Here is a 115343-nt window from a genome sequence, read left to right as displayed (position 1 = left end):
ATAACCTTGGTCATTTTATCAAGATCATACTCCGCCTTAAATCCCCACTCTTTTGCAGCTGACGACGAATCAATACTGTTTGGCCAGCTATCAGCTATTTTTTGTCTCACGGGATCAACATCATATGATAATTTGAAATCAGGTATATGCTTTTTAATCGCCTTAGCGAAATCTTCAGGAGCTGCTGAAATCGCTGTAATATTAAACGCATTACGATGCTCCAATTTACTAGGATCTGCCTCCATAAGTTGTACAATTGCATTTAATGCATCCGGCATGAACATCATATCCATATACGTGCCTTCACCAATATAAGAGGTGTATGCTTTGTTTTTAACCGCTTCATAATATATTTCTACAGCATAATCCGTAGTTCCCCCACCAGGAGGTGCAACATACGAAATTAACCCTGGATAGCGAACTCCTCTTGTGTCTACTCCAAAACGCTGAAAGTAATAATCACACAGTAACTCTCCAGATACTTTATTAACACCATACATTGTCGTTGGTCGCTGTAATGTATCTTGCGGTGTATTATCCTTTGGTGTTGATGGTCCAAACGCACCAATTGAACTTGGAGTAAAGAACTGAAGATCTAGTTCTCGAGCAACTTCTAATGCATTGACTAGGCCACCCATATTGATGTCCCAAGCTTTTTTAGGTGCTTTTTCCGCTGTTGCAGATAAAAGTGCTGCAAGATGCATAATGGTATCCACTTTATGTTCTTTGGCAACATCATATAATCGGTCAGCATCTGTAACATCTATAATTTCAAACGGTCCTTCATCATCTATACCATCAATTTTTCGTATATCCGAACCAATAACATTTGATGTACCATATATTTCACGAAGTTTCGTAACTAGCTCTGATCCAATTTGGCCAAGAGCACCAGTAACAAGTATTTTTTTCATGTTATTCCCTCTCTATGCTTTATGCTTTGTCTATATATTCTTAAATTAATCCCATTTCCTTACCAACTTTTTCATATGCTGCGATTGCTTCATCAAGCATCTCTTTCGTATGTGCAGCTGTAGGCATATTTCTTACACGACCAGTTCCTCTTGGTACCGTTGGGAATACGATAGATTTAGCATATACGCCTTCTTCATAAAGACGCTTACTAAATTGTTGCGCATCTTTCTCATCACCAATAATACAAGGTGTAATAGGAGTCTCACTATCACCAATATCAAAACCTAATTTCTTTAAGCCTTCCTTTAGGTAATTTCCATTTTCCCATAGTCGATCATGTAATTCCGTGCTTTCCATCAAGATTTCGATTGCTCTTTTACTTGCAGCAGCATCTGCGGGAGATACGGCTGTAGAAAATAAGAATGGACGTGAACGTACTTTTAACCAATCAATTAAATTCGCTTTACCTGCAACATATCCACCAATGACACCAATTGCTTTAGATAGTGTTCCCATTTGAAAATCAATTTTATCTTGTAATCCGAAGTGTTTGACTGTTCCAGCACCTTTCCCTAAAACACCAGAACCATGTGCATCATCAACATACGTTATTAAATCAAATTCCTCTGCAATTTCTACAATTTCTGGTAAGTTTGCTACATCTCCATCCATGGAGAACACACCGTCAGTAATTACCATAATTTTGTTATATTGCCCAGACTCTACTGCTTCTTTCGCTTTTTTGCGAAGGTCATCCATATCGGAATGATTAAATGGGATAATCTTTGCTTTTGATAAACGGCAACCATCAATAATCGATGCGTGATTTAATTGATCGGAAAGAATTGCATCGTTTTTATCCATGACCGCAGAAATAGCTGCCATATTACAGTTGAATCCTGATTGATAGGATATTACTGCCTCTGTTCCTTTAAATTCTGCTAGTCTTTTTTCTAACTCAATATGAAGATCTAACGTACCGTTAATTGTACGCACTGCTCCCGCTCCAACACCATGCGTATCAACTGCTTGTTTCGCTATCTTTTTCAGTCTATCGTCGGTAGACAGGCCAAGATAGTTATTTGATGAGAGATTGATTAGCTCTTTCCCATCAATTTGAATTTTAGGACCATTTGCTCCTTCAACAGGGTCTATCTCATTATATAGTCCACGATCTTTTAAATCTGCAATATTTTCATTTAAGAATTCATCCAACACTTTACTGGACATATTACAACCTCCTCTAATATGTAAGCGCTTCATATACATTTGTTCTTCTCATGTGTACAAAACCGTAACTGAAGCCTTAATTTAATACCAGTTTAACATAAACTGGTGTAAATGTTTACTATGAGTATACACATATACATTAAACAATGTTCCTTAATTTTAGTATTCATTATTAGCGAAAAAACATGCAAGTTATGTTGAAGAAAATAGTGATGGATTAGTAAATTCTTCATTTATTGGAATCGGTATGACAATATTGTAAGATTTGCCTGTATTTTGTTATGAAAAAGGATGGTCATAACTGTAAAATTTTATTATACTAAGTTGTGTTGAAATTTTTCTTATGGAGGCAGTTTAATATGAAGAAAGTATTAATTGCTTTGTTTATGATGTTAATTTTAGGTTTTAGCATTGTTGGGGTCGTGCAGGACTCTAATGAAAATGAGATAGTTGATCCAAGCTCTCAATCTACTAATACACAATACTAGTAAATATATTTTCCTTATGTATTTTTGACTATAATGATATATAATTTGAAGTTGAATGGATTTTGGATTAAAATCCAGGTTATGCTTCAAATGATTGTTATTTAGAATAAGGAGCGAGAATCCAAGTAATTAGCAGTAATTTAGCAGAGCGGATTCTGGTTCTTTTTTTTTCGTATTAGATAACAAATTGTGAATTAGACAAAAAAAGAAAGTATCATGACAGATACTTCCTTTTCTAAATCCTTATTTCTTATCAATAATTGTAACGTCTACTGTTCTTACACCCCAGTCAAGTGCTTCTGATTTAGTAGGTAAATGAATATCAATTTTATTACCTTTAATCGCACTTCCGATATCCGCAGCAATAGCGTATCCATATCCTTCAACATATACTTCTGACCCTAGTGGTATTACATTTGGATCAACAGCAATGACTTTTGCATCTGGATTATTGTTCAAGTCAACTCCTGTATACGTTATACCTGTACAACCGTCACATTTGGCAGTATATGCAGTGGCTGATACTGAAATAGTTTCACCTTGAGGTTCCTGTTCTTCTTCAGAATCTACCTCCTGTGATTTAGTAGAAACTGTAGCTACCGATTGTTCTTCATTATCATTAACAGAATCCTTAATCGATAACTCTTGTCCAATTAGAATCAAATCGGATTTCAATTCATTCCATTTCTTCAAATCCTCCACAGAAACGTCATGATCTTTTGCAATTGCGTATAAGGTATCACCTTTTTGTACTAGATATTTTTTATAGATCAATAGTTTTTGTTTTGGGAAGATAATCGATTCATCTAGTTCGTTTATATCAATTAGGTTATCTACTGTAGTATTGTAGTCTTGAGCAATCTTCCAAAGACTATCTCCTTTTTCTACTTCATAATCTGCTGCGGAAACATTCATTACTGAAGCACTCGCTAACATAACACTTGAAGCAAGTACAGCTACTAACTTCTTCATAAGTAGTCCCTCCTTAAATTTCCGACATTGCCAATCCTACCATATAAATAGGAGCAATGCGGTTACAAGACTTTTAAAAGTCCATTACAAGGATTGCCAGAACTACTAGGTTTTATTACAAAAATAATAGATTTGTGACAAAAGTAACAGATCTAGCCCATAATACCTATTAATCTTGTAGTTTAGAAATAGAAGCGACCAGTCCGAACGGGTGGTTTTTGAATTTGGAAACATTTGTTACTGATCAATCATAAAGAATTTTAACACCTAGAAGAATTTCTTATCGGAGCTTTTGGTAAGTCTAGATTTGTCCAAGTGATTTTCGTTTCATTTAAAAATTTGTCCTTTACCAAGCTTTTATGCAAAAGAGTTAATTGGACTAACGCAAGAAAAGAACGCTTCCTTTCTTTTTTGCCAAAAAAAGAAGGAGCTCCTAAGAGCTCCTTCTTCTGAAAGTTTATTATTACTCAGCTACAAGTGGTTCTTCTTCACTTACAGCGATTTCATGACGAATATATTCACCTGGTGCTATTGTGTAATTTAGAACACGGTTATTTACCGGCATTAACACAGAGCGATATAATGTTGGGAATACTGGGATTTCGTCTACCATTAATTGTTGCCATTCTTTGTAAACATCTTGACGGTATTCTACATCAAGTGCAGCCTCAGAGTTACCCTCTTTTAGTAAGCGATCATTTTCTTCGCTAGCATAACGTGGGTAGTTAAATGAAGCAGTACGTCCATATAGACCGTCTGGGTTTACATCAGTTCCTGTACCCCAAGCACCTTGGTAAATATCAATTCCAGGATCGTCCGCTTCAACACGATCGTAGAATGTATTGAATTCTAATAGACGACCATCTACAAGTTCAACATTTAGTCCAACGTTTTTCCAAGATTGGATATAGTATTGGGCTAATGGTTCTGCAGTATCTCCACCAGACATGGAAGCGAAGTTAATTGTTAACTCCTCACCATCTTTGTCTTCACGAATTCCATCACCATCAACATCAGCATAACCAGCTTCATCTAGAAGACGGTTAGCCTCATCTGGATCAAATGTTGGTGTTTCAATTGTTTCATCATGATAGTCAGGGAAGAACGGGATAATTAACGTAGTTGCGTTCCAACGTAATCCATTATAGAACTCATTACCAACTGCATCATTATCAACCGCATGCCACATAGCTTTACGTAAGTTTACATCAGCCATTTTAGCGTCTGGATCCATTACAACTTCCCCAGCATCTGCATCCCAATGACCTAATTTGAATCCAATGTACGTATATGCATTGTCAATCATTCCTAAATATTCAACATTAGACAAGTCAGCATTATCTGGGAATTGATCAACTGGGAAACTGTTAACTAAATCAACGCCACCAGTTTCTAATTCATTTACTACAGTTTCTGGAGCAACAACTTTAAGTACAACTTCATCAAGTTTTGGTTCTCCACGCCAGTAGTCTTCGTTCTTCTTATATACTACAGACTCACCAGGAACAATGCTATCTACTTTATATGGTCCCATACCAATTGGGTTTTTACGGACTGCATCAGAAGAAGACATATCAGCTACTGGAATATCCTCGAAGATATGCTTTGCTAATGCATAAGACCAAATACCACCAGTTACCATAGATGGGCCAGTTTCATGATGTGTAATTTTCAATGTTTTTTCATCCACAATTTCAATACCAGAAATAGAATCTGCTTCTCCATTATGGTATTCTTCCATACCTACAACATTTGCGAAATCAGAAGTATATCGCACACCGTCATAATCTGGGTGACCAATTACTTCATATGCGAAAGCCCAGTCTTCTGCAGTTACAGGCTCTCCATCATGCCAGTTCACACCATCTTTAATTGTAAGTGTAAATGTTAGACCATCATCAGAAATTTCGTATGATGCAGGTCCTTCATTTGTATACGTATAGTTTTCATCTGTATACAATAGCGGCTCATCAAACCATGCAATTACTTCATAGTCAGGGTTGCCAGAATAGAAATTAAAGTTTAATGTACCTTCAAATACAGTATCAGAAACTAAACCAAAAGTAATTGATCCACCATCAATAGCTTCACCTTGGTTTGTTTTGTCCATGCTGAAATCATCGATAGAGAACAACCCATCATCTTCAGCCGGCTCTTCTTCTTCTTCTTCTTCAGTTCCTTCCTCGTTATCAGCAGGCTCTTCTGTATCCTCATCATCACCAGGATCTTCACTGCCAGTCTCGCCGCTACATGCCGCTAATACTAGCACCATTGCAAGCATTAGAGCAAATAACCACTTTGTTAAACTTGTCTTTGTCATCTTAATACCCTCCCTTTTAATTTACCCATTAAGGCTGCGTTAGTTATATGTGCAGTTTATATAACTAACATTTATACTCAACACCAATACATGCGCATTGATGTAGGTAACAGATCTTCAATACATTTGCTCCTAGCCTCACCTCCCTAAAAGATATGGTCATTTAATTACATGGATCATGTAATAGAATAAAATTACTTTTAGAAAGAGAATATTACCCTCTTCTTTGACGTGCATCTGTAGCGCGTTTTAATGCTTCACCGACGTTTCGAACAGCTAACATTAATAATAAAATCAAGACGGAAGCAGGCACCCAAATCCACCATCTATATTCCAATGTTTGTGGATTTCTAGCATAACTTAACAATGTCCCAAGAGACGGTGTACTCTCTGGAAAACCAAAGCCTAAGAAAGATAATCCTGACTCTAGACCAATGTTTCCAGCAAGGTTCAATGTCATTGTTACGATAATTAATGATGTAATATTCGGTAAAACCTGTGTGAATATAATTTTAATATTTGATGAGCCTAGTGTTTTTGATGCTTGAACATAATCTAACTCTTTTTCTTGTAATGCTTTTGACCTTATCAAACGAGCAATTCCCATCCATAGAAAGGCAGTCATAATCAACGAGAAGGTCCATATACTGTATTTCGGAACAATTGCTACAAATACAATTACGATCATCAAGAACGGTAGTATTTGGAAGAAGTCCAAAATACGCATCAAAACATTATCGACATGCCCCCCAAAATAACCAGCAACTAAACCAAATACAATCCCTATTAAACCACTCATTAACGTAACTAGTATTCCAATTGATAAAGAGTTACGTGTACCAATAATTAGTTGCCCAAAAATATCACGACCACCATAATCCGTTCCTAGCCAAAACTCTTCAGACGGTGGTTCATGGATTGAAAATAAATCAACGGTTACGATCTCTTCTTGATCTAAAACAAATGAAACCCCATAAACAAATGCAGTAATTAATATTAGAAAAATAAGTGATATTAAAGCTAATTTATCTCTTACTAGCTCACGCCAGATAATGCTAAATCCAGAAGGACTTTTATGTGTTTTTAATTCTTCGTTCGTATTTAATTTATTTGCTTCCATTTTTTCACCTCACAATCTACCTATTTAATTCGAATACGCGGGTCAACAAGACTTAATATAATGTCTGACAGTAGTGCTCCTAATATTGCAGCAACACCAAACAGCAATACTACCGCTGTCACTACACTATAGTCTCGTAAAGTTATTGACTCAAAAAACAATAGCCCCATACCTGGATAGTTATATATCGTTTCGACAAATATAGTTCCACCAATTAAAAAGGTAATTTCGTATCCGAAAAATGCCGCAATCGGTAATAGTGAGTTTCTTAAAATATGACGATTATACACTCTTGATTCAGAAGCACCTTTTGCTCTTGCAGTTAAGATGAAGTCTTTTTGTTTTGTATCAATAATCTCACTTCTTAAATACTGAACAGTATTTACTGTTGCTATTAACGCCATTGCAATAGCTGGCAATATTAAATGATTTATTTTACTCATTACATAAGCGAAAGTCCCTGGTTCACTACCCGGACTTACACTTCCGCTAGTCGGAAACCAGCCAAGCATAAAACCGAATACCCACAGCATTACTAATGCAAAAATGAAAAGTGGGGTTGCAAAACCAAGATACGTATAACCTGTAATAGTTTGATCTAATAAACTATCATTATAACGACCACTAAGAATACCCAATGGAATTGCAATTAAATACGTGAATATTAAAGTTGCAACAGATAGCCAAAATGAATTAACAATACGTTCTCCAATCAATTCTGTAACAGGCATTTTAAAGCGAAAAGACTGCCCAAAATCTCCTTGTACCAAACCACCAACCCAATCAGCATACTGAATATGCCAAGGATCGTTCCAACCTAGTTTTTCACGTAACTCCTCTAGTCTTTCCGGACTCACATTAGGATCGATCATCCCCGTTAATGCGTCCCCAGGCATCATTTTAGCCAATATAAAGATCAAAATACTTAATAGAATTATTTGAGGAATCATTATTAAAATTCTTCGCAAAGTAAATTTCCACATATCAATCAACCTTTCTCCGGTAATGCTACAAGATGCGTGTCAGATACTGGCTGTAATTGGTAGGCTAAACCTTCATCATCAAAGTAATCATTGTAGGACTGTTCGTATTCCGCTTTTACTTCTTGGCGGAATTGAGTTTGTTCTTGACGCTTTTTCGGATCAATATCAGGTATAGCGGCTACCAGTCGTTTCGTATAAATGTGTTGTGGATTAGTAAAGATTTCTTCTGTCGTTCCTTCTTCCACATATCTTCCTTTATACATGATGCCGATATTATCACACATATGTTTGATAACTCCTAAATCGTGCCCAATAAATAAGTACGTCAGATCTAACTCTTCTTGAATATCTTGCATGAAATTCAAAACTTGAGCTTGAACCGATACATCGAGAGCAGATACCGGTTCATCAGCAATAATAAGTTTTGGTTTCAAAGCGATTGCCCTAGCGATTCCAATACGTTGACGTTGTCCACCGGAGAATTCATGTGGATATTTTAAAATGCTTTCGGGACTTAGACCAACTAATTCCATTAATTCTTGAACTCTTATTCTTTCTTCTTTTTTGGATAATTTTTCAAAGTTTCGCAATGGCTCAGCTACAATATCGATTACTCTTTTTTTAGCGTTTAGAGATGAATATGGATCTTGAAAAATCATTTGAATATCTTTCCGTACGTCCGATTTAGATTTCATTCCAGTAATATCTCTGCCATCAAACATTACTTTTCCAGAGGTAATCTTATTTAGTCCGATAATTGCTCTACCAGTAGTTGTTTTTCCCGAACCAGACTCACCAACTAATCCGTAAGTCTTTCCTTTTTCAAGTGAAAAGGAAACACCATCAACAGCTTTCACATGACCAACTGTTCTACCAAATATACCTCCCTTTATAGGAAAGTGTACTTTTAAATCTTCAACTTCAAGAAATGCCATGATGTTGTTCCTCCTTGCTACTTCCTTCAGGAAAATCAAAATGTTTATAGCATGTGCATCGGACAAAGTGTCCACTACTTACTTCATGAAGTTCTGGATGCTCTTCATGTGCTGAAGCATCAATCCATGGAATCCTTGCACTAAATCGACAGCCTTCACGTGGAAGGTTTTGTAACGATGGAACGATACCTTGGATAACATGAAGTTTTGATTTTGCTTGTGCTGTGTTAGGTACTGAATTAAATAAGGATCTAGTATACGGATGTAATGGTTTCTCAAACAATGTATGGACGTCAGCTATTTCTACTATCTGACCTGCGTACATAACCGCAACCCTGTCCGCCATTTCAGCAACTACACCAAGGTCATGCGTAATGAGTATGATTCCAGCATCCATGTCATCTTTTAATTCCTTAATAAGGTCCAGAATTTGTGATTGAATGGTTACGTCTAATGCCGTTGTTGGCTCATCAGCTATAAGTAATTCTGGTTCATTTGCAATTGCTGTAGCAATAACTACCCTTTGTCTCATACCACCAGATAATTCATGCGGGAATTGTTCATATACATGTTCTGGACGTGGAATTCCAACTTTATTTAATAAATCAATTACCTTCTCTTTTCTTTTTGTTTTGGATAAATCTTTGTTATGAAGTAATAACGCTTCACCAATTTGGTCTCCAATTTCCATTAAAGGATTTAATGCTGTTAATGGATCCTGGAAAATCATTCCCATATTTTTACCACGAAGTTTATTTAAATTCGATATGGATAAATTAGCTATATCCTGATCCTTAAAGAGGATATTCCCTTCAATTTTTGCACGATTGTGTAACCCCATTATGGAGAATGCAAGAGCACTCTTCCCACAACCTGATTCACCAACTATTGCTAATACTTCATTTTTATTGACAGAAAGAGATACATCATCTACTGCAGCATAATAATCATCTTTAATTCGGAATGATGTTTTCAAATTTTTGACCTCTAATAATTTTTCTGACAATTTATTCCCTCCTTACCCGGTGTCCGCGATAATACACTTTTTTATAGTTAACATAATTTTTGTTTTATTTTAAAATTAGCACAACTTAATGAGCAGGTGTGTCTTGTTGTTTGATTTGTTAGTGATCTGCCCTTATTTATGCCTATTAATTTATAATTTTCAAAAAATTTAGTGTTAAAAATAATATAACCTACTATTGCATTATTAATATTAACGTAATATTTTTGTAACAATAGGTTCAATTTTTTAAAGTATATATTATTTTCTGATTTTAGACAAGAGGTTTTTAACAATTTATTATTAATTTTTTCAAAATTAACAGTATATGCAATAGTGTAAGTCTAAGCCCAATTAGCAAAACAACGCTTTTTTCATGTCGCAAATACCAAATTTATATATATTTATACATTTGGGTAGTTTTAATAATAAATGTAGATTTTTGTAGAAATAATAGGGGTTTTGTCGATTAAGGGATTAAAAATCTAGTTCCTTAGAATTAGTTCGAAGTAATAAACTTTTCATTAACTAATGTCATGTTCTTTTAATAACAGAACAGAAAGCAAGCACTCCTGGGAAGAGAGGTACGGGCTGGATCTGCACTTACTCGTCATTCTCTAGATTCAGTATTATCTTTGATTATTCAGCATTTCCGAGAATAATTCAGTATTTCAAGCGGTTAATTCAGCATTTTCAAGATTTATTCAGCACATCTTGTCAATCATTCCGTATTTCATATATAGCTACAACATCTCGATCATCCGTTTTGCGGGTTCATCTTTATTTTGTGTTTTTTCAATTAGGACTTAGCGTTAGAGCTGGACATGGCTGTTCTACAACTGAATAAAATCTTATCTGCTAAAAAAAAAAGCCCCAACCGGGACTTTTTTTAAAAAAATTATTCTGCAACAATTGGTTCTTCTTGAGTTACAGCAAGTTCGTGTAGATAGATTCCAGTACCATCACCGATTGCATAGTTATGCACACGATTGTTAACTGGTACTACTACAGAACGGTATAATGTAGGGAATGCAGGAACTTCTTCAACCATTAGTTCTTGCCATTCTTTATATACTTCCTGACGATATTCAACCTCAAATGCTTCTTCAGATACACCATCAGCTAATAGACTCTCGTTTTCTTCGCTTGTCCAACGAGTGTAGTTGTAAGCTGCAGTTTCTCCCCAAAGTCCTCTAGGGTCAATATCAATACCTACACCCCAAGCACCTTGATAGATATCGATTTCTGGATCATCAGCTTCAACACGATCATAGAAAGTATTGAACTCCATTAGACGACCATCTACAAGCTCAACTTTTAATCCAACATTTTCCCAAGATTGGATATAGTATTGTGCTATTGGTTCTGCAGTATCTCCACCAGACATAGAAGCAAAGTTAATTACTAACTCTTCGCCATCTGGATCTTCACGGAAACCATCATCATTCGTATCAACATAACCAGCTTCATCTAGAAGCTCATTAGCTTTATCTACATCATATTCACGACCAGGATTTGATTCGTCATGAAATTCTGGATGTGATGGCGGGATTAATGTTGTTGCATTCCAACGTAATCCATGGTAGAAATTATCAGCAACTGCACTATTATCTACAGCATGCCACATTGCTTGACGTAAGTTTTTGTTTGCCATTTTTGCATTTGGATCTGGAACTACTTTACCAGCATCTCCGTCCCATTTACCTAATTTAAAGCCCATGTAAGTGAAGGCACGGTCAACGTTACCTAAGAATTCCACGTTTGACAGATCCGAATTATCCGGATATTGGTCAACTGGGAATGAACTTACTGTATCTACTCCACCTGTCTCTAGTTCGTTAACTACAACAGTTGGGTTAATTACTTTTAACGTAACGCTATCAAGTTTCGGCTCTCCACGCCAGTAGTCTTCATTCTTTGTATAAGTCACAGACTCACCTGGAACAATAGTTTCTACTTTAAATGGACCAAAACCAATTGGGTTTTTACGTACTGCATCAGAAGAAGACATATCTGCTACAGGAATATCTTCAAAGATATGTTTTGCTAATGGGTAAGTCCAGATAGAACCAGTTACAAGAGAAGGTGTAACTTCTTTGTAAGTGATTTTTAACGTTTTTTCATCTACTACTTCGATACCAGAAATTGTATCAGCTTCACCAGCATGATATTCTTCCATACCTTCAATATTTGTAAAGTCTGTTCCGTAACGTGGACCATCATAATCAGGGTGTCCAATTACTTCATGAGCAAATAACCAATCTTCAGCTGTTACAGGCTCACCATCGTGCCAGTTTACATTATCTCTAATAGTAAATGTAAATGTGTTACCATCTGCTTCATAAGTTGCAGCACCATCATTTGTATATACATAGTTTTCATCCCATGTTAATAGTGCTTCATCAAACCAAGTAATTACTTCTGCATCAGGGTTACCAGAATAGAAGTTCCAGTTTAAAGTACCTTCAAATGCAGTATCAGATACTAGACCATAAGTGAATGATCCACCTTCAATCGCTTCACCTTCATTTGATTTAATATTGCTGAAGTCATCGATTGAAAACAGGCCGTCTTCATTAGCCTCAGACTCTTCAGTTGTAGAGTCATTATCAGAATCAGTATCACCCGACTCATTATCGTCACCACCACACGCTGCAAGCGCTAGTAGCATAACAAGCATGATTGCAAAAAGCAGTTTTTGTAAACTTGTTTTTGTCATCCTGTTGTCCTCCCTTTTTGATTCAAGTTTTTATTTTTGTTGGCCGACTGTTGTTGAACCGTGGCCAACATATATACTTAACATCTATTAGATGTAAGTAACTTATTCATTAAGATTATTCTTTGGCGCTGTTAGACACTGCCGAAAATTCTGTCAATAATGTTTAAATGAAAAGGCTAATGGGGGACTTCCCCCATTATTTAGCCTCTACGTTGCCTTGCATCAGTTGCACGTTTTAACGCTTCTCCAACATTTCGGATAGAAAGCATTAATAATAAGATTAAGACGGATGCCGGTACCCAAATCCACCATCTATATTCCAATGTCTGTGGATTTCTTGCATAACTTAGTAAAGTACCTAAACTTGGAGTACTTTCTGGGAAACCGAACCCTAAGAACGATAGACCTGACTCTAAACCAATATTTGCAGCAAGGTTTAAGGTCATTGTTACTATAATTAATGAAGTAATATTCGGTAACACTTGCGTAAACATTATCTTAAAGTTAGAAGACCCAAGTGTTTTTGATGCTTGGACATAATCCAACTCTTTTTCCTGTAATGCTTTCGACCTTATTAGACGGGCTATCCCCATCCACAGAAATGCTGTCATAATCAACGAGAATGTCCAAATACTGTATTTCGGAACAATTGCTACGAATACGATTACGATCATTAAGAATGGTAAGATAAGGAAGAAATCCAATATACGCATCATGATGTTATCAATATGGCCACCAAAATATCCAGAGACCAAACCGAATACCACACCAATAATTCCAGTCATTAATGTTACAAGAATCCCAATGGATAGGGAATTTCGTGTACCAATAATTAACTGTCCAAAGATATCACGACCACCATAATCCGTACCTAACCAAAACTCTTCACCTGGTGGCTCATGAATAGAGAATAAATCAACGGTTACGATTTCATCCTGGTCCAGGATGATCGAAACACCATATACAAATACTGTTATTAGTATAAGAAATATTAATGACACAAGCGCAAGTTTATCACGTACTATTTCACGCCATATGATCGAAAAACCAGATGGACTTTTTTCTACTTGTTCTATCTCGTTTTTATTTTCCATTTTTTTCACCTCACTGTTTACCAATTTATTTAATACGGATACGCGGATCTACGAGACTAAGGATAATATCTGATAGTAATGCTCCAAGGATAGAAGCTATACCAAATAATAGAACAACAGCAGTTACAACACTGTAATCACGCAATTGAATCGATTCAAAGAATAGTAAGCCCATACCTGGATAACCGAAGATTGTTTCAATAAAGACTGTTCCTCCGATTAATCCTGTAATCTCAAAACCTAGAAATGCCGCAATTGGTAAAAGTGAATTTCTTAAAATATGGCGATTGTAAACTCTTGTTTCAGACGCTCCTTTTGCACGAGCGGTTAAGATGAAATCTTTTTGTTTTGTATCTATAATTTCACTACGTAAATATTGTACGGTTGATACCGTCGTAATCAACGCCATAGATATAGCAGGTAAAATCAAATGCGTAATTTTACTCATCACATATTCGAACGTTCCTGGTTGAAGTCCTGGAGATACACTACCACTTGTAGGGAACCAACCTAGCATAAATCCAAATACCCAAAGCATAACTAATGCGAAAATAAATAACGGGGTAGCAAAACCAATATACGTATAACTAGTAATTGATTGATCTAACCATGTATCATTATAGCGACCACTTGTAATCCCAAGCGGAATTGCAATAAGGTACGTAAAGAATAATGTCGCTATAGATAACCAAAAAGTATTTACAATTCGTTCACCTACTAATTCAGTTACTGGCATTTTAAAACGGAACGATTGTCCCAAGTCTCCTTGAACAAGACCACCAACCCAATCCGCATATTGCACATGCCATGGATCGTTCCAACCAAGTTTGTCTCTAATTTCTTCAAGTCGTTCAGGGTCTACATTTGGATCAACCATACCTGACAATGCATCACCTGGCATCATTTTCGCTAATGCAAAGATTAAAACACTTAATAATATTATTTGAGGAATCATTATTAGAATTCTACGTATAGTAAATTTCCACATATCTATCAACCTTTCTCAGGTAAAGCCACTTTATGTGTATCCGATATAGACTGTAACGGATAGGCTAAACCTTCGTCATCAAAGTAATCGTTATAGGATTGCTCATATTCTGCTTTTACTTCTTGACGGAACTGGCGTTGTTCGTCACGTTTCTTCGGATCAATATCAGGAATTGCAGCAACTAAACGTTTTGTATAAATGTGTTGTGGATCATCAAAGATATCTGATGCAGTACCTTCTTCTACATAACGACCTTTATACATAATTCCGATTTTGTCACACATATGCTTTATAACCCCTAAATCATGGCCAATAAACAAATACGTTAAATCCAGTTCTTTTTGAATATCTTGCATAAAGTTCAATACTTGCGCTTGAACAGATACATCTAATGCAGATACTGGCTCATCGGCAATAATTAGTTTTGGTTTTAAAGCAATTGCTCTTGCAATACCAATACGTTGACGTTGTCCACCAGAGAATTCATGTGGATATTTCAAAATACTTTCAGGACTCAAACCAACTAATTCCATTAATTCCTGAACTCGTTTTCTTTCTTCTTTTTTTGAAAGATTTTCATAGTTACGAAGTGGTTCAGCAACTATATCTATTACTCGTTTTTTCGGGTTTAAGGATGAATATGGATCCTGGAATATCATTTGTACATCTTTACGAAAATCTGCACGTGCTCGGCGTAAGTTCGTGATGTCTTTTCCTTCGAAAGTGACTTTACCAGAAGTAATGTTATTTAATCCGATAATTGCTCTTCCAGTAGTTGTTTTTCCAGATCCAGACTCCCCTACAAGGCCATACGTTGTACCTTTTTCCAAAGAAAGGGAAACACCATCAACTGCTCTTACATGGTCAACCGTACGTCCAAAAATACCACCCTTTATTGGGAAATGAACTTTTAAATTTTCTACATCAAGAAACGCCATGTTTCTCCTCCTCACTTTCAGGGAAATCGAAATCTTTATAGCATGTACAACGTACAAAATGTCCAGGTGAAATTTCATGTAGCTCTGGATGCTCTTCATGAGCAGAATCCTCAATCCATGGAATTCTAGCTTTAAAACGACAACCTTCACGAGGCAGGTTTTGTAATGCAGGTACAATTCCTTGTATTACATGAAGCTTGTCCTGTGCTTCATTTGCATTAGGAACAGAATTCAACAATGAACGGGTATATGGATGCTTTGGATTTTCAAATAAGGTGTGTACATCTGCAATTTCCACGATTTGACCAGCATACATAACAGCTACACGATCAGCCATTTCAGCAACAACGCCCAAATCATGTGTAATAAGGATAATACCAGCGTCCATATCATCTTTAAGTTCATTTATTAGTTCTAAAATTTGTGATTGAATGGTTACATCCAATGCCGTTGTTGGCTCATCGGCAATAAGTAATTCAGGCTCGTTCGCTATTGCCATTGCGATCATCACACGTTGTCTCATACCACCAGACAATTCGTGTGGGAATTGATTAAATACTGTTTCAGGGCGGGGAATACCAACCTTATTTAATAAATCAATAATTTTTTCCTTGCGTTTTTCTTTTGAAAGGGCTTTATTGTGTAAGAATAGAGTTTCTCCAATTTGCTCACCAACCTCCATTAGTGGGTTTAGTGATGTTAATGGATCCTGGAAGATCATGCCCATTTCTTTACCACGCAACTTATTTAATTCAGAAGGTGACATATGTGCAATATCACGGTCTTTAAACATTATATTTCCATCAATTTTCGCACGTGTATGAAGTCCCATTACAGAAAATGCCAAGGCACTCTTTCCACAACCTGACTCACCCACTACGGCAAGTACTTCATTTTTGTTTACAGATAGGGATAAATCATCCACAGCTGCAAAGTAATCATCTTTTATACGAAATGATGTTTTTAGATTTTTTATTTCCAAAAGCTTTTCAGACATTCCATTCTCCCCCTATACATTTTAATGCGAAAAAGGTATATCAACCTTCTTTAGGGTTTACCTTCTCTTATTATTGATAAATTCTTTTGTTATTATTATTGTTTAAATTATTCTGATAATTTAGCGTTATTAAATTTATCTGCATGATGAACATTATACTACCTATCTAGTAAAAATGCACCCCATTTTTTCAAAATTTATATATTTTATAAGAAAAAAGTCGAAAAATGTCGGATTTAATCCCTCTTCTAACCCTCATAAAATAACGGTTTCTGAGGACTTCCATAGAAATAATTATTTATTTAAAAAATAAATCAAAATCATACACATAGAACGTTTTTGCAACGATAACTAAATTTTCGTAATTTTCCCCGTCGTTAAATAACTGTTTTTTGCTAAAAGAATAAACTTTTTTAATTTTTAAAATGGTATTTCCTAGCTTTCATTTAAATGTTTTAAACAAAGAATACAAAAACCACATCCAACCTAATTCATATTGAATCATAGTTCGAATTTTCCTTGACTAAAATACTTTTCCCCAGCCTCATTTGCCAAAACAAAAAAAGCCCTCTATATAAAAGGGCTTTGCTTGAGAACAATTATTTTAATTAAATAATCCTTTAAAGAAATCACTTAACATTTGGAAGAATTCACTAAAGAAGTCTCCTACTTTTTCCCAGAATCCTTCATCATTAATAATGTCACCTAATTGCTCTTGCACTTTAGAAGCTATATCACTCAGCTGGTTCTTTACCTGATCAAAGTCGATGTTTAAATCGCGCATTTTATCGAATAAATTAATAAGCAGCTGACGATCTTCCTCACTTAATGATATTTCCATCTTATCTAATTGTTCCTGTACAATTCGTTCAATATCTTCTACATTTGCAGGGTTTTGTTCTGCAATTGCTTGTTTAATTTCAGCTAATAATTCACTGACCTTTTCCTTATTCATTCCTTCTTTTTCAGCAAGATCTGTTGCTAGACCTAATTCCTCATTAGCTAATTCCATTCGTTCTTTATCTAATTCTACGCCTTCTACATCATAAGCTTTATAAATACCTGTTAAAGCTGAATGACCACTTACTGTAACAGGAGATGCCACATCAACTGTTGCGTTTTCAACACCAGCCGTTAGTAAAGCATTGGCATACATTTCACTCGTTACCTCAGTAATATGATCAGGAGTTATGATGTTAATGGTAAGACCTTCTCCTTCTTCCTCCATTGTTATCTTCGCGGAGGAAAACATTCTTGCATTTGGATTACCATTAATATATCTGGCTAAGTCTTCTCCAGTAACGGTATGTTCATCAACCATCTCTGGGTCGGTAACTTCCAATAACTCTCTCGTTTCTGCCTTCTGTTCATCAGTTAAGTTGTCACCATAAACAACAATTGGGACACCCAATTTTTCATTGATGCTATTTGACTCATCTGCTAAAACAGGTGATTTTATTCCTGCAACTAACCCTAAAACCAAGACTGCAATCAATGATATTTTCAAAAATTGTTTCATATTGTTTATTACTCCTTTTCAAATTACTAATATCAATCTATGCAAGATTAATAAATATAATAATGAAAAAATTTTAGCTATGCTTCTATTATAATGCTTTATTCCCTTTTTGAACATCTTTAACCATATATTTCATGTGCAAATGACTTTCTTTCATGTTTAAAATGATATATATTTAGAGTACCGAAATAATTTTAAGAAAGAAGGGCATTTCCATCAGTAGTGAAGACTTAAATATTAAACGTAATTTAGCAATCATGTGGTTTGCTAACTTTTTTATTGCCGGAAGTGTAACCATGGTTTTACCATTTATCTCTTTGTTCATTGACTCATTTGGTAATTTCTCAGATTCATATGTACAAAGTTGGTCTGGATGGATCTTCGGAATTACCTTTGTAGCTGCATTTATCTTTTCACCAATTTGGGGACGTGTAGGAGATAAATACGGTAGAAAAAAACTATTAATCTTTTTCGCTATCGGATTAGGCTTATCTGTATTTTTAATGGGGTTTGCCACAAATGTATGGCAACTTTTCATATTACGATTATTTATGGGGATGTTTACTGGTTTCATTCCTATGTCACAGGCATTAATCTCTACCCAAACACCGCAAAGTGTCGCTGGTAGAGTACTAGGTTCCTTACAAACTGGTAGTATTACAGGTTCGCTTATGGGCCCATTACTTGGTGGAGCTTTAGCGGATGCTTTTGGTTTTGCTACAACATTTAAATGGGTATCCATTACAATCTTTATTTCAGCTATAATCGTTGCACTAGGAGTTAAAGAAAAACGGATGGAGTATGCAGATGATAAGGACCATAAAGCATATTCTAGAAGAGAAGTTATTATGCATATCGTAAAACACCCCGTCTTACTCGTAGTTATGCTTGTATCAACTCTTGTTCAAGTTGCACACTTTAGTATTCAACCAATTCTTTCATTATATGTCGAGGAGATTCATGGTCCTGCAAGCATTGCCTTCTTCTCAGGAATGGCCTTTTCAGCTGCAGGCTTAGGAAATCTATTAATGACTCGAAATTGGGGTAAGCTAGGTGACCGTGTAGGGTATATTAAAATATTAATTATCCTATTATTTATGGCTGGGATCGTTTATTTCCCTGGAGCATTTGTAACCAACATCTGGCAACTAGTTATTCTTCGTTTCTTGCTCGGAGTTTCTATCGGAGGAATTATTCCTCTTCGCATAGCCTATATCCGACAAGAAGCACCGCTTTCTATGCAAGGTGAAGTACTTGGCTACAATACAAGTTTACGGTTCCTCGGTAATATAATTGGTCCAGCATTGGGTGGAATGTTAGCCGGCTTTTACGGATTTTCAGCAGTATTCTTTGTAACTAGTGGTTTATTAGTATTATCAGGGGTCATCATGCTGGTTGCTTGGTATAAACATGAGTTCGCTGGCAGTAAACAACGAAGTCATTCACTTTCTTCATAAATATATTAACGCCTCCATTTTATATGGGGCGTTTGTTTTAGTTTTCGTGCGATTATTTTTGCTTTGGCGCTTTCACGACTTGAGTAGTGCGATTATTTTTGCTTTGGTGCGTTCACACCCGTGGTTGGTGTGCTTATTTTAATTCTAGTGTGCACGTTATAATTTAAAAAGGCTGACCCGCTAAGGTCAGCCTTTATTAATTACTCTTCAATTGTAACGTCTTGTAATTGTAAAATACCTGTTGGATCTTGAGTTAGTCCTTTAACCTTATCACTTACACCCAATAAGTATTCTTGGTGATGGATGTAAAGCATTGGCGCAATATCAGTAAGTAATTCTTGCGCTTCTTTATACAATGCTAATCTTTCATCAGGATCAGATTCTTGACGTGCTGCATCTAAAATAGCATCAAGATCTTCGTCTTTTGTAAATGTACGGTTACCTGGATCACCAACATTATCAGAATGGAATAATGCATATAGACCGTAGTCCGCATCACCAGTTACAGTAGACCATCCTAGAATGAACATATCATGTTCACCGTTAGCAGTTTGCTCTAAGTAAGCACCCCACTCTACAACCTCTACTTCAACATCGATACCAAATTCTTTTAGTTGCGCTTGAACGTTTGTCGCTACGTCCATACGTTCGCGGTTATCATTAGTCCAAAGTGTAGTAGAGAATCCATCTTCATAACCAGCTTCAGCTAATAATTCCTTCGCTCGTTCAGGATCGTATTCTAAACCAGATACAGAATCATCATATCCAAATACATCTGGAGCTAATGGTCCAATAGCTGGAATTCCAATACCATCATAGATACCATCAATAATTTGGCTCTTATCAATAGCCATATTTAATGCTTGACGTACTTTTGGATCATCAAATGGCTCTTTATCCATATTAAATCCAATATAAGATAAACTTACACTTGCTTGAGTCGCTACAGATAATCCATCTGTATTTTCAATTTCTGCCACATCAGAAGGACTTAGTGGGTCAGAAATATGAGAATCACCAGTTCTTAACTCAGCTACACGAGTTAAGTCTTCATCTACTACTTTAAATGTTACAGAATCAAGCTTTGCAGGCTCTCCCCAATAATCATCATTACGTACTAGACGTACATGTTGACCTGGCACCCACTCATCAAATTTGAAGAAACCTGTACCAACAGGGTTCTCATTAATCACACTACCCGGATCTTCACCAGCTTCCATCGCTGCATAGTCAGCTTCGATTTGCTCTAAAGAAACCATCGCCCCACCATTATGAGCTAAATGTGCAGGAAGTGCAGAGAATGGAAATTCCGTTGTAAAACGGACTGTATAATCATCTACTACTTCAATATCTGTAACCATTGAATATAAAAATGCACGTGGTGAAGCAACATCTGGATCAAGTACACGCTCGATGTTTGCTTTAACTACATCTGCATTAAAGTCTGATCCATCATGGAATTTTACTCCTTCACGAAGTTTGAACTCCCATACATTATCTTCAACAGCTTCCCAGCTTTCTGCTAGACTAGGTTGAAGTTCCATGTTTTGGTCTTGTTGTACTAAAGATTCATAGATATTTGCGGCAACATTACTAGATGGAACATCGTTTGACCCCGCTGGATCTAGTGAAACAGCATCAGACGAATTTGCGATAACTAAATCGTTTCCACCAGCACTGCTCTCTCCTTCTTCTGTTGTTTCATCTTCGTTAGTTTCGCCAGTTTCTTCCGTGTCATTATCGTCTGTTGTTGAACCTGTTTCCTCAGGCTCACTAGCACAAGCTGCGATTACAAGAGTTAACAATAATGCCATCACTAAGAAGATAAAAGAATTTTTTGATATTTTCATACGCTATCTACCCCCAATTTCAATTTGTTAAGCATATATATTAATATAACGGATTGAAATTAGAATTACAAGATAATTTTATTAATTCATATTGTAATAAATAAGGTGAATGATATAATAATTAGTAATTATGCAATTTAGCAAACTATTAACTACTAAACTAGAAAGGGTGTTACTACTATGAGTGAACCAGCTATCCAACAACCAGCCACTACACCACCACAACCAAAAAAACCTAGTAATCTATGGATGGAAAATTTTAAAAACTTTTATAAGAAGTTAAGAAAAAATAAAGCCGCAATGATCGGCGGTTTCCTAATTCTATTTTTTATTATAGTGGCTATATTGGGTCCATTTCTTACTCCACATGATCCAGATACACCAGATGTAGTGAACAAGCTCCAACCACCATCTGCTGAACATTGGTTTGGTACTGATCATCATGGAAGAGATATTTTCACACGTATTATTCACGGAATGTCTATTACATTATATGTAGGATTTTTCTCCGTTATATTGGGAGCTACTTTTGGAGTATTAATAGGAATAGTATCCGGATATTATGGTGGACGTACTGATTCTTTCTTAATGAGATGTATGGATGTTTTGCTCGCATTTCCAGGTATTCTATTAGCCTTAGCTATCGTAAGTGTATTAGGTGGTAGTTTACGAAATGTAATTATCGCCGTAGCAATTTTCTCCATCCCTGTTTTTGCAAGGATCGTTCGAGGATCTACGCTTGCTGTCAAGAAGCTGGAGTATGTTGATGCGATTAAAGCATTAGGTGCAAGTGATATACGAATTATATTTAAACATATATTACCAAATGTCACTTCACCTTTAATCGTACAAGCTACGTTAAGTATAGCAACTGCTGTACTTACAGCCGCAGGACTTTCCTTCTTAGGATTGGGTGCAAAGCCACCTACTCCAGAATGGGGGGCTATGTTAAGTGAAGGACGAAATTATTTATATAGTGCTCCACATGTAGCGTTTTTCCCAGGTATTGCAATTGTTTTAGTCGTGCTAGCGTTTAATATTCTAGGTGATGGATTAAGAGATGCACTTGATCCAAAAATGAAAAAATAGAGAGGGGTGCAAAAAAATGTTTACTTATGTATTACGACGTATCTTACAAACAATCCCTGTTTTAATAGGTGTTACACTTCTCGTATTTAGTTTGATGCACCTGATTCCAGGTGACCCAGCTCAAATTATGGCCGGTGAAAGTGCACCAAAGGAACAAGTTGAAAATATTCGAGAACGGTTAGGTTTGAATGACCCCTATCCTGTTCAATATTGGAATTATATATCTGGTGTTTTGCAAGGTGATTTGGGAAATTCCGTTCGTACTGGACGTGATGTAACCAATGAAATCGGAGTCCGCTTTTGGGTAACCGTTGAACTTGCCTTTTATAGTATGATCCTTAGTATATTCCTAGGTTTAATTGCCGGAATTGTATCCGCAACTAGGCAGTATTCATTTAGTGATGTCACGTTAATGATCGTTGCTCTGTTCGGTTTATCCATGCCAAACTTTTGGCTTGGTCTTATGTTAATTCAGTGGTTTGCAATAGGAATGGATGTCCCAAGTTGGATTCCATTTATAGAAAACACAGCTTGGTTCAAGCCTTCTGGTTGGGGCAGCTTCGAGCAGATTGTATTGCCAGTTATCACATTAGGTACTGGTGGGGCAGCCATTATTGCCCGTATGACCCGATCAAGTATGTTGGAAGTAATTGATCAGGATTATATACGAACCGCTAGAGCAAAAGGTGCAAAAGAACGTGTTGTTGTTTACCGTCACGCACTTAAGAATGCCTTAATTCCTGTAGTAACTGTTGTCGGTTTACAATTCGGTGCATTACTTGGAGGTACTGTTTTAACAGAAACTGTATTTGCAATTAACGGAATGGGGAAATTGGTCATTGATGCAATCCAAGCCCGAGACTTCCCTATCGTTCAGGGAACCGTTTTAGTTGCTGCATTATTATTCGTACTTGTAAATTTACTTGTCGATATTACGTATCGCTATTTAAATAAACGAATTGACTTAAATTAATTTTAGCTACGAAAGGTGTGAAAAGGTATGCCCAACACAAATAAATCAGAAGAAAATATTCTTGAAATCAATAACCTACAAACAACATTCTTCACGGAAGAATCTGAGGTAAAAGCAGTTGATGGGGTTTCCTTTACCATCCCTAAAGGGAAGACTGTCGGAGTGGTTGGAGAATCCGGATCTGGAAAGAGTATTACCTCTCTGTCCATCCTTCGCCTAGTTGATAAGCCAGGAAAAATTGTTGGTGGCGAAATCAAGTTTAAGGGTGAGAATTTACTTGATAAATCAGAAACAGAAATGCGGAAGATACGTGGAAAAGAAATTTCTATGATCTTTCAGGAACCAATGACTTCATTAAATCCAACTTATACTGTAGGTCAACAGATAAATGAGGCATTTAAGATACATGAAGGCTTGGGAAAAACCTCTGCTCGCAAACGTTCTCTAGAAATGTTAAAGCTTGTAGGAATTCCTTCACCGGAAAAGCGAATAGATCAGTACCCACATGAATTATCTGGTGGAATGAGACAGCGCGTAATGATTGCAATTGCACTCGCTTGTAATCCAGAATTATTAATTGCTGATGAACCTACAACTGCATTAGATGTGACTATTCAAGCTCAGATCTTAGAGCTTATTAAAGATCTACAGCAAAAATTACACATGTCAGTTTTACTTATTACCCATGACCTTGGAGTTGTGGCTGAAACATGTGACTATGTAGCTGTAATGTATTGTGGAAAAATCGTTGAATTTGCAGATGTTAAATCTATTTTCAACAACCCACAGCATCCATATACTGTTGGATTACTCAGCTCTCTTCCACCACATGATCGTGACATTGAAGGAGATCTTCCAGTAATCCCAGGGGCAGTTCCAAGCCCAGATGAACTACCAGTTGGGTGCCGTTTTGCACCACGCTGTGCACATGCAAGTGATATTTGTAATACATTACCAAACTTAGTTACGAATGAAAATGGAAATCAGGTACGTTGCTGGATTTATTCAGATAAATGGGACGGAAATCCGGAGGTGGAAGTAAATGCAGAAAGAACTACTTAAAGTAACCGATCTCAAACAGCATTTCCCAATTAAAGGTGGGGTTTTCGGACGAACAGTTAATCATGTAAAGGCAGTTGACGGTGTATCGTTTACTATTTATGAAGGAGAAACAGTTAGTATTGTAGGTGAATCTGGTTGCGGAAAGTCAACAACTGGACGTTCAATCCTACGTTTAGATGAACCAACATCCGGTCAAGTAGAATTCGATGGTAAGGATTTATTAGCATTTAGCAAACGTCAAATGCGTAAGAATCGTAAAGATATGCAGGTTATCTTCCAGGATCCATATGCTTCTCTTAACCCTAGGCAGACTGTACGTCAAATTTTAAAAGAAGCGATGACGATTCAAAATGCAGTTCCAAAAGAAAAACAAGATGAACGTGTGATTGAACTAATGGAAACTGTAGGACTTGGAAAACACCAAATTGATCGATACCCACATGAATTTAGTGGTGGACAACGACAAAGAATTGGAATAGCACGTGCCTTATCAGTGGATCCTCAGATAATCATCTGTGATGAAGCTGTTTCAGCGCTAGATGTTTCCATTCAAGCACAGGTTATTAACCTATTGAAAAAGCTGCAACGAGAGTTCAATTTAACTTATCTATTTATCTCTCATGACTTAGGAGTTGTACGACATATCTCCGATCGAATTATTGTTATGTATTTAGGTAAGATTGTTGAAATTGCTGATAAAAAGTCACTATTTAGTAATCCACAGCATCCATATACAAAATCATTATTATCTGCAATTCCAAGTGTTAATCCAGATCAAAAACGTGAACGAATTATTTTAACTGGTGATGTTCCTTCTCCAATTGACCCACCAACAGGCTGCAGGTTCCATACCCGTTGTCCATTCGCTACTGAACGATGCGCAACGGAAACACCGGAGTTACGTACTTCAGATTATATGAAGGATGGCCATCAAGCAGCATGCCATTATATAGAAGAAATTGAATCTGGTTTACACCAAGTTAAGCAATAGAATATTACATTTCTAGGGAATAGCTTTTAAAAGCTATTCCCTAGTTTTGTTTTGAAAAAATATTTTATTTCTTGATTAGTCTAGGATTTTTTCGCATAGTATATTGCTATTGGTTTAGAATGTGCAGTTGGGAAAATCCATTAAATTCAATTTGTGCATTTCCTAATTAAAATGCACAAAAGAACTGCTCTTTAAGATTCTTTGCTTAAAAGAACGCATTTTTTAAAAGACCACCTTAATCTATGTCTTTATCTTTCTATTTCCATCAAAAAGATGTAAACTATTTCTATTGTAATGAAAGAAGGATGCAACATGTCAGAAAATAAAACGAAAAATTTAACATTGTTCGCCTTAACATGGCCAATCTTTATAGAAATCCTACTCCATATGTTGATGGGGAATGCAGATACATTGATGCTAAGTCAATATTCCGATAATGCGGTTGCTGCTGTTGGTGTGTCTAACCAAATTTTATCGGTTGTTATTGTTATGTTTGGTTTCGTCGCCCAAGGTGCAGCAATTCTGATCGCCCAAAATTTAGGTGCTGAAAACAATCAAATTGCTGGTAAAGTAGCTGTTATGTCTATCAGCTTGAATCTAGTATTCTCCTTATTATTAAGCGCTGCGCTATTTATTTGGGCGAGACCAATATTGAACCTTATGGATCTTCCTTTGGAATTAATGGGCGAAGCTTCCTCCTATATGCAAATAGTTGGTGGTCTAATATTTGTTCAGGCTTTAATCATGACAACGGGTGCAATTTTGCGTAGTTATGGATATACAAAGGATACAATGATGGTAACGATAGGAATGAATATTCTTAACGTTATTGGTAACTTCTTTGTAATTTTTGGACCTTTTGGCTTTCCTGTACTCGGGGTAGTCGGTGTTGCGTACGCCACAGCATTCAGTCGCTTTATCGGTTTTATAGTGCTAGTATTCTTACTTATTAAGCGTAGCCAAGGTGAATTGGATTTCAAGAGCTTTTTCCGATATCAAAAACGTCATGTGAAAAGCTTGTTAAAAATCGGTATCCCTTCTGCTGGTGAACAGCTATCCTATAATGCTAGCCAAATGGTCATTACGTATTTTGTAGCCCAACTGGGAACCGTAGCGATTACGACGAAGGTTTACACGCAAAATATTATGATGTTTATTTTTCTATTTTCGATTGCGATCGGTCAAGGTACACAGATACTAATCGGACATATGATTGGTGCAAAGAAAATTGAGGATGCCTATACGCGTGCTATTAAAAGCTTACGGATATCAATTATTATCTCCTTAGTTATGGCTAGTATTATATATATAGCCGCTAAACCATTATTAGGACTTTTCACAGATAATGCTTCCATTATTGAACAAGGAGCATTTTTACTGCTTTTAACCGTTACACTTGAACCAGGTCGTGCATTTAATTTAGTCATGATCAGTTCCCTTCGCGCGGCTGGTGATGTTAAATTCCCTGTTTATATTGGTATTCTTGTTATGTGGGGAATTGGAATTACGTTTGCTTGGTTCTTTGCTATTTACTTAGGCTTAGGTCTAGTTGGTATTTGGATTTCATTTATTGTCGATGAATGGATCCGAGGTACATTGATGCTAAGAAGATGGAAAAAACGCTACTGGGTAGATATGAATTTTGTTGAAGAAAAAGACCAAGCTTAATATAAGCATGATTATTGATTTGGATTTGTGGTTATGTTAAAACTAACACAGTCCATTTTATAGAAAGAAAGTGATAGCTATGGGAATAGTCGTAGTTGAGGTTTGTGACGGAAATGCAATCACTACATTAAATATAGAGGAGATACTCGAAGAAGAATTCCCAGAAGTAGCCGTCTTAACAAGTGACTGCTTATCATTCTGCGGATTATGTCGAGTTAAGCCATATGCATTAGTAAATAATAAACGCGTTTTTGGTTCCACACCAGAAGAATGTCTCGATAAAATTAGAGCTGCAATAAAAGAAGAACTAGCCATTTATCAATAATGGCTAGTTCTTTGTTTATGAAGTGTAAACTTTCCTATCCTGCATAAGTGCAACTAAGGCTTTTTGCAATAAAGGCTTGGCAAAAGCCAAGTTTTCTAATCTTTTTCGACAGATTCCATTTCCCAGGAAATATTCTGTCGGAAATTACGATTGGTGTAAAAATTACAAACTTGCTTTGAATATTTCTATCGAATCTTGTTTCGACAACGTCTTGAAGTTACCATATTCAGGGCGAGCTACAACTGTTTTATCTGCCATAAATTCTACACTGCTTTCATCAATATCATAGTCAGCTAATCGAGAAGGTGCACCTATCTTATTCCAGAAAGAACGTAATGCATCAATTCCTTCAATAGCTATTTCATGATCAGATTTCCCATCAGGATCCACTCCGAAAACTCTTGTTGCTAATTGCTTAAAGCGACCGACATTTTGATCATCCAATACATGTTTCATCCAGTTTGGGAAAATAATTGCTAATCCTCCACCGTGTGGAATATCATGTACTGCTGATACAGCATGCTCCAAATTATGGGATGCCCAATCGCCACGGTAGCCCATATTTAACATATTATTTAACGCAAGTGTCCCACTAAGCATAATGGTTTCACGATATTCGTAATTCTCTAGGTCACTCAGTAACTTTGGTGCTGTTTCCATAATTGTTAGTAATAAAGATTCACAAAATCGATCCTGGATTGGAGTATTTGTTGTTTGATGGAAATAATGCTCGAATACATGAGACATCATATCCACAATTCCATAAATCGTTTGGTCCTTAGGCACTGAAAACGTGTGAGTTGGATCTAAAATAGAAAACTTCGGATAGCTAAATGGTGATCCCCAGCCATGCTTTTCATTGGTTTCCCAATTTGTAATTACTGATCCTGCATTCATTTCAGATCCAGTGGCAGCAAGCGTTAATACAGTTCCAAATGGTAGCGCACCTTCTGGCTGTGCCTTTTTCGTTACTACATCCCACATATCGACATTTGTTTTTGCGCCTACCGCAATTGCTTTGGTGCAGTCAATCGTACTTCCACCACCAATCGCTAGAATGAACTCAATTCCTTCTTGTTTACAGATCTCTACACCTTTACGAACAGTAGAAATTCTTGGATTCGGTTCTACTCCAGAAAGTTCATACACTTCCGCATCTATTTCCGCTAACTTAGCTAGCACATTATCGTAAATACCATTACGTTTAATACTTCCACCGCCGTAGACAATCAGAACTTTTTTTCCATAGTTTTTAACTTCATTCGGTATTGCTTCCAATTGCCCTTTTCCAAATATTAATTTGGTTGGATTATGATATGTAAAGTTATCCATCATCTAAGCACTCCTTTGTTATTGTGTATAAACTACTGCATCCATTTCCACAAGAACATTCTTTGGTAACCGGCTAACTTCTACTGTTGCTCGTGCTGGATAAGGCTCTTGTAGATAGCTTCCGTAAATTTCATTTACCACTGTAAAGTCGTCCATTGATTTCAGATAAATGGTGAATTTAACTACTTGTGAAAAATTCGATCCAGCTTCCTCCAAAATGGATTTTAAGTTTTCTAATACCTGTTTCGTTTGAGCTTCAATACCTTCAACCACTTCTCCGTTTTGTGGATTGATCCCTATTTGGCCAGAGATATAAATAAAGTCACCCGCTTGGATCGCTTGCGAATATGGACCAATTGCTGCAGGTGCGTTTTCAGTATGGATTTCTTTAACCATTCGTATTCACTCCTAGTAAATATTTAATCTTCTTATATAATAACATTTCCGCATCCTTCATTGCTTGTTCCACGGTTTGTCCTTTATCCATTGTAGAATGAACAATTGAAAAAATACTTCTTAACAACGTTTCATCGGAGACACTTCCAGATACAAGCCAAATCGGTATATTGCACTTTTTAGCTATCTCAGCTACCTGACCAGGTGCTTTACCAAAAAGTGTTTGTTTGTCACTCTTCCCTTCTCCAGTAATCACCAAATCCGCATTGGAAATAGCTTGTTTTAGTTCTATCGTTTCTCCAATTAGTTTAGCACCTGATACAATCCTTCCACCTAACACTAAAAATCCAAACCCTAACCCTCCCGCTGCTCCTGCACCAGGAGTGGATGCTAAAGATTGAGAAATTTCTTCTTGAATGAATTGGCTATATTTCATAAGTGCTTGATCTAATAATTCCACTTGTTTACTTGTCGCACCTTTTTGAGGTCCAAATATGTTACTAGCTCCATTTTCTCCACACAGCGGATTATCCACATCACTAGCAATCTGGATGTCACAATGAGCTATACGAGGGTCAATGGAGCTAAAGTCAACTCGCTCCATATCAAGCAGATCTCTTCCAAACTTACCAACTGTAATTCCATCTTTATTCATGAATTGAGCGCCAAGTGCTTGAAGCATTCCAAACCCGCCATCATTTGTCGCACTCCCGCCAAGGCCAATAACAAACTTTCGTAATCCACGATTTAATGCGATTAATATTGCTTCACCAATCCCATAGGTTGTTGTTTGATATGGATCTCTCTTTTCTTTCGGAACCATTGTTAAACCTGAGATGGAAGCAACCTCTATAATTGCCATATCATTGTTTACAATCCCCATGCTAGTAGTAACGTTATCTCCCAATGGACCTGTAACTTGGATGGTGATCCTTTCACTTTTGGAGGAAGCATTTAATAACGCATCTACGGTACCCTCGCCACCATCTGCCATTGGTTTCATGATCACCTGATGACTTGGATTGGCTTCCATAACCGCTTTTTTTATAATGGAAGCCGCCTCTACTTGTGTTAAGCTGCCTTTAAATGAATCTGGTGCCACAACAATTTTCATTTCCAAACACCTCACTAATTTGCAGATATTACTTCTTTATAGGTCATAACGGATTTCACATAGTAAATATCACCATAGCAAGCATTATATTGCTTCGCTTCTTCTCGTAAACAACTATAAATTGATTGATCTGGAGCATTTTCGTACATATGTTTAGAAAAGTCAATGGCAATATCCTGTGAATAACTTTGCGAATGCTCCAACACATAATCGATGAAGCCTTTCCCAAAATTATAAGATTGAATCGCTAGTTCTAAATCTCCATTTGCTGCATCTAACGTTTGAGAAAAATAATAGACTCCTTGTTTAATAGATAGTTCTGGGTCGTCAATACACCCAACAGCTCCACAATAGCTTTCAGAAGATTGCATGGGGTCATTCCCCCTCCCACCAGACTCTTGCATCATCATAGCTAATAGTACATCTACATAGTTAGATACGCTATATTCTCTAGCATACTTTTCCACAAGTGGTTGATAATCAAGAACTTCTCTACTAATAGATGGATAGTCTACCTCTACCTTACTAGGTGGTTCATAGGATAGATAAGAAATAATAACAAATATAGATATAAGAAAGACAGTTACTAGAATTGACTGCTTTAGAGCGACTTTAGTTCTTTTTTTCATATATCTTCAACCTTTAATTTTTATATAGGATGTGGATAAGGATAAGATTTTAAAATGACAAATTATTATTCACAGACTTATCCCCATTTATCCACAGAGATTCATGTAGAACTATACAATATTTTGTAGATAATTTTATTACACCAATCAAAATATTGAGTTTATCCTCAAGCTATCCACAAACTGTTAATAACTTAAGAACGTTTTTTTGTGAATAATTCCTTTTCACGCCATTTCCCGTATCGGTAGTACATATAAGCAAAAATACTACTAATAATAAAACTGCTTCCCATTCCGATAGCAATACCTGTATCCCCTAGCCAGTTTGAGAAAAATGCAGTTAATGGGAATCGAAGTATCCAGAATGAAATAATATTAAGTGCTAACACTTGATACATTGCACCAGAAGCACGGACAATTCCATTTAAAATAAAGTTTATTCCTAAAAATGGATAACATAGGGCTATAATTTGTAAATACTTCGTACCAAAAGCTACAGCCTCTTGATCCTGGATAAATAATTGAACACCATATTGAGCGAAAAACACCACTACTAATCCAATTGCAAACATAATCCCAAAGTTATAAAGGACTCCATACTTAGCAATACGACTAACTCGATTCCAATCTCTTACTCCGATATTTTGTCCTGCCATACTGTTTACTGCTGTACCGAGTGCATGTGCTGGAAGCATTAATAAACTATCAAGACGTTGTGCTGCACTAAATCCCGCAACAACGTCTTCCCCAAAGGTCGTAACAACACTCATTATTGCTGCAGACCCAGCTGAGATAACTGCCATTTGTAGTCCTGATGGAATACCAAGATTGAGTATTAAGACTACCTCTTGCTTAGAAGGTAACTTTGGAAACATAAATGGAGCTAGCTTCTTATATAGGACGTAAACCAATCCATATACAAATGCGCTTCCCTGTGATACAACTGTCGCGAATGCCGCACCCTCAATTCCGAGGTTAAATCCGGCAATAAATAATGGATCTAAAACAATATTTAGCGCTACTGCTATCATTACAAAACGCATCGGTGTCTTACTGTCCCCTAAGGCACGTAGTACGGTACTGATAAAATTATAACCAAATAAGAACAAGATCCCGAGGAAGTTAATTTGTAAATAAGCTTTTGCGCTTGTCATCATTCCTTCTGGTGTACCTAATAATTTCAATAATTGCTCAGAAAAAATAAAACCAACTAAACCAAGGAAAATAGAAAGTCCTGCTAAAATTACAACAAATGCATTAAGATATCGACGCAATCCATCTTCATTAGAGCGTCCCTTTTGTTGTGATAGGATCGTCAAAGCAGCATTATTCAAGCCAATAATAAAGGACAGTACGGTAAAAATAATGGCACTTGAAATGGCTACAGAACCCAATGCATTTGCACCTAGCAAATTACCTACCCACAAACTATCTGCAAATTGATACGATGTCTGCAATAAGTTCGTAAGCATAATAGGTCCCGAGAAAAACATTAGCTGCTTTAAAATATTACCTTGGGTAAAATCATGTTGCATTTTTTTCATATATTACGCAAACCCTTCATTTTTAAATCTACTTACCATTTTAGCACTTGTTAAATCATATTTCCTCTATTGTCGGTGCCTGTCACTTGTCGAATTTCGACAAGTGACAGGCACCGACAAAAAATATTGTTGTAATTTTATAAATACTTATAATAATATGATATTATATAAACAAGTTCTATTTTAAAGGAGATGGTATGTATTATGATGCAAGTTCCATTAACGGTTGGATCCATCTTAGAGCATGCTGAAAAATTTTTCCCAAAGAAAGAAGTCATCTCGCAAACTCATGACAAATTGCACCGAGTTAATTACGGGGAAATTGGACAACGAACAAGACGACTGATGAGTGTATTACATGAGCTTGGAATACAAAATGGTGATCGAGTTGGTACATTAGCCTGGAATCACCACCGACATCTAGAAATTTATTTTGCCGCACCAGGTATGGGGGCAGTTCTACACACCATAAATATTCGTTTATCGCCAGAGCATATTATTTACATTATTAATCACGCAGAAGATAAGGTTTTATTTATTGATGAAGATATCCTTCCCCTCATCGAGAAGATCAAAGATCATCTTACTACTGTAGAAGCTTTTGTAGTTATGACCGATAAAGCTGAACTCCCAGAGTCCAATCTTACACCACTTTATTCTTACGAAGAAATACTTACCACAGGAGATCCAACCTATGAATTTATTAGCGACATAGATGAAAATGAACCTGCAGGAATGTGCTATACTTCTGCCACAACGGGAAATCCAAAGGGTGTGGTTTACTCCCATCGAGGCATTGTATTACACAGTTACGCACTTGGCCTAGCTGACACTGCAGCGATATCGGAATCAGATGTATCCATGCCAGTTGTTCCACAGTTCCATGTAAATGCATGGGGAACACCATTCGCGTGTACATGGTTTGGCACTACTCAAGTTATGCCTGGTCCACGGTTCACCCCAAAAAGACTTGCAGAGTTTATTGAGAAATATAAAGTCACAATCACAGCTGGCGTTCCAACAATTTGGCTTGGGTTATTACGTGAGATTGAGCAAGGCGATTATGACATGTCTAGCTTACGAGCTGTACTTTGCGGAGGCTCTGCAGCACCTTTAGGACTTATTAAGGCTTTTGAAGAAAAACATAAAATACCGTTTTACCATGCATATGGAGCTACTGAAACCACACCACTTGTTACACTTTCGAGACTAAAAAGCTACCAGCAAGATTTATCGGCCGAAGAAAAGTTAAAAGAACGAGCACGACAAGGAATACTTGTTCCTGGCCTAGAAATGAAAGTGGTAGGAGATAACGGGGAAATTGAGTGGAATGGAAAAGATATGGGAGAACTACTACTTCGGGGGCCATGGATTGCGAGTGAATATTATAAGGATGAACGTACAGAACAAGCATTTGTGGATGGTTGGTTCCATACTGGTGATGTGGTAACGGTTGATGAAGAAGGCACCATTCAAATAGTTGACCGGACAAAGGATTTAATCAAAAGTGGTGGAGAGTGGATTTCTTCGGTAGAGATTGAAAACGCTATCATGACACATGAAGCCATTTTTGAAGCTAGTGTTGTCGCTATCCCTGACGAAGAATGGCAAGAAAGACCGATTGCTTGCGTTGTGTTACATGAGGAATTTAAAGATAAAGTAAATAAAGAAGATATCCTAGAATTTTTAAGGCCGCAATTTGCCAAATGGTGGTTACCTGATGATGTTTTATTTATGGAAGAAATCCCCAAAACATCGGTAGGGAAATTTTTAAAGCGACAACTTAGAGAACAAGTGAAAGCTCATTATAGCTTACAAGATTAGTTAGTCGATCAGCGAGCTACCTATCCCGAAGCGCTCGCTGATCTTTTATACAAATACAATCTTTATATAAATTTCTCTTTTTTTCCACTTGACAATATTGTGAAAATTCCGTACTATAATATAAATTACATAAAATCTTTTTTGTTACTAACCTCACGTTTAAAATACAGAAAATTCAATTAATTGTCCTTATATATGATTCACTACAGCACTTATTATAAGGGGGGAAGATATATGAAAATTAAGCTAGCCGTCTTTGGGTCAGATGATTTAATTAATCGTTTTAATGATTGCTTAGCACAACATAATGATATTGAAGTTATTCCATTTACGTATCGTAAAGCGAAAGAAGCGGTAGATTTAATAGATAAAGCTTTTATGTGTGATACGTATTTATTTTTAGAATCCCTTCCTTATCTCTATACAAAACTCAAAATAAATAAAAAGCGATTGCCGACTGTACAGGTTGCTTTTGATGAATTAATGATCTTAACATCATTTTATCATTTGAAAAACACGTATAATCAGTCATTAGATCGCTTATCAATAGATGTATTAGATAGAAAATATGTCAAGGAGGTACTAACTGAATTAGACCTACGCGACCGTGATATATATACATATAGCTACGGACAAGATGATGTGGTCGATATTCAAAAGATCGTTCGTTTTCATAAGGATCTATGGGACGAGGGCAAAATTGATTATGTCCTTACTTCCCTAACGGAAGTCGAAGAGCAGCTGAAAGACTTGGGAATTCCAACCAATGCAATGGTTATACCAAAGATTAACATTGATAAAGCAATTGATCGGGCAAAATCTGTCACAACACTAAATCAGAGTAAAAGTGCCCAAATAGTAGCTGGGTATGCCAAAATTAAAGATTATGAAGGCTTAAAAAAGGAAAAAGGAGAACTTATAGCTGAACAATTTCAACAAAAGCTACAGGATATTCTATATAAATTCGGACAAAAAACATTTGCATCCGTGTTTACAAACCAAGAAAATTATTACGGTATTTTTGGCACTCGTGGTGTGTTAGATCATATTACGAACCATTTTCGTGATTTTCCTTTGCTACGTGAAATTGAAGATTCATTAAAAACAGCAGTAGATATAGGCTTTGGCCTTGGGTTAACAGCTAAACAAGCGGAAGATCATGCAAAACTAGCTTTAGAGGCTTGTTCGAATAATAAAAATAGTAGTTGTTATATCGTTAATGACCGCGGAGAGACAATTGGCCCACTCGGTGTTAAAAAACATTTCGATACATCGCAACTCTATCAGGCATTAATTCACAAGGCACGACTTAATAATGAATTGTCCTACAATTTTATAGACTTTATAAAGATTCGCAATAACGAGCCCTTCTCTTCAAACGATATTGCGACCTTTTATAGAGTTACGAAAAGAAGTGCAGAACGAACGGTCAACAAGCTCTTATCAGGAGAAGTAATAAAAGTAGTAGGCGAAGAAAAACCTTATGTAAAAGGTCGTCCTCGAAAACTATTCCAGATTAATATGTGAGAATAAGACAAATGTGTGTCAATCAATGGAAAATCCGAACTTAGTTCGGATTTTCTTTTGGGATATTTCATAAGCTTTGTTGAAGATTTCACATAGAATGCTCAGTAACTTTCGCTTAGATTTACTTTCTTTCGCTCCTTACGAATCTAGTGCTATAACACCGCTACGGCAGAATACTTCGCTTTCCGCGGGCACGGCCTCAGCTTCCTCGGAAGCAAAACCACCTTCCTGCGGGATCTTCGGACACGTGCTGTTCCCGCAGGAGTCTACGTATTCTGCCTACGCTAGTGATAGTGACTCGATTATTGGACGGATTCCCTAGAATATATGCTTAAGAATGTTACTTTCGAGGAGTCAACTCCGTTCTGATCCAATCACTATACTTAAAAAGAACATCAAAATATAAAAAGAAAACATCACTATGGAACTCAAAACTAGCGGAGAAAATACATGAAGACCCCTTGAAAAAGAAAACCACTTTTTCTGCGTTCGATGTAACGCTGACGTAGCCTTCCTTGTGGCTGCGATTGCTCGGCCTTACCGAAAAACTTTATCCTGCGGGAGGGAAGATATCGGTGAGATCCCGCAGTGCGACAGCACGAGGAAGCTCACCAGCCACACGCGGCAAAGTAGACACTGTGAAAGTGACTGCAAGGAGCTTGAACAGATGTCGCCCTTGTGCTGGAAGTGGAAGCGAAATGTATATTCGGAGCGATGTCGAGACCAGTACATTACTTCTTTAATTTTATCCTAGTTTCATACCATTAGTTACTGCGCTTTTTACATCAACTACGAATTAAGATTCGGCCATAAAAAAATAACATTCTATACTCCATTCGACTTTGGAATGGAGTGCTTGTTTTATCGCAGCCTCTTTATTAACCTTGTATATCCTCACTACGTTGGTAACCGTTGTTTTCCCTCAATACATGTACGACTGCATCGTAGTCCGGTTCATCTACTTTGCCCTCTAACACATGGATTTCTCCATCTAGTTCTTGTTTAGAACTTGCACTACTGTAAAAAGCTCCATATCCAAAATTCATCGCCGCTTCACTTGATGTAGCTGTAAAAGGGAAAACGGTATAACCTCCACCCTCATTAGGAATTTTATCGACTCTTAATTCATGGGTATGTAACGTTTTTAAACTAGCATGCGCTGATAAAAGATCATCTTCTGTTTTAAAGTACGCAATAAATTCTTTAGCCAACTAGAATCAACCTCTCTACATATAATCTATTCGTTATTGTTTACAAAACAGCAGCAAATAAACAAAAAGAAGACACGAAATTGTGCCTTCTTTATATATTTAGTAGCTCACGTACATCCTCTTCACTCAAGCTGGATAACATTGTTTCACCTGGTTGGATAACCTGATCAATAAGCTCCCGTTTCTTTTGCTGTAGCTCATATATTTTCTCTTCAATTGTACCTTCCGTGATCAAACGAATTACTTGAACAACATTTTTTTGTCCAAAGCGATGGGCACGTCCAGTTGCTTGATCCTCTACAGCTGGATTCCACCATAAATCATAAAGAATTACAGTATCTGCACCTGTAAGGTTTAATCCAGTTCCTCCCGCCTTGAGTGAAATAAGGAAGATATTCTTTTCTCCATTATTAAATCGTTCACTCATTTGCACACGTTCTTGGGACTTGGTTTGCCCTGATAAATAAAAATAGTCTATTCCTTCATGCTGTAATTTCTCCATAATTATCTCATGCATGCTTGTAAATTGAGAAAAAATGAGCATCCGTTTTCCGTTAGCAATCGCATTTTGTATGGTTTCCATAAGAAGCTCTAACTTACCAGATTTTCCTTCATAATTTTCTATAAACATTGCAGGATGGCAGCAAATTTGTCTTAGGCGAGTTAATCCGGCTAAGATCTTCATTCTGTTTTGCTGGAAGCCACTTTCCTTCATAGATTGCACCGCTTCCTGTTGGACTTGTCGCAAATAGCCAATATACAATTCTTTTTGCTGGTTCGTTAATTCTGATACACTTACCGATTCGATTTTATCTGGAAGTTCTTTTAGTACATCCTTCTTCAGGCGTCGTAAAATAAATGGTTTTGTAATAGAAGCAATTTTTTCATTCGATAGCTGCTTGAATGCCCTTTGGTTAGGCATTAATCCCGGTAAAACAACCTGAAAGATCGCCCACAATTCATCAATGGAATTTTCTATCGGTGTCCCACTTAAAGCAAATCTTCTACTTGCTTTCAATTGACGAATCGCATGCGACGTCTTCGTTGCATAGTTTTTAATAAACTGTGCCTCATCTAGAATTAACGTTTGAAATGTTAACGCCTGGTAGTGCTCAACATCTTGCCTAAGTGTAGCATAGGAGGTAATCCAAACATCCATATCTGTTAACGTAGCAATTTTTTCATGACGTTCTGCTGGAGACCCTGTTAAAATCGCAACACTTAAATGTGGCGCAAACTTTTCCAGCTCATTTTTCCAGTTGTACACAACAGAAGATGGTGCAACAATAAGATGTGGATACTCACTAGGCTCTGAAGCAATATAAGCTATACTTTGTAATGTCTTTCCTAACCCCATATCGTCTGCCAATATACCACCCAAGTGATAATTACTTAATGACTTAAACCATTGGTAACCAGTCATTTGATAATTTCGTAAGGATGCTTGAAGAGATTCAGGAAGTTCATAATGCTGTTCCTCCGGCGACTTCAGTTCATAAAGCAACTGCCTAAATGCTGGATCATAGCTTTTTTTCGTATCTATTAACTCATCAACCTGTGTTCCTCGGTAAACAGGAACCTGGATATTGCCATTTTCCACATCGGATTTTTTAATATCCATGTCACTAAAGAATTTTTGAATAGATGTAAATTCTTCTCCCTCTAGCGACAACATCTGCCCACTTTGCAAACGATAATACCGCTTCTTCTCAATTACCGCATCTAATATTCGATTGATCTCATCATCTGCAACCCCATCGATATCAAAGCCTATTTCTAGCAGATTGGTAGATGACTCCATTGTTACACTCGTACTCGGAATCGGATCATTTTCAATTATAAAGCTCCGGATTTCTGAGGTTAAAAACAACTCCACATATTCATCTAATATTGGTAATACCTTGTAAAGAAAATCATAGAGTTCTTCCTCATCCGCTTCGATATATAATGTTTTCCCGTTATAATGAAAATTAGCATGTTCAATTAGCTGCATAATTTGCTGCTCTTTTTCCACATCACGAATAATAATCACATCATGTTGTTCTCGCCCACTAAATGGGTTAATAACTTGCTCACCATAATGATATTCCAGTCTACCAACAATCCAATCCTCTTGTGCTTCAAGATAAAGCTTTGCCCGTAAAGGTACCTGTATAATCTCTTGTTGGACCTTTTCTTCAATTTCAACATCGCCAACCTTTTTTAAGGATGGTAATACTTCAGATAGAAAAGCATCCGCTTGATTTTTGGCAATTGGAAGCTGTTGATCAATCTTCCCAAATTGGCTAACATGCTCAAGAATGGGAAGCTGTTCTTTGGCAGGGAAGTAAAAAACTCCATTAGAAAACAGCATCTCATATGGCTTGAAAAAAATTCCCTTCTCTACATCCTGCATAGTTAACATTAAGTCATCACGTTCATTTTTCGTTAACGCAAAATGGTAAGGTAACGTATCTGTTTCAATAGATAACTGACGATAGATTTTTCTTCCTGACTCTTCCACCGTCACATCTCTTTCCGCCAATTTTTCGAGCAAATCTTTAGCTACAAGTGGTGGAATAATAATAGAACGCTTATCATTTATATTCCCTTGATAATGATAAAATCGATAGCCACTATATATTTTTTCATTCTGTAATATTGAATGGAGCATGTCAAAAATAACTAGGTCTTGTTGTAATACATAATGCTGCTCTGGTGAGTAAGTGAATGTCTTTGTGAAAAAGTGTTCATTGCCATGTACAACATCTTCTAGGAATCTGCCTGCATCCTTAACGACATATGTCCTTTTTTCACCAGCTTTTAGTTCTACGAGTAAATTCTTATCATAGGACCATTTTAGAATATACTCTATATGGATCGGAATTTTATCAGGCAAAATTTCAAGTGTATCAGATGGTTGTGTAATAGAACTTAATGCCTGTATAAAGCGATTCGTTGTTTGATAATCATAATTTGCAAACGAAGGGACCTCATTTGTATCTTTATTCTTTATACTGATTAAGGTAGCTGCAATGTGTTTACATGATTTATACGTATCAAATGCTGGACAATCACAGTACGTATCAATGGAACCCTCATCAAAATCCTTCATGCTGATTTCCACAAAGTACTCTTCAGAACCGTGTACCGTCGCAGTCCAAACTTGATAATTGATATCATATAATAAATCACTTACAAGACCTTGTTTATAATAATCCAACCCACGTTTATAAATAACGGGCGGAAATAATTTTTGTATATTAACATCGCTCAATTTATTCAAGACTCTATTAACCTGCCTTTTTACATTCTACCTCTATTGTAAACGAGAATAGCAAATTTTAAAACAGGTGCCTGTCACTTGTCGAAATTCGACAAGTGACAGGCACCTATTATTTTATAACCTTTAGTAATAGATAAATATATATACATATAGAGATCAGGACGGACCCTGCTGAGGCTAGATAGATTGCTGCATAGTTAAATAGAAAGGCGATTTGGCCAAACAATATCGCACCAGCTCCTACCCCTAAATCAAACGAAGAAAAGAAAGTCGCATTCGCCATACCCTTTCGATTGTTTGGGGCTTTTTCAACAGCCCAAGCTTGCAACGCAGGTTGGATGCCACCAAAACCGAGCCCATACATTCCTGCAGCAACAAGCATAACTGTGGTATTTGGTAACCAAAATAGTAATAACATCGCAATAAATACTAGTGTTGCCCCCGGAAGAAAAACATAAATATGACCTTTACGATCATAGATTTGTCCAGCGAATGTCCGTGATAGCATTAAAAACAAAGCAAATACAAGGAAATAAAAGCTAATTCCTTCTACATTTTTTTCAATCGCATGTAAAGGAAGAAATGTCGCAATTCCTCCAAATGTAAACGTAATGAATAACAATAAAACAGACGGCTGTAAGGCTGTTTTTTCAAAAATATCAAATCTAGCCGTAACAGCTTTTACAGGTGATTCTTCCACTTTTTTATAACGAATTTTTGAAGATAATAAAAATGCCATTAATCCTAGTGAACCACAAATTAAAAATAATTGTGTAAAGGAAATTACATCAACTAATGCTAGACCTAAAGCTGGACCAAACGCAAGTGCTATATTACCTGACAGTCCAAAGTAGCCCATACCTTCCCCACGTCTTTTGGGAGGGATAATATCGGTTGCAATGGTACCTGTAGCGGTAGTGGATAACCCCCAACCTAGCCCTTGCACAACTCGCATCAGCAATAAAAGAAAAATACTTCCTATAAATGCATAAGAACCGACCGAAAGGACAAAGATCCCCAACCCGGTCATATAAACAAATTGTCTACCCTTGGTTTCTAAAGAATGCCCTGCAAACGGGCGGATAATTAGCGCTGAAAATGTAAAAATACCAACAATGATCCCTATTAATTGATCACTGCCCCCTAGCTCCTTTACAAATAAAGGGAGCGTTGGTAATGTCATTTGAAAGCCAAGAAAAATAAAAAAATTAGCCAGACAAACTAGCACGAAATCACGCGACCAAATTTTACCGGCTTGAGGAGCAGCTGACTGAGCGCTTGCATTTGAACTCATTGTATACCCCTTCTTTCTTTCGATACTCGAAACAAATTATACAGGAGTTTCACTCGAAAAGGAATACATTAGCTTCAATTCTTTCTAAAACTGTTTAAAATGTTTCTAAAAAGCCAATTACAGCAGGACCTAACAACACAATGAAAATACAAGGAAAAATAAATAAGACAAGTGGAAATAGCATTTTAATTGGCGCCTTCATTGCTTGCTCTTCTGCTCGCTGTTTTCTGCGCTCGCGGATTTCTGCTGACTGTACAGTTAAAAATTGCGCCAAGCAAACTATTTTACTTTAATCTGACTAACCACTACTACTTATGTTCTATCAGTTAAAAAATATTAAACTATATACAGTACTATAGATATGGTATAATGTTCTTATTAATACGAATTAAAAAAGCCCAGCTGCAACTGGGCATCTAGCATCGATAAGCGGTTCCCTTAGAGGGTTCGGCTAGTTAGAATGAATAGACCTTTCCCCACCATGTTCCAAAGGCTAAAGGGAAGGTCTATTTTTTATGGTTGATCATCGTTACAACTAAGGCAAGTAGCGCGATTAAAAGTGTGCCAAAGCTCCCCAAGACCATCATTACTTCATACATTCTCAGGAACATCACCACCTTTATTAAATTTAGCCTACCAACTCTAATAGAACTTTATCTTGTCTACGAGTATAACATAGCACCTCCAAATATGCGAACATATATTCGCATATAAATTTTAATAAGTGGGTCTGTCCTATTCATTGAAAATGAATCCTCATTCCATTAACCAAGGCATTCCTCAAAAATACATAAAGGACGCTTAAATAGAAGTAAATCCCTATTTAAGCGTCCTAATATGATTGTGTCTATTATTTTTTATCCACTACCAAATTTAATCAAAATAATCTTACAACAAAATCAGCAACGATTAGCATAATTAATGCTACACCCCAAGCAATGGTTGTTGGTACAGACCAAACTAGAATCTGCTCTTTTACATTTTTAATTCCTAACATTCTGTTTACAACCCAGAATAAGCTATCATTAAAGTAAGAGAAAATCATTGCACCTAATGCAGCTGCTTGTGCAGCTAACACTAAGTTTACGTCTAGACTTGCAACGATAGGAGCAGAGATAGATGCAGCTGTTATCATTGCTACCGTTCCACTACCTTGTACGAGACGAACAAACGTAGCAATAAAGAAAGGTACTAAAATAGCTGGTATTGACCATTGTGCAACTTGCTCAGCAATTAAATCACCTGTACCACTTGCACGTAGTACATTACCTAGCGCACCACCTGCTCCTGTTACAAGTAAAATAATACCTGCCGTCTTAATTCCTTCTTCCATACGATCTAGCGTTTCTGATTTACGAAGATTATTCGTGAGCGTATAGATAGCAACAATTAATCCAAGTCCTACAGCAATTACTGGGTTACCGATAAACATAATATAAGAAAGCAATGTCTCATTTAATGTTATAACGCCTGAATCATGTAACGCACCAAAAGTTGTATTAATGAAAATCAAAATAATTGGTACTAGTATAGGCATTATAGCTTTTGCAAATGAAGGAAGTTCTTTTTCTCTTTCATCTACGGCATGTAAAAATTCTTTATAAACTGCACCCTCATCCAACCTTACAAAGCCTTCTCCGTCTTCAGCTGGAACCTGGTGTATTTTCTTTCCAATCCATTTAGCATATAACACACCAACAATAATAATAGGTACAGAAAATAGAAGACCTACTAAAATCATTAAACCTACATCTGCACCAAATATCCCAGCTACTCCTAATGGACCTGGTGTTGGTGGTACTGCATGGTGGGTAACCGCTAATCCAACAGCTAAAGCCACTCCTAATGCAACAACAGATTTACCTGTTTTTCTCGATAATGCTTTCACTAGTGGGTGTAAAATAACGAACGCTGAATCTACAAAGATTGGAATTGCTACTAGATAACCTGCAACTGCCATCGCCCATTCTTCTTTTTTCTTTCCTAATTTTTTAATTAGTGTATAGGCTAGCTTTTCTGCAGCTCCTGATACTTCTAATATCCGCCCCATCATTACCCCTAAACCGATAATAATACCAATAGAGCCTAATGTACTACCAAAACCATTGGTGATTTCTGCAACTACATCATTAGGATTCATACCCCCTACGATTCCTGTGATAGAAGCTGCGATAAGAAGTGCGATAAATGCGTGAACCTTTGTTTTTAAAACCAAAAGAATTAATAAAGCAATACCTAATATTAGACCGATAATCATTTGTGTACCTGAAACTTCCATGGACTTTCTCTCCCCTCATGAAATGGCTTTCATTTTTTTACCAATTTTGCTGAGGTTATTAAACTAACCTCAGCATTTATTTATCCCAATGTGTCTCTAGTAAATTTCGGTGCATATTCAGCAGCTAATTTGATACATTCTTCCATGCTGACACTTGATGCAATGTTCTTCCCAGCAATATCAAACGCTGTACCATGGTCGACAGATGTTCTTAAAAATGGTAGACCATTTGTAATGGAAATGGTCCGGTGAAAATCTGTCATCTTCGCAGCAATATGTCCTTGATCATGGTACAACGAAAGGACAGCATCATATTTTCCGTTCAATGCTTGGAAAAATACCGAGTCAGCTGGAACTGGACCAACTGCATCGATTCCATCCTGAACCGCCGCTTCGATTCCTGGTCCGATTTCATCAACCTCTTCCATTCCAAATAAACCGCCTTCTCCACTATGTGGGTTTAGACCGGCAACCGCGAATTTGCGATTTTCGACACCTAAACGTTGAAGTGCTTTATCACAACGATTTAGATAATCTCGAACACGCTCTTTTGTCATTTGTGCAATCGCAGCTTTTAATGATAAATGACGTGTTAAGAAGAAGATTCTCATGCCATTCACTTGGAACATGGTTAATGGATCTTTTGTATCTGCAAGATCTTCTAGCATTTCTGTATGTCCAATATAAGGAACTTTTGCCGCTTTCAATGACTCTTTATTAATCGGAGTTGTTGCTAACGCTTTAACAGTTCCTTCTTTTGCAAGGTCTACAGAAGTTTTAATGTATTCAAATGCAGCTTTACCGCATTGCGCTTGAACCTCACCATATTGTAATTGATCCATATCAATATTTTTCAAATCGATAATATCAACAGTTCCGAATTCGTATTTACCTTCTTCCGGTTTTTCAATTACGTTAATTTTCAGGCTTGCTTCCACAATTTCAATTGCTTTAGCGAATACTTTTGCGTCCCCTATTACAACCGGCTTACACATATTATAGATATCTTCATTCACTAAAGATTTTGCTGTGATCTCAGGGCCAATACCTGCTGGATCCCCCATTGGTATAGCGATTATCGCTCGTTCGTTAGTCATGTTTTATACCCTCCTGTTCGTTTTTGTACGTAAATATTTCACACTTGCATAAATAGACTTCTTATCCCCAACCATACCGCCTTTTGTAACGATCGGTAGTCCAGGGAAATGGCCGCCAATCAATGTCCCATAAGCTGCTAATGGTAAAACTTCATCCTCTAACTTGATTCCTGATGCCATACTTAGTGCACATAAAGAGGCGGTAACATCCCCACCACTTGTAAAACATCCTTGAACGGGATAAGTCGTTTTTTCAAGAACCCGCCTCGTTATTTTGCCAAGCCCATCCGTAATTCGCTTAGCCAGAGCATCTTGTGTGGTGTTTTCTCTTTCAGCAATAGCTTTAAAGTTAACTAGTTTTGCCCCGTCTTTATGGGTAGTAATAATCAGCACATCATCTTGTTGAATTCGTTCAAGTGCTACCTCTATTGCCCTGTTTACTTCTTCCTCCCAGCTAGATTGTAATGTAGCTAGTTTTTCTGCGGAGACATATACAGGTGTAGAATTCGTCTTTTCTTTCAAATATTGAAGCTGCCTGGCAGATAATGATGTCACGCTTCCAACTGTTACAATAACCTTGCTCTGCTCAACTAATTGATGAGAATATGCCTTTGAATAGGCAGCAGTCAAAGGACCAGGATCAACAGGAACAAGCTTAACGTTCTCAACCTCTACCATTGACTCAGCTATCGTTTCAATATCTTCATCCGTAACAGCGTCAATGACTATAATTCGTTGACCAGCCTTTACCCCTCGATTAATTGCATTTTTTAATGGTTCAGCACCAGCTAACACCATATCTAACCCAATATGTCCAACCGAATATTTACTTTGCTCCTCAATAATAGCTGGGACATAGGATTGGGTAATTGGCATTACCGGGTCTTTTGCCACATCAGTATCCTGAACAGGAACGCCCTCTACTAATAAATAGCCACCAGATGAAATTCTTCCAGAATCGGGAAATGATGCCACAACGATTGCAACACTCTCTGGTCCAGTTGCATTAAGAACTGTATCGATTTCTAGTCCAATCTTCCCTCGAACAGTGCTATCAATTCGTTTACATATAATCTTTGCATCCCATTCCTGTAAATTTCTTATTGCTTGGTTTACTCGATTTTCAACAATTTCATCCAAGGCATAGCGGGAATCGGTATCAATACATACCGCATCTAGTTCTCTCGAGTCTGGAATTTTATCATTAAATACAACCGTAGCAGAGCTAAAGCCTTGTTTACTTAAACGTACACCTGTAGCATTTGCTCCCGTTAGGTCGTCAGCTACTACTCCAACTCTCATGATGCCTCACCTCGTTTGTTATAAAATATCTATCGAATCAGATAATTCATTTTTCATCGTATCTGAAATATCTTGATCGGTAATAAATCCAGTTAGTTCGCTTAAATTGCAAACTTTAGAAAATGCTTTTTGATCAATTTTACTTGAATCCGCTACAAGCAATGTACTCTCTGCTGCTTGAATCATTAGCTGTTTAACTAGTGACTTTTCAAACGTTGGAGACGTTACACCAGCTTGAACATCAATCGCATGTGCTCCTAAGAAAAATAAATCAACATGAATATTTTTTAAAAATTGATGTGTTTGTGGACCAAATAATGCACCGACATCATTTTGTAATTCCCCACCTGTTACAATTACCTTCAGGGAACTATCCACTAATTCAGCTGCTATCTTTATGTCATTGGTAATCACTGTAATATTCTCTCGATTGCGTAGTAATCTTGCTAATTCTAGTGTAGTTGTTCCTGAATCTAGTATGATCGTTTGACCTTCTTTTATATAAGAAAGTGCCTTTTGAGCAATCATTCTTTTCTGTTCAATTCTTCTGCTTTCCTTTGCGAAGAACGGGGTTTCAGTTATAAGCGGCTTCGGCAAGACGGCTCCTCCGTGAATACGGATTACCTTCCCCTCCTCCTCCAGCTGATCTAAATCTCGTCGAATAGTCATCGGGGAGACATTTAGCTCTGCAGAAAGCACTTCAATTTCAACTTTGCCGTTCTCTCTTACTTGTTGCATAACCCATTCTCTACGTTCAGTTGGTTGCATAGGATCAACCCTTCACTTTGTTAATTTTAAACATTTAATGTTATTTACTAACACCATTATGTAACTTTATCACAAAAATGTCAATAATAAATGTTATTTTTTATCAAATTAGCAGAACCATGAGATAGGAACCCTGGACCAGGACATCCAAGCTACCCTTTCCACGGATCATCACGGTCAACTCTCCTAAAAATACAAAATGGTAAATATTCGTATAGAACAAACGAATACTTACCATTTTTGTTATGAATTCACTCTAAATCTTTTTTAGTGTTCTTTTTATTAAATTATATACCAAAATCATGCTTCCTATACTTAACAATAGAGTTATACATATAGAGAGGAATACTAATTCTACAGTGAATGTAAGTACAGTACTTGATATAATGATACTTATAGCCATACCAATAATAAATGAGGGTATGATCCAAGCAATTGATTCTTTCATAAAAGTATTATGGATGTCTTTTACTCGCCAACCAATATCCCTTAAAGTTAAAATTTCTTCTTTTCTAATAAAAAGGAATGAAGAAATACTATCAATTATTGTAGTTGTAGCGATGTAAAGAGTTGCTACTAATATGACCAAAATCAAAATCAAAATTAGATCATTAATAAACACCCCTAAGTTAGTATCACCAGTTGATTGATTTGTAACAAATAAGTTTGCAGGTACGAAATTGAATAAAAATGTAACAAATATTAACTGAAGGAAACATAAAATTATCAATTTTTTATAGAATAAAACATTTTTCAACCAAACCTTCTTAAATTTAACTCCATTAAACCTATTAGTTGATCGTAGTTTATTTTTAACTAAAACTATAATCAAAAAAGGAATTAAAAAGGTTAACAGGACAATAATTAGGTAGATTACTAATGTAATACTACTAACTAGATTAAACAAATAAAGGATAAAAAGTATTAATCCTCCTAATATACCCGAAAATATTATTAACAAGTAATTTTCTATTAAATGGAATTGCTTAATATGTCTTACTTTCCAGCCTATATCTGATAGTAATTTAGTTTCATTTTTTTTCGTATACTTTCTAAACATGGCGTGGTTTACTATGTATACTATACTAATCATTAGAAATACACTTGAGATTAATAGATTAGTTGTATTCCAACCCTCAGATATAGTCGCCGCTGCCCCTAGACTAGTCCACGATTGCTCAACCTCCCCTACTCCTTCTACGTCCATTATTACGGGTGATGGAGATGCTCCAGCCACCACTACGATATCAAAACCACCAATTTCTGAAATATCGAGAATAACATCATTAATTTTCCGTATTGCTTCTTCGTTGTATGAATTAATACCATCTACCCTTAGTCTAATAGCATCAATAGGGGCATCTCCCTTGATATATGCAGCATCCTCTAAGCTAACAATTCCATGTGCTGGTGAACTAATAAAGCTACCAGGAGTAATTGTTTCATGAAGGGTTGTGCCGTCATCCAGCTTAGTGGTTGGTGCTTGTTGATAGATGCCTAATGGGCTTGCGGCCAACGATTCCTGATGAGATTTTGTTGTAAAGGTACCAACTGGATATAAAAGAAATGGTATATCCTCCCGTTTCTCCCTAACAGAAACTCCTTGTTTTTCAATTTCTCGGTATACAGGAACCCCTGAATCTTGCCCTATTTGTTTAACCTCCAAGGTTTGATCTTTACGAATTGTGTAATCAATTGGTTTTGTACGATAAAATATAGGAGTCTCACTAATTCCAAATGAATAGTTTTCCTCCCCACTGAAGGTACCATCATAATTATAAGAAAAGGGTTCATAATAAAATGGTTTTATTTGATCAGATAAGAAAATTTTTATTCCCTCTGTATTCAAGCGCTCGATTTTCGATAATCTATCCCCTAAGGTTTCATATTTCTCAGAAAAAAAGAAAGCCTCGTTATCTTGGAGATCAAGCTCTTCCTTTAATTGAATCGTTTGTTCACTACCCCAATCTAATTCCGATAAACTTGTTTCAGCCCTCAATGAAACAAAGGAATCAGATAAGTAAATAATCGGAATATTTCTCTTTGCACCATACTGACTATAGCTCCATTCAAGTTGTGCTGGAATTGGATTTTTAAGAGCTGAAAGATCTATACCTGTCAATTTTTCCTCTTCTTCTTGATCGACTCCAACTGTAAGGTGATAGGTTAGGGGAATACCAAATTCAGGTTTCATACCTTCTCCTATATAACCATGACCAGGTTCTTTATAAAAATCAAATCCTTCTAGGTAGCCCTCTTGTTCTAAAACATAAAAATAACCGCCCTCATCACGAATTGTATATTCATTAACTCCATCGGTTGTATTGAATTCAGTTTCTATATAGCTACTAGTATGTGGGTAAGCTAAAGTAAAGGTTTTATTTTCTCCAGTGAAGTACCCTAGGGAAGCTATTGGGGCTGCTATCTCTACACTGGACAAATTTTTAATTTGTTCCCACTCCTCCAGAGTGATGCCCCCATCACCTGTTGTTAAATAATTTTCTTCTACCTTTCCTAATTCTTCCTCAAACTTCTGTTTTGGAATTACTTGAACGAATTAATATGTCATAGCTACCTCTCGCGTATACTTGTATATTGTCATCGACTTTTGCTTGTATATCAAATAACGCCGAAATACTAACAGGTCCCGCTATAAATATAGCAATAAGGGAGCACATGACTAAAAAGGATGACCAAAAGTTATTTTTCACCGATCGCCAACTATAACGAATCATAGAACTACTTCTCCTTTATGAACATCCTCTTCATGAAAAGTAAGTATATTTTTTCCTTTTTTAGCAACAATTTCATCATGTGTAGCCAAAATAATAGTTTTTCCTTTTTTATGTATCTGAGTTAATAACTCTAAAATAATATCACGATTATTAGTATCCAAATTTCCTGTTGGTTCGTCACATAAAAGAATAGAAGGATCAGTAATAAGGGCTCTTGCGAAAGCTACGCGTTGTTGTTCTCCACCTGATAGTTGGTGTGGAAAATGAGTTACTCTATGGGTTAAGCCAACTTCATCAATCAGTTCTCTTGCCCTACTTTGTATCCTTTTTTTATTCTCATGAGGGATTAACGGCAACATAATATTTTCTAATACGGAAAACTGAGGGAGCAGTCTAAATTGCTGATATACAGTTGATACATGTCGACGTATAAATTCATGTCTTTTGTGAGCTGAAAGCCCATTAATATCAGTTTCATGTATAATCACATTTCCCTCTACAGTATCCAGTTTTCCAGATATAACCTTTAAAAACGAAGTCTTTCCAGATCCCGATGGACCTACAAGAGATACCCACTCTCCAGTTTTGATGTGCAAATTAATGTTTTTTAAGATTGGTTTCTCTAATGAAGGATAAGTTACGTTAATGTTTTTAAGTAGAATCATAAAACAGTCTCCTATTTATCTTATAATTATAGAAGAAGCAACTAAGAGATAGTTGCTTCTTCTATATGTAAATTCACTTTAACGATAGTGTCTCACTACTTTAATAGTACTATCGTAGCTATAGCCAGTTACTGATGCTCTTACTTCATAACTATCGCTATCACGATTACCTAAATAATAATTATGGTTTAGTGAATGGCTTGTTGCTGAAGTTGATCCAGATCGAGTCGAATCACCATTACCAGGAGTAAAGGTCCATCTGTACGTACCACCACCTCTGTCACCCGAAAAATTCAACTTGAATTGTGGAGATGCATTCGAACCATATATACTTGATGGTGCTTCCAGTCCTATAACTGTTGGGTAAGCGAATGGTGCGTTTTCATTTAATTGAGAAATTGGCTCTAATTCATGTGATTCATTGAAATGTGCTTCAGCTATTGTCGGTTGAAATCCTAATGCCAGAGTTACAACTAGTCCCAATCCAATTGTTAATACTTTTAATTTTTTCATATCATTTCCTCCTTGATAAATTTTACAGTTAAATTACACCATTTAAATATCAGAAAATAAATAATAAATTAAAAAGAAACATTATTGAGCTAATTACCTTTTGAAAACAGGTCTAAATTACTATATTTATCTTGTTTACTTTATGAAATCAGACCTTAAGACCCGCAAACTTAATCACCTTATCAAATAAAAAGACATAAAAAAGAGACCTTCAAAACTGAAAGTCTCTTTGTAAGCTATTCAGCAATTACACCACAAGCAATTCGTTCCCCTGCATCACCGGCGGGCTGTGACTCATAATCATCCGCATCGGAATGAATCATTAGGGCAGTTCCACCTTCTTTTAAAAGTGAGTGTTCCTCTCCTTTTTGTAAGGTTACATGTTCTGCAAGTACTTCTGCTTTTACGGTACCATCTTCTGCTACATCAATATTTGGCAAATCTCCTGCATGAGGTCCCTCCGGATGATTAAATCCGTGCCCTTTTTGTGTCGGATTGAAATGCCCTTCGGCAGAGCCAAATGTTGGTGGCTGACATTTTCCAACCTCATGAATATGAAAGCCATGTGTACCGGGTGGTAAGCCTGTTGCTTCCAGTGTTATATTTACACCATCTTGACGTTGTTCTAATTTTGCTTCGCCAATTCTCTCTCCACTGCTATTTACTAGAGAGACAAGAGTAGATGTTTCCTTTGCAATCTGATTGCTAATTGTTGCAATTCCTGGATCTTCCTCCGTCTGCCCTTGTATGTCTTCTTTATTATTGTTATTTCCACATGCGCTCAATAGGAGCATTGCCAAAACTAAAGGTAATAATCCCTTCATCAAACATATCCCTCCATAAAATAGATATATCATCCATTGTTTACATCGTATCAATGGAATAAACATCTCCATTTAAAAGTAAGTTACTATTTAATCTAATTATTGATATAATAAAAGCAGAATGAATAATAGGAGGTCATTTTCATGGGATTATTTGATGGTATGATGGGAAATGCATCCGAGATCGATAGCAAAACAGCAGAAAAAGAACTAAAAGATCTGCTTGCGCCTACAGAGAATGTAGAGCATGCATATAAACTTATTCGGGACTTATTTGTATTCACTAACAAACGGTTAATTCTAGTAGACAAGCAAGGGGTAACAGGTAAAAAAGTGGAATATCGCTCGATCCCTTATAAAAACATCACGAACTTTTCTGTAGAAACAGCAGGGACATTTGATTTAGACGCAGAACTAAAAATTTGGGTTTCTGGTTTATCAGCACCAATCGAAAAGACATTTAACAAACAATTAAATATTTATAAAGTACAAAGCGTACTAGCTGAATATGTGTGCTAGGCGAGCTTAAAAAGCTGATCTTCCTTTTCGGAGGATCAGCTTTTTTCTTTGTTTTTATGCAACTGCAATTTCTTTTTTATCTCTTTTTTGTGGAGTATAGTTTTTCAAGAAAGGAATGATCCATCTGTCTAAACCATAACGACCTGCATTAAACCCTGCTACAATCAAGAATACGGTTAGTAATACCATTTGTGCGTTTGTGCTTACTGTTCCACTGAATAAAAATGCGAAGTTCATCGTAATTCCCATTAGTGCTGCAAAGTTAGTAAAGATTCCTAGGATTAATGCTACTCCTACAAGCACTTCACCCCACATTACCAAAAAGCTAAATAGTCCTGCATTTGGAATGGCTACACTTTCTAAAAATGCTGCCCACCAGCCTTGTACTGCTGGATGCTCTCCACCTGCACTTGCGACTGCTCCATGTAAGAATCCACTTGCATCAAATCCGCCACCAGTTACTTTACCCCAGCCACTTGTTAGCCAGCTATAACCAATATATACTCGAATAATTGCTAATACTCCTGCGAAAATTTTATTATTACGGATAAAGTTCATAATCATGCTTACCATCTCCTTTATGTTTTGATTCATTTTCATAATGCTCATTGTTTCACAATATATTGTAAGGTGTTTCCTTATTACACTTTGATAATAACACGCATTTTACTAATCGTAAATACTATTTGCTCACTTTTTCACAAAAATAATGTTAATTTGTCAAAAATGTGAACAACACCACTTTCGATTACGGTTTATGAAGAATCTTCAATATTTAATTGACAATTATAATTAATATTCATATACTGTATATAAATATATAAACAGCATAACAGTTGTAAGGGGGATTTTATATTGAATACATGGAAACAAGCATTTAAACTGGCAACTTTTGAATTAAAACAATCAAAAATAAATTTAATTTTTTCTCTTGTAATTACACTATTTCTTTTAGGTTATCTCAGAAAATCCCTACCTGAGTATGTAGAGAATGGATTTCTAGGATTTGATCTTTTCTTTATGATTTTATTTTCATTTGCTACAGCAATGCCTAAACCAAAGGCTTTTCAAATTCAAAATATACAACCAAACTTTATAGTCTCTCCTATATTACTAATGCAAAAACATTTACCGATTAAAGAAGAGGTTCTGATTAAAAGTAGATTTATTATCCATTTCATCTATACCTTTCCTTTTCAGGTCATAGCAATAGTAGGATTGCTATATTTAGCAACTTTTCCTGCCCATTTTTCTATTGATAGTATGATTGCATTTGCTATCTTATGGTTATCGTTTAGTTTCTACGTAGGTTTTATATTTCCTGCAAGTGATACAGGTGATAAAGGCTTTTTAGCTACGACTGCTGGATTGTTTATTATAGGAATACTCACTGTAGGGATAGGGAGTATCTTATTTACGCTGTTTCACGCAATTACTGGCCATGGCTTTGTTTATTGGTCCATCATTGCAGCTGATAAATGGCCATTGTTTACCTCTATTGCTTCAATCATTGCTGCATATAGCGGTTATCATTTTTGGAAGAATTACATGAAAAGAAATATGAACAAAATAGATTATATATAGGGGGGAAAACAAGGTGGTTAACGATATGAAGGAAGCAATGAGGATAGCATCCTTTGAACTACAAGCATCATGGGCAGGATTTATCTATACCATTATTTTCTTTGCAATTTATACTCTGCTCATCATTTTACTAACAGAAACCGCAAATAACATCGGAATTTATGATCTATTATTCATAGTATTATTTACATTCGCGCCGATTTGGATGAAACCAAAAGTATTGCAGGACCAAGTTATCAGAGGCGACTTGTGGATTTCTCCCATTTTGCACAACCAAATGCAGCTCCCATTACCCAAAGAGGTAATTGCTAAAAGTAGGCTCATCATCTACTTCGTTTACTCACTTCCAGCTCAAGTTTTGGTGTTAATTTGTATGTATTTATTTTCTACTGAGTTACAAAATCTATTAGCTCCTAGCAATTACATTGCTTTTTCAATAACTTGGCTGTCATTCGGAATTTTTTTCGGATCCGCAATAGTCACATATGATACTGGGATGTATATAGTTCCTAACAAGAAACTAGCTTTTATATTATCTGGATTACTTCTAGTCTTTATTATTTTTGGAATTGTAATTTTTCCATGGATCTTCTCTTATGGAATCGTTCATTTCACTGCAATCGCTGTACAAAAATGGCCAATACCAATAGTGATTTTCTCTATCTTGATTGCTTATTTTGGTTTACATTATTGGAAATATAAAATGATAAAGAATATGGAAACTATCGATTACCAATAATAATATCCACCTTTTGATAAATTTTTATATTATAGTTGCCCAGAAAGGGGTGTGTTCCATGGAACTACCGATCCGTTTGTCCCAAGATTCACGCGAACCAATCTATCATCAAATTGAACATCAACTTAAAGCTTTAATTGCAGGTGGACATTTACCTGCTGGAACTTCACTACCTTCGATAAGAGCCTTATCAAAGGACCTTGAAATCAGTGTAATCACGATAAGACGGGCATATCAAAATCTGGAGATACAAGGGTTTATCAAAACGATTCAAGGAAAAGGAACCTTTGTTGCAGAAGTAAACGAATCCTTAAAACAAGAGGTTAAAGTTTCATCTGTTAAAAAAACCATTGAAAATGCAGTGCAAACTGCTTTGAATTATCACTATTCAATCGAACAAATTAAAGATATTTTTGATCAGGTATTAGATACCTATAGAGATCAAGAGAAGGAGGATTAATCATGCAATCATTGTTAAATATCACTCACCTGCAGAAAAAAATAGATGATTTTCAACTTGGTCCAATTAATTTAACTATCGAATCAGGAACGATTACCGCTTTAGTGGGGAATAACGGGTCTGGAAAGAGTACCTTATTAAAAATGATTATGAATCTAGTCAAACCAGATCAAGGAAACATCAAACTTCTCGATCAATTTGTGCACGGACCAGGTGAAGACTGGAAACAATCTGTAGCTTATCAACCACAAACGATCATTGGTTGGGATGCCTTTAATGGCAAACAATTAAAGGAACTAATATCTCCTTTATATCCGAATTGGAGCGAGGAGCTATTTGAGAACATGGTTCACCTTTTTGACATACCGTTAAATAAAAAATTCAGTAAACTATCACAAGGAATGCAGCAAAAACTTAACTTAGCACTAACTATTCCAAGAAATGCACCATTATTAATATTGGATGAACCAACATCTTTTATGGACATTCCTTCTAAAAAACTATTAATTGATGTATTAGTAGATTGGATGGATCAAGGAGAGCATGCCATCCTCATAGCCAGCCACCAAGTTGAGGATATTAAGAAACTTTCTGATTACTTATTCGTATTACATGATGGAGAAATGATTGGCAACTATGAAAAAGAAGCATTAACCGAAAGTTATAAGCGTTTCTGGTTAAAGGATACCGTATTACCAAGCTCCAAAATTCCAGGGGAGATAGTACGTTACAACCAACAATTAATTTCCAATCAACCAGATGTAACACAGCAGTTCTTACAAGAACAGGGAATCCAATGGACGGATCATTCTGCAGTTGAATTAGAGGAGATTATTTCATTGTTGCTAACTCCAAACATATAATTTGAGGTGAAACCATGCTCTTAACCATTATCCAGGTTCTACTTATCCAGCTATTATTACCTGCTTGCTTTCTCTATATGCTTTGGAGAGCAAAGATAAATAGCAAACTTGAATGGGGCACTTTGCTTGTAGCTACCATTATGATTATTACTTGGTTATTTTTATCGGGAAATTGGTCTTGGGTTAGCTACTACCTAAGATTTGTATTTCCGTTATTATTAGTCATTACCATTTTTCTGTCCTGGAAAAAAATAAAGCATCAAAAATTTGAAGATACTACTCAACATAAAGCAAGAAAATTTTCTATTGGTGTAAATGTTTTTTTAATCATTATTTTTGGCCTATATAATATTTCTGCTTTTAGTAGTTTTTCAATAAAAGATGAGTCTATCGATCTTTCTTTTCCTTTACAAAATGGAGTCTATTACATTGGACATGGCGGGAGTAGTACAATTATGAATTACCATCACGCCTATGAACCTCAACAGTATGCACTAGATATAGTCAAATTAAATAAGTTAGGGACTCGAACAAAAGGATTATATCCTAAGGATCTAGAAAAATACGAAATATTTCAAGATCCACTATATAGCCCTTGTAATGGAACCGTCGTGGAGGTAAGGGATGGGTTACCTGATTTAATTCCACCAGATTCTAATCCAAATGAGCCTGAAGGAAATTATGTTGCACTAGAATGTGAACAAAATGTCGTCGTCTATATAGCGCATATGCTTAAAGAAAGTGTATCCGTGGAAGTCGGTGATACTATACAAGAGGGAACCAAAATCGGAGCAGTTGGTAATTCAGGAAATACATCCGAGCCACACCTTCATATCCATGCAGAAAAAAATGGAGTTGGAGTTCCAATATTCTTTGATGATAAATTTCTCACAAGAAATAGTTTAGTATGGTAGGATTTACACAGGGAGAAAAATACAGAAAGGGTGAATACGAATGGAAGTCATGTTAACAGTTAAAGATCTTGAAAAATCTTTTAAAGACAAAAAAGCATTAAAAAGTATCTCTTTTGATGTTCGTAAAGGAGAAATTATGGCTATTCTCGGCCCAAATGGTGCTGGAAAATCAACAACGATTCGTAATATTATGGGGATCATGTATCCAGACCAAGGAGCGATTACATTTCACAATAATGGAAATGGGATTCCACGCCATAAAATTGGCTATTTACCGGAAGAGCGTGGCCTATATAAAAATGTGAAAGTAATGGATATATTACTCTATTTAGCTGACCTAAAGGATTATCCATTGGATAAAGCAAAAGAACGTGCTTTACAATACCTTAAAAAGTTTGACCTAGAAGGGAAAGAGAATGTAGCTGTTGAGGAGCTCTCAAAAGGGATGGGACAAAAAGTTCAGTTTATTGGTTCCATTCTCCACGAACCAGAGCTGCTAATTTTAGATGAACCATTTTCTGGACTTGACCCAGTTAGCCAAGAAATATTTAAAGAAGAGATCCGTAAGTTAGCGAACAATGGAACTGCTATCTTACTATCTTCTCACCAAATGAATTTAGTAGAAGAAATGTGTGACCGTTTATTCATGATTCAGCATGGGCAAAAAGTTATTTATGGAACATTAGATGATGTGAAAACAGAATATGCGAATTTCAAATGTACTATTCATGGGAAAAATGAAATCTCAGAATTAGAAAAAATCCCACAGGTCCAACGGGTAGAACAAAATGATGACATATCTATTCTATTCTTGGAAAAGGATATTCAACCAACAAATTGGATAAAGAATTTACCAGAAAGCATAACTGTGAATGAATTAAAAATAAATCGAATCTCTCTTCATGAAATCTTTATTGATATTGCAACGGATAAGAATCTATTAAAGGAAGCAGGTGAGGCAAATGCGTAATACATGGAAGGTAGCAAAATGGGAAATCAAACGAAATTTAAAGAATAAGACATTTGTCATTGGACTATTTTTAACACCTGCTCTTTTCTTAGTATTCTTTCTGATCGGTAGTTTAATCGGTGATTCTGATGGTGAGGACACCTCTACAACAGTTTTCGTAAATGATGAAATTAATGCAATGACTAGTATACAAGAAACAGCCAATCTTTATGAGTTAGATTGGGATATAGAAACTACAACCCTATCAGAAGATGAAGCGAAAGAGGAACTTGAAGATATGGAAGATACAGCATATATCTATTTAAATGAACAGGTATTAGAAAATGGTGTTGTGTCTGTATATACGAGTGAAGAAATTGACTCATATTTTAATCAACAAGTTCAATTACTAGGCGAGCCTCTTCAAGGAATGCGTATTGCACAACTAGGCTTGTCAGAAGAAGAGATGGCTATTCTATCTCAAGGAGTGGTTTTTGAAAATCAATCAGAAATAGAAGAATCAACTATAGAAGGGCAAAGTGGTACAGATTCCGCTAATTTAGAACGAATCGTGCCAGGGTTATTTGCTGGAATTATTCTATTTGCCATTGTCATAACAGGGATGATGATTTTCCAAAGTGCCTCACAGGAAAAGAAAGACAAAATTGCAGAAATCATTTTATCATCCGTTACTCCTGGAGAATTAATGCAAGGAAAGATTTTCGGGTATTTTGTTCTAGGGATGATTCAAGTAGTGGTTCTACTATTATTCGCTATTCCAATTGCCTTGTGGCAACTTGATCTACCAATTCTTGAATATCTATTTGTGCCAGAAACATTATTACTAGTATTTATCGCCATACTTGGGTACCTATTATTTGCAGCGATTTTTGTAGGAATTGGAGCAACGATGGCAGATATGTCGACCTCTGGTAACTTCCAAGGTATGGTTATGATGCTGCCGTTTATCTCCTTTATTATCGCTGGTCCAGTTATTGGAGATCCAAGTGGAATGATTGCAAAGGTTAGTTCTTACATTCCATTTACTGCTCCTGGTGTTCTAATCATGCGCCTAACTACTTTAGAAGATTGGCCATGGATTGAATTAATCATTGCTATTGCCGTATTAATCATTAGCATCTGGATCTTCATGAAGCTTGCTGGGAAAATATTTAAAGTGGGTATTTTAATGTACGGAAAAAATGCTACTCCAGGTGAGATTTGGAAGTGGATCCGATCTTAAAGAAAGAAACGAAGGAGACTCTTACCTTCTTCGGTTTCACCTCATAAGTTTAAAGTGGGTATTAATAACTATTAAACACGGGTCAAAAATCCGAACGAAAGTTCGGATTTTTATTTTGATCTGTTTTCGAAACCTTATTGCAGATTATGGTTGTACTACGCAGCAAATAACTTTGTATTGTTAGTTGTTCTTCTTCAATATAATCTCACCGTTCACATTAAACAATCACTTTTTTAGATTTGCCTTCATTAATGAAGAAATCTGATGCTCATTCGTGTTTGAAAATTGTTCTAGTTGATTAATAACTAGTTCTTGTCGCTGTAATGAATGATTTTGACTCAACTTAGCTTTTCCTTCTATCTTTTTGATTTTAATTTTAAAACCTTGTATCCCTTTTTTCATTCCAGAGAGAAACTCAGCATCTACATCTTCTAATCTATATGAACTGTCAGGCGCTTCATATTTCAATACCATTTCATGTAAGGAATCCTTTAATTCAATTTCATCCTTTAACAACTCGACTTCTCCATAAACATGAACAGTCACGTAATTCCATGTCGGTACTGCTTGATTCGTCTCATACCAAGATGGGGAGATATAACAGTGAGGTCCATAGAAAATAGCTAGAACAGTTTGGTTTTCGATATCTCTCCACTGAGGATTAGGACGAGCAAAGTGTCCATATAAATATGTATTTTCCTTGTTTAAAATTAACGGCAAATGAGTGGCAAATGGCGCTTCATTATGCTCAGAAAAAAGAACCGCAAAACTGTGTTCTTTCATAATTTCGTAATTCATTGCTTCATCTGTTATTTTGAATTGTGTTGGTATATACATAATCATCCACCTTTCAATAATAGTTATAGGAGTGTTTTGGTCATGATAAAGTCCGTTTGTTTGTCATCACCCATATAAAAAGCATGAGCTGCAGTTTGAGCAAACCCCATTTTCTTATAAAAAGCAATAGCATTTTCATTTTTTTCCCATACACCTAGCCAGATTTTCCTTTTATTTTTTTCCCTCGCCATATCCATAGTATGATTTAGCATATACTTACCAAGACCATGTTTTTGATATTGATTCTTTATATAAATTCTTTCAATTTCTAGTGCCTCGTCACCCATCTCTTCCGACTGAGCTTCATTGGTATTGACCTTTATATATCCAGCGACTTCATTACGCACATAAACAAAAAAGAATTCCGATGAGACATTGGACAATTCCTTTTCCAATTGGATTAAGTTAAATGCTTTTTCCAGATAGGCTTTCATATTTTCAGGTGAATTCTGGTCTTTAAATGTATCATTGAATGTTTCGATACTTATTTTTTGGAGAATTTCTAAATCTTCACGGTTGCACTTTTTTACTTTTACATTCATGTACTACTCACGCTCCTTAATCAATTAATAATTTCGCTTGTTTCCCCTTTTTACATATTCCCAGTCCTTTTCTACATTTTTTCTTACCTTTTGAAGAAGATAGAAAAGGCTATCTGCTTCTCTTTCGGAAAATCCCGCTAATGCGACACTATTTGAATAATCATTTTCTCTTTTAATAAAAGGATAAATCGTTTTCCCCTTATCAGTAGGAAAGAGCTTTCTTATTTTTTGGTTATGAGGATCTTCTCTTTTTTCAATAAAGCCATTACTTTCAAGTTTTTTTATTGCACGAGCTGCTGTTGTTCGGTCTACTTTAATCATTTCTGCTAACTTTTCTTGAATGATTCCTGCGTTTTCACATATTCGCACTAGGTACAAATACTGACCTTTTGTCAGGTCATATTCTTTAAATTCGATATTACTTATAGAGTCCAATGCCCTAGCGATCATTCCTATTTCACGAAGTATTTCCGTCATTATGACCCTCCTCGTATAATTTTTGTTGCAAATGCAACAAAAATAACATATATTAAATTTAACGTAACTTTGTTGTATTTGCAATAAAAAAATATAAAAAAGAGAGCGAGTACAGTGAAAATGAGATATGTTTTTTATGTATTAGGAATTTTAATATTAACCCTTGGTATTTCTTTAACGATACTAGCAGACCTTGGAACTTCACCTTTTGTTGCACTATTGGTAGGACTGTCGATAAATGTGGGGCTAACTGTGGGAAGCTGGGAAATCATAATCGCTATCATTTTAGTATGTTGCAATTCACTTATAAGTAGGAAAAGACCAGAAGTTTTGGGGCTGTTAACGGCATTTATAATGGGTATAGGTATTGATTTTTGGCTTTTTGTATTACAATATTGGAATGCACCTGAACTCTTATATAGCAAATTTGTGTTTTTTGGAGTCGGCTTAGTTGTGATAGGGTTAGGAACTGCAACATATTTACATACAAATTTTGCACCAATTCCAGATGACCGATTAACATTAATCATTCAAGAATTAACGAGAAGAAGTATATTTTTTGCTAGAACGTTGATTTACCTTCTATTCTTGCTACTGGCAATTATTTTTAATGGACCAATTGGCGTTGGGACATTATTAACGGTGTGTTTAGGCGGCCTAATACTTAATTACTTTATGCCACTAACTAAAAAAGTAATAGACCGCATATTAACACACTATAGTACAACACTAAATTATGAAAAAGATAGAAACCATTCAATATAGGATAGCTGCTGCACAGTTTCTAGTCTAATACGAAAAAAGACCACCCTAAAAATAGTGATCACCTTGCAAGATCATTTAATTACAAGTATGGTTGTACTGTGCAGCTATAACTTTTTGAAATTTCTTTTTTTCACATAACCTCCCCACCAGTCAAGTAATTAATTGGTTCCCTTCGATTTTTCTCTATAAAAAGTTCACAATTTTGTCACTTACGAGAAGTTCTTCTTTTTAACTATACTTACTAAGTACAATTTAATATAAAGGAGTGGAAAAATTTTGCCTACAACTAGAAAAGAAGGTTTATATTTTGGATCTATGATGTGCTTTGGAATGGTTGTTGTAATGACCTTTTATAACATGTTTATGAATGATTTGTTTGGCATCATATCATTTAAGGGGATTGTCATTCAATTCGTTCTTGCTTATGTCATTGCTCTTGTATTGGATTTATTCTTTGTGGGTCCATTAGCTAGAAAAGTTGTCTCTTTATTACCTTTTAACAAGAAAAACATACCATTATTTGTTTTTTCTATGTCTACATGTATGGTATTTGGCATGGCTTCTTGTATGTCTTTTTATGGTTTAGTTACGTCCTATATACATGCTGGGGTTCAAAATGGAACTCTCTATAAAGACTACCTGCATATTTTCACTATGAATTTCATATTTGCTCTCCCTTTGCAAATTGTAGTTATGGGACCTGTCATTCGCTTGTTATTTATTAAATTTGTTCAAAAGAAGAACACACATTCAATAACAGCAACCTAATATCTTAGCTCTTTTCATATGGAAAGGGCTATTTATTGTACTCTAATTCCAAGTTAGTTTATGTTTTTCTCTTATATACCATATACCCTTTTTGTAAATCTTTATTGCACAGTATTCATCAACTACGAATTAAGATCCAATGATTAAATAACCAGCTTCCCTACCCTATATACCCTATATCACTCGCCTTTAGAATGATGCGTGTTAGTTTTTTTATAATTCATACTCCCATTCTTCCTTCATGTAAAGATAAAGAACGAGTAATATATTTTCTAATTCCTGATTTGTTTTTGTACCAGCTTCCAGACCGATTTTCGATAATAGAATGGAAGCTATTTCTTTCGTTAATTGGACTTTACGATAATCCTGTAAAGTTGGAAATTTTTGTGTATAGGTTTTTAATAATTTCCAATCTTTTTCTCCAAGTGAGCGAATTACCCATTCCTCTACTTGTAGCGTATCTTTTGATAGTCCTCGTCGGTCTATTTCTTTTTCAATAGCACTCTTTGACTGCCTCTTTACTTGTCGCTCATGAACAACAATTGTTCCTGCAGCCATATCCCCCAACCGCTTATGCTTCGAATGAAAGAATATAAGAACGATTCCTAAGAAATAACTAGTTGGAAGCATATCAACAATTCGTAATAAATTTCTAATTATCGCAGATAGAAAGGTAACACTATGCCCATTTTCTTGGATTACCCTAATTCCAACCATATGCTTTCCAATCGTTTTCCCCCCGAAAAAAAACTCGCACACAAAAAAATATCCCCAGTTAACTACAAATAACACAATAATAAAAACGGCAAATAACCAGCCTGGTTCGGCCATTAACATAATGTCTGAGCTGGTTATAAACAATAGTAACACTATTGCTATAATATTGAGGATCGTTAAAATAACTTGGTCTAAAATCATTGCTGCTGCCCTCGATCCAAGACCCGCAAGCTTAAACTGAAGGGAAACAAATTCTGGGGTTTTTATATCAATCTGTTCTTTTGTCATTTTCATCCCTCAATTTCTAATGTGCTATCCTGAAGCCTTCTTCTTTCAAGCAACAGTTTTCCACAAATAATATAGACTACTAAACCAATTACCGTTATACATGCAACTAGATATTTAACTTCAAGAGATAAAGAGGAAGGGGTAATAAACCCTTCAATAACCCCCGCAATAATAAATAGTGGAACCGTGCCTAAAAAAAGCTGAACAGAACGAATGGCTTGTTGCTTTAATTGGTAGCCACGTGTGTAAGAGCCCGGCACAAATAATTTATACCCCATTAACAATCCAGCTCCACCCGCAATAAATATAGCTGCTAATTCAACCATGCCATGTGGCACAATATATGCCCAAAATTCATAGGACATACCTGAATGCCAGAATACAGCTGCAAGCGCACCTATTAACATCCCATTATAAACTAAGACATAAATAGTTAAGATTCCAAAGGTAATACCACTGGCAAAGGCCAACATAGCCACTTGTATATTATTAGTCATAATTTCTGCTGACATTAGTGAGGAATCAATTGCATCATGACCAACACCCAGTTGTTCTGGATCCACCCCATATGCCATCTCATCAGGAACTATGGAGTAAAGGTGAAGCGGATCATTAGCTACAGAAATGAAACTGGCTATTCCACCAATTGTAAATAAAATCATCGCAAAGATAATAAATTTCCATTGTTCCAGTAAGAGCCCGATAAATTTTGTTGAGAAAAAGTAACGAATCTGTTGGAAGCTAGACATCTGATCCTTATATAATAGATTATGTGCTTTCGATACTAACCCATTTAAATAAGCAGTTACATCTTCTTTCGGAAAAAAAGTTTGACTATAGGATAGGTGTTGTGCCACCTTTTGATACAAATGGTGAAATGCATCTATATCATTTCCACGAACTTTTCTTCTACGTTTATGAAGAATCGATATGTATTGTTCGAGTTGCTTCCAATCCTCACGATGCTGCTTTACAAATTGTTTACTATTCATTCCAACACCTACCGTTATGGAGTATTTACCTCGCCAGTTGTACTTCTATAATAATCCTTGGTTCATAATATGAATATATCTGGATACCGCTTCTGATGCTAATCTATCTTCCTTTGCTTCAATCATGATTAGCCCTTGCGCTTCCCATTTTACCTTTTCTCGCTTTTTATACTGCACTTGTTGTTGGGCGATACTCTTTATCATTGCTGATTGTACTGTTTTAGAGTTCAGTCTTGTTGTTGTAAGTAATTCCTGATCTTCTACTCCGATCATAAGAAATAAATGCCTTTGTCGTAATCGTTTTAAATAAAGCAACGTACTTTCCTCATGTAAAAATGTATGTACATCACTAAACATCAACATAAGACTTCGCTTCTTTTGAATAGATTGTAAGTAGTTCAATACAGCTGAGAAGTTGGATTCAATTGAATCTACTTCTAAATCGTATACTGCTTGTAAAATCTTTTGTAGCTGATCCATTCCCTTTGCTGGCGGTACATATACTTTTACATCTTTAGAGAAAGCTAACACACTCACATAGTCATCATTTTTAAGTGCAGCAGCAGCAACTGTTAAAGAGGCTTCCAAGGCTTTTTCTAAACGGTTTCCTTTCTTAAGCTCCGCTCCCATCATTCTACCGCAATCAATTAAGATCGTTATATATTTACCATGCTCCGGTTCAAATTCGTTTGCCATTACCTCTTGAAGCTTTGCTGTTTGACGCCAGTTTATTTTACGCGGGTCATCTCCAACAACATAATTTCGAATTCTAGAAAACTCTCCCGCTCCACTTTTCTGCTTTCGTATTTTAGTACCTTCATACAAAAGAAATTTCTGTGCATTTTCCAAATATCGTTTTGTATCTGTCAAATCGGGAATGACCTTCACCTCATCCTGCTGCTGAATGAATGTTTGTTTTTCCCACAAACCTAGCAAACTGCTATATCTAACATAAATCGTCTCCAGATGATATTTTCCTCGAACTGGAGCAAAAGTTTCATACGTAACAGTTGTAGATGATCCCTTCTCTACCATTCCTTTTATTGGAAAACGTTTTTGAAACGTCTGTGGAATTCCGTCAATCAGTTGAAACCTATATGAATGGTCGGATTCATTGTGAAATTGAATTTTCACTTGATATCGAATTCCTCTTTCCATTTCTTCTTGTATATTTCGTACAGCATGAATCTGTTTTCTTTTTGGTGAAAATAACAAATCAAATAATGTCCCTAAAAGAAAGAGTAGATTAAACGAAATAATAACTGGCCATGATAGACCTAAAACAGAGAGCATGATGAGGAGGGATGAGAAAATCACATAAATGAGCAATAATCTATTCGTTGGTAGAATCCCTCTATCTTGGAACAGGAATCGCTCCCACAAGTTCTTCAATGATTTGGTCAAGGCTCACTCCCTCCAATTCCATATGCGGAGATATCTGAATACGATGGCGTAATGCTGGTTTGGCTACCATCTTCACATCATCAGGAGTTACATAGTCGCGTTCGGCTAAATAGGCCCATGCCTTTGCAGCTTTGCCAATAGAAATTGCCGCCCTAGTACTTGCTCCAAATCGAATAGATTCCGTTTCCCTAGTTCGCCGTACAATTTGGATAATATAGGCTAAAACATCTTCATTTAATGTTACAGCTTCAATTTCTCTTCGGATTTCCATAAACGTTTCTATATCCAATATCGCTTCTATGACCTCTTCGTTATAACGATTTTCTAATACATTACGTAACACATTTGTTTCCTCTTCAGCTGTTGGAAATTTAATATCTAATTTAAACAGGAAACGATCCTGCTGGGCTTCCGGTAGAGGATAGGTGCCTTCAAATTCAATCGGATTTTGGGTTGCGACTACAAAAAACACCTCAGGTAACTTGTATGTCTCGCCTTGAATCGTTACCTGCTTTTCTTCCATGGCCTCTAATAGAGCTGCTTGTGTTTTTGCAGGAGTACGATTTATTTCGTCTGCTAACAGGACATTAGAAAAAATTGGTCCTTTAATCGTTTGAAACGTATTCTCCTTCAAATTAAAAATCGTACTACCAGTTATATCACTTGGTAGCAAGTCAGGTGTAAACTGAATTCTATTAAATCTACCACCTAATAGATTAGAGAGCGTTCGAACCATCTGTGTTTTCCCTGTACCTGGCACACCTTCAATAAGCACATGTCCACCTGCTAAAATCGCAGATACTAATAGTCTTAAATTCGCCTTTTGACCTAGTATTTGTTCATCATATGATGTTAATAAGGCTGCTAATTTACTGTTCATCCTTCTTCCACCTCTTTCTGTAATTGATCCATTCGTTTAGACCACAAAACATATTCTTGTTTATTAATAGATTCTTTATTTAATAGCTTTGTTATCTCTTTTACAAAAGATAGGATCTCATCCTCTGTCATTTGCTTTCGTCTTACCTTGAGTTGATCTGTACAATCTATCCATTCTTTTCGATAAGGTATTCCCCATCGTTCTTGTAACAGTAGCTTAACATAGTCTGCTTGAATCCTTAAGGAATCCTGATAACGTCTTCCACGCTGGTACCATGAGGCAAGTGCTTTAATTCGTTCATTACTAAATCGAACGACCTCTTCCCTCGGCCGTATAACCTGTCCAAAGCGCTTCCCTCGATTCCATAGCCATGAGACAGCAATTAATCCACTTTGAAGAGCAAAAACTACTATCCATTTTGGATAAAGTGATGTTATTTTCGGCCCATGTCCCGTAACATGAATGTATTCATCAAACAAAATAGTGTCCCAGCTTTGATTTTCCTCAAGGATTAGAGATGTAATCAATTGGAGGTGGTCCTCATCCAGGATGATTTCATTGGTTATCCAATTAGGTGCGTTTGCAACAATTAATTGGCCCTCTCCAAAGGAACGTTTTAATGCCACAACGCCGATTTGATCAGAAAGTAATACCTCATCATTTTGGCTGGCCCTCATTCGAACGGGGGAGGTTATAGATGCTTTGTATCGCTCCTCTTTACCATCCCGAACCTCAACAGGACCATCCTGTTCTAGGACATATTCTGTCTTCAGTCCAAACATTCCATCTGGATTATTGTCCAGTAATACAATGGTATTACCTGCTTCCATAAACGAAATGTAACCATCCATTTCCTTTTGCTCAGGAACAAAAAACGGCTCTATCATGAACAATAACTGCTGATTTTCCGCTTTTTTTAATAAATGTGGTTCATGAGACCACCTTTCTACAGCATCTGTTTCCCCTTGCAAATATGTATAAAATGCCTTTACACCTGTTGGTGATGGCGATTCAGAAACATAGCTTGGATATTCCTGCGGCTGCTTAGAGACGAGAAAATAATTAACAGCTACAAACATGAGTAATATGATAACTAGCCATAGCCATGTTTTATTTCTTAACGAACGCTTCTGCAATGCTTCTGAACCCCCTTCTAACCTTCTTCTACCATTCCATTGTCTTCCCTATGAATCCATTTAAGTGCATCCTGGCGATATGCTATATACTCTTTTTCTTCTAGGTTCCGCTCACCATAAACAACTTCATCAAACAAATGAGCCAGCCGATAAAATGCAGAAGCTCGATTAGTGTTTGATTTTTGTAATTCATCAAAATACTCCCAGTTTGTTTTCCAAACCTGCGCTATTAACCATTCTTTTTCATGGAAGTAAAGCAACAAAGCTAAGAATATATGTCGTGTAGCTGTGGAATAATCTCCCATTTCCTCATGTTTTTCCGCTTCCTTTAGGTGACGGTTTACAGACCATTCCATTTCCGATTTAGACAGCAATGGTTGATGTTCCTGGAAAACTCTCTTTCTTCTAATCAATCGAATAGATAAAAAGATAGCCACAGCAATTAATAATATGACCACTCCAATTAAGAGAATAAGTAGTGTATCCGCGAATCCAGAAGATGGATTTAAGTCAGCGAACAGCTTCGATAATAGATCTCCAAACCAGGCAGACAATTTATCCCACCATATGTCGAAGATGCTTCTTTGATCCTCATAATATACTTGATATTCCCTGTTATTTAGAATCTCTTCTATTTCACTTTTAGCTTTATCGATGTTTTCCATCCTCATCACCTTACTTACAAACTAGAAATTTTATCCCACATAACGGTCAGTAAAACCCTCACTTCAAGACTTTGAAGTGAAGAAGGATAAGTGGGGGATCAACTGCCCGTAAATGTCCGATTGGTTCAACTAACATTCAGCGGGGGATGAAGAAAACCCCCACTGAATGAAGTTTCACTTTATTGATTGTTGTAATCATCAATCATTTCTTGGAGGTCGTCCCCATCTTGCCTTGTCTTTAGATCAAAATACATGACCGCATATGCAACAGCAAAAATCATGGATGTGAATAGCGAAACCAAATTCACAATAATTGTAAACAATACACTATTACCTAATATAAAGGTGAATATCCCTTCAATGGCTACCCCGATAACGATTGTAATCAAGCCTAATACAATATAAAGTCCTAATATTCGCCATGAATTTTTACGGGTTAACCTAAAGCTTCGTGGTAATCCTGGTGCATCATGTTCTAGTACAGTGACAGATAGATAGAAACTCCATCTAGTTAGTAGCCATGCAATTAAAAGACCTAAACCTAAAAATAGAATAATTGCCATGATAATCCCTAGTCCTAAATCAATAACTCCTCCAATTATACTAGGAATGAATATAAACACGAACAAAGCAAACAATAAAATAAACGCGATTAATCCAAAAAGTAAGCTACTCCCCAAAATTGGCCAAAATCTAGAAAAAGCTTGCTTAATTACAGTACTTACGGTAAATTCCTCATTGTTTTTTATCATCTGAATTGCAAATAGAGTTGCAGCATATGCTACCGGAACTAGGACAAGCATTGCCATACTAATTAATAGATCTGCACCTAAAGACGTGTTGTACAGTGCTTCATCATAGCCGGACATAATTTGCTCAAACCATGTACTTCCGCTACCTATTTGTCTAAAAAAACTAGTGCCTGAAGCAAATAAGGAAAGTGCCTCCAGTAAATAGAGCGGTCCTACTACAATCAGAAAGATAAGAAAAAGTTTTGAAAAATGATTTTTACATAGGCGAAATGTGTGATCTAGTATTTCACCAAATCCTTTTGGTTTACTAAATTGGTCGTTCAAACGTACGTCCTCCCCTTATGTATTTCCTATATTGTATCATTAACTAAGATATGCTGAGCATGAATTAGTTTGAGTATTCATACTCACTTTTGTAAGAGGTATAGAAGGTTTTAACTGCATCCAAATGGCTCCACAAATAACCATGGACATTTCCTGTCACCCTTTTTAATTGGTTTTTCGTAAATGTCTGCGAATGCTTTAGTTTTATAACTTCCTCTTCTAATCTAAGTATATTCTCAAGAAGACTCTGTAAATACATTTTCGTGGTTTGATCATATTCTTCTCTAAATATTAATTCGGTGACTATCTTTCTGTTACTTTGTATTTTAAATAATGTATTACTTAACACATCTTGATCCACTTGAGCCGTTTCTTTAGAATTCAACCATGGTAGTTCATATAGTTTCATTAGTGATTGAACTTGCGCTGTCATATAGTCATCCGCTGGTTGATCCTCATACAACTGAGTGAATTCATCTAAGTTAGCCAAATATTGCCCCATCACTATATTGTCTGGATTGTAGCGAATTTGCTTATGTAAACTAAGTGTAGAAAATGGAAATTGCCATGTTATCGCGATTAATACAAACACAATGACTAGTACACTAATTAATAATTTTCGTTTATTCAATTTTTTCATTACGATTCTCCCTAATTATCTAAGTCGTTTTTAATGAATAGACCATTATTTTCTTCCTTTTCCTCTATTCCCAATTTTTCTTTCACTTCAGCTAAATCTTTCAATAGTAGTTTTGTATTTAACCATCCTGCAATAGAAGCAAAAACAGCCACAATTAATATTAAAATAATAATCATTTCTAAACCGTTCATTTTCTCACCTCATTTTTCTTATTTAGTATTACGAATTATATAGGAATTTGTTTCGTGATCAGGAGTATTCATCTCCATAGAATTGCTTTTTGTTGTTAGTAACGCTAAGCCAACTGCACTCACCCCTCCAACAAGCTTACCGACAATTAATGCAAACGTCATTTCCTTCTCTATGCCCGCAACAAATCCAAGATGACTTCCCAATACAAATCCCGCACTTACTGCAAATGCAATATTAATCACTTTTCCTTTTGGGTCCATTTCCTTTAGAAGACTCAGCATTGGAATAACATGTGCAAGCGATGCAAGCAGACCGGTAGTGGAGCTGTTTCCAATTCCTAACCAAGAACCGATTTTTTTCAATGGCTTTTGAAACACCTGTTGAATAAAGGTAACCATCGGAAAAGCTCCAGCTAGAAATACCGCAATTGTTCCAACTATGACTATCCCTTCATTTATAGGAGTCATATTAGGGATTACCACATAACCAGTAATCGTTTCTATGATTATTGCAACTAACCCTATAATCGCGATTATCTCAATTAATTTAGCAAAAATGGTAAAGCCCTTGATCATCTTTTCAGGCTTTTTCCATAACCCGATTGCAATGAAGATCGAAAACAAAATAGTGGGGGCTAAATTTTTCAAAATCATGATCATATGTAAGTTTGCTACTGCCCCACCTACTAAACAACCAATCGGAACCGTAATCAAACCTAGCATAATTCCCTTAGCTAAATAGGGGTGATCTTCTTTTTTTATGATTCCAAGGGCAACTGGTATGGTAAATACGATGGTTGGCCCCATCATTGTTCCCAAAAAAACCCATGAAAAAATCTCTGCTTCTTCACTTAACGACATCTGTTGAGCCAATGCATAGCCACCCATGTCAATAGCTAGAATCGTATTGGCAAATGCAGCAGGATCCGCTCCTATTAACCGATAGACAGGAGTTACAACTGGAGCGATTAGATCTGCAATTACTGGCGCCATAGAAATGATACCAACCATCGCAATCGTCAATGGCCCCATGGCCATAAAGCCTTCTGCAAAGCGTTCACCTAGTCCTAGCTTATTTCCTATTAATTTATCAAAAGCACCTAAACAAAGGAAAAACACAACAATAAGCACAATAACATCATTCATCCACATTTCCTATCCCCATTCTTAGAGGTAATTTTCAACCTAATATTTCCCTATGTTCATGAGCTAATTGAAGCAACTCAAAATTACCACTCTTTATGCTAGTTAGGACTTCTTCTACTTCCTGCCAAGCTAACTGATATAGATCGTGATCGATGTCACCCTTAGATAACGCTTCTTCTAACTCATCCTCATCTAGTAAAATAATCTCTCCCGTAGGCAAAACGACAATATCAAGAAATAAGTCATCCATCCATGGAATATCGTTTTCTATCCCATTTTCAAGACAAATATCTATATACCATTGGACAATTTCCTCTTTCTCATTAAAGGTTACTGTTATGGAGTGGTGTTTACCATTAGGAAACTGCTGTAGCCAGCTATATCCATGATCGACAATACAAACATCCTTTTCACCATAGCTAACATGAAGTTTATCTTTTACCTTATTCATTTTTAAAAGAGTAATATATCCATTAAACTTTTCCGATTGAATATATTCCTGCGAATAATCTCTATCTATAATCCTTTTCCAGTTTGCACGGTCCCCATATTTCCTTTTCAACAAATGCTGCACCCCGTTTATACTTATGCTTTCGTATCCCAATTCCTTCAAAGTTTACTTATACTTAATTAAGTTAAAACATCTATCCTTTACAAATTCGACCAATTATCCAGAATTTCCTGCAAAAATCGATTTTTAGAAGTAAGTTTAAAATAGCAAATTATGGACAATCTTAAGTATTGGCATCAATTTTTTTACAGCAAGGAGATTACTATGAAAGTCTTTCAAAATTTAATAGCTATGTTTAGTTTTTTTCTGTTACTTCACATGTTTGCAATCACGACAGAAGCAAAGAACGGGGATACTTATGAAGTTATTGTAAATTCGTTACATGTTCGAGATTCTCCATCAACTACCGGAGAAATAATAGGAACCTTACAAAAAGGCAACACGTTCACAAAGCTAACCGAAAAGTCCGGATGGTATCAAATCAACTATAACGGAGAAAAAGCATGGGTAGCTTCCAACTACGTACAACCCGTTGAACCTCTACAAGACGACATTTTCTTCTCGTCTGGTGCTTTGTCAGACTATACCATAGTCGTTGATCCCGGTCACGGAGGAAAAGACCCTGGAGCAATTGGTCATAATGGTGTACTTGAAAAAGATATTATTTTAACTACTTCTAAGAAGATCGCTGATTATTTAAACTCCACTGGAGCAAATGTTATTTTAACTCGAACGAATGATAAATTTGTTTCGCTCGATAAGCGCATTGAAATCAGCAATACAAATAAGCCTGATGCGTTTATTAGTATCCACTACAATTCATTTTCCATGGAAAATGTCGGTGGATTCAACACATATTATTACTCCTATGGCTCAGACCTTGAATTAGCGAATTCCATTCATACGTCGCTTGCTGAGGAAGTTAATCTACGGAACCGCGGGGTATTACGTGATGATTATCGAGTCCTACGATATAACAACAGTCCTGCTGTATTAATCGAGCTAGGCTTCATTACGAATTCAAATGATTTATTAGTTATTCAAACAGAGGAGTATCAGTCTGGTGTAGCCAAAGCCATTACAAACGGAATTAAAAAGTTTCTATTGGAGTAAAGGAAAAGAAGCTGCCTGATTGGTAGCTTCTTTAAAGTTCCTTTTCATAACAAATACATTCATGGACACGCTTATAGTTAGCTTTTATCTTTTTGGTCTCTTTTCCGGTATAATGAGCAAACACTTGAACTGGATACAGAGAAGGTTTTTCACTAGTAATAGTGTTTTTCAATTCATTTTGCCCATCCATATATACATGCAAATAAGAATCTACACGTCTAAAGTTATTTTTTTCATACCAGCTATTAACCCAATCGTCATCTCTAGTCCAAGCTTCTAATCGATTTAGCCCTTTTTGTTTTGCTAGTTTTTCAGCTTCAGCTAATAACTTATTGCCAATGCCGTTACGCCTAAAATCAGGATGAACAGCAAGATGCCAGATCATTCCGCCAAGTCCGTTTCCTCTAGAACACAATGTTCGCTCCGTCTTTTCGTATTCTACATCGATCAAGCCTACTAGTTGGTCGTCTTTTACTGCTACTAATTCAATTGCTGGATTCTCATAGGTTTCTTTTTCTTGAAGTACATTATCGTAATATGCTGTTTGTAAAAATGATAATACTCGACACCTTAACCAACCTTCCTCATCGGATGACTGATATTCCCTAACCTCCATAACGTATCTCCCGTCTGTATTAAAGTAATGATTATTGTTTTTTCTATTATATAATACGAACCGGAGATATAACATACTCCTCCGTACACCGCTACGGAAATACACATTGCTAGCGTTACACTCTGTGGTCAATGATTGGAACGGAGTGTGCCTACGGGAACAGCACATAACTGAAGACCCAGCATTAATTATAGATCATCAAATCCATTGAGATCGCTTGTTTTTGCGTATTGACGTGATTTCTGTTCAAAGAAGTCCGTTTTCGTGCCATCAAACTCATCTACATATGCTCGAATCCACTTCATTGGATTATCTACATTTTCCGAATAAATTTCACTTAATCCCATCATCCGTAACATTTTATTTGCCCGATACTTTATATATCCCTTCATTTCTTCCATATCCATTCCATCTACTTCTGCTAGAACATAGGAAGACCATTCGATTTCAAGCTCTACAGAATGTTTAAAATGCTTATACACCCAATCGGTAAATTCACTTGTATTTAAATGAGGATTTTCTGATAAGGTTGCTCGAAATAACTCGGCAATAAATCTTCCATGCTCCAGCTCATCTCTATTAATATAGCTAATCATCGTTGACGTTCCTACCATTTTATTATGTCTAGCTAAATGGTAAAAGAATGCGAACCCTGAATAGAAAAACATCCCTTCTAATAATGCCGTATAAACCATTGTTTTTAAGATATTCTCTACAGTTGGCTCTTCGACAAACGCATTATATTGTTCCATGAGCTGTTCGTTTCTGTTCAAAAGAACTTGGTCCGTCCTCCCCAATTGAAAGGTATTGTTTTGTTCGTCTAGTGACACAACAGATGATAGAACATAGGAATAGCTCTCATTATGAACTGCCTCCTGCTGTGCGATGACCGCCATAATCGATTGAACAGATGGATCTGTTGCATACAACGATAGTAGCAATGCAGTTCTTGTTTGGGGTGCATCTAACGTTGATAATAAACCGATAATTTTCAAGTATGCCTCTTGTTCTGACTTCGATAATGTTGAAAATTGCTTAATGTCGCTTGCCATATTTACTTCGTCTGCCTGCCAATAATTTCCTACAAGCCGTTTATACATTTTATACCAATGTGGGTATGCAATATCATTCCAATTTAAAATTCCACTAGATTTCCCACCAAAAAGTCCCGTTGATTTATTAGGATGCATAGGCTCTAATGTTTTAGCTCGTTTAAGCAAGGATTTTTCCATGATGTATTACTCCTTCCAACCAATGTTCAATTAGAGCTTCTTGTGCTCCTCTTGGTGATTGTTCTATTTTTAAACCTGACCACTTACTTTGGTAGAAATGTACTAACTTATCTACTGCCTTACAAAATAATTCGTCTCCGCCAAATTGCGTATCACCTGTCCCAAAAACAGCAACATTATTTGGCTTATATCCTACTTCCAAAACAAAATCCTTTACCTCTTCCGGGGTAGCCCCTCTATCCCAAGTGAAAGTACCAATAAATATGAAGTCATATTCGTTAGCATGAATAGGTGGATCAATCCCCATTCGATGCCGATCCACTAAAAACCCTTGCTCTTCTAGATTTGAAGCAATCATTTCTGCAACCTCTTGTGTGTTTCCGCTATATGACAAATAAGCTATAACCGCTCTCAACTTGCACACCACTCACATTCCTCAATATCACTTGAAGTAGATCGAACATAATACGTTGTTTTTAAGCCTTCCCTCCATGCTAATAAATGCAAATCTAGAAGAACAGAAGCTCGAATAGTATTAGGAACATAGAAATTAAAGGATATGCTTTGGTCTATATGTCTTTGTCGAGCAGCATTTTGCCTAATTGACCAACGTTGGTCCAAAATATAAGCTGATTTCCTGTAGAAATCATAGGTTTGATGATTAATATCTGGTGCTGTTGTTGGAATTTTAAAATCTTTTTTCTCTTCGTAATAAAATACTTTGAATATAGGGTCAATACTTGCTGTTGATCCCGCAATCATTGCTGTTGTTGAGTTTGGAGCTACTGCCATTAAGTATCCATTACGAATCCCGTATTGTTGGATATCCTTTTGAAGGTTTGCCCAATTTTCATCTGTGTAATTTCTTTCCTGAAAGTAATCGCCTGTACTCCATTTACTTCCTTCAAATGCTGGATAACTTCCTTTTTCTTTACTCAGCTCCATACTTGCCTTTATGGTTAAATATGCTATTTTTTCATAGACTTCTGTCGTATATTCCACTGCTTCATTTGATTCCCAATGAATATTTTTAAGAGCCAATAGATGATGCCATCCAAACGTTCCAAGTCCAATAGCACGATATTTTTGGTTCGTCAATTGCGTCTGTTTAATTGGCAATGTGTTTATATCGATAACATTATCAAGCATCCTTACCTGAATCGTAATCAATCGTTCAAGAACTTGATTAGGAATTGCTCTACCTAAATTTATCGAGCTTAGATTACACACAACGTAATCACCCGTCTTATATTTTTTTACAATTGTATTTTCATTTTCAACGTACTCTTCCAGAAACTCTGTCGGTGACTGATTTTGTGTGATTTCGGTACAAAGATTCGAACAATAAATCATGCCATTTTGTGGATTAGCATTTTTTCTATTTACTTCATCACGATAGAACATAAATGGTGTGCCAGATTCAAGCTGAGATTTCATAATACGTTTCATAATTTCAATTGCTGGTACTTTTCTTTTTGTAAGTAAATCAGACTGAACACACGCTTCATATTTCAAGCGCCACGTTCCACTACCTTTTTGTTCATCGTAAAAGTCTTCCAATGAATATCCCATTACCTGTCGTACTTCATGAGGATCAAATAAGTACCAATCTCCTCTATTTTCAACCTGCTCCATAAAATAATCTGGCAGACAAACACCAGTAAAGATATCGTGAGCCCTCATGCGATCGTCACCATTATTCAGCTTTAAATCAAGAAATGACTCAATATCCATATGCCATACATCTAAATAAATAGCAATGGCACCTTTTCGAGTCCCTAGCTGATCCACATTCACTGCTGTGTTATTTAATTGTTTAATCCAAGGAACCACACCACTGGACATCCCTTTAAAGCCCTTTATCGAACTTCCTCTAGCACGAATTTTCCCCATATAGACTCCAATCCCACCGCCATTTTTGGACAGCTTAGCAATATCTGTATTGCTGTCATAGATTGATTGCAAGCTATCATCAACGGTATCAATAAAACAGCTGGACAATTGACCGTGGGTTTTACCTGCATTGGTTAGCGTTGGCGTTGCCACTGTCATATATAGGTTACTAAGTGCCCAATACGCCTCTTTCACCAATTCTAACCGCTGTTCTTTGGGCTCATCTTGCATAAGGTACATCGCAATAATCATCCAACGCTCCTGTGGCAATTCATATGTATTTTTTTCATGATCTGTTGCCAGGTACCTCGTTGCTAATGTATATAATCCAAGATAGTTAAAAAGCAAGTCACGATCTGGCACAATTTCCTGCTCTAAATCATTTATCTCGGTTTTTGAATAGTTATCTAGCAAACTAGTAGTATATATCCCTTTATTCGTCAATATATCTATTAGATGATACAAACTTCCATACCTTCCATCATAATCATAATCACGATTGAAGGCTGCTTTTCGATACAATTCTTGTAAATATATTCGACTAGCTAAATACGTCCAATTCGGATTTGCTTCATCTATGTTCTCCAATGCATTTTTAACTAAAATATCCATCGCATTTTCCCAAGAAACGTCATTGGTAATTTGCCTAAGTGCCTTTTCTTTATATGCTTCTAAGTCTAAAGATAATCCACTAGCATTGTGTTCCAGGAATGTTATTACGTTTTCATGTACTGATTTCGTTTCGGTAATCATTGCAGTTCCTCCTATTATTAAAAAATACAAAAGCCGTTCACTCTAATTGGAGGAACGGCTTAAAACGACAGAAATAAGTATAGAATCCTATCGTCCCACCTTCTCTCGCCCCGGAGAAATGAAACTACAAGTTATGGCAGGTCTCCTGACTCGTGTTTCTCTCTACTAAAGACCTTCCCATATCTCGCGAATGCTAGATACAGTGGTTACCTCGTTCGTCCACACTTACAGTTGCGGGGACAGTTCTAGATTTTCACTAGATTCCCTTTTAAGACAATGCGTGTCACCTTAACTCGTTAATACTATATATAGTATGATTGTTATTAAATTTTCTCAATATATTGTATTTAGATACTACCACACTAAAATGGAGGATGCAATAGTTTAACAAAATTAATTTATTAATCTTGCATATACGAATCCGAGAATATCATTAATCTGTTGCTTTTCTACTTGAAATCCATGGTAAGATAACCATTCTACTAACAACGATTGATCTGCATAAAATTCGTCCTCAATACAATCTATAGCTAACTGATTCTCGGCTTCACGAAAACTACTTAGAACTTGTTCACGGTGTAGTTGATTTTTAAACATTAGATCTCCAATACAAATTTGACCACCTGATTTTAGAACTCTAGTCATTTCCTCTAACGCGATTAATTTTTGATCGTCAGGCAAATGATGTAAGGCATAGCTTGATACAACCGCTTCTACAGAATGATCCAATATTGGAAGAGCTAAAAAATGCCCTTTTCTCGTTTCTATTTCTGGATGCTTTTCTTTACATGTTATAAGCATTTTTTCAGACTGGTCAACCCCAATAACTTTTACTCCAAGTGGCAAAAATTTTGCTCCTAAATTCCCAGTACCAATCCCTATATCTAGACAAGTATCACCTAGATTAAGGTTTATTTTATTTTTTATTTTCTCCAAAACTGTATCATATCCTTCATGGACATTAAAACGATGACCTTGCCTTTTAATATTTTCATCGTAATGTGTGGCCTGACCATCGAAATTCCAACGATCCTTCCAGCTCTTACGAATCCGTTTTAGGTTACTTAAATGATGAGCCAAGTCATAGAAGTTTTCTGGAAGCACAGAATCACTTGTGGTTTCTTTCACCATGTCATCAATAGTTTCAATCATATCTCTCATTTCAATCCATTTTTCATATAGTACAGATCGTTGGATGTTAAGATACTCTGGAATACTTATCGTTGGATGATCTAGTAATTCCTTAATCTCATCAACCCGAACTCCTACTTCCCTTAATGCAAGAATCGTACTTAAACGAACAAGGTCCTTTTCCGAAAAATATCGATAATCATTTACTGTATCCTTTTTAGGAGTAATTAATCCTTTTTCCTCATAAAAGCGAATCGTTCGTGCTGTTGTATTCAATCTTTCTGCTACTTCTTTAATTTGCATACCTAACCTCATCTCCTTTTTCTCTACTATAGAGATTCACGTTACGTAAAGGTCAATAAAAATTTAGAAAAATTATCTGCCTTTATTTTAACAAAACAGAATGTAGAAAAGACGAAAAAAATGACTAGTAATAGATAATCCGATTATCCTATAAATATAGGGATTTTGTTAAAGCTTTTATGGCAAACTTTGGCTGTACTACAGACAGCATAAACTTCGTAACAAAATCGTTAAATCTTTTTTACTTCTCATCTTACTTTTATTTTTGATATAATTAACACCTAGTCATAATAGCTAGTACTTACAATTAATTATATAGATAAATTAGGAGGACATCATGGCATTACTAACTGAGATAAATACTTCCGTTGAGGTTCAAAATTATATTGACCACGTTTTTGAAAAAGTGAAAAGAAGAGATCCGAATGAAGAAGAATTTCATCAAGCGGTTTATGTTATTTTTAAATCCATCAAACCGGTGTTGATGAAAAATCCAGCATATATAAAGCATAATATTTTAGAGAGAATCGTGGAACCAGAACGTCTAATAACTTTCCGAGTTCCATGGGTGGATGATCAAGGTGATGTACAAGTAAATCGAGGATACCGCGTACAATTTAATAGTGCTATTGGGCCTTATAAAGGGGGATTGAGATTTCACCCATCTGTTAATACAAGCATTATAAAGTTTCTTGGCTTCGAACAAATATTTAAAAACGCCCTCACAGGTCAACCTATCGGTGGTGGAAAAGGAGGCGCTGATTTCGATCCTAAAGGCAAATCGGATGGCGAAATTATGCGTTTTTGTCAAAGCTATATGACGGAATTATCTAAACATATCGGTCCTGACATTGATGTACCAGCGGGGGACATTGGTGTAGGAGCACGAGAAATAGGCTATTTATTTGGGCAATATAAAAAAATGCGTGGAAGGTTTGAAGCTGGCGTATTAACCGGAAAAGGTCTACTTTATGGTGGAAGTTTAGCACGAAAAGAAGCAACTGGATACGGCGCGATTTATTTTGTAAAAGAAATGCTAAATGATCAAGGGCAAACATTGGCTGGAAAAAAGGTTGTCGTATCAGGATCTGGTAATGTATCCATTTACGCTATGGAAAAAGCAATGGAGTTAGGTGCGAAGGTCATCGCTTGTAGTGATTCAAATGGTTATATTTACGATGAAAAAGGAATTAATTTAGACACCGTAAAACAACTAAAAGAAGTGCAACGTAGACGTATTAGTGAGTACGCTTTAATCCACCCTGAAGCATCGTTTGTGGAAGGAAGCTCTGGAATATGGTCAATTCCATGTGATATCGCACTACCTTGTGCAACTCAAAATGAATTGGACGTAAAAGCTGCAGAAACACTAGTAAATAATGGAGTAAAAGTTGTTGCTGAAGGAGCAAACATGCCTTCTACTGCTGATGCAATTGCTGTGTTTCTGGAAAATGAAATTCTTTTCGGACCAGCCAAAGCTGTTAATGCAGGTGGCGTAGCAGTATCAGCATTAGAAATGGGGCAAAATAGCTCGCGAATGTCTTGGTCTTTTGAAGAAGTAGATAAGAAGTTACAAGAAATCATGAAAAACATTTATCATAATAGTTTAACGGCTGCAAATGAATTTAATAAACCAGGCAATCTAATATCTGGAGCAAGTATTGCAGGGTTTACAAAGGTTGCAGATGCAATGTTAGAACAGGGTGTAATTTAGTATAAAAGGCTTTCCTTAGGTGGAAAGCCTTTTTATGTTGGTTGCTTGGATATATAATCAGCGCTTCTTTTGCTGGTTTTTCATCGGATTTTTTATTTATTCAGCATTTCCCTGCTGGATTCTAGCACATATTACAGTTATCAGCGAATAGTCCATCCCATTTCAAGTGGCTATTTGTGACGGCTTCTCTCTTGAACGGTCTGCTCTCAATCACCCTTAGAAAATGCCAATGGTGTATGATGATCATAAGATTTTCCTAGTCGGTAATAGTGGTCGACAATGTATTGGTTTAAATCCTTATATTTATCTGGAACTGGTGGTAATTGATCAGCATCTTCTTGCTTCCAAACTGACTGGCCTGGCGCAACAAAGCGGTTGTCACCAATAATGACGTGATTTGTTACGGTGGCCCCGTGCATAATAACACAATCCCTTCCAATAACTGCACCATAAATGTTTGCATGCTGACCAATGAATGTGTTCCTTCCAATGAAAAGTGGTCCATGTACGGCTGCATGGTGAAGAACACTATTTTCCCCTTCTAAATAAACACCCCATTTTTTTCCACCGATTTCTACGTGTTCGCTACCGGGGTGGACATGCATAAGTACATAATCTTGAATGTTCGTATAATCACCTATGAAATAAGGATATCCAGAATCTGCTCGAAGTAAATTCTTAAAGCCAATAAAAACATCATCCGCTACCGTAATGTCTCCAATAATCATGGAATCTGTGCCAACTACTGCTTCTGTGCTTATTTTAGGCTGACGAACACTTTTTACTTCTTCAACTGGTGGATTCGAATGAATAATTGGTTTTTCCACATACATCAATCCCCTTCACATAATTCAACTCGTTTAAAATTAGGCTATGTAAAGGGGGTTAGATTGGTTCTTAGAATGACAAACAAGAGCTTCAGTTCGCACCATTGATTAGAAAAAATCTACTCTCAAAAAATAAAAACGCCACACATGTGACGTTCATATCGTTTAACCGAGTACTGCCCGATCACTTTCAAACTGTTCCCCTCGAATACGTTTAAACTCCTGTAATAAGTCTTCGATGGTTAACTGTTGTTTCTTATCGCCATTAATATCTAAAATAATTTGGCCTTTATCCATCATAATGAGTCGATTTCCTAGATCTAATGCTTGCTGCATATTATGTGTGACCATCAATGTGGTTAATCCAAACTTTTGTACCACATCTTGTGTAATTTTAGTGATTAATTCAGCACGAGAAGGATCAAGTGCGGCTGTATGTTCATCAAGTAATAAAATATTTGGCTCAGTAAATGTTGCCATTAATAAAGAGAGCGCTTGTCGTTCTCCACCCGAAAGCAACCCCACCTTTGCATTTAAGCGATCTTCCAAACCTAGATTTAAGGTTGTTAAATATTCACGAAAGTACTCTTTTCTTTTTTTCGATACACCTAGCTTTAATTTTCGTTTTTTATTTCTTGAGTAAGCCATCGCTAAGTTCTCTTCAATCGTCATCGAAGGTGCTGTACCAGCCATTGGATCTTGGAAAACACGACCGATCATCGTAGAACGTTTATACTCTGGTAAAAAAGTAACCTTATTATTCGCGATGGATACATCACCTACGTCTGGAGCTAGATTACCCGAAATAACATTCATTAGTGTCGACTTCCCAGCACCATTACTCCCAATCACCGTAACGAATTCCCCTTGTTTCAGCTCAAGGTTTATACGTTGTAAGGCTTTTTTTTCATCTGGTGTTCCTTCGTTAAATGTAATAGAGATATTGCTTAGATTTAGCATATCACGATGCCTCCTCTATTTGTGTGCTTAATTCTGCTCGTTTACGTAAGCGTCTTTTTTGTTCTTTCCGAGCGTTCATGATTTTTGGTGCAACTAAGGCAACAATAACAAGTACTGCAGTTATTAATTTCATATCACCTGTTTCCAAGAAATCAACACGAAGCGCTAATGTAACTACGATTCGATAGATGACTGCTCCACCAATAACCGCAATAGTTGCAATAGCAATGGTCTTTTTACCAAACAGTGCTTCCCCAATAATAACCGAAGCAAGACCAATGACGATCATTCCGATCCCCATTTGCACATCAGCAAATCCACCATGCTGTGCAATTAATGCCCCTGAGAGTGCTACCATCGCATTAGAAATACCCACTCCGACAATGATTAAATTATCGGTATTAGCGGAAAAACTTCGGATCATACGTTTATTATCCCCGGTTGCTCTTAATGCTAAGCCAACCTCGGTTTTCAAGAAATAATCAGTTAAAAATTTAATTATTAGTACAACAACAATCATAAAGAATACAATTACCCACGTTGACGGTACTCTATCTGCACCGAATAGTTGTAAAATACCATTGAAAAATGAATCAAGACCAACTGCAGACCATAATGGTTGTAGCTGTCTAAAAATAGTAGATTCACCTAATAAGGATACGGTTGGTGAAGCCATTATTCGTAAATTAATGGAATATAGAGCGATCATCATCAAAATCCCAGATAGAAGCGCATTAATTTTTCCTTTTGTATGAAGTAATCCCGTTATACATCCTGCAATAAATCCAGCGATTATCGCAAGCATAGTAGCAACAATTGGTGATACACCATTTACGATAGAAATGGCTGCTACTCCTGCACCAGTAACGAAACTACCGTCAACCGTTAAATCAGGAAAATCCAAAACGCGGAAGGTAAGGTATACACCTAAAGCCATAATTCCATATATAATTCCTGATTCAATAGCACCAAATAATGATAACAGCACCCTTGATGTCCCCCTTCTCGCACTATTTTAGTAAGTTTCTTAGAATAACAAAGCAGGCTTGAGCCTGCTTTGCATTTATTTACTCAATGAAATTTTATTGATTTATTCTTCTTCCGACTCTACAAATTGTGCTTCATCATCCCATGCATCAACCCATTCAACAGCTTGCTCTTCCACCGCTTCTTTATTGATAAATAGTTGAATTTCTGGTGGATATTCCACATCGATGTCCTGAGTTGTTTTTTCCCCTGTTAAGATCTCAACAGCCATTTCCCCTGTACGATAACCAATGGTGTAGTAGTCAATTCCGTAAGTGACAAAGCCGCCTTTTGCTAAAGAATCTGGTTCCCCTACAACTAAAGGTATATCTTGATCATTTGCTACCCCCACAACACTTTCTAATGCAGAAACAACTGTGTTATCGGTAACGATATAAAATACATCAATATCACTAACTAATGTAGTTGCTGCTTGTTGTACTTCTGAAGAGTTTGCTACTGTACGCTCTTCAAAACTTAAACTAGTACCTTCAGCAGCAGATTTTACTGCTTCAATTTGAGTCACGGAGTTTTGTTCACCAGCGTTATAAATCAATCCTACTGTTGCATCTTGGAAATACGTATCTATAAATTTCACAGTTTCTTGAATTGCATCTGGATGAAGGTCAACAACCCCAGTTATATTTTCGCCTGGTTCATCCATTGCAGCTACCAAACCAGCATCTACAGCATCTGTAACTGATGTAAATAATACTGGAATATCCTTCGTGTTTTCAGTAGCTTGTAATGCTCCCAACGCACTAGGTGTTGAATTTGCAAAAATCATATCTACACCGTCCGCTACAAAACCATCTGAGATCGGTTTAACATTGTTTTGATCTCCTTGAGCACTTTGAAAGTCATACTCTACATCTAATCCCGCATCTTCTAATGCAGCTTGAAAACCTTCATATGCTCGATCAAGCGATGGATGCTCTACTATTTGTGATGCTCCGATTTTAAACGTTTTTCCATCACCATCTCCGCTCGTACTATCGTCACATGCAGCTAATACTAAGACGCTAATCATTGCTAAAACCATTAACTGAAGCCATCTCTTCATTACGTATTCCCCCTTATTTTCATATAATATTCAAAATATATTTGACAAATTATATCATACTCTTAACCGGAGTCAAGCAATTCTAAAATATTTTACAATTTTGTAAACGCTTACCCATTAGAGGTTGTAAGGATTTATAAATTTTTTATTTTTCTAGTTACATTTTCCTAATCGTTTAAAAACTTGGTTATGGTTAAAGGGATTCTTGAAATTTTAAGAAGCCCTATACTCTTGATGCAAGCATTTATTGAAAGAGCTAGGTTCTGCTTAAGCATGCCAAGAAAATTAACTTTAACGCTAAAAATGAACTACTTTTTCAATAGCTATTTGGACACGCTTTGGTGTCGGAAGGTAATGTTCCTCCAAAGCAAAGAATGGTACTGGAACATCAAATCCTGTTACTCTCTCGATTGGAGCCTTCAAGTAAAGAAATGACGTATCATTAATCACAGATACTATATCATTCCCAAGACCACTAGTAGCATGAGCCTCATGTACAACCACAGCTCTACCAGTTTTTTGAACAGACTCTGCAATGATGTTTCTGTCTAATGGATACAATGTGCGTAAATCAATTACTTCACAACTCACCCCATTTCGTTCTATTTGCTGTACCGCTTTTTCCACAGTTGGGATCATCGCTCCCCAAGCAATAACCGTAACATCATTCCCTTCCTTGCGAATGTTTCCTTTTCCAATTTCTATACTGTATGAATCTACCGGTACTTCTTCTTTAGTTGAACGGTAGCTACGCATTGGCTCGAGATATAATACTGGGTCGGGATCTTCTACTGCTGCAATCAATAATCCTTTTGCATCGTGTGGCGTTGCTGGACAAACGACTTTTAACCCCGGCATGTGAGTAAAAAGTACTTCTGCAGAATCAGAGTGTACTTCTGGAGCTCGAACTCCCGCTCCATAGGGCGCCCTAATTACCATAGGAACCGAGAAATGCCCCATTGTTTTCATTCGCAAACGAGATACATGAGTCATAATTTGATCATATGCCGGATAAATAAAGCCCATAAATTGAATCTCTGCAATCGGTTTGAACCCATTTACAGCAAGACCGACAGAGGTTCCGATAATACCTGATTCTGATAGAGGGGTATCGACTACACGATCCTCTCCAAATTGTTCTTGTAGCCCATCCGTTGCACGGAAAACTCCTCCGTTTTTACCAACGTCCTCCCCTAAAATCAGAGTCATCTGATCATTTTCAAGTACCGTTTTCATTCCATCATTAATCGCTTGAATCAGTGTCATTTTCTCTGTAACAGCATTCTGTTGAGGTGTTTTTTTTACCTGTGTAGCCATATTATTCCCTCCTTAATAGTTCCAAGTAAGTGTCTTTTTGTTCCTGCAATTGCTTTGGAGGATTTGCATATACATGATCAAATAAATCTTCTACTTTCGCTTTTGGATATTCTTCCATCCCTTTAACAGCCGCTTCCACTTCTTCTTCGATATTCATCTTCATTTGCGTAATTTCTGCTTCATTCCAAAAACCGTAGTTCTTCATAAATCGCTCTAGACGAGTAATTGGTTCTACAATATCCTTCCCTTGATCCTGTGGTCGATATTTAGTTGGATCATCTGCAGTAGTATGAGCTCCTGTTCGCCAAGTTACTGCTTCAATCAACGTTGGACCCTCACCATTTCTTGCTCGCTCAACCGCTTTTTTTGTTTCAAAATAAACGGAAAAACAATCATTTCCATCAATTCTTACACTAGGTATTTCATAGGCAATAGCTTTTTGGGCTATTGTTTTTGAATTCATTTGTTTATCAAACGGAACCGAAATAGCATACCGATTATTTTGATTAAAAAAGATCGTTGGTGTTTGAAAGACACTAGCAAAGTTTAACCCTTCATGGAAATCACCTTCTGATGTTGCTCCATCTCCAAAGTACACAATCGATACATTATTGGTCCCTTTTCTTTTTTCTGCCCAAGCAGCACCTGCAGCATGTGGTAATTGTGTTGCTATCGGAACAGCTGCAGGGAAGATGTTTTTCCCATTAGGAGGCACACACCCCTCTACTCTTCCATTCCAATACAGAAAAGTTCTTATCATATCAGACCCAAATGTTAACATCGCTCCATGATCACGATAGGTCGGAAACATCCAATCATTTGGCCCTAAAGCTAATGCACTTCCAACCTGTGCTGCTTCCTGCCCTTCAAACGGCGGATATGTTCCTATTCGTCCCTGTCGTTGTAGATTTTTCGCCTTCTGATCAAACGTACGAATTCTACACATATGGTAATAAAATTGGTAAACCAGCTGTTTATCTAACTTTTCCCTGTACGATTCTTCCAATAAATTACCTTGATCATCCATTATTTTCAGGATAGGAAAATTATTCTCCATGCCGAAACCTCCAATTCTAGTAAACTACATTATCGTATATCCCATTTAGGTTTAATAGACCTCGTATAAAAACTATTTCTTCTCGCTTTCTCAGCGATAATTCTTTCACATATTCGATTTGCAGCTTCATTAGTTGTTATTTGGTGGATTTCTGCTTGTTGGTAGACTTCGAGGATCACATGATAGATTTCTTTCGTCTTTGCAAGAACTCGTTCTTTATTCGCACCATATAATTCATCTGCTACCTGTATAAGTCCACCAGCATTCACAATGTAGTCAGGTGCATATAATATACCTTTTTCTGATATTTTTTTTCCATGCTCTTCTGATTTCAATTGGTTATTAGTGGAACCAACAATTGCTTTAGCTTTTAATTGGTTAATCGTATCATCATTAATCACTCCACCAACTGCACACGGTACAAATATATCCACATCCTGAGAGTAGATTTTGGTTTGTTCAACTATTTGGACATTCCCAGCGGTTTGAGTTGCTTTTTTGTTTATAGCCTGCAATTTTTCTTCACTTACATCTGTTACAACGATGCTCGCTCCTTCATCTAGCAATCGCTCGGCTACCTTAAAGCCCACTTTACCGAGTCCCTGTATAGCATAGGAGACCCCATTAAGTTTCTGTTTTCCAAATAAGGCTTGGTTTGTTGCCTGGATACCGTATAGCACTCCCATGGCAGTAGGGATGGAAGAATCACCGCCTCCTCCATATGCTTCTGGCACCCCAACAATATTAGTAGTTTCTTTCATTGCCTGAATAAAATCATCCATGGTTGTACCCATGTCAGTTCCTGTATAAAATCGGCCTCCGAGTGAGTCAACATATTGGCCAAATGAGCGGAATAGTTCTGGTGTTTTGTCTGTGAGGGGATCGCCGATGATGACGGCTTTTCCACCACCAAAGTCAACATCTGCTGCAGCACATTTATAAGTCATACCTTTTGAAAGACGAAGCACATCTTCCAAAGCCTCTTCTATACTTTGATAAGGATGCATTCTACATCCTCCAAGTGCTGGTCCTAATGTTGTATTATGTATTGCAATAATTGCCCGTAACCCTGAGTTTGGATTATTACAAAATACAATCTGTTCGTGTTCGGACATTTTATCTAAGAGTGTAAATTCTTCATCTATTGATAACCCTTCTATTAATCCCATAAAAAACCTCCTACGCGAGGATTCTTTTACATGTTTTCACTTTCTGGTACAGATAGTTTTTGTTGAATCACTTTTTTCGGTAGAATTACTTGTTTAACTATCCCTTTACCAATAATCCCTTGTTCATTATATGCTTCAACCTTGGTAATTACTTGTTGATCTTTATATTCTGTAAGAGTTGCGATTAATTTCACTTTAGAATGTACTGGTGACGCATTAATATGTTTTAGTTCTACTGCAGCTCCCATACCCTCTTCATGATCCTCTAAAAACGGTAGTATGATCTTTCTAGACACCCATTCCATATGGTAAACCATTGCTACAGTTGAATATGCTGGATGTACAACTTTTCCTTCAAAACTAGCAAACATATCTTCGGTCACTTCTATTTCTATTGATTCCTTCCTGCCAATTTCCATTCCCGGCTTCAAGGTACCACTCCTTTTCCCCATTTCCACTGTTAGTATAGGGTTAAATACATGTACAAGTTCATTGAAACGCTTACATTATTACCTTATTTAATGAAAAGTTATTATATGACGTTATTTAAACGTTATTTTATCACTGCGTAACAATGCAGTCAATTATATATTTTGAAAAGTCAATATATTTTATTTGTTATTTCGACTAATGGATCGGGGAACAGATTGTATTATTTGGGAAGTACGTTGCGTTTGTTGATTTGCTTCCTGGACCATCTTTTCAAAGAGTTCTGCAACACTTGGTTCATCCTGAATTAAGCCTGCTACTTGCCCACTATTTAAGAAACCATTATTCTCGTCACCTTGAATCGCTCCTCGAATGTGTTGGTCTTCTGAAGTTAGCCGATTATATTCTTCTAAAGATAAACCACTTTTTTCTAAGGAATATAGCTTTTCAGCATAGTTATTCTTTAATACCCGTCTAACTCTTCCTACTGAACGACCTATGATAATTGCATCTGATCCTTCAGCCTGGATCAACCCTTTCTTGTATGATTTATGGAAAGGAGCTTCCTTGGTGGCAATTAATCGCGTACCCAGCTGAACACCACTAGCCCCTAATGTTAATGCAGCTGCTAATCCTTTTCCATCCCCAATTCCTCCTGCTGCAATTACAGGTATATTCACCTGCTGAACTATTTGTGGAATTAAGGTAAATGTTGTAAGTTCTAAATTTGAATTTATTCCTGCTGCTTCAAAACCTTCTGCTACTAAAAGATCAGCTCCAGCAGCCTCTGCTTTTTGAGCATGCTTTACTGCCGCTACTATAGCAATTACCTGTATATTATGTTCATGTAAAATTGGTATGTAAGGTGCAGGGTTACCTGCTGATAAAGATACGATCGGAATCTCATGTTTTATAACTAAGGTAAGTAACTCTTCTACATACGGAGTTACATTAATAGCAATGTTCACAGCAAAGGGATGATCAGTTAGTTGTTTCATGGAGAGTATAATTTTTTCAACCTCTTCTGGGGACATTGTTCCACACCCAATCGTCCCTAGCCCTCCTGCTTCTGAAACAGCGGCTGTTAAGGAAGCATTACTTATATTCCCCATTCCTCCTTGGATGATTGGATAACTGATATTTAGTAACGTACAGATATCGTGCATGTTGACCCTCCTTTAATGATGATTTAGACTGGCTGGTGCGTTTGTGGCCGATGTTGGTGCGCTCATAAGATCTCACCTTATAAAACTATTTACCTCTAAACTCTGGCTGACGTTTCTTACTAAATGCTAGTAATGCTTCCATCCGATCCTCTGTTGGAATTGTTAGTTCATATGCCTTTGATTCAATTTCGAGACCGGTTTGAATATCCGTATTCATTCCTTGAATAATCGCATGTTTTGCCTGTTTAACAGCAATTGGTCCATTTTTCATGATATCTCTCGCTAGTTGCTCACATGTAGAAAGCAGTTCTCCTTCATCTACTACTTGAAGCAACACACCTAACTCTAGTGCTTCTTCTGCTGTTAATTTTTTTGCCGTTAAAATTAATTCCTTTGCCTTCATTTCACCAACTAGTCTAGGTAACCGCTGTGTTCCTCCTGCACCTGGTATAATTGCCCAACTCGTTTCCGTTAAGCCCATTTGAGCACCGCTTACTGCAATTGCAAAGTCACAAGCTAGTATTAATTCAAAACCACCACCAAACGCATACCCATTTACTGCAGCTATCGTTGGTTGCGGAAGCTGTGCAATCTGATTAAAGACGTCGCGAATCTTTTTTACATTTCTACGTACTTCTGTTTCAGTGAGCGTTTTTCGTTCTTTAAGGTCAGCTCCAGCACTAAATGCCTTCTGCCCCGCACCAGTAATAATAACTACTTGAATCTCTGGATCGATATGGATTTGTTCGATTACCTGCTGAAGGTTTTGGAGTGTTTCAAAGTTAAAGCAGTTTAAAGCTTTTTCTCTATTGATCGTTACATAAGCAATACCGTTTTCCTTTTGATAAAGGATGTTTTTCAAGGTTGTTAAACTCCTTTCAAGTATATTTTCCGTGATACTGAAAAAATCATTATGAGCGATTATTTTGATTTATGAACACTCCCACACTATATATGAGTAAATCACCTTCTCCTCGACCCTCACTAACCATGTTCAATCAACATTTTCCACAACAACAGATATGCCTTGACCTACACCGACACACATTGTTGCTAGACCATACTGTGTATCGCGTTTTTTCATTTCATGAATGAGTGTTGTAAGGATACGTGCACCACTTGCACCTAATGGATGCCCAAACGCTATTGCTCCACCATTCACATTTACCTGTTCATGATCAAGACCTAACTGACGAATACATTCGATAGACTGAGAAGCAAATGCCTCATTTAACTCCACCAATCCAATTTGATCAACCATTAACCCAGCTCGATTCAACGCCTTTTTCGAGGCATAGATTGGACCTAATCCCATTATCGATGGTTCAAGACCTGCTGTTGCACTAACAACATATTTCACTAATGGATTTAACCCTAAATCCTTAGCCTTTTCAGCACTCATGACTAGTAAGGCGGATGCACCATCATTTACTCCTGATGCATTTCCCGCTGTAATTGTTCCACCATCAAAGATTGGCTGTAAAGTAGACAACTTTTCCAATGTCGTTTCAGGACGTGGATGTTCATCCTGGGCAACTACAACCTCATTCCCTTTTCGATCATGATAAAAAACCGGTACGAGCTCATCTTCTAAGCGGCCAGATTCTACCGCTTGCTTGGCGCGTTGCTGACTTTCATAGGCAAATTGATCCTGCTCTTCCCTTGTAATGCGATAACGCTCAGCTACATTTTCTGCTGTTTGCGGCATAGAGTCCGTCCCATATCGCTGTTCTAGTTTTTTATTAACAAACCGCCAGCCAATCGTTGTATCCAAGAGTTCCATATTTCCACGTGGAAAATCCTTTGTTGGTTTGGCCATAACAAAAGGAGCACGTGTCATACTCTCTGTGCCACCTGCTATGAAAATATCACCTTCACCCACCGCTATAGCTCGTGCAGCATACATAACCGCGTCTAGACCAGAACCACATAATCTATTAATCGTTGTTGCCCCCACCGTTACTGGTAACCCAGCTAGAAGGGTAGACATTCTGGCAACATTCCGATTATCTTCTCCAGCTTGATTGGCATTACCAAGGACTACCTCTTCAATTTGCTCTAGTGGAACGGATGGATTTCGGTCGACCAAAGCTTGAATAACCGTTGCGCCAAGGTCATCTGGTCGTATACTTTTTAATGCACCTTTATATCTTCCAATTGGCGTACGGACAGCATCCACGATTACGACATCTCTCATTTTTTCACCATCTCACCTTTATCGGTATAGTCATAAACACCTTTGCCTGTTTTTCTTCCTAATCTTCCTGCCTTCACATATTGTTCAAGTAAAGGTGCTGGTCGATATTTTTCTCCTAATGTTTCATGTAGGTATTTCAAGTTATTTAAGCGAGCATCTAAACCAACTAAATCACCAAGCTCTAATGGTCCCATCGGATAATTCAACCCGAGTCGGATCGCTTTATCGATATCTTCAGCAGTGGCAACTCCTTCTTGTAGCATATGAAATGCCTCATTTCCGACTAAGGCACTAATCCGACTGGTCACAAACCCCGGAAACTCGTTCACTTCAACCGTTTCCTTGCCCATCTTTTCAGCTACCTGTTGAATAATGGAAACTGCTTCTTGACTTGTTTCTAGCCCTTTAACTATTTCAACCAAACGCATGCTATAAACTGGATTAAAAAAGTGCATGACGGCAACTTGTTTTGGTCGAGTAGTATAAGAACCTAACTCCGTTGGGCTAATCGTAGAGGTATTTGATGCAAGAATAGTGTGCTTCGGTGCATGTTGATCAGTTACCTCTAGTACATTCTTTTTCAACTCACGTTTTTCTGGTACTGCTTCAATGATTAAATCAGCATCTTTTACGGTTTGCTCCAAATTTATAGACGTATGTAAATGATTGAATAGATTTAGAGATTCATCGACTGTTATCTTCCCTCGTTGGACACCTTTTTCCGAGGTGTTTTTGGCATATTCATAGGCATCTTGAAGCTGTTTTTCAGATATATCTACTAACGTTGTGCGGAAACCAGCAAGGGCCGAGACATAGGCAATGCCTCGCCCCATTACACCAGCTCCCACGACTACGATATTTCGTATTGTCATGGTATGCCCCTTTCTTTATACTCCAAAAGGATTTAGTGGTTTAGATCCATAATAAGCAAGAACACTTTTATCTTCCATGTATAAATCTAGTGTTTCCACACTTAACTCTCTACCAAATCCTGATTGCTTGTAACCTCCAAATGGCGTTCCTGGAAATGCAGAGAACGGACTGTTCACCATTACAATTCCCGCTTCAATTTGATGGGCTACACGAGTTGCTCGAGCTTGATTTGTCGTCCATACTGCAGAACCTAATCCATATTCGGTATCATTCGCTCGCTTAATGACATCTTTTTCGTCGCTAAACTTCTCCACAACAACTACTGGTCCAAAAATCTCCTCCCGAACTGCTTTCATGTCCGGTGTCACATCGACAATGATGGTTGGCTCATACCAATAACCATTTTCAAATCCTTCGATTTGCATTTCTTTACCACCGGTTAAGATAGTTGCTCCATCTTCTACGGCAGATTGAACATACGCATCAATTTTTTCTAATTGACTACGACTGATAATAGATCCTACATGTGTTCCTTTATCGAACGGGTCGCCTAGTTTTAGTTTCTTCGTTTTCGCGACAAATTGCTCCATGAACTCATCATAGATTGACTCATGAACAAACATGCGTGAACGTGCTTCACAGGACTGGCCAGTATTAAAGAAAATACCAAAAAGAGAACCAGGGACTGCTGCTTCTAAATCTGCATCCTCAAACACAATATTCGGTGACTTACCACCAAGCTCAAGGGTAAGTCGTTTTAATGTGCCTGAGGCTTTTTCCATAATATCTCTACCTGTTGGTGTCGAGCCGGTAAATGCAACTTTATTCACATCTTTATGTTGTACTAAGTAATCTCCAACAACTTCACCAGAACCTGGAATAGTATTTACAACACCCTCTGGAACACCTGCTTCATGACAAATCTCATTTAAAATAATGGCAGTTATAGGGGTTAAGCTAGCCGGTTTCACTACTACCGAACACCCTGCTGCAATAGCTGGTGCAATCTTCCAAGCAGCCATCATCATTGGGTAGTTCCACGGGATAATTTGGGCGCAAACTCCTACTGGTTCTTTATGTGTATAATTGAAGAATCCATATGGCATATTGTTTACCTCACCACGATGCCCAACGATCGCACCGGCATAAAATTCAAAGTCCTCAATTGATTGATTAATTTGCACTTGTGCAGCGCCAACAGACTTTCCACTATTTAATACTTCGATTTCTACTAACTCTTTAAATCGTTCCCTCATTATTGCTGCAATCTTATTCAATACACGAGCACGCTTCCCAATGGGATACTTACGCCACTTCCCATGGTCAAATGCATTTCTTGCCGCTTGAACAGCCTTTTCAGCTTCCTCTTTACTAGCTTTAGCAACAGTCGCTAATACTTCTCCTTTTGCTGGATTATATGTTTCAAATACTTCACCAGTGCTACTTTCCACACGTTCCCCATTTATAATCATGGAATAATGTTGCCGTTTCATCGTTCCTACTTCCGTAATTCCTTCTTGAGTTACTGCTTCTGCCATAATTAAAAGCCTCCTTGTTTTCTATCTACCCGTAAATTTTGGTTTACGCTTTTCTGCAAATGCATGTAGGCCTTCTTGATGATCTTGAGTCAAACCAGCGATCCGCTGTGCTTGTGCTTCTTGCTCCAAAAATACATCTAATTCACTATGCATTCCATCCAACATATACCTTTTTATCAATGAAAAAGATGTTGTCGGTAATGCAGCTAAACGATTTACAAATTGCTTTACCTTTTCATCCCACTCAGATGAATCATAAACTTCCGTCACCAAACCAAGTTCATATGCTTCCTCACCTGTAATTGGTTTTCCTATTGCGGCTATTTCTAATGCCTTTGCATATCCAACTAAACGCGGAAGTATATATATAAATCCCGAGTCAGGTACTAGACCAACATTTAAAAAGGCACTAATAAATTTTGCTTTTGCTTGCATAACACGAAAATCAGCCGCTAACGCTAAACTCATTCCTGCCCCAGCTGCTGTCCCATTAATGGCAGCTACGATTGGTTTTGGCGCTTGTTTCATCGCCATTAACATCGGATGATATCGTTCCCGCAAAAAAGAGGCATGATTTGTATCTTCATCAACATCTGCTAAATCCTGACCAGAACAGAATGCCTTTCCACTACCTGTTAGGACAATACATCTAATATCCCCATCCTTACTGGCTGTTTTTATTGCCTTCGTAATTTCCTTGTTCATCATTTCCGTTATTGCATGATAGGCTGTTGGACGATTCAACGTAATTGTTGCTACTTGTTCATCTACTTCATACACAATGGTTTCAAAACCCACGACTACACCCCCTTAAAAGAAGGTGGACGTTTTTCTTTAAATGCCTGCATTCCTTCGTTTTGATCTTCAGATGCAAATGTGACATAGAAGTTTTTCCGCTCTAGTTTTTTCCCCTCGAGTAGTGGTAAGTCTTCTGCTGCATATACTGCTTCCTTAATCAATCTTAATGAAATAGGTGCTTGCTTAGTGAGCTGATTTGCTAATCTCATTGCTTCTTCCTCTACTAGCTCAGGAGCAACCACTCGATTAATTACGCCATAATGTGCCGCTTCCTTTGCAGACATAGATTCTCCTAGCCATATCCATTCAAGAGCTTTTCGTCTACCCATGGCCTTCGTTAAAAATTGTGTCCCACCAGCTCCTGGCATCACACCTAGCTTCACTTCTGGAAAACCAAATTTCGCATCTTCAGCCGCAATAATTAAATCGCAATGCAAAGCAAGTTCAAACCCACCACCTAATGCAAAACCATTTACAGCAGCAATAATAGGCTTTTTTATAAGACTAATGCGATCCCATACCGCAAATGGATCTGTCATTTCGAGAGTTAGAGGAGTATCTTCCATCATTTCCTCAATATCTGCACCTGCTGCAAAAGCGCGATGATTACCTTTTAAAAGAATGACTCGAATCTGATCGTCTCGATTAAATTCTTCCAGTTGTTCAACAATTTCATCCACCATCAATCGATTAAGTGCATTCAACGCGTTTGGTCGATTAAGCTGAATAATACCAATTGGCCCCTCTTTTAAAACATTGATATACGTTTTACTCATCAATTTCCTCACCAATCATTAGTGTTACAATATCCCCTGCGAATTGCATTACGTCTTTACCAGAGGCTCTGCCTTCGTCTGTCTTCATGGCCTTTTGTAGTGATTCATGGTCATCATAGAACATCTCACAAAGCAAGTAATACTCACTTTTTCCCATTGGAGAGCCGACAATTCTTGTAACCTTCATATCTCGTAAACCAGGAATCTTTCTCGTAATTGGTGCATGGGTATTAAAGTAATGTTCGTCAAATTTTTCCTTATCCTCCGGTTGCTTATATAAAGCGATTAATTTAACCATGTGTTAAAACTCCTTTTTTAATATTATTATTTATCCGCCTGCGTCTACTAGCATTGTTCCGAAGTATAGTTCCTCGGCGGAAGAGTGAACAAGTCAAGCTGTTCCCTTGGGTGAAGCCGTACCCGCGATAAAGTAGACACTGTGAAAGCGATTAAAAGAGCTTGAACAGATGTCGCCCTTTTGCTGGAAGTGAAATCGACTTCTAGAGAGTAAATCTCTTTGTAGTTAAATGGCCATCTTCTGAGCGTTTTCCGAACAATAATTTACATCGCATTTTACATCTACTAAAAAGATTAAACTAAATATCTTGTGAAAAGTGTCTAGGATTTTGTCAAACTTACGACGGGTTTCATAGCTTCGAATGGATTTCTGCAAGCACTACAATATAAAATACTGCGACAAGCTGTAGGACCAAACACATTTTCCATTGACGTATAATCGGACCCACAAAACGGACAGTTAACCGTCCACTCATCACCAGGTTGATAGTTTTCAGGTGGTGGAGAGATTCCATGCTTTTTTAACTGTTCTTTTCCTCGGTCCGTAATTGCATCTGTTGACCATTGATGTTCAAATGTAAAATGCACATCACAAGTGTCCACCCACTCGACATCCTCAACGGCTTTTTTAACATTTAATTCTATAAAATCCAGTGCTGGACATCCCGCAAAGGTTGGAACCATGGTAATCATGACATTTCTTCCCTGTAACGTGACATCATGAACCATACCAAGATCTAAAACACTTACAGAAGGAAGTTCTGGATCATCTACCGTTTGTAAAACGGAGCGGATATTCGCTATACCTTGCTCCCCATTCATCTCTACTCCCTCCTCTCAACAATGCTAGAATGGATTTACCAAACTGCTTTTTTGTCACTGTTATAAACCTCAGCAAAGGTTTGTAATGCTTGCTTTAAGTCCGCAGTATGGACTCCATTTCTACCGCTGCCATACTTCTTTCCAAGTGGTGATTCTGGTGGGTTAGCTATGTTCACACCTACCTCTTTTAACCATGCTTCCTTCAAATAATCCTCACTTGAAATTAATTGATGCTTTAACATGTCATTGGCATAGCTTCCGAGTTCTAATACATCTTCAAATTCACTCCAAGCTTCTTCAATCCGACTGTTAATTCGCTCACGAGCATCTTCTGTAGCATGTTGCAATTGGTTCATCCACATTTTCCAATGAGCCAAGTGATAGGTTTGCTCCATTAACGCTTTAGAAGCAACATTAGCTAATGGTTTATAGGAACTAGTTGAAATCGCTTCCATTTTTATTTTTTTAAAGGTTTCATAAAAATAGTTTCGAACAACAGCTAATGCCCAGTCATAATAGGGTTCCTCATGATATGCCCCTTCCCCATTACGCTTTTCTAGATATATTCCATTTCTCCTTTGCTCTAGAGTTCGTTCATGCGCTAATACATCAGCATTCCCTTCACCTAGTTCTTCTAATAGTTCATAGAACATCACAGCATGCCCCATCGTATTTTGGGTAATGGAAGAAAATGCAACATCCTCCTCAATATGAGGTGCTAACCCTAACCATTCTGCTCCACGAAAAGATATAATAAAGTCATCATCTGCCAATTGATAAACTAGTTCCGTCAATGCCTTTAAGTAGGAGGGATCTTTTTTTGCTTGTTCTGCATTTTCCACAACTGTCACTTCTTGCCCACCTCTTTCCATGATAAAATTTCTTTTTCATCTAGCATGCCCTGTTCTTTTTCCTTCCACTTCTTTCGTAAATAACCATATCCCTTTGTCGTGCGGTAATCTTTATTATCTAAACGTTTCGTCCATTGTTGCCGCTCTTCACTAGACATTTTTCGAACATTATTTTGTTTAACGACCCATACATCTATTACCTCTTCCCGACGCATGAAGTTCTCTTGGGCCATCATAAGCGCCATTTCTTCGTTTGGTGCAAGCAAACTAAACTGATGTTGCATTGGTGCTTTTTTTCCACGTCTACTAAACACCTCATAAATTTGGTAAAAATCAGATTCCTTATCCATCACTTTTCCCCCTCTACCCTTTAGGATCCAATTGTTTCTGGTACTAAGGCTTGACGTACCCAACGATTATTTTCATAAGCAATTTCACGTAAGCGTAATCGCTCCTTAGAGCGTGGTCCCTTATTACGGATGATTTGCTTAAATTCATTCCAATCTGGTTGTTGATAGATCCATTTTCCTTCTTTTTCATCATAATGTACGGTTTCATCTGGAACGGTTAACCCAAGTGAGAAAACTCGAGGCAAATATTTATCTAAAAAAGCTTGCCTTAGCTCTTCATTCGTACTTTTACGAACACGATATTTAATCATAATATCTTGCTTGGATGATCCAGTAGTAGCAGCTGAACTAGGGCCGAAAAACATCAATAAAGCTGGCCACCAGCGATTTAATGACTCTTGTAATATTTCACGCTGATAATCCGTACCTTCTGCCAAAGCCATAATAATTGCTTCCCCGTGTTGAGCATGGAAAACTTCTTCCTGACAAATTCGTTGTAGTGCCCGTTGGTATGGACCATAGGATGCATCTAGCATATTTGTTTGCGACATAATTGCAGCGCCGTCTACTAACCACCCGACCATCCCCGCATCTGCCCATGTTTTGGTTGGCATATGGAAAACATTATGAAACTTCAAATCTCCATTTAAGAGATCTTCCATTAGGTTCTCTCTTGTCTTTCCATATGGTTTCATCAAGTCTTCTGCAACACGTAATAATAACTGACCATGCCCCATTTCATCTTGAACTTTCGCCATAATCCCAAGCTTTCTTCTCAAGGTTGGTGCTTTTGGGGTCCATTCTTTCTCCGGTAATGCCCCCATAATTTCACTAATACCATGCATAGAAATCAGTTTAATTAATGCTTGTCGGTACTCAGTTGGCATCCAATCATCTGCTTCAATTTTTTCACCTGCTTCGATGCGAGCCATGAACTGTTCATATTTTTCTTGATCTTCTTCGACATACGCAGTTGTTTTTGAGTCCCCATCCTCCACATAGTTATACATCGCAATCTCCCCTTGTTACGTTTATATAACGTTATGGTATCAAATTGTTATATAATGATCAAGAAGAAACCAAATTTTCTAAAAAATATTTACACTATTAGCATGTTTTTTATATTACAAATTTATGTTATTCGTTTTTTATTTAGCATAGGAATATGAAAAAATTAGGAGGAATTAGTGAATATTTTTTTATTCTGTAGTACACTAATCTTTATAAAGTTAGCCATCAAGTAAAGGGAACAGGAAAGGAAAGTCTATGGAAAAGCAATTCAACACAAGATCAATGATTTTCACATTATACGGGGATTATATTCGTCATTATGGTAATGTTATTTGGATTGGTAGTTTAATTCGTTTATTAAAAGAATTTGGTCACAATGAACAATCTGTACGTGCTGCGATATCTCGTATGAGTAAGCAAGGTTGGGTGCAATCTGAAAAAAGAGGTAATAAAAGCTATTATTCTTTGACAGAACGTGGAAAGAAACGAATGGAAGAAGCTTCGAAGCGCATTTATAAGCTAGAATCACCTTCTTGGGACGGTGACTGGAGAATGCTTGTTTACACGATTCCTGAGGAGAAACGCCACTTACGGGATGAGCTTCGAAAAGAGCTCGTATGGAGTGGGTTTGGATTACTATCCAATAGTTGTTGGATCACACCAAATCCATTAGAAGAGCAGGTACAAAATTTAATAGAAAAGTACAATATTGCTCCATATGTTTCCTTTTTTCGGGCGACCTATGAAGGGTTGCAAACGAATAAAAGCTTAGTAGAGAAGTGCTGGGACCTGGATAATATTAACGAAAAGTACTCTCAATTCATTCAGGAATATAGTCAAAAGTATATTCTTGATAAGAACAAATTAGAAAAAGGCGATATGAGTGATGGCAATTGCTTTGTTGAATGTGCATTACTTGTTCACGAGTATCGCAAGTTTTTATTTGTTGACCCTAGCCTCCCACAGGAATTACTCCCAGAAAAATGGTTAGGTGACTCTGCTGCAACATTATTTAATGATTATTATCATATGTTAGCCAAGCCTGCTAAACGCTTTTTTGAAGCCGTATTTGAACAAGGAGTTCCGATTGAAAAATAACAGTAATAAGCTTAACTTGACCTAGTCCTTCTGCCAAAACCCTTAATTATACCTATACTTTCATGTATGCCATACAAAAGGTACCCCCATCTACGGGAGTACCTTTTGTCATAGCCTAGAAACTTCCTCTAAAATATCTACTTGTTTAAATTCCTGCCCCTTTTTAGCATAGGTTTGAATCGCATCTTCAATCATTTCAAAGTCTTTATCCGTTAGTTTCCTAACCACCTTACCTGGTGCACCAAGCACAAGCGAGTGTGGTGGAATCACCTTTTTAGATGGAACTAAGCTATTTGCACCAATAATAGAATACTCTCCAATCTCAGCTCCATCTAGAACTGTTGCACCCATCCCAACTAAGACACCTTTTCGTAGTATACACCCATGAATAATAGCATTATGTCCAATCGATACTTCGTCTTCAAGGGTTAATGGAAATTCCTCATATAGATGGCACATTGCGTTGTCCTGAATATTACAACGTTTTCCTATTCGTATCGGACCTTCATCCCCCCTGATCACCGCGTTAAACCAGACACTGGAGTAAGCTCCAATTTCTACATTCCCAATAACCTTGGCTCCATCCGCTATATATGCTGTCTCATGAATAGTTGGTGTATAATTTTTGTATCGATAAATCATTTAACTCCTCCTCCCCGATCATCATCCCCATAAATATATCATAAATCATACGACATTTAATATTATAGTTACACATCTGAATGGTTGACAAATTTTTATTATTTAAATATTCTTTATATAACATTATTATAATAACCGTATAATTTACGTCATATAGTATTTTGATTATTGTATGGAATAGTTCGGGAAATTCAATATTAAAATGAGGGAGAGAGCTGGAAAATGAAGGAAGAGGTTGTTGATATTACTATTATTGGTGCAGGACCAGTTGGGTTATTCACGGCATTTTATGCTGGAATGAGGGAGGCATCCGTAAAAATAATAGATAGCATGCCTGAAGTAGGTGGTCAGTTAGCTGCGCTTTACCCAGATAAGTATATATATGATGTAGCAGGTTTTACGAAAGTGAAAGCAAAGGAATTAGTTGAACAGCTTCATAAACAAGCTGAAGCATTTTCTCCAAGCATCTGTTTAAACGAGTCTGTACAACAAGTAAAGAAGTTAGAAGATGGCTCATTTTATATAGAAACTACCTCCAGTTCCCATTATTCTAAAAGCATTATTATAACTGCAGGTGCTGGTGCATTTCAGCCTCGCAAACTTAAGCTAGATAATGCTACAGAATTTGAAGGTAATACACTACACTATTTCATTACGAATTTAAATCATTTTCAAGATAGGCGAGTATTGATTTGTGGTGGGGGAGATTCTGCTGTTGACTGGGCATTGGCATTAGAGTCCATCGCAAAACAGGTCACCCTTATTCATCGAAGAAATAACTTTCGGGCACATGAGCACAGCCTAACCTTACTGAAGCAATCAAATGTAGACATTCAAACACCTTTTGAAGTAACAAGTCTTATCGGAAATAACGGAGAAATCAAGCAGGTAATTATTCAAGAGGTAAAAGGTGGAAAGAACGAGGTTCTGGAAGTAGAAGATATCATTGTTAATTATGGTTTTATCACAAACATAGGACCAATCAAAAATTGGGGATTAGAAACTACCAAGAATGCAATCAACGTTACTATGCAAATGGAAACAAATATTCCTGGCATTTTTGCTGCAGGAGACATATGCTCCTACGACGGCAAGCCAAAATTGATTGCGACAGGCTTTGGTGAAGCGACTATTGCTGTGAACCATGCGAAAAAGTTTATCAATCCAAAAGCCAAACTAAGCGTGCATAGCACTCATTTATTTGCATAATATGTTTTTCGAATACAAATCAGATGCCATTAGGAAACTTGGCTTTTCAAAAGCATTACGAATGCAGTATAAGAAAACTAACTTATCTAATAAAAAATGGCTGTACCATGAGTCATGAAACATGACTTATGGTACAGCCTCACTTTTATGTTATTTTTCAGAGGGACGTGTATTTACTTCATACCATTTTTTTGTAGATGCATATTCGCAATCTCTAATTTTTTTAAATGTTGCTTTTGGAATTTTCCACTTTAAATAGTTCGCTTCGTCTTCGGTTAGTCGTAATTCACGGACGCGAATTCCATCTTTAAATGATTCTAACAAAAACTCATCAAACTCTTTTTGATTCGAAATCACTTAATGCCCTCCTTCAATAATAGTGCTTTTTAACTGATTGGTTAGGCTCTATTCTTTACGATTCTTAACGATTAATTGATTTAAAACGTGTAGAAACAGCAACGTGATTTCCACTCCTGGCAGTCGCTTTTCGAACGGTATAAACGCATCAACTATCATTTCAAGTTATTACAAAATCTATACAACTCACGCAAAAAGAGCCTTTAGTTATCAGTGTACATGCACATTTTCAGGATGTTATTTATACTATATTTATGACATCCTAACCATAATATGCTCACTTTATGCTTGTTTCACTTTGGCTATTTCACTTCAACATTTTCTTTATTTAATCGATCTAGAGCTATACCTGCACCATAGTCCATTCCTTGACAACCAGCAAGTAAGACTAAATCATTGGTGTTAGCTCTTGATAGTCCTTCAAGAATAGCATCTGGTAATTCATCATACAAATGCACCTTAATGCCTGCTTTATCCATAACATCTAAAAAGGCTTGCACTTCATCGTCAGTAACTTCGTCTTTAGGTGTTGTATGGGAATTACTACGTGTTGCAATTACTTCTTTCAAGCCTAGTCTAGATGCCCAATCCACAACTACTTCAGCATTTTCTTGATTGATCACAGCACCACGCTGACCTCTAATCGCATAAACTAAATGTAAGTTATTATAGTCCATAAAATCTAATGTCTGTAATGTAACATTAATATTTCCTGGATTAGCAAAATGATCATCCACAACTTTAAATTCATCTTCATAAATAAATTCAAACCTACGTGGTACACCAGTAAATTCTTTTAACGTCTTCTGAATCGTTGGGATAGAAACTCCGCTAAGTAAGCCAATTGTAATAGCGACCATTGCATTATATACGGAATGTAATCCTGGAACAGCTAACTCTACAAAAAATTCACTTGGCTTATAATCAATTCCACTTGCTGAGAATGGTTTTAAAATCTCAACCGTAAACCTTCCTCTTCCTGTTGTTAGGTCAAGGTTTTTACAATGAATATGTCCCGAGTTATTATTTAATCCAAATGAAATAACTTGTGCTTTTGTTTGATCAACTAAAGAAGCTGAATATGGATCATCTAGATTTAGTACAGCATGACTATTCTCGGAAGCATTTCGAATTAAACTAGATTTTGCCTCAAAGTACTTTTCAAATGTACCGTGCATTTCCATGTGCTCACGGCTCATATTATTAAGGGTAACAATATTGTAGTCTACTTCCTCCACACGATGTAATTCAAGTGCAGCGGAAGATACTTCCATCGTAACATGTGATACATCGTTTTTAACCATATCATTTAAATACTTTTGTAGGTCTAATGATTCTGGAGTGGTTAAATCAGCCGGAATTGATTGGTCTCCATTTTTAATGGTAACCGTACCTATTAACCCAGTTTTATGACCTTGATTCTCTAAAATGGCATTAGCCATATAGGAAGTAGTTGTCTTACCATTTGTTGCTGTAATTCCAATCATATGCATTTTTTCAGATGGATAATTATAGTAGGCCGCACCTAATTGGGCTAACGCTTTTCTGCTATTAGCTACCACCACTTGTGGTACGTCAACATCTTGTTGAATCTCTTCAACAACAGCTACCTCAGCTCCTCGTTTCACTGCATCCGCTAAATACTTATGCCCATCTGTCTTATAACCACGCACACAAACAAATAAATGTCCTTTTTCAACCTTTTGAGAATGATATGAAATTCCTGTTACTTCTAAACCGCTTAAATCAATGTTATTTTCTACTTCAATCGATTGTAACAATTGCTTTAATTTCATATTAAACTACCTCCTAACCATTAACGTTAATTAATTATTTAAACGACTTTGCAAATGTATGTAATTCTATACAAATTGCACATATTCCTTTATGTTAAGCCTTCCCTAAGAATAGGGTTTTATAATAGATAAACTTAAATATTCACCTACGAACATTATACGCTTGTCGGTATGTTTCATCAATATTAATCGCAGTCTGTAAATGAGTCGAAATATATATCGTAAAAAACCACCATCCTGGAACTAATTTGATGGTGGCTTTATCTTAAAGTTATTCGATCATCGTGTGTTTTTTAAGGTGTTCATTCTTGTTTTTTTATATTATATTAGTTCTCGATCCCAATGTCGATGAGCAGCTATTGCAATTGTAAAGTTATCCACAAACTCTTGTACATTATCTGTTGCAATAACGCCTTTACTATTCATCATATCATTTTCTTCAATCCACTTCTTCCCATCATGAGTTGCACCGATTGGCTTATAATGCATGAAAGCTTCCGTGACAAATTTATTTGCATCTTTGTGGAATTTCTTATCTTCCCCACTTCCACCTACAATATAAATGGCATCGTATAATACGGAGTCTGTTGTTGTAAATGTCTCATCTACGGTTAGCTGTTCTCCATTAGCACCGGTAACTTTTCCTTGTTTTGCACTAATGATTTCCATATGGATTCCTTCCTTTTTTAATGCATCCAATATCGTTTTTACGTCCATATGATTAAACCCGTTATTTAAAATAACACCTACTTTACGAGTCATCGCTACTTTTGCTGTATTCTCCTGACTTAGTGCTGGAGAACTTTGCGTAACAGTTGACCCTCCCTTTGCAGGTGGTTCTGCACCAATATCCTTCGCAAATGCTGTTGCTAATTCCAAATCAACATTGGCAAACATATCCACTACCTGCTGTCTAACAGATTTATTTTTAACCTTACCTACTTCAAATGCAAATGCTTGTTTGATATGCATTTTTTCCGGTTCACTCATACTATTCCAAAATAATTTTGGTTGAGAAAAATGATCTCGAAAGCTTTCACTTCTAGCTTGAACCTTCTTGCCCTCTACCTTTTCCTGATAATGTTCATATCCACCTTTTTCCTTTGGTACCGCATCTGGGGTATTTGCTGCTAAGGAATTATTATGATATGCAACTTTTCCTTGATTGATCGTCTGTCTATGGTAGCCGTCCCGCTGATTATTATGAAATGGGCATACTGGTCGATTAATAGGGATCTCATGGAAATTCGGACCACCAAGTCGTATTAACTGTGTATCTGTATAAGAAAATAATCTCCCTTGTAATAATGGATCATTTGTGAAATCAATACCTGGAACAACATGACCCGGATGAAAGGCTACCTGCTCTGTTTCCGCAAACACATTATCTACATTTTTGTTTAACGTCAACTTCCCAATAATTTGTAATGGAACATCTTCTTCTGGCCATATTTTGGTTGGGTCTAAAATATCAAAGTCAAACGCAAATTCATCCTTTTCTTCAATAATCTGGACACCTAATTCATATTCTGGATAATCCCCTTTTTCAATTGCTTCATATAAATCTCTTCGATTATAGTCTGGATCCTTCCCTGCTATCTTTTGCGCTTCATCCCAAACCAATGAATGAACACCTAACTTAGGTACCCAATGGAATTTCACAAAATGAGACTTCCCTTGCTCATTAACAAATCGGAAGGTATGAATTCCAAACCCTTGCATCATACGATAGCTTCTAGGTATAGCACGATCAGACATTAACCACATGACTTGATGAGCTGATTCCTGATTGTTAGCTACAAAATCCCAAAACGTATCGTGAGCACCTGATGCTTGCGGCATTTCATTATGTGGTTCCGGTTTTATCGCATGAACAATATCCGGAAACTTAATTGCATCTTGAATGAAAAAGACCGGCATATTATTTGCTACAAGATCATAGTTTCCTTCTTCTGTATAGAATTTGGTTGCAAACCCGCGAACATCGCGCACAGTATCTGCAGAACCACGGAAGCCTACCACGGTGGAAAACCGAACAAATACCGGTGTTTTCTTTCCTGGCTCTTGTAAGAACTTTGCCTTTGTATATTTTTTCATGGATTCATAAACCTCGAACTCTCCATGAACACCAAATCCCCTCGCATGTACTACTCGTTCCGGAATTCGTTCATGGTCAAAATGAGTCATTTTTTCACGAAAATGAAAATCTTCCATTAACGTAGGTCCACGTTCTCCTGCTGTTAAGGAAAATCGATCCTCCGAAACTTTTAGTCCTTGGTTTGTTGTTAAATCCTTTCCAGAATCATCTACACGATACTGTTCTAATTGATCATCCTTGCTATTTTCATTTATATTCTGTTTATCATCCATTACGGTACCCCTTCCATATCAATTTCCTTATATGTTCTAGTATTTCCACGAAACTTTATTAATATGAAAGGAGTTCGTTAAAAGTATTTTAAAATAAGCAGATGATCGCCAACCATTTGCGGTACTTATTTTAGATTGCAAAATTATCTTTTTGTTTCTAAAAAAATTAATAGAATAGCTACTAAGTTATGGTATGATTATATTAGGAAAATTTTCCTATATACGTGTGGGGAAGGAGGACAACTACAATGCGTGTGAAGGCATTTATAATTTCTTTATTTTCCGTTTCATTTATTGTGGCGCTTGTTTCTAAACAAGTTACACTCGAACCCAACATTTACTTGATAGCATTAGTATTCTATTTGTTGTTCTCAACACTTTACTCACACCTAGCAGTAATTGTGAAAAAAGGTAATGTAAATATGGACTACGGGGTAACCTATAGTTTATCAATGGGACTTTTTGCCGGACCACTAGGCATTTTTATATTTGAGACACTTTATCGATTTACCGTCTATTTTATTCGCAAATTTACAAAAACAGCAGATCCAGATGAATTTTTGCATGTTTTCTATAATATTGGTTCGTTTGCGTTGAATAGTTCAATTGCATTTTATGTATATCATTATATTTCTCCTTTTTTTGAGGCAGTTCCCCTTGGTTTTTGGTTCGTCATAATTATTCTCGTAATTGCTATGTCGTTATTATCTGATCTCTATTTAATCGTCTTATTTACATTTATGGGGGACATAAAAACAATAAAAGACGCCATTGATTTCATTAAAAGTCGAAACATTCTAGATATGGGGAAAATAGCTTTTTCAAATGGACTACTCTTTATGTTCTTATTACATGAACAATGGGAAATGCTAATTGGCTTATTCCTGCTAAATTATCTTGTTAGTCGTTCCTTTATGGAAAAGAACCAAAGTATTCAGCATAAAGTCGAACGAGACAAATTTGAGCAAATGGCCTATACCGACTTTTTGACAGAGGTATATAACCGAGCATATATGGATAAAACCATGAATGAACTGAACAAGACCGGGGAGAAACTAGGCATCATTGTTACCGATATTGATTCCTTCAAGCCAATCAACGACACGTATAATCATGCTGTTGGAGACCGCGTCATTCAACACTTTGCCGCAACTCTACAAAGCTATCTTAAGGATGAGGATTATCTGTTCCGAAGTGGAGGAGAAGAATTTACCATTTTCTTAAGGAATAGAGAATATCAAGAATGCGTGGCTCTTGTTGAGAAAATGAGGGATGGGGTTAAAAATAACCCTGCAACAGCAGAATATAAGACATATCCTGTAAAAATTCAACATACCGCTTCGTTTGGATTATACTATTACAAAACTTGTGAAGAAATTGAGATTAAAAAAGCTTACGTATATGCAGATCAGTTACTCTTAAAAGCCAAGGATCTGGGGAAAAATCGATTGATATCAAAGAATGGTTACAACGATTTACCATTGTCTGTTCGTTTTAAAAGCAAGTATTAAAGGGATGTTAATCACATCCCTTTCGTTAACTATTTCAAATGTTTCGGTACTTGTTTGTCATGCCCATTATCTGCAACTTCAGTAAAAATAGTGTCTGTATGTTGGGACTGATTTAATTGTTTTTTGATTTGCATAATTTGCTCATTCATATGAGCGATAGTAGGATTTGAAGGAATTTGGCTTAACGTTTGATTCATTAAATCTACTAACTGTTGAAATTCCTTTTTTGTTACAGGTGTTGCCTCTGGCTTTAACGTGAATCCAAGCTGACCATTAGGCTCCAATGTAGCATATTGAACATCTTCTATTTTGGAAACGTTTTGTTGTCTCAGGTTACCTTCTAATTGATCAACTGTTAATCTAACTTTTCTCAAGTTAGCCTCATTTAACTGCCCATTCTCTATTAACACCTTTGAGTTTCCAGATATAAGCTTTTCAAATACATTGCCTTTTATTTGTGTATACTCCATGATAACCAAAGTAATAACTAAAATAGCACCTGCACCAATTGTCCTCCATATATTATCTCCAGCAACAGGCTGTATTAGTAAAGATCCAATACCAATCATAATAACGGTTTGTGGCAGAGTCATTTGGGAAATTGACTTCCTACCAGCTATCCGTAACAAAATGGTCCCTGCAATTACAACAACTATTGCCTTCCAAATCCAATCCAACTCCATACCTAATCTACCCCTTTAATAATCTATAGGAATAGTTTCTCTATCCATTGCCTTATTATGCGTTATCGTAGTCATATACATCTTCAATGCGATCATCATGAAAGAAAAAAGGCTGGCCTCCACCATCCTTATCGATAATACGAAGATAGAGGAAGTCCATTACTATATTAAAATCTTGGTAAAAACTTGATTCATCGGGACCACGATGCTTGATTAGCTCCATAGCCTGCTGAATATAGAAAGGTAGTCGCGTTTTATTTTAAGAGTATGCCAAGAAAGCCACACACACCTTACACCTTCTCTATTCACGATTTACAATCTCAAAGCTTTCTAGCATCGAATTCAGGCGTACTCCATGCCCTTCAGCAGCTTCTAAGAAATATTCCTGTTTAATTACAAAAAACTGATTATCTATTGGTTCCGTTACGTAATATCTATTAATTGGAGTATCCCACTGATGTCCGGTTTTTCCATGCTCATTTGTATATTCCGGTCCAAGTGCTTTGATCACAAAACCTTCTATTGGAGTATCGACATGCTCTTCTTGATTAATGATTAATCCATCCGCCTCAATCGTTGCTTTTATCTCTTCGATAACTTCTTCCACGGACACATTTTCTTTACGTGTAATTTCCATAGATACATCTGGAAATCTATCTTCTAATTCTTGAGCAGGAACGATTCGATCACCTGTATCTGTTTTGGTCATTTTATAAAAAGATTTATCTACATACATGATATATTCGAGTTCCTCATTTGTTTCTAATTCGACATCTCTAATCTCTTTATCCCCTTCTATTTCTATAACTTGTTGCTTTTCTTCTACAAACATTTCCTTAAGTCCTTGAATCATTGCCTGACCTGGTTCAGTTACACCAAATACGATTGCAAAAAGAATTATTGCTGCACTTACTAATGTAAAAATCGGTTTCTTTCTTGATTTTTTCTTAACTTTATTTTTGGAAGGAAATAATTCTTGATTAATTTTATTCCATGTTTCTTCTTTTAGTTCTGTGACTGAATCCGTGTCTTCTATCATATGTTTGGTAATTTTCTTATTCAGTTCATCGTTATTCATGCTTCATCCCTCCCATAATTTTTTTCAGGCTTTGCCTTCCTTTATAAAGTCTAGATTTTATCGTATTAACATTAAGCTCTAATAGCTCTGCAATCTCCTTAATGGAAAAACCATTTAGATACTTTAATGTAATTACTGTCCGATGAAGCTCATCCAATTGTTCTAAACCCCATTCAAGATCTTCTTTCGCCTCTCCATTTTCCTCTTCCTGTGAAATATAAAACAGGTAATCCAATGCATGTTCAAATTCTACATTCATTTCTTGGTTGGATGACTTTTTTAAATACCTTTTGGTCTCATTTATTAATATTTGATAGAACCATGGTTTAAATGGTTTGGACGTATCATAGGAATCAATATTTCGATAAACTTTAATAAATGTTTCTTGAACGATATCGGATGCATCACTTTGATTTCTTGTAATCGCAAATGCTGTTCGTAGTGAATAATCTGCATAGGCTTCATACAATTGTTTGAACGCAAATTGATTTCCTTTTTTTATTTTTTTTATTAATTTTTTCTCCCGTTCAGACAATACCTTCAGTCCCCCTTCTATTCGTTCTTACTATATATACCTCTGAAACTTTAAAAAAGTTTTCGACAAGTGATATTTTTTATGCTTTTTTCGCTAGCCCTATAGATTCAAGTTGGTTATCAACGCTGTTCTCTGCCTCGTATATAAAAAATCGTTTGTACCATATTAAAAAAGTATAAACAGTCCATATTTTTCTTGTATTATTTTTCTTTTCCGAGAAATGGTCATTTAACAAATCCATCAGTACCTGTGGATGAAAAAATTTTTCTGCAATATCTGACTGAAACATTTCTCTGATTAAGTTGTAATATTTCTCTTCCCTAATCCACTGTCGAAACGGCACTGGAAATCCAACCTTTTTCCTAGTTGACCATTCTTTTGGCAGGACTTGATTAGCAGCTTTTCTTAGGGCGTATTTATTATCTCTAAACTTACTAGGTATTTTAGTAGCTAATGTCATTACTTCTTTATCAAGAAATGGGACTCTTACTTCAATCGAATGAGCCATACTCATTTTATCTGCCTTTAATAATATATCCCCGGGTAACCATAGCTTTAAATCTAGGTATTGCATCTTGGTGAGATCATCTTTATCTTGTACATCCGCATATACCTCTGATGTAATACTTTGTATAGTTGGTGAACTTCTATACTCTACCTGTAATACATGTAGAGCCTCTTCCTCTTCAAATATTTTTGCTTGGCCAATAAACTTCTCCTCTATATTCTGCCCACCTTTTATTAAAAAGGTCGTTACTTTATTTTGAGGTAATAGCTTACTGAATCGAGCGATTGCCCGACGAATAGTTGATGGTAATTTCTCATATATGTTAGACTTTAATGACTTTTGATACCAAGCATATCCACCAAATAATTCATCAGCTCCCTCACCAGATAGCACTACTGTCACATGTTCACTTGCTAGCTTTGAAACAAAATATAAAGGAACTGCGGATAAATCAGCAAGTGGTTCATCCATATGATATTGAATGGTTGGAAGGGAATCAAAAAAGGTTTCAGCATCGAGCAGTTTTTGATGATTTTCTATACCAAGCCTCTTAGATAAATCATTTGCTATATTGGTCTCATTAAAGATTCCATCGTAGTCTTGAAAACCGATAGAAAATGTTTTATTAGGCTCAAGTAATGCTGTGATATAGCTGGAGTCTACCCCACCTGATAAGAACGATCCCACATTTACATCACTATTTTTATGGTGTTGTACAGAATCATTTAATTGTTCATTTATCCGATCCATGCACTGCTGTTCACTAAGATTATTCTCGTTAAAATCGATAATGGAATATGGCTTTATTTCGATACTCCCTTGTTTATATATCAGATAATGGGCGGGCTTAAGCTTATGTACACCTTTAAAGAAGGTTTCTTCAAACACAGAGTATTGAAATGTTAAGTATGGCTTTAATGCTTCTTGATTGAATTCCTTCTTAAATCCTGGGTATGGGAGGAAGCTTTTAATTTCCGATCCAAATATAAAGGATTCATCTGAAGTATGTTGGCTGTAATATAATGGTTTAACACCAAACATATCTCTCGCTAAAAATAAGGATTCATTCTTATGATCCCATATTGCAAAGGAAAACATTCCTCTAAGCCTCCTTAATAGTTCTACACCATACTCTTCATATGCGTGGATAACCACTTCGCTGTCTGTATTACTTTTAAAGTGATGTCCCCGATCTAATAATTCCTCCCTTAATTCTTGATAATTATAAATTTCTCCGTTAAATACTAATACACAGCTTTTGTCTTCATTTTGCATTGGTTGATTTCCTTCTTCAGAAAGATCAATAATACGTAGCCGTCTAAACCCTAAAGATATTTTTTCAGAGCAATACTTCTCTCCACTGTCAGGTCCTCTATGTTTAATGGTATCCAGCATCCTATCCATTACGCCCTCTTGATTTTCTTGATTACTGTTTATAAATCCAATAAACCCACACATACTTACTCCCCCTAATTACGTTTCGTAATATATACCTTTAAAAAAGTAGAAAAGTTTTTAGGGAGAGGTATTTTTTGTATCGGGGAAGATGGGGATTTGCTGAACTACATTAATATTCGCTGTTAGAAAATTAGACATTAGCCAAGCCTTTATGATGAATGCCCAGTTGCACTTATGCAGGATAGGGAATTTCATTCTTTCCTATCTGATTAAAAAAAAGAAGCCGCCTTTGTCAATGTGGTTATTTCCTATGTGAATTGAATGTTATTTATATGCTGACTTTTAAACCAGGTGGATAATTGTCATTTTATGTTAAAATAATTGTAGAAGTTTTGAAAGAACGTACTTGAAAATCACAAAACAGCTGTATATAAAATTTTTGATTGGTGATTAAGGAATTGAGGCTGCAATTCCTTTATTCTTATTTTGCTAAACGTTTGGCATAAGTTGAATAAGAAATTGTAGCTCCTATTGTGTGAAATATTTAAGGGGAAATCTAAAAAATGTTAGAGAGTAAATTTATAAAACTTAAGCCTTTATTAAGCCGTATTTAGTTGAAGAATGGCTCAATTTCTTTGTGTTATCACATTATTTTTAATGAAGGGGGAAAGTATTTTGAAAAACTATGAAACTTTAAAGATTATTCTCTTGGTCATTATTGCAGGAACCTTTGTTTTTATTGGATTTCAAATTAAAGAGTTGATTGAAGTATTAGAAAGCATTTCTAATCATTTGGGGAATATTAATCTTAATATTTAGGATTACAATATATCCTGTCAGTAAGCCACTTATTCACTGATGGGTGCAATAGTTATACAATAGGATTGTCATAATGATATTGCCTCAATATTTTTTCGTGCATTAATAGGGCTGGGTTTTTAGAAAATAACAGAGGGGGTAAAATGTTTGAAAAGAGTCGATGTTGCATATGTACTTCTATTTGACGAGAAAAATGAAAAAGTATTGATGGTAAAAAACAGAGGACAAAACTCATCTTACTATACACTTCCTGGTGGTGCAGTAGAATGTGGAGAAACAATAGAGGAAGCTGCGATTCGTGAGGTTAAAGAAGAAACGGGGTTAGATGTTAAGTTAGGTGGTATTTTTACTGTAAGTGAAGCATTCTTTGAAGAAAGAGGACATCACGCTATTGTCTTCACTTTTAATGGAGAAATAATCGGGGGAGAAATAAGCATCTCGTTTCCCGAAGAAATTGAAAAAGTTACTTGGATGGAAGCTGATTTGGCAGAAAACCACATACATATACCAAAAGAATTAAAAGGGTTAATAAAGAAAAAATCTACAGTACCTTATATTTTTAGGGGGAATGTTGTTCATAATTCAAACTAAGGTCTATTGAATTAACGGGGGCAACAGTGAAATAAGGGATCATCAAATTGATGGTCTATATTTTTTGGATAATTGTTTGGAATATTATGTTAATATTGAACTAAGTTTATTAAGCTAAAGAAGCAGGTTAGTGGAATAAAAAGTGATTTAATCCAATATATTATCTGTATTATGTTAACTGCATAATTCAGTTGTACAGAGATAATAAAGTTGTTTAATTTGCAATTATTTTGCGGTAATGAAATTAATATCAAAAATAAAGGAAATATCTTCTTGACAGTCGAATATTAGCTTAGAACCATAATTAACTATTCCGATGAGGAGGATTCTTGTGCGTCCACGACCATTATTTATTGAAAATCCAGAGCATGATAGGTATGTTAGTCTTGTGCCAGATGGAGATATTGAAGAAATACTTAGTAAGCAACGAACTAAGACCATTACCCTTTTAAGCAGCGTATCAGAGGAGTCAGCAAGGAAGGCGTACGCACCAGGGAAATGGACTTTAAAAGAAGTGATTGGGCATATGACCGACTCGGAACGTGTGATGTCGTATCGAATGCTTGCCATTGCACGAAATGAAATTGCACCACTCCCAGCAATGGATCAGGATCAATACGTTTCTGCGGCAAACTTTAACAAATTATCCTGGGAGCAGTTACTAGCTGGTTTTGACACGGTACGTTCCAACACGTTAAGCCTTATTTCAACCATTGATGAAGCAGCCTGGGTTCGTAATGGAACTGTAATGAACAGCCCAGTTTCAATAGGTACCATTGCATATGGTATTGCCGGGCACGAGTTACACCATATGAAAGTGATTAGTGATAAATACTTATAAGTCTTTTTCTATTAATGGAAAAACCTAATTTCTCATTTAAGGCTGAAAAATTAGGTTTTTTAATATTGAAACTTCCTTAACGTTGTAAATCTGCATTTTCCTGACGCTACCTCTTATAGGGAATTTACTATACTTTCAATCAGAACTAAGGAGATAATTTATGTTGGATTTAGATAAAAACCAGAGAAAAAATCATTGGCTTAGATGAGTCAGATGCTAAAAAGCATTGAAATGATGACCACCGCAGAAATGAAAAAATACGGAATAGGTGTCTTTACAATAACACCTTTCATATTTAAATTTCATTCCATATATCTTTCTAATTATAAGGTATAATTGACATCCTCTCCCACCTAAAATCCTAA

The 115343-nt window shown here is 36.6% G+C and carries 111 protein-coding genes and 1 riboswitch (1 of these 112 only partly in view); of the genes, 28 read left to right on the top strand and 83 right to left on the bottom strand.

Features of this window, described 5'->3' with window-relative positions; genetic code table 11:
• Both GMD78_RS10255 and GMD78_RS10250 read right to left on the bottom strand, forming a co-directional pair.
• Nucleotides 1-914, bottom strand: partial view of an L-threonine 3-dehydrogenase gene (locus GMD78_RS10255; RefSeq protein WP_155668726.1) — the 5' portion only. Its footprint begins 43 nt before the window's first position; 914 of the gene's 957 nt are visible here — the first part of the coding sequence; it begins with the start codon at nt 912-914; its stop codon lies off the left edge, out of view.
• A gap of 40 nt (nt 915-954) precedes the next feature.
• A complete protein-coding gene (locus GMD78_RS10250; RefSeq protein WP_155668725.1) occupies nt 955-2145 on the bottom strand; it encodes a glycine C-acetyltransferase in 1191 nt (396 codons plus the stop codon).
• 359 nt (nt 2146-2504) lie between these two features.
• Between GMD78_RS10250 and GMD78_RS21735 the strand changes: the two genes are divergently transcribed.
• Entirely contained in the window at nt 2505-2633 is a 129-nt protein-coding gene (locus GMD78_RS21735) for a hypothetical protein (protein ID WP_281349692.1), read from the top strand.
• A gap of 243 nt (nt 2634-2876) precedes the next feature.
• Here the strand turns inward: GMD78_RS21735 and GMD78_RS10245 are convergent, their stop codons facing one another.
• The 12 genes from GMD78_RS10245 to GMD78_RS10190 all read right to left on the bottom strand — a co-directional run bounded on the left by GMD78_RS10245 (nt 2877) and on the right by GMD78_RS10190 (nt 18221).
• A complete protein-coding gene (locus GMD78_RS10245; RefSeq protein WP_155668724.1) occupies nt 2877-3605 on the bottom strand; it encodes a LysM peptidoglycan-binding and 3D domain-containing protein in 729 nt (242 codons plus the stop codon).
• 463 nt (nt 3606-4068) lie between these two features.
• Nucleotides 4069-5925: an oligopeptide ABC transporter substrate-binding protein gene (gene opp4A / locus GMD78_RS10240; RefSeq protein ID WP_155668723.1), complete on the bottom strand. Its 1857-nt coding sequence runs from the start codon at nt 5923-5925 to the stop codon at nt 4069-4071.
• A gap of 214 nt (nt 5926-6139) precedes the next feature.
• Nucleotides 6140-7045: an ABC transporter permease gene (locus GMD78_RS10235; protein WP_155668722.1), complete on the bottom strand. Its 906-nt coding sequence runs from the start codon at nt 7043-7045 to the stop codon at nt 6140-6142.
• A gap of 20 nt (nt 7046-7065) precedes the next feature.
• Nucleotides 7066-8028 (bottom strand): oligopeptide ABC transporter permease, encoded by a 963-nt coding sequence (gene opp4B, locus GMD78_RS10230; protein WP_155668721.1) that lies wholly within the window; start codon nt 8026-8028, stop codon nt 7066-7068.
• A gap of 5 nt (nt 8029-8033) precedes the next feature.
• Nucleotides 8034-8963, bottom strand: a complete 930-nt coding sequence (locus GMD78_RS10225) for an ABC transporter ATP-binding protein (protein ID WP_155668720.1) — start codon at nt 8961-8963, stop codon at nt 8034-8036.
• A complete protein-coding gene (locus GMD78_RS10220; RefSeq protein ID WP_155668719.1) occupies nt 8950-9969 on the bottom strand; it encodes an ABC transporter ATP-binding protein in 1020 nt (339 codons plus the stop codon). The genes GMD78_RS10225 and GMD78_RS10220 overlap by 14 nt, the downstream gene beginning before the upstream one ends.
• A gap of 895 nt (nt 9970-10864) precedes the next feature.
• Complete coding sequence (opp4A, locus tag GMD78_RS10215; protein WP_155668718.1) at nt 10865-12685, bottom strand: oligopeptide ABC transporter substrate-binding protein; 1821 nt, start codon at nt 12683-12685, stop codon at nt 10865-10867.
• Nucleotides 12686-12885: 200 nt separating this feature from the next.
• Nucleotides 12886-13779: an ABC transporter permease gene (locus GMD78_RS10210; RefSeq protein ID WP_155668717.1), complete on the bottom strand. Its 894-nt coding sequence runs from the start codon at nt 13777-13779 to the stop codon at nt 12886-12888.
• Nucleotides 13780-13804: 25 nt separating this feature from the next.
• Nucleotides 13805-14767 carry an oligopeptide ABC transporter permease gene (gene opp4B / locus GMD78_RS10205; RefSeq protein ID WP_155668716.1) on the bottom strand — a complete coding sequence of 321 codons (963 nt, stop codon included), beginning with the start codon at nt 14765-14767 and terminating at the stop codon, nt 13805-13807.
• 5 nt (nt 14768-14772) lie between these two features.
• Nucleotides 14773-15705: an ABC transporter ATP-binding protein gene (locus GMD78_RS10200; RefSeq protein WP_155668715.1), complete on the bottom strand. Its 933-nt coding sequence runs from the start codon at nt 15703-15705 to the stop codon at nt 14773-14775.
• Nucleotides 15692-16702 (bottom strand): ABC transporter ATP-binding protein, encoded by a 1011-nt coding sequence (locus GMD78_RS10195; protein ID WP_155668714.1) that lies wholly within the window; start codon nt 16700-16702, stop codon nt 15692-15694. Before GMD78_RS10195 ends, GMD78_RS10200 begins: the two co-directional genes overlap by 14 nt.
• Before the next feature lie 604 nt (nt 16703-17306).
• Entirely contained in the window at nt 17307-18221 is a 915-nt protein-coding gene (locus GMD78_RS10190) for a DUF1002 domain-containing protein (RefSeq protein WP_155668713.1), read from the bottom strand.
• A 296-nt stretch (nt 18222-18517) separates the two neighbouring features.
• On the opposite strand from GMD78_RS10190, the gene GMD78_RS10185 reads away from it, so the two are divergent.
• Nucleotides 18518-19678, top strand: coding sequence for an MFS transporter (locus GMD78_RS10185; protein ID WP_425495052.1), 1161 nt, complete (start codon nt 18518-18520; stop codon nt 19676-19678).
• 200 nt (nt 19679-19878) lie between these two features.
• On the opposite strand, the gene GMD78_RS10180 is transcribed toward GMD78_RS10185, so the two are convergent.
• Complete coding sequence (locus GMD78_RS10180; RefSeq protein ID WP_155668711.1) at nt 19879-21528, bottom strand: glutathione ABC transporter substrate-binding protein; 1650 nt, start codon at nt 21526-21528, stop codon at nt 19879-19881.
• A gap of 180 nt (nt 21529-21708) precedes the next feature.
• On the opposite strand from GMD78_RS10180, the gene nikC reads away from it, so the two are divergent.
• The 6 genes from nikC to GMD78_RS10150 all read left to right on the top strand — a co-directional run bounded on the left by nikC (nt 21709) and on the right by GMD78_RS10150 (nt 27636).
• Complete coding sequence (gene nikC / locus GMD78_RS10175) at nt 21709-22617, top strand: nickel transporter permease (RefSeq protein ID WP_155668710.1); 909 nt, start codon at nt 21709-21711, stop codon at nt 22615-22617.
• A 16-nt stretch (nt 22618-22633) separates the two neighbouring features.
• Nucleotides 22634-23590 carry an ABC transporter permease gene (locus GMD78_RS10170; RefSeq protein WP_155668709.1) on the top strand — a complete coding sequence of 319 codons (957 nt, stop codon included), beginning with the start codon at nt 22634-22636 and terminating at the stop codon, nt 23588-23590.
• Between the two features lie 27 nt (nt 23591-23617).
• Complete coding sequence (locus GMD78_RS10165; protein WP_155668708.1) at nt 23618-24652, top strand: ABC transporter ATP-binding protein; 1035 nt, start codon at nt 23618-23620, stop codon at nt 24650-24652.
• Entirely contained in the window at nt 24633-25643 is a 1011-nt protein-coding gene (locus GMD78_RS10160) for an ABC transporter ATP-binding protein (RefSeq protein WP_155668707.1), read from the top strand. The genes GMD78_RS10165 and GMD78_RS10160 overlap by 20 nt, the downstream gene beginning before the upstream one ends.
• 312 nt (nt 25644-25955) lie before the next feature.
• Entirely contained in the window at nt 25956-27311 is a 1356-nt protein-coding gene (locus GMD78_RS10155; protein WP_155668706.1) for an MATE family efflux transporter, read from the top strand.
• A 79-nt stretch (nt 27312-27390) separates the two neighbouring features.
• Nucleotides 27391-27636, top strand: coding sequence for a YuzB family protein (locus tag GMD78_RS10150; protein ID WP_155668705.1), 246 nt, complete (start codon nt 27391-27393; stop codon nt 27634-27636).
• A gap of 162 nt (nt 27637-27798) precedes the next feature.
• Here the strand turns inward: GMD78_RS10150 and GMD78_RS10145 are convergent, their stop codons facing one another.
• The 5 genes from GMD78_RS10145 to GMD78_RS10125 form a co-directional block, all read right to left on the bottom strand.
• The gene (locus tag GMD78_RS10145) at nt 27799-28968 is read right to left on the bottom strand and encodes an iron-containing alcohol dehydrogenase (protein ID WP_155668704.1); all 1170 of its coding nucleotides are present in this window, start codon (nt 28966-28968) and stop codon (nt 27799-27801) included.
• 18 nt (nt 28969-28986) lie between these two features.
• The gene (locus tag GMD78_RS10140; protein ID WP_155668703.1) at nt 28987-29364 is read right to left on the bottom strand and encodes a RidA family protein; all 378 of its coding nucleotides are present in this window, start codon (nt 29362-29364) and stop codon (nt 28987-28989) included.
• Nucleotides 29357-30478, bottom strand: coding sequence for a glycerate kinase (locus GMD78_RS10135; protein WP_155668702.1), 1122 nt, complete (start codon nt 30476-30478; stop codon nt 29357-29359). Before GMD78_RS10135 ends, GMD78_RS10140 begins: the two co-directional genes overlap by 8 nt.
• A gap of 14 nt (nt 30479-30492) precedes the next feature.
• Entirely contained in the window at nt 30493-31107 is a 615-nt protein-coding gene (locus GMD78_RS10130; protein ID WP_155668701.1) for a lysozyme family protein, read from the bottom strand.
• Nucleotides 31108-31301: 194 nt separating this feature from the next.
• Nucleotides 31302-32651, bottom strand: coding sequence for an MATE family efflux transporter (locus tag GMD78_RS10125; RefSeq protein ID WP_155668700.1), 1350 nt, complete (start codon nt 32649-32651; stop codon nt 31302-31304).
• Between the two features lie 204 nt (nt 32652-32855).
• On the opposite strand from GMD78_RS10125, the gene GMD78_RS10120 reads away from it, so the two are divergent.
• Nucleotides 32856-34475 carry a long-chain fatty acid--CoA ligase gene (locus GMD78_RS10120; RefSeq protein ID WP_155668699.1) on the top strand — a complete coding sequence of 540 codons (1620 nt, stop codon included), beginning with the start codon at nt 32856-32858 and terminating at the stop codon, nt 34473-34475.
• A 234-nt stretch (nt 34476-34709) separates the two neighbouring features.
• A complete protein-coding gene (locus GMD78_RS10115) occupies nt 34710-36002 on the top strand; it encodes a hypothetical protein (protein ID WP_155668698.1) in 1293 nt (430 codons plus the stop codon).
• Between the two features lie 878 nt (nt 36003-36880).
• Here GMD78_RS10115 and GMD78_RS10110 read toward each other — a convergent pair.
• From GMD78_RS10110 to GMD78_RS10050, 14 genes are all read right to left on the bottom strand, one after another.
• Nucleotides 36881-37213 carry a transferase family protein gene (locus tag GMD78_RS10110; RefSeq protein WP_155668697.1) on the bottom strand — a complete coding sequence of 111 codons (333 nt, stop codon included), beginning with the start codon at nt 37211-37213 and terminating at the stop codon, nt 36881-36883.
• Between the two features lie 91 nt (nt 37214-37304).
• On the bottom strand, nt 37305-40478 hold the full coding sequence (locus GMD78_RS10105; RefSeq protein WP_155668696.1) for a DEAD/DEAH box helicase: 3174 nt from the start codon (nt 40476-40478) through the stop codon (nt 37305-37307).
• 109 nt (nt 40479-40587) lie between these two features.
• Nucleotides 40588-41772 (bottom strand): MFS transporter, encoded by a 1185-nt coding sequence (locus GMD78_RS10100; protein ID WP_155668695.1) that lies wholly within the window; start codon nt 41770-41772, stop codon nt 40588-40590.
• Nucleotides 41773-41866: 94 nt separating this feature from the next.
• Complete coding sequence (locus GMD78_RS10095) at nt 41867-42046, bottom strand: type II secretion system F family protein (RefSeq protein ID WP_246187623.1); 180 nt, start codon at nt 42044-42046, stop codon at nt 41867-41869.
• Nucleotides 42047-42278: 232 nt separating this feature from the next.
• Nucleotides 42279-42356: a putative holin-like toxin gene (locus GMD78_RS21575; RefSeq protein ID WP_246187626.1), complete on the bottom strand. Its 78-nt coding sequence runs from the start codon at nt 42354-42356 to the stop codon at nt 42279-42281.
• A gap of 293 nt (nt 42357-42649) precedes the next feature.
• Nucleotides 42650-44050: a GntP family permease gene (locus tag GMD78_RS10090; RefSeq protein WP_155668694.1), complete on the bottom strand. Its 1401-nt coding sequence runs from the start codon at nt 44048-44050 to the stop codon at nt 42650-42652.
• 80 nt (nt 44051-44130) lie between these two features.
• Nucleotides 44131-45147 carry a 4-hydroxythreonine-4-phosphate dehydrogenase PdxA gene (gene pdxA / locus GMD78_RS10085; protein WP_155668693.1) on the bottom strand — a complete coding sequence of 339 codons (1017 nt, stop codon included), beginning with the start codon at nt 45145-45147 and terminating at the stop codon, nt 44131-44133.
• 3 nt (nt 45148-45150) lie between these two features.
• Nucleotides 45151-46449 (bottom strand): four-carbon acid sugar kinase family protein, encoded by a 1299-nt coding sequence (locus GMD78_RS10080; protein ID WP_155668692.1) that lies wholly within the window; start codon nt 46447-46449, stop codon nt 45151-45153.
• A gap of 18 nt (nt 46450-46467) precedes the next feature.
• The gene (locus GMD78_RS10075; RefSeq protein ID WP_155668691.1) at nt 46468-47217 is read right to left on the bottom strand and encodes a DeoR/GlpR family DNA-binding transcription regulator; all 750 of its coding nucleotides are present in this window, start codon (nt 47215-47217) and stop codon (nt 46468-46470) included.
• A gap of 256 nt (nt 47218-47473) precedes the next feature.
• A complete protein-coding gene (locus GMD78_RS10070; RefSeq protein ID WP_155668690.1) occupies nt 47474-49657 on the bottom strand; it encodes a DUF443 domain-containing protein in 2184 nt (727 codons plus the stop codon).
• A gap of 85 nt (nt 49658-49742) precedes the next feature.
• Nucleotides 49743-49952 carry a hypothetical protein gene (locus GMD78_RS10065; protein WP_155668689.1) on the bottom strand — a complete coding sequence of 70 codons (210 nt, stop codon included), beginning with the start codon at nt 49950-49952 and terminating at the stop codon, nt 49743-49745.
• On the bottom strand, nt 49949-50617 hold the full coding sequence (locus GMD78_RS10060; protein ID WP_155668688.1) for an ABC transporter ATP-binding protein: 669 nt from the start codon (nt 50615-50617) through the stop codon (nt 49949-49951). Before GMD78_RS10060 ends, GMD78_RS10065 begins: the two co-directional genes overlap by 4 nt.
• Before the next feature lie 78 nt (nt 50618-50695).
• Nucleotides 50696-51130, bottom strand: coding sequence for a hypothetical protein (locus GMD78_RS10055; protein WP_155668687.1), 435 nt, complete (start codon nt 51128-51130; stop codon nt 50696-50698).
• A gap of 236 nt (nt 51131-51366) precedes the next feature.
• Nucleotides 51367-51954, bottom strand: coding sequence for a superoxide dismutase family protein (locus tag GMD78_RS10050; protein WP_155668747.1), 588 nt, complete (start codon nt 51952-51954; stop codon nt 51367-51369).
• Nucleotides 51955-52098: 144 nt separating this feature from the next.
• On the opposite strand from GMD78_RS10050, the gene GMD78_RS10045 reads away from it, so the two are divergent.
• Nucleotides 52099-52473 carry a PH domain-containing protein gene (locus GMD78_RS10045; RefSeq protein WP_155668686.1) on the top strand — a complete coding sequence of 125 codons (375 nt, stop codon included), beginning with the start codon at nt 52099-52101 and terminating at the stop codon, nt 52471-52473.
• A 54-nt stretch (nt 52474-52527) separates the two neighbouring features.
• Here the strand turns inward: GMD78_RS10045 and GMD78_RS10040 are convergent, their stop codons facing one another.
• Nucleotides 52528-53037: a DoxX family protein gene (locus GMD78_RS10040; RefSeq protein ID WP_155668685.1), complete on the bottom strand. Its 510-nt coding sequence runs from the start codon at nt 53035-53037 to the stop codon at nt 52528-52530.
• Between the two features lie 291 nt (nt 53038-53328).
• Here GMD78_RS10040 and GMD78_RS10035 point away from each other — a divergent pair, with 291 nt between their 5' ends.
• Genes GMD78_RS10035 through GMD78_RS10005 form a run of 7 tightly spaced genes read left to right on the top strand, consistent with a single transcriptional unit; the run spans nt 53329 to nt 59225 of the window.
• The gene (locus tag GMD78_RS10035) at nt 53329-54057 is read left to right on the top strand and encodes a hypothetical protein (RefSeq protein WP_155668684.1); all 729 of its coding nucleotides are present in this window, start codon (nt 53329-53331) and stop codon (nt 54055-54057) included.
• A 13-nt stretch (nt 54058-54070) separates the two neighbouring features.
• Nucleotides 54071-54796 (top strand): hypothetical protein, encoded by a 726-nt coding sequence (locus GMD78_RS10030; RefSeq protein WP_196493778.1) that lies wholly within the window; start codon nt 54071-54073, stop codon nt 54794-54796.
• Between the two features lie 58 nt (nt 54797-54854).
• Complete coding sequence (locus GMD78_RS10025) at nt 54855-55256, top strand: GntR family transcriptional regulator (protein WP_155668682.1); 402 nt, start codon at nt 54855-54857, stop codon at nt 55254-55256.
• Between the two features lie 2 nt (nt 55257-55258).
• The gene (locus GMD78_RS10020; RefSeq protein ID WP_155668681.1) at nt 55259-56119 is read left to right on the top strand and encodes an ATP-binding cassette domain-containing protein; all 861 of its coding nucleotides are present in this window, start codon (nt 55259-55261) and stop codon (nt 56117-56119) included.
• Nucleotides 56120-56133: 14 nt separating this feature from the next.
• The gene (locus GMD78_RS10015; protein WP_155668680.1) at nt 56134-57033 is read left to right on the top strand and encodes a M23 family metallopeptidase; all 900 of its coding nucleotides are present in this window, start codon (nt 56134-56136) and stop codon (nt 57031-57033) included.
• Nucleotides 57034-57073: 40 nt separating this feature from the next.
• Nucleotides 57074-58003 carry an ABC transporter ATP-binding protein gene (locus GMD78_RS10010; protein WP_155668679.1) on the top strand — a complete coding sequence of 310 codons (930 nt, stop codon included), beginning with the start codon at nt 57074-57076 and terminating at the stop codon, nt 58001-58003.
• Nucleotides 57996-59225 (top strand): ABC transporter permease, encoded by a 1230-nt coding sequence (locus GMD78_RS10005; protein ID WP_155668678.1) that lies wholly within the window; start codon nt 57996-57998, stop codon nt 59223-59225. Before GMD78_RS10010 ends, GMD78_RS10005 begins: the two co-directional genes overlap by 8 nt.
• A gap of 225 nt (nt 59226-59450) precedes the next feature.
• Here the strand turns inward: GMD78_RS10005 and GMD78_RS10000 are convergent, their stop codons facing one another.
• From GMD78_RS10000 to GMD78_RS09990, 3 genes are read right to left on the bottom strand one after another with little or no spacing between them, the layout of a single operon-like run.
• A complete protein-coding gene (locus GMD78_RS10000) occupies nt 59451-60062 on the bottom strand; it encodes an FMN-binding negative transcriptional regulator (RefSeq protein WP_155668677.1) in 612 nt (203 codons plus the stop codon).
• A 23-nt stretch (nt 60063-60085) separates the two neighbouring features.
• Nucleotides 60086-60604: a spermidine/spermine N(1)-acetyltransferase gene (paiA, locus tag GMD78_RS09995; RefSeq protein WP_155668676.1), complete on the bottom strand. Its 519-nt coding sequence runs from the start codon at nt 60602-60604 to the stop codon at nt 60086-60088.
• A 24-nt stretch (nt 60605-60628) separates the two neighbouring features.
• Entirely contained in the window at nt 60629-61081 is a 453-nt protein-coding gene (locus GMD78_RS09990; protein WP_155668675.1) for a MarR family winged helix-turn-helix transcriptional regulator, read from the bottom strand.
• A gap of 120 nt (nt 61082-61201) precedes the next feature.
• Between GMD78_RS09990 and GMD78_RS09985 the strand changes: the two genes are divergently transcribed.
• Entirely contained in the window at nt 61202-61846 is a 645-nt protein-coding gene (locus tag GMD78_RS09985; RefSeq protein ID WP_155668746.1) for a YczE/YyaS/YitT family protein, read from the top strand.
• Nucleotides 61847-62122: 276 nt separating this feature from the next.
• Nucleotides 62123-62614, top strand: coding sequence for a DUF2798 domain-containing protein (locus GMD78_RS09980; RefSeq protein ID WP_155668674.1), 492 nt, complete (start codon nt 62123-62125; stop codon nt 62612-62614).
• Nucleotides 62615-62827: 213 nt separating this feature from the next.
• Here GMD78_RS09980 and GMD78_RS09975 read toward each other — a convergent pair whose 3' ends face one another.
• The 11 genes from GMD78_RS09975 to GMD78_RS09925 all read right to left on the bottom strand — a co-directional run bounded on the left by GMD78_RS09975 (nt 62828) and on the right by GMD78_RS09925 (nt 72311).
• Nucleotides 62828-63619 (bottom strand): RDD family protein, encoded by a 792-nt coding sequence (locus GMD78_RS09975; protein WP_155668745.1) that lies wholly within the window; start codon nt 63617-63619, stop codon nt 62828-62830.
• Between the two features lie 2 nt (nt 63620-63621).
• On the bottom strand, nt 63622-64611 hold the full coding sequence (locus GMD78_RS09970) for a stage II sporulation protein M (protein ID WP_155668673.1): 990 nt from the start codon (nt 64609-64611) through the stop codon (nt 63622-63624).
• Between the two features lie 45 nt (nt 64612-64656).
• Entirely contained in the window at nt 64657-66015 is a 1359-nt protein-coding gene (locus GMD78_RS09965; RefSeq protein WP_246187622.1) for a DUF58 domain-containing protein, read from the bottom strand.
• Entirely contained in the window at nt 65966-66895 is a 930-nt protein-coding gene (locus GMD78_RS09960) for an AAA family ATPase (RefSeq protein WP_155668672.1), read from the bottom strand. The genes GMD78_RS09965 and GMD78_RS09960 overlap by 50 nt, the downstream gene beginning before the upstream one ends.
• Nucleotides 66892-68031: a DUF4350 domain-containing protein gene (locus tag GMD78_RS09955; RefSeq protein WP_246187621.1), complete on the bottom strand. Its 1140-nt coding sequence runs from the start codon at nt 68029-68031 to the stop codon at nt 66892-66894. The genes GMD78_RS09960 and GMD78_RS09955 overlap by 4 nt, the downstream gene beginning before the upstream one ends.
• Nucleotides 68032-68048: 17 nt before the next feature.
• Nucleotides 68049-68696: a DUF4129 domain-containing protein gene (locus GMD78_RS09950; protein ID WP_196493777.1), complete on the bottom strand. Its 648-nt coding sequence runs from the start codon at nt 68694-68696 to the stop codon at nt 68049-68051.
• Between the two features lie 179 nt (nt 68697-68875).
• Complete coding sequence (locus tag GMD78_RS09945; protein WP_155668670.1) at nt 68876-69772, bottom strand: DUF7847 domain-containing protein; 897 nt, start codon at nt 69770-69772, stop codon at nt 68876-68878.
• Between the two features lie 64 nt (nt 69773-69836).
• Nucleotides 69837-70412, bottom strand: a complete 576-nt coding sequence (locus GMD78_RS09940; protein ID WP_155668669.1) for a hypothetical protein — start codon at nt 70410-70412, stop codon at nt 69837-69839.
• A gap of 11 nt (nt 70413-70423) precedes the next feature.
• Nucleotides 70424-70603 (bottom strand): hypothetical protein, encoded by a 180-nt coding sequence (locus GMD78_RS09935; RefSeq protein WP_155668668.1) that lies wholly within the window; start codon nt 70601-70603, stop codon nt 70424-70426.
• An 18-nt stretch (nt 70604-70621) separates the two neighbouring features.
• Nucleotides 70622-71755: an ethanolamine utilization protein EutH gene (gene eutH, locus GMD78_RS09930; protein ID WP_155668667.1), complete on the bottom strand. Its 1134-nt coding sequence runs from the start codon at nt 71753-71755 to the stop codon at nt 70622-70624.
• Between the two features lie 28 nt (nt 71756-71783).
• On the bottom strand, nt 71784-72311 hold the full coding sequence (locus GMD78_RS09925; RefSeq protein WP_343042237.1) for a ribonuclease FAU-1 family protein: 528 nt from the start codon (nt 72309-72311) through the stop codon (nt 71784-71786).
• Nucleotides 72312-72524: 213 nt separating this feature from the next.
• Here GMD78_RS09925 and GMD78_RS09920 point away from each other — a divergent pair, with 213 nt between their 5' ends.
• Nucleotides 72525-73373: an N-acetylmuramoyl-L-alanine amidase family protein gene (locus GMD78_RS09920; RefSeq protein WP_196493776.1), complete on the top strand. Its 849-nt coding sequence runs from the start codon at nt 72525-72527 to the stop codon at nt 73371-73373.
• A gap of 31 nt (nt 73374-73404) precedes the next feature.
• On the opposite strand, the gene GMD78_RS09915 is transcribed toward GMD78_RS09920, so the two are convergent.
• From GMD78_RS09915 to GMD78_RS09895, 5 genes are all read right to left on the bottom strand, one after another.
• Nucleotides 73405-73989 (bottom strand): GNAT family N-acetyltransferase, encoded by a 585-nt coding sequence (locus GMD78_RS09915; protein ID WP_155668664.1) that lies wholly within the window; start codon nt 73987-73989, stop codon nt 73405-73407.
• 188 nt (nt 73990-74177) lie between these two features.
• Nucleotides 74178-75221 carry a ribonucleotide-diphosphate reductase subunit beta gene (locus GMD78_RS09910; RefSeq protein ID WP_155668663.1) on the bottom strand — a complete coding sequence of 348 codons (1044 nt, stop codon included), beginning with the start codon at nt 75219-75221 and terminating at the stop codon, nt 74178-74180.
• On the bottom strand, nt 75202-75636 hold the full coding sequence (locus GMD78_RS09905; protein WP_155668662.1) for a flavodoxin: 435 nt from the start codon (nt 75634-75636) through the stop codon (nt 75202-75204). Before GMD78_RS09905 ends, GMD78_RS09910 begins: the two co-directional genes overlap by 20 nt.
• Complete coding sequence (locus tag GMD78_RS09900) at nt 75633-77867, bottom strand: ribonucleoside-diphosphate reductase subunit alpha (protein WP_155668661.1); 2235 nt, start codon at nt 77865-77867, stop codon at nt 75633-75635. The genes GMD78_RS09905 and GMD78_RS09900 overlap by 4 nt, the downstream gene beginning before the upstream one ends.
• A 118-nt stretch (nt 77868-77985) precedes the next feature.
• Nucleotides 77986-78173, bottom strand: a riboswitch (cobalamin riboswitch).
• A gap of 87 nt (nt 78174-78260) precedes the next feature.
• On the bottom strand, nt 78261-79301 hold the full coding sequence (locus GMD78_RS09895; RefSeq protein ID WP_196493775.1) for a MerR family transcriptional regulator: 1041 nt from the start codon (nt 79299-79301) through the stop codon (nt 78261-78263).
• A gap of 337 nt (nt 79302-79638) precedes the next feature.
• Between GMD78_RS09895 and gdhA the strand changes: the two genes are divergently transcribed.
• Nucleotides 79639-81015: an NADP-specific glutamate dehydrogenase gene (gdhA, locus tag GMD78_RS09890; RefSeq protein ID WP_155668659.1), complete on the top strand. Its 1377-nt coding sequence runs from the start codon at nt 79639-79641 to the stop codon at nt 81013-81015.
• A 206-nt stretch (nt 81016-81221) separates the two neighbouring features.
• Here gdhA and GMD78_RS21855 read toward each other — a convergent pair whose 3' ends face one another.
• The 20 genes from GMD78_RS21855 to paaA form a co-directional block, all read right to left on the bottom strand.
• Nucleotides 81222-81842 (bottom strand): LbetaH domain-containing protein, encoded by a 621-nt coding sequence (locus GMD78_RS21855; RefSeq protein ID WP_196493774.1) that lies wholly within the window; start codon nt 81840-81842, stop codon nt 81222-81224.
• A gap of 165 nt (nt 81843-82007) precedes the next feature.
• Nucleotides 82008-82802: an ABC transporter ATP-binding protein gene (locus tag GMD78_RS09880; protein ID WP_155668657.1), complete on the bottom strand. Its 795-nt coding sequence runs from the start codon at nt 82800-82802 to the stop codon at nt 82008-82010.
• 1 nt (nt 82803) lies between these two features.
• Nucleotides 82804-83790, bottom strand: a complete 987-nt coding sequence (locus tag GMD78_RS09875) for an ABC transporter permease (RefSeq protein WP_343042234.1) — start codon at nt 83788-83790, stop codon at nt 82804-82806.
• 102 nt (nt 83791-83892) lie between these two features.
• Nucleotides 83893-84891 (bottom strand): ABC transporter substrate-binding protein, encoded by a 999-nt coding sequence (locus GMD78_RS09870; RefSeq protein WP_155668656.1) that lies wholly within the window; start codon nt 84889-84891, stop codon nt 83893-83895.
• A gap of 297 nt (nt 84892-85188) precedes the next feature.
• Complete coding sequence (locus GMD78_RS09865; protein ID WP_155668655.1) at nt 85189-86208, bottom strand: alpha-ketoacid dehydrogenase subunit beta; 1020 nt, start codon at nt 86206-86208, stop codon at nt 85189-85191.
• Between the two features lies 1 nt (nt 86209).
• A complete protein-coding gene (gene pdhA / locus GMD78_RS09860) occupies nt 86210-87265 on the bottom strand; it encodes a pyruvate dehydrogenase (acetyl-transferring) E1 component subunit alpha (RefSeq protein ID WP_155668654.1) in 1056 nt (351 codons plus the stop codon).
• A 29-nt stretch (nt 87266-87294) separates the two neighbouring features.
• The gene (locus GMD78_RS09855) at nt 87295-88434 is read right to left on the bottom strand and encodes a Leu/Phe/Val dehydrogenase (RefSeq protein WP_155668653.1); all 1140 of its coding nucleotides are present in this window, start codon (nt 88432-88434) and stop codon (nt 87295-87297) included.
• 26 nt (nt 88435-88460) lie between these two features.
• Nucleotides 88461-88865 carry a thioesterase family protein gene (locus GMD78_RS09850; RefSeq protein ID WP_155668652.1) on the bottom strand — a complete coding sequence of 135 codons (405 nt, stop codon included), beginning with the start codon at nt 88863-88865 and terminating at the stop codon, nt 88461-88463.
• A 180-nt stretch (nt 88866-89045) separates the two neighbouring features.
• Nucleotides 89046-90029: an NAD(P)H-dependent flavin oxidoreductase gene (locus tag GMD78_RS09845; protein ID WP_155668651.1), complete on the bottom strand. Its 984-nt coding sequence runs from the start codon at nt 90027-90029 to the stop codon at nt 89046-89048.
• A gap of 85 nt (nt 90030-90114) precedes the next feature.
• A complete protein-coding gene (locus tag GMD78_RS09840; protein ID WP_155668650.1) occupies nt 90115-90891 on the bottom strand; it encodes an enoyl-CoA hydratase-related protein in 777 nt (258 codons plus the stop codon).
• 132 nt (nt 90892-91023) lie between these two features.
• Nucleotides 91024-92226, bottom strand: coding sequence for an acetyl-CoA C-acyltransferase (locus GMD78_RS09835; protein ID WP_155668649.1), 1203 nt, complete (start codon nt 92224-92226; stop codon nt 91024-91026).
• Nucleotides 92223-93098, bottom strand: a complete 876-nt coding sequence (locus GMD78_RS09830) for a 3-hydroxyacyl-CoA dehydrogenase (protein WP_155668648.1) — start codon at nt 93096-93098, stop codon at nt 92223-92225. Before GMD78_RS09830 ends, GMD78_RS09835 begins: the two co-directional genes overlap by 4 nt.
• 15 nt (nt 93099-93113) lie before the next feature.
• Nucleotides 93114-94637, bottom strand: coding sequence for an aldehyde dehydrogenase family protein (locus GMD78_RS09825; RefSeq protein WP_246187620.1), 1524 nt, complete (start codon nt 94635-94637; stop codon nt 93114-93116).
• A gap of 21 nt (nt 94638-94658) precedes the next feature.
• A complete protein-coding gene (locus GMD78_RS09820; RefSeq protein WP_343042233.1) occupies nt 94659-95435 on the bottom strand; it encodes an enoyl-CoA hydratase/isomerase family protein in 777 nt (258 codons plus the stop codon).
• A 2-nt stretch (nt 95436-95437) separates the two neighbouring features.
• Nucleotides 95438-96211 carry an enoyl-CoA hydratase/isomerase family protein gene (locus tag GMD78_RS09815; RefSeq protein ID WP_155668647.1) on the bottom strand — a complete coding sequence of 258 codons (774 nt, stop codon included), beginning with the start codon at nt 96209-96211 and terminating at the stop codon, nt 95438-95440.
• The gene (locus GMD78_RS09810) at nt 96204-96509 is read right to left on the bottom strand and encodes an EthD family reductase (RefSeq protein ID WP_155668646.1); all 306 of its coding nucleotides are present in this window, start codon (nt 96507-96509) and stop codon (nt 96204-96206) included. The genes GMD78_RS09815 and GMD78_RS09810 overlap by 8 nt, the downstream gene beginning before the upstream one ends.
• A 320-nt stretch (nt 96510-96829) precedes the next feature.
• The gene (gene paaD, locus GMD78_RS09805) at nt 96830-97330 is read right to left on the bottom strand and encodes a 1,2-phenylacetyl-CoA epoxidase subunit PaaD (RefSeq protein ID WP_155668645.1); all 501 of its coding nucleotides are present in this window, start codon (nt 97328-97330) and stop codon (nt 96830-96832) included.
• A gap of 35 nt (nt 97331-97365) precedes the next feature.
• Entirely contained in the window at nt 97366-98202 is an 837-nt protein-coding gene (gene paaC, locus GMD78_RS09800; RefSeq protein WP_155668644.1) for a 1,2-phenylacetyl-CoA epoxidase subunit PaaC, read from the bottom strand.
• Entirely contained in the window at nt 98178-98531 is a 354-nt protein-coding gene (gene paaB, locus GMD78_RS09795) for a 1,2-phenylacetyl-CoA epoxidase subunit PaaB (protein ID WP_155668643.1), read from the bottom strand. Before paaB ends, paaC begins: the two co-directional genes overlap by 25 nt.
• Nucleotides 98532-98551: 20 nt before the next feature.
• Nucleotides 98552-99541 (bottom strand): 1,2-phenylacetyl-CoA epoxidase subunit PaaA, encoded by a 990-nt coding sequence (paaA, locus tag GMD78_RS09790; RefSeq protein ID WP_155668642.1) that lies wholly within the window; start codon nt 99539-99541, stop codon nt 98552-98554.
• Between the two features lie 256 nt (nt 99542-99797).
• On the opposite strand from paaA, the gene paaX reads away from it, so the two are divergent.
• Complete coding sequence (gene paaX, locus GMD78_RS09785; RefSeq protein ID WP_155668641.1) at nt 99798-100640, top strand: phenylacetic acid degradation operon negative regulatory protein PaaX; 843 nt, start codon at nt 99798-99800, stop codon at nt 100638-100640.
• Between the two features lie 108 nt (nt 100641-100748).
• On the opposite strand, the gene GMD78_RS09780 is transcribed toward paaX, so the two are convergent.
• On the bottom strand, nt 100749-101282 hold the full coding sequence (locus GMD78_RS09780; protein WP_155668640.1) for a gamma carbonic anhydrase family protein: 534 nt from the start codon (nt 101280-101282) through the stop codon (nt 100749-100751).
• A 222-nt stretch (nt 101283-101504) separates the two neighbouring features.
• Between GMD78_RS09780 and GMD78_RS09775 the strand changes: the two genes are divergently transcribed.
• Nucleotides 101505-102491 (top strand): NAD(P)/FAD-dependent oxidoreductase, encoded by a 987-nt coding sequence (locus GMD78_RS09775; protein ID WP_155668639.1) that lies wholly within the window; start codon nt 101505-101507, stop codon nt 102489-102491.
• A gap of 150 nt (nt 102492-102641) precedes the next feature.
• Here GMD78_RS09775 and GMD78_RS09770 read toward each other — a convergent pair whose 3' ends face one another.
• From GMD78_RS09770 to GMD78_RS09760, 3 genes are all read right to left on the bottom strand, one after another.
• Complete coding sequence (locus GMD78_RS09770) at nt 102642-102848, bottom strand: hypothetical protein (protein WP_155668638.1); 207 nt, start codon at nt 102846-102848, stop codon at nt 102642-102644.
• Between the two features lie 302 nt (nt 102849-103150).
• A complete protein-coding gene (locus GMD78_RS09765) occupies nt 103151-104644 on the bottom strand; it encodes a Mur ligase family protein (protein WP_155668637.1) in 1494 nt (497 codons plus the stop codon).
• Nucleotides 104645-104965: 321 nt separating this feature from the next.
• A complete protein-coding gene (locus GMD78_RS09760) occupies nt 104966-107014 on the bottom strand; it encodes a catalase (RefSeq protein ID WP_155668636.1) in 2049 nt (682 codons plus the stop codon).
• Nucleotides 107015-107262: 248 nt separating this feature from the next.
• Here GMD78_RS09760 and GMD78_RS09755 point away from each other — a divergent pair, with 248 nt between their 5' ends.
• Entirely contained in the window at nt 107263-108525 is a 1263-nt protein-coding gene (locus GMD78_RS09755; RefSeq protein ID WP_155668635.1) for a GGDEF domain-containing protein, read from the top strand.
• 29 nt (nt 108526-108554) lie between these two features.
• Here the strand turns inward: GMD78_RS09755 and GMD78_RS09750 are convergent, their stop codons facing one another.
• The 5 genes from GMD78_RS09750 to asnB form a co-directional block, all read right to left on the bottom strand.
• Nucleotides 108555-109208, bottom strand: a complete 654-nt coding sequence (locus tag GMD78_RS09750) for a DUF421 domain-containing protein (protein ID WP_155668634.1) — start codon at nt 109206-109208, stop codon at nt 108555-108557.
• A 55-nt stretch (nt 109209-109263) separates the two neighbouring features.
• Nucleotides 109264-109431, bottom strand: a complete 168-nt coding sequence (locus tag GMD78_RS09745; RefSeq protein WP_155668633.1) for a class II glutamine amidotransferase domain-containing protein — start codon at nt 109429-109431, stop codon at nt 109264-109266.
• Between the two features lie 78 nt (nt 109432-109509).
• Entirely contained in the window at nt 109510-110286 is a 777-nt protein-coding gene (locus tag GMD78_RS09740) for a hypothetical protein (protein ID WP_155668632.1), read from the bottom strand.
• Nucleotides 110279-110821, bottom strand: coding sequence for an RNA polymerase sigma factor (locus GMD78_RS09735; RefSeq protein ID WP_155668631.1), 543 nt, complete (start codon nt 110819-110821; stop codon nt 110279-110281). The genes GMD78_RS09740 and GMD78_RS09735 overlap by 8 nt, the downstream gene beginning before the upstream one ends.
• Before the next feature lie 79 nt (nt 110822-110900).
• A complete protein-coding gene (gene asnB, locus GMD78_RS09730; RefSeq protein WP_155668630.1) occupies nt 110901-112787 on the bottom strand; it encodes an asparagine synthase (glutamine-hydrolyzing) in 1887 nt (628 codons plus the stop codon).
• 615 nt (nt 112788-113402) lie between these two features.
• On the opposite strand from asnB, the gene GMD78_RS09725 reads away from it, so the two are divergent.
• From GMD78_RS09725 to GMD78_RS09715, 3 genes are all read left to right on the top strand, one after another.
• On the top strand, nt 113403-113546 hold the full coding sequence (locus GMD78_RS09725; protein ID WP_155668629.1) for a hypothetical protein: 144 nt from the start codon (nt 113403-113405) through the stop codon (nt 113544-113546).
• A gap of 147 nt (nt 113547-113693) precedes the next feature.
• Entirely contained in the window at nt 113694-114137 is a 444-nt protein-coding gene (locus tag GMD78_RS09720; RefSeq protein WP_155668628.1) for an NUDIX hydrolase, read from the top strand.
• A gap of 331 nt (nt 114138-114468) precedes the next feature.
• Nucleotides 114469-114978, top strand: coding sequence for a DinB family protein (locus GMD78_RS09715; RefSeq protein WP_343042232.1), 510 nt, complete (start codon nt 114469-114471; stop codon nt 114976-114978).
• Nucleotides 114979-115343: the final 365 nt, after the last annotated feature.

It is taken from the genome of Ornithinibacillus caprae (genome assembly GCF_009728145.1).
Lineage (GTDB): Bacteria > Bacillota > Bacilli > Bacillales > Amphibacillaceae > Ornithinibacillus > Ornithinibacillus caprae.
The sequence above is the reverse complement of the archived record's forward strand: the minus strand, read 5'-3'. Positions and strand labels throughout refer to the sequence as shown.

Bases quoted from the DNA above. Each gene is read 5' to 3' on its own strand.
- GMD78_RS10250 (WP_155668725.1), bottom strand. From the start codon at position 2,145: ATGTCCAGTAAAGTGTTGGATGAATTCTTAAATGAAAATATTGCAGAT.
- GMD78_RS21735 (WP_281349692.1), top strand. From the start codon at position 2,505: ATGAAGAAAGTATTAATTGCTTTGTTTATGATGTTAATTTTAGGTTTT.
- GMD78_RS10245 (WP_155668724.1), bottom strand. From the start codon at position 3,605: ATGAAGAAGTTAGTAGCTGTACTTGCTTCAAGTGTTATGTTAGCGAGT.
- opp4A (WP_155668723.1), bottom strand. From the start codon at position 5,925: ATGACAAAGACAAGTTTAACAAAGTGGTTATTTGCTCTAATGCTTGCA.
- GMD78_RS10235 (WP_155668722.1), bottom strand. From the start codon at position 7,045: ATGGAAGCAAATAAATTAAATACGAACGAAGAATTAAAAACACATAAA.
- opp4B (WP_155668721.1), bottom strand. From the start codon at position 8,028: ATGTGGAAATTTACTTTGCGAAGAATTTTAATAATGATTCCTCAAATA.
- GMD78_RS10225 (WP_155668720.1), bottom strand. From the start codon at position 8,963: ATGGCATTTCTTGAAGTTGAAGATTTAAAAGTACACTTTCCTATAAAG.
- opp4A (WP_155668718.1), bottom strand. From the start codon at position 12,685: ATGACAAAAACAAGTTTACAAAAACTGCTTTTTGCAATCATGCTTGTT.
- GMD78_RS10210 (WP_155668717.1), bottom strand. From the start codon at position 13,779: ATGGAAAATAAAAACGAGATAGAACAAGTAGAAAAAAGTCCATCTGGT.
- opp4B (WP_155668716.1), bottom strand. From the start codon at position 14,767: ATGTGGAAATTTACTATACGTAGAATTCTAATAATGATTCCTCAAATA.
- GMD78_RS10200 (WP_155668715.1), bottom strand. From the start codon at position 15,705: ATGGCGTTTCTTGATGTAGAAAATTTAAAAGTTCATTTCCCAATAAAG.
- GMD78_RS10195 (WP_155668714.1), bottom strand. From the start codon at position 16,702: ATGTCTGAAAAGCTTTTGGAAATAAAAAATCTAAAAACATCATTTCGT.
- GMD78_RS10190 (WP_155668713.1), bottom strand. From the start codon at position 18,221: ATGAAACAATTTTTGAAAATATCATTGATTGCAGTCTTGGTTTTAGGG.
- GMD78_RS10185 (WP_425495052.1), top strand. From the start codon at position 18,518: ATGGTTTTACCATTTATCTCTTTGTTCATTGACTCATTTGGTAATTTC.
- GMD78_RS10180 (WP_155668711.1), bottom strand. From the start codon at position 21,528: ATGAAAATATCAAAAAATTCTTTTATCTTCTTAGTGATGGCATTATTG.
- nikC (WP_155668710.1), top strand. From the start codon at position 21,709: ATGAGTGAACCAGCTATCCAACAACCAGCCACTACACCACCACAACCA.
- GMD78_RS10170 (WP_155668709.1), top strand. From the start codon at position 22,634: ATGTTTACTTATGTATTACGACGTATCTTACAAACAATCCCTGTTTTA.
- GMD78_RS10165 (WP_155668708.1), top strand. From the start codon at position 23,618: ATGCCCAACACAAATAAATCAGAAGAAAATATTCTTGAAATCAATAAC.
- GMD78_RS10160 (WP_155668707.1), top strand. From the start codon at position 24,633: ATGCAGAAAGAACTACTTAAAGTAACCGATCTCAAACAGCATTTCCCA.
- GMD78_RS10155 (WP_155668706.1), top strand. From the start codon at position 25,956: ATGTCAGAAAATAAAACGAAAAATTTAACATTGTTCGCCTTAACATGG.
- GMD78_RS10150 (WP_155668705.1), top strand. From the start codon at position 27,391: ATGGGAATAGTCGTAGTTGAGGTTTGTGACGGAAATGCAATCACTACA.
- GMD78_RS10145 (WP_155668704.1), bottom strand. From the start codon at position 28,968: ATGGATAACTTTACATATCATAATCCAACCAAATTAATATTTGGAAAA.
- GMD78_RS10140 (WP_155668703.1), bottom strand. From the start codon at position 29,364: ATGGTTAAAGAAATCCATACTGAAAACGCACCTGCAGCAATTGGTCCA.
- GMD78_RS10135 (WP_155668702.1), bottom strand. From the start codon at position 30,478: ATGAAAATTGTTGTGGCACCAGATTCATTTAAAGGCAGCTTAACACAA.
- GMD78_RS10130 (WP_155668701.1), bottom strand. From the start codon at position 31,107: ATGAAAAAAAGAACTAAAGTCGCTCTAAAGCAGTCAATTCTAGTAACT.
- GMD78_RS10125 (WP_155668700.1), bottom strand. From the start codon at position 32,651: ATGAAAAAAATGCAACATGATTTTACCCAAGGTAATATTTTAAAGCAG.
- GMD78_RS10120 (WP_155668699.1), top strand. From the start codon at position 32,856: ATGATGCAAGTTCCATTAACGGTTGGATCCATCTTAGAGCATGCTGAA.
- GMD78_RS10115 (WP_155668698.1), top strand. From the start codon at position 34,710: ATGAAAATTAAGCTAGCCGTCTTTGGGTCAGATGATTTAATTAATCGT.
- GMD78_RS10100 (WP_155668695.1), bottom strand. From the start codon at position 41,772: ATGAGTTCAAATGCAAGCGCTCAGTCAGCTGCTCCTCAAGCCGGTAAA.
- GMD78_RS21575 (WP_246187626.1), bottom strand. From the start codon at position 42,356: ATGGTCTTGGGGAGCTTTGGCACACTTTTAATCGCGCTACTTGCCTTA.
- GMD78_RS10090 (WP_155668694.1), bottom strand. From the start codon at position 44,050: ATGGAAGTTTCAGGTACACAAATGATTATCGGTCTAATATTAGGTATT.
- pdxA (WP_155668693.1), bottom strand. From the start codon at position 45,147: ATGACTAACGAACGAGCGATAATCGCTATACCAATGGGGGATCCAGCA.
- GMD78_RS10080 (WP_155668692.1), bottom strand. From the start codon at position 46,449: ATGAGAGTTGGAGTAGTAGCTGACGACCTAACGGGAGCAAATGCTACA.
- GMD78_RS10075 (WP_155668691.1), bottom strand. From the start codon at position 47,217: ATGCAACCAACTGAACGTAGAGAATGGGTTATGCAACAAGTAAGAGAG.
- GMD78_RS10065 (WP_155668689.1), bottom strand. From the start codon at position 49,952: ATGATTCGTTATAGTTGGCGATCGGTGAAAAATAACTTTTGGTCATCC.
- GMD78_RS10060 (WP_155668688.1), bottom strand. From the start codon at position 50,617: ATGATTCTACTTAAAAACATTAACGTAACTTATCCTTCATTAGAGAAA.
- GMD78_RS10055 (WP_155668687.1), bottom strand. From the start codon at position 51,130: ATGAAAAAATTAAAAGTATTAACAATTGGATTGGGACTAGTTGTAACT.
- GMD78_RS10050 (WP_155668747.1), bottom strand. From the start codon at position 51,954: ATGAAGGGATTATTACCTTTAGTTTTGGCAATGCTCCTATTGAGCGCA.
- GMD78_RS10045 (WP_155668686.1), top strand. From the start codon at position 52,099: ATGGGATTATTTGATGGTATGATGGGAAATGCATCCGAGATCGATAGC.
- GMD78_RS10040 (WP_155668685.1), bottom strand. From the start codon at position 53,037: ATGATTATGAACTTTATCCGTAATAATAAAATTTTCGCAGGAGTATTA.
- GMD78_RS10025 (WP_155668682.1), top strand. From the start codon at position 54,855: ATGGAACTACCGATCCGTTTGTCCCAAGATTCACGCGAACCAATCTAT.
- GMD78_RS10020 (WP_155668681.1), top strand. From the start codon at position 55,259: ATGCAATCATTGTTAAATATCACTCACCTGCAGAAAAAAATAGATGAT.
- GMD78_RS10015 (WP_155668680.1), top strand. From the start codon at position 56,134: ATGCTCTTAACCATTATCCAGGTTCTACTTATCCAGCTATTATTACCT.
- GMD78_RS10010 (WP_155668679.1), top strand. From the start codon at position 57,074: ATGGAAGTCATGTTAACAGTTAAAGATCTTGAAAAATCTTTTAAAGAC.
- GMD78_RS10005 (WP_155668678.1), top strand. From the start codon at position 57,996: ATGCGTAATACATGGAAGGTAGCAAAATGGGAAATCAAACGAAATTTA.
- GMD78_RS10000 (WP_155668677.1), bottom strand. From the start codon at position 60,062: ATGTATATACCAACACAATTCAAAATAACAGATGAAGCAATGAATTAC.
- paiA (WP_155668676.1), bottom strand. From the start codon at position 60,604: ATGAATGTAAAAGTAAAAAAGTGCAACCGTGAAGATTTAGAAATTCTC.
- GMD78_RS09990 (WP_155668675.1), bottom strand. From the start codon at position 61,081: ATGACGGAAATACTTCGTGAAATAGGAATGATCGCTAGGGCATTGGAC.
- GMD78_RS09985 (WP_155668746.1), top strand. From the start codon at position 61,202: ATGAGATATGTTTTTTATGTATTAGGAATTTTAATATTAACCCTTGGT.
- GMD78_RS09975 (WP_155668745.1), bottom strand. From the start codon at position 63,619: ATGACAAAAGAACAGATTGATATAAAAACCCCAGAATTTGTTTCCCTT.
- GMD78_RS09970 (WP_155668673.1), bottom strand. From the start codon at position 64,611: ATGAATAGTAAACAATTTGTAAAGCAGCATCGTGAGGATTGGAAGCAA.
- GMD78_RS09960 (WP_155668672.1), bottom strand. From the start codon at position 66,895: ATGAACAGTAAATTAGCAGCCTTATTAACATCATATGATGAACAAATA.
- GMD78_RS09950 (WP_196493777.1), bottom strand. From the start codon at position 68,696: ATGGAAAACATCGATAAAGCTAAAAGTGAAATAGAAGAGATTCTAAAT.
- GMD78_RS09940 (WP_155668669.1), bottom strand. From the start codon at position 70,412: ATGAAAAAATTGAATAAACGAAAATTATTAATTAGTGTACTAGTCATT.
- GMD78_RS09935 (WP_155668668.1), bottom strand. From the start codon at position 70,603: ATGAACGGTTTAGAAATGATTATTATTTTAATATTAATTGTGGCTGTT.
- eutH (WP_155668667.1), bottom strand. From the start codon at position 71,755: ATGTGGATGAATGATGTTATTGTGCTTATTGTTGTGTTTTTCCTTTGT.
- GMD78_RS09920 (WP_196493776.1), top strand. From the start codon at position 72,525: ATGAAAGTCTTTCAAAATTTAATAGCTATGTTTAGTTTTTTTCTGTTA.
- GMD78_RS09915 (WP_155668664.1), bottom strand. From the start codon at position 73,989: ATGGAGGTTAGGGAATATCAGTCATCCGATGAGGAAGGTTGGTTAAGG.
- GMD78_RS09910 (WP_155668663.1), bottom strand. From the start codon at position 75,221: ATGGAAAAATCCTTGCTTAAACGAGCTAAAACATTAGAGCCTATGCAT.
- GMD78_RS09900 (WP_155668661.1), bottom strand. From the start codon at position 77,867: ATGATTACCGAAACGAAATCAGTACATGAAAACGTAATAACATTCCTG.
- GMD78_RS09895 (WP_196493775.1), bottom strand. From the start codon at position 79,301: ATGCAAATTAAAGAAGTAGCAGAAAGATTGAATACAACAGCACGAACG.
- gdhA (WP_155668659.1), top strand. From the start codon at position 79,639: ATGGCATTACTAACTGAGATAAATACTTCCGTTGAGGTTCAAAATTAT.
- GMD78_RS09880 (WP_155668657.1), bottom strand. From the start codon at position 82,802: ATGCTAAATCTAAGCAATATCTCTATTACATTTAACGAAGGAACACCA.
- GMD78_RS09870 (WP_155668656.1), bottom strand. From the start codon at position 84,891: ATGAAGAGATGGCTTCAGTTAATGGTTTTAGCAATGATTAGCGTCTTA.
- GMD78_RS09865 (WP_155668655.1), bottom strand. From the start codon at position 86,208: ATGGCTACACAGGTAAAAAAAACACCTCAACAGAATGCTGTTACAGAG.
- pdhA (WP_155668654.1), bottom strand. From the start codon at position 87,265: ATGGAGAATAATTTTCCTATCCTGAAAATAATGGATGATCAAGGTAAT.
- GMD78_RS09855 (WP_155668653.1), bottom strand. From the start codon at position 88,434: ATGGGATTAATAGAAGGGTTATCAATAGATGAAGAATTTACACTCTTA.
- GMD78_RS09845 (WP_155668651.1), bottom strand. From the start codon at position 90,029: ATGCACGATATCTGTACGTTACTAAATATCAGTTATCCAATCATCCAA.
- GMD78_RS09835 (WP_155668649.1), bottom strand. From the start codon at position 92,226: ATGAGAGATGTCGTAATCGTGGATGCTGTCCGTACGCCAATTGGAAGA.
- GMD78_RS09830 (WP_155668648.1), bottom strand. From the start codon at position 93,098: ATGACAATACGAAATATCGTAGTCGTGGGAGCTGGTGTAATGGGGCGA.
- GMD78_RS09825 (WP_246187620.1), bottom strand. From the start codon at position 94,637: ATGGCAGAAGCAGTAACTCAAGAAGGAATTACGGAAGTAGGAACGATG.
- GMD78_RS09815 (WP_155668647.1), bottom strand. From the start codon at position 96,211: ATGAGTAAAACGTATATCAATGTTTTAAAAGAGGGGCCAATTGGTATT.
- GMD78_RS09810 (WP_155668646.1), bottom strand. From the start codon at position 96,509: ATGGTTAAATTAATCGCTTTATATAAGCAACCGGAGGATAAGGAAAAA.
- paaD (WP_155668645.1), bottom strand. From the start codon at position 97,330: ATGAATGGGGAGCAAGGTATAGCGAATATCCGCTCCGTTTTACAAACG.
- paaC (WP_155668644.1), bottom strand. From the start codon at position 98,202: ATGGAAAGAGGTGGGCAAGAAGTGACAGTTGTGGAAAATGCAGAACAA.
- paaB (WP_155668643.1), bottom strand. From the start codon at position 98,531: ATGGATAAGGAATCTGATTTTTACCAAATTTATGAGGTGTTTAGTAGA.
- paaA (WP_155668642.1), bottom strand. From the start codon at position 99,541: ATGTATAACTATGTGGAGGATGGGGACTCAAAAACAACTGCGTATGTC.
- paaX (WP_155668641.1), top strand. From the start codon at position 99,798: ATGGAAAAGCAATTCAACACAAGATCAATGATTTTCACATTATACGGG.
- GMD78_RS09780 (WP_155668640.1), bottom strand. From the start codon at position 101,282: ATGATTTATCGATACAAAAATTATACACCAACTATTCATGAGACAGCA.
- GMD78_RS09775 (WP_155668639.1), top strand. From the start codon at position 101,505: ATGAAGGAAGAGGTTGTTGATATTACTATTATTGGTGCAGGACCAGTT.
- GMD78_RS09765 (WP_155668637.1), bottom strand. From the start codon at position 104,644: ATGAAATTAAAGCAATTGTTACAATCGATTGAAGTAGAAAATAACATT.
- GMD78_RS09760 (WP_155668636.1), bottom strand. From the start codon at position 107,014: ATGGATGATAAACAGAATATAAATGAAAATAGCAAGGATGATCAATTA.
- GMD78_RS09755 (WP_155668635.1), top strand. From the start codon at position 107,263: ATGCGTGTGAAGGCATTTATAATTTCTTTATTTTCCGTTTCATTTATT.
- GMD78_RS09750 (WP_155668634.1), bottom strand. From the start codon at position 109,208: ATGGAGTTGGATTGGATTTGGAAGGCAATAGTTGTTGTAATTGCAGGG.
- GMD78_RS09745 (WP_155668633.1), bottom strand. From the start codon at position 109,431: ATGGAGCTAATCAAGCATCGTGGTCCCGATGAATCAAGTTTTTACCAA.
- GMD78_RS09740 (WP_155668632.1), bottom strand. From the start codon at position 110,286: ATGAATAACGATGAACTGAATAAGAAAATTACCAAACATATGATAGAA.
- asnB (WP_155668630.1), bottom strand. From the start codon at position 112,787: ATGTGTGGGTTTATTGGATTTATAAACAGTAATCAAGAAAATCAAGAG.